Genomic DNA, 112,116 nt, shown 5'->3' on the forward strand with positions numbered 1-112,116 from the left:
TAGAACACCTGCAGCAGCAAGGCGCTCAGCAATTGCTCCGGAGGGATCGAAGGACGTCCCTCGCTGGCGTATAGCTTTCCAAGGCTGCGGTTCAAATCATTCAAAACATCCCGGACAAGTTCCCGGACCTTCCGCAGCGGATGGTTCGCTGGCACGCGCTTATCCGGCGCGATGTACGAAAACAGGCCGCCCTGATCCGTAAACCTGCCGCGCATGATCGTCTCCGCCGATTCGAGATGATAAAGTGAATCATCAAGTCCCCTCCCTGGCGAGGCGGTTTTTCAGCAGACTGCTAGAGCTTGCGCGCCACTTCGGGAGCGAGCTTCTTTTCCGCTTCGTCGATCTGTGCCGCAGCCGCCTTCAGCTTCGGCAAAATCTCTTCGATCCGATCAGCCTTGAGGATATCGACCGAAAGGCCGGCGCGGATGAACTCGGTCTGGCGCATGTGCGACAGCAGCGAGAACAGCGGCTCCCAGAAATTGTCGATGTTGGCGAGCAGCACCGGCTTGGCGTGACGGCCGAGCTGCTTCCAGGTCAATTGCTCGACCAGCTCCTCCAGCGTGCCGACGCCGCCCGGCAGCGCCACGAAGGCGTCGGACCGTTCGAACATCAGCCGCTTGCGCTCGTGCATGTCGGGAGTGACGATCATCTCCTGCACACGCGTCAGCGCGTTCTCACGCATCCGCAGGAAGTCGGGGATGATGCCGGTGACGGTGCCGCCGTGATCGAGCACGGAGGTCGCGACCGAGCCCATCAGGCCGAGCGAACCGCCGCCATAGACCAGGCGGATGTTGTTCTCGGCGAGGGACTTGCCGAACGCCTTGGCGCCTTCGGTGAAACGGGGATTGGTTCCGGGGCCGGAGCCGCAATAGACACAGACGGTTTTGATCGTGCTCATTGGTGCCATGATGCATTGCAGCGAAGAGGCGTCAAGCCCAATCGGTGATTCGGGCCACCGGAAATCTACCGGTAAATGGCGGAAAACGATCGGAGATTCGCCATCTGGCGGGGTGCGCTGGCATCGGGAAGGCTCTATATGACGAACGAAAATCGCAAATCGTACCGTGCCCGCATCCGGCGGGCCTTTCAGGCTTTTTGATGGACCAAGCTCAATCGTTCGACGGCGCCGACGTTCCTGATCCTCCCGCCGTGGGACCATTGGAGCGGGCCACGCTGATGGGCACGCTGGCGCATCTGTGGCCCTATATCTGGCCCGGCGACCGCTTCGACCTGAAGATGCGCGTGGTCTGGTCGATGGTGCTGCTGCTCGCGGCCAAGCTGATCACGCTGACCGTTCCTTTCAGCTTCAAATGGGCGACCGACGCGCTGACAGGGGCCAACACCGCGCCGGTGCAGGCGGACAATTGGCACCTCTGGGTGATCGCCTCGCCATTGCTGCTGACCGCCAGCTACGGCGCGATGCGCATCGTGATGGCGGTGCTGACGCAATGGCGCGACGGCATTTTCGCGCGCGTTGCCATGCACGCGGTGCGTAAGCTCGCCACCATCACCTTCATTCACATGCACGAACTCTCGCTGCGCTTTCATCTCGAGCGCAAGACCGGCGGTCTGACGCGCGTGCTCGAGCGTGGCCGCGAGGGCATCGAGGTCATCGTGCGCATGGTGATCCTGCAGCTGATCCCGACCATCGTCGAGGTCTCGCTCCTGATGGCCGTGCTGCTCTGGCAGTTCGACTGGCGCTACGTGGTCGCAACCCTGATCACGGTAACCGTCTACATGTACTACACCTACATCGCCACCGAGTGGCGGATCGGCATCCGCCGCAAGATGAACGATTCCGACACCGAGGCTAACACCAAGGCGATCGACTCGCTGCTCAACTACGAGACCGTGAAGTATTTCAGCGCCGAGACCCGCGAAGCGCAGCGCTATGACAAGTCGGTCGCACGCTACGAGGAGTCGAGCGTTCAGGCCTATACCTCGCTCGCGGTGCTCAACACCGGCCAGGCCGTGATCTTCACGCTGGGGCTGACCGCGACCATGTTGATGTGCGCGATCGGCGTGCGCAACGGCACCAATACGGTCGGCGATTTCGTGCTGGTCAACGCCATGATGATCCAGCTTTACCAGCCGCTGAACTTCATGGGCATGGTCTATCGCGAGATCAAGCAGGCGATCATCGACATCGAGAAGATGTTCAACGTGCTGGGACGCGAGGCCGAGATCAAGGACGCGCCCGACGCGAAGCCGCTGGTGGTCTCGGCCGGCACGGTGCGCTTCGAGGACGTGCGCTTTTCCTATGAGCCGGCCCGGCCGATCCTCAAGGGCATCAGCTTCGAGGTGCCGGCCGGCAAGACGGTCGCGATCGTCGGCCCGTCCGGCGCGGGCAAGTCGACCATGTCGCGACTTCTGTTCCGCCTCTACGACATTTCCGGCGGAAAGATCCTGATCGACGGCCAGGACATCCGCGAGGTCACGCAGGCCTCGCTGCGCGCCTCCATCGGCATGGTGCCGCAGGACACCGTGCTGTTCAACGACACCATCCGCTACAACATTCGCTACGGCCGCTGGGACGCCAGCGATGCCGAGGTGGAAGAAGCGGCGCGGCTGGCGCAGATCGATCATTTCATCCGGATGTCGCCGATGGGCTACGAGACCCAGGTCGGCGAACGCGGCCTGAAACTATCCGGGGGCGAAAAACAGCGTGTCGCGATCGCGCGCACTGTCTTGAAGGCGCCGCCGATCCTGGTGCTGGACGAGGCCACCTCGGCGCTGGACACCCACACCGAGCACGAGATCCAGGGCGCGCTCGAGCGCGTGGCGAAGAACCGCACATCGCTGGTGATTGCCCATCGGCTCTCGACCATCGTCGGCGCCGACGAGATCATTGTGCTGGACCAGGGCCGCATCGCCGAGCGCGGCACCCACGCAAAACTGCTCGCGGAGGGGGGCCTTTACGCCAGCATGTGGAACAGGCAGCGCGAGGCCGAGGCGGCGCGCGAGAAACTGGCCCGGATGGCCGACTCCGGCGAGGCGCCCAACCGGGAGCCGCCGTCGGTCCAGGATGTCCTGACGACGCCTGCGGCGGCGGAGTGACCTTGTCTCCGGTCCCTACTCTGGCCTAAACAACACCACCGCGCGGGACGACCTGCGCCATCAACCCTGAGCGGCAGATAGCGATGTCCATTCTCGATTCGATCCAGCGTCAGATCCCGCCGATCCACAAGGAGGGCTATCCCTTCATCGGCGGCTTTGCACTGGCAAGCCTCATCCTGTTCTGGCTGTGGTCGCCTTTGGGGTGGATCGGCACTATCCTGACCGTGTGGTGCGCGCTGTTCTTCCGCGACCCCGTGCGCGTGACCCCCGTCCGCGAGGGGCTCGTGGTGTCGCCGGCCGACGGCCGCGTCTCGATGATCACCATGGCGCTGCCGCCGGCCGAGCTCGGGCTCGGCGACCGGCCACTGCCGCGCGTCTCGGTGTTCATGAGCGTGTTCAACTGCCACGTGAACCGCAGTCCGATCACGGGCAGGGTGGACCGTATCGCCTATCGGCCCGGCCTGTTCATCAATGCCGAGCTGGACAAGGCGAGCGAGGACAATGAGCGCAACTCGCTGGTGATCACGACGCCGACGGCGCGGATCGGCGTGATCCAGATCGCAGGGCTTGTCGCCAAGCGCATCGTCTGCTTCGTCAAAGAGGGGCAGGCGATCGGCGCCGGTGAGCGCTTCGGCCTGATCCGCTTCGGCTCGCGGCTCGATGTCTACCTGCCGGTGGGCACCAAGGCGCTGGTCTCGGAAGGGCAGACGGCGATCGCCGGTGAGACGATTCTGGCCGATCTCACCGGGGACGACCCAAGCCGCGCCTATCGCTCCAATTAACCAATAAGGCGGTCCAGGGGCTTTCCGCCGCAATGGCGGAGGGGAACGCAGCTTGCTATATCTCGCCTCAAGGTGAGGACGAGCCAATGACGCCCTATGATTTCAAGGATCCTGACGTGCGCCGCCGGCGGTTCCGCCCGATCCCGGTGCGGATGCTGGTGCCCAACGTCATCACGCTGCTGGCGATCTGCGCTGGCCTGACCTCGATCCGCCTGTCGATCGAGGGGCGGATGTCACTCGCAGTCTACGCCATCGTGTTCGCGGCCTTGCTCGACGGCATCGACGGCCGCGTTGCGCGCCTCATCAAGGGCCAGTCCAAATTCGGCGCCGAACTCGACAGCCTCGCCGACTTCGTCAATTTCGGCGTCGCTCCCGGCCTGATGCTGTACTTCTGGCAGCTACACGAGCTCGGTAATGCCGGCTGGATCGCGGCGATGGTGTTCGCGATTTCCGGCGGCCTCCGGCTGGCGCGCTTCAACGCCACCATGGACGATCCCAACAAGCCGGCGTTCGCCGCCAATTTCTTCACCGGCGTGCCGGCGCCGGCCGGCGCGATCACGGTGTTGCTGCCGATCTATGTGGCGTTCCTCGATCTCGGCCGGCTGCCTGCGGCGGTGACGGCTGCGTATACACTGCTGATCGCCTTCCTGATGGTGTCGCGCCTGCCGGTGTTCTCCGGCAAGACCAAGCGCATGCGCGTGCCGCCCGAGCTGGTGCTGCCGGCCTTCGTCGCGGTGGTCGTCTTCATCGCGATCCTGATCGCTTATCCCTGGCACGTACTCTCGGTGGGCACGGTGTTGTATCTCCTTGCTTTGCCGCTCGGCTACAAATCCTATCGCGACCAGCGGCGCGCGCTGGAAGCCACCGCGCCGTCGGGAGGCGAGGTCTCGTCGCCGCCGTCGGCACCGACGCTGGCTAACCTGTCGGAGCCGCCGCACGACGACGACCGGCCAGGAAGCCTGCACTGAACGGCAAGACACTGAGCAGCAAGACACTGAGCAGCAAGACTCGGATATCTGCCATGAGGCGCGCTGAGTTGGGTTGAGGCCGGATCTCGGCTATATCGCCAGTGTCGGCGGCACCGCGCCAACAGCGGCCGCCAATCTGGGAGAGAACGCCGTGACTGATATCGCGACCGGGCCGCTGCCCGCTTCCGTCCTCGAAGCGCTGGGCCGCTACGACACGCCGACGATCTGCAATGCCATGGAGATCGTGGCGCCCGAGCGCCGGCTGATCGGCTACACCACCAAGCAACTGGTCTGCCCGTTCCCCGATCTGCCGCCGATCGTCGGCTACGCTCGCACGGTTGCAATCCGCTCGGTGCTGAAAAATTCGCTGCCGCCGGAAGAGCAGTCGAAGCGCCGCATCGACTATTACGAATATGTCGGCACCGGCTTTGGTCCGCGTATCTCGGTGATCCAGGACATCGACGGTCCCGACGTCGGCTACGGCGCGTTCTGGGGCGAGGTGCAGAGCAACGTGCACAAGGCGCTCGGCTGCCTCGGTGTCATCACCGACGGCTCGATCCGCGACATTCCGCAATGGGCCCCGGGCTTCCAGGCGCTGGCCGGCTCGATCGGGCCGTCGCATGCCTGGGTGCATGCGGAGAGCTTTGGCGGCGAGGTGCGCGTCGCCGGCATGACCGTGAAATCGGACGATCTGATCCACGCCGATCTGCACGGCGCGATCGTGATCCCGCGCGACATCGCCGCAAAACTGCCCGACGCCGCCGAGCTCTGCGGCCGCCGCGAGACGCCGATCCTCGAGATCGCCCGCAGCCCCGACTTCTCGCTGGAGAAGCTCAAGGCCGCGCTGAAGCGCTCTGCTGAGATCCACTAACGGCGGGACTGCAACGATCTACGGCTGCGGCGCCGCCCGCGGGCTGCCCTGTTCCGTCAAGAACAGGGCGGCCTGATCCGGCTCGCCGAACACCGCGGCAGCGCAGCCAATCAAGGTGAAGCCGCCGGCAAAATCCCACAGAGTAATATCTTCCGCATTGTCCGAGATGTGGATCAAGCGCGCTGCGATCACGGCCAAGGCCGCCTCGATAAAGAGCAGCACGCTGAACACCGGCAGGACGAGCTCGGGTTTGAGCATGTGGAGCGCCAGCACTGCGGGAAGCGCGGTGAGAAGACTGAACAGCGTCACCATTACGATGCCTTCCGCCATGCGTGTGCCGGCCCGCGCCAGAATACCAACTGACCCGTCACCCCCGATGTGGCGCAAGGCCGCAGCCGAAGGGTTCGCGCACCCACAGCCTTGAGTGACGGGGCGCGAGAGCCCTTATGGTTATCAAAACGTTGAAAGTCCTGTCGGCAGTCGGCAAAGCCGGCGCCTTTCAGCGCGCTGCACCCGCCAGGCGAGCCGGCTCAACTTAACCTTTACGCGTCTTTAATCGCAGCTCACTAGGGTTTCCGATGCGGTTCGGGGTTGGGCCGCGCCATCGGCCAGGACGGCCGTTGTTGTGTGCGCGTTGGAGTCTTCCATGGATATCATGACGGGCGCCGGCCTCGTGGCGGGCATTATCGTCGTCGCGACGATGGTGTTGCTGGGCGGCGATCTGCACATGTTCATCAGCGAGCATGCGATGATCATCATCTTCGGCGGATCGGCCGCAGCGACCATGATCCGCTTTCCGCTCTCAGTGCTGATGCACGGCCTGCCGCTCGGCATGAAGTTCGCCTTCACGATGAGCCGGCTGTCGGCGCACGATCTGGTCGACGAGCTCGCCCGCATCGCCGAGATTGCCCGCAAGCAGGGCCCGGTGGGGTTGGAAAAGGTCGAGACCGACGAGCCTTTCCTCGCCAAGGGCATTCGCTACGTCGCCGACGGGTACGACCTCGATTTCATTCGGGATAATTTGGAACGCGACCGCGACAATTTCCTGATGCATCTGAACGAAGGCAGCAAGATCTACCGCGCCGTCGGCGACTGCGCGCCCGCGTTCGGCATGATCGGAACCCTGATCGGCATGGTGCAAATGTTTTCGAACATGTCAGATCCCTCGAAGCTCGGCCCGTTCATGGCGACCGCCCTGCTGGCAACTCTCTACGGTGCGCTGGTCGCGAACCTGCTCTGCCTGCCGATCGCCGACAAGCTGCATGGCAAGCTGATCGACGAGGAAACCAATCGTACGCTGATCATCGACGGCATTCTGATGATCCGCGACTCCAAGAGCCCGACTTTGGTGCGCGAAATGCTGCTGGCCTATCTTCCCGAGAAGCACCGCCACGCCGAAGGCGAGCCGGTTCCGGCGTAACGCCGGACGTCGGGATCTGACCCATGGCCAAGAAAAAACGCGAAGAAGCACATGGCGGCCATGGCTGGTTCGTGACGTTTGCCGATCTGATGGCCTTGCTGCTGGCGTTTTTCGTGATGCTGGTCGCATTCTCCACGCAGGACTCCAACAAGCTGAAGATCGTCGCGGGCTCCATGCGCGAGGCCTTCGGCGTCCAGAGCGAAGCGCGCTACGCCGGCATCATCGAATCCGACGGCCTGCCGACCCGCGCGCGGCTGAAGAACGTCGACCACATTCAGCCTGAAGACGCCTCCAACACGCCGACGCCGGACCAGGAGGATCATGACCGCACGTCGGGAGCGAAGATCAAGGTCGATCGCAATTTTGCGCTGGCGGCGGCTTCGCTGCGCCAGGCCTTGCAGGACATGCCGGAACTGACCGAGATATCCAAGCACATCATGTTCGAAGAGACCAAGCAGGGCCTCAACCTCGAGATCGTGGACCAGGACGGCCGCTCGATGTTCGCCGACGGCTCCAAGGTGCCCTATGACCGCACCCGCCGGCTGATCGAGAAGCTCGCTGTCCCGCTCAAGGCGACGCCGTTGCGCGTCTCCATCGCCGGCCATACCGCAGCCGGATTCGTGCCGACCCGCAGCGACTACGGCGCCTTCGACCTTTCGGCCGATCGCGCCAACGCCGTGCGTCAGATCCTCGAACGCGAGGGCCTGCCGCCGGCGCACGTCTTCGCCGTCGCCGGCAAGGCTGACACCCAACCGCTGTTTCCGGACGATCCCTCGCTCGCGGCCAACCGGCGGGTGACCATCACCCTGATGCGCGAAGATCCGCCGCTGCCGCCGAATTTGAAGCCGTAGGGTGCTTTCAAGCGAAGGGACGCCGGTCGCGCGAAGAAAACCCGTCGAAATCAGAATTTGGAGCCGGTTCCGGTGCAATTGAAACGGAAAGGCTCCAAGCCCTTGCGCTACGATCTTACCTGAGGCATGTCGTCGCGCGTCGACGACCGTTGCTGCGCCGTCACAGCATTCGGCTCCGCGCCTGCTAAGGTGGCGTGTCGTTTGACAAGCGCGCCGGAACCGTCAAAAGGCGCCGGATCATTTCTCGGGAAGAAGCGTTTCTAGTCTCTCATGACGGCGAGCATCACATCGACCGAACCCCAGGACGCGCCAGTTACCTCGGGATTCTGGGGCCTGACGCTCGGGAGCATCGGCGTCGTCTTCGGCGATATCGGTACCTCGCCGCTTTATGCATTTCACGAGGCGGTACGGGGCGCGGCCCATGGCGCGCCGGTCTCGCGGGTCATGGTGCTCGGCGTGCTCTCGCTGATCCTCTGGGCGCTGCTGATCGTCGTCACCGCCAAATACGTGCTGCTGCTGCTGCGCGCTGACAACAACGGGGAGGGCGGCACGCTTTCGCTGATGGCGCTCGGCCAGCGCGCGCTCGGGCGGCGGAGCTGGTTCCTGATGGCGCTCGGCGTGGTCGGCGCTTCCATGTTCATCGGCGATTCCATGATCACGCCGGCAATCTCGGTGCTGTCGGCGGTCGAGGGCCTGAAGCTCGCAACGCCTGCGTTTGAACACTACGTCGTGCCGCTCACCGTCTTCATCCTGGCGCTGCTGTTCGCTGTCCAGAGCAAGGGGACGGCACTGGTGGCCTCGGCCTTTGGCCCCGTGATGGTGATCTGGTTCACCGTTCTTGCCGTGCTCGGCATCATTCACATCGCCGACGACCCGTCGGTGCTTGCTGCCATCAATCCCTATTACGCGCTGCAATTCCTGCTGTCGCATGGCACGATCGGTCTGGTGACACTGGGCGCCGTGTTCCTGGCTGTGACCGGCGGCGAGGCGCTCTATGCAGATCTCGGCCATTTCGGCCGCAAGCCGATCCAGTCGGCCTGGATGTTCTTCGTGCTGCCCTCGCTCCTGATCAACTATTTCGGGCAAGGCGCGCTGGTGCTGTCCGATCCCAGCGCGATCGAGCACTCGTTCTACCGTATGGTGCCAGAGCATTTCGTGCTGCCGCTGGTCGGACTTGCGACCGCGGCGACCGTAATTGCGAGCCAGGCGGTGATCACGGGGGCCTATTCGCTGGTCTATCAGGCTGTGCAGCTCGGCCTCCTGCCGCGCTTCGAGGTGCGCTTCACCTCGGAAACCCACGCCGGCCAGATCTATCTGCCGCGTGTAAACCGGCTGCTCCTGATCGGTGTGATGCTGCTGGTGCTGTTATTCCACACCCCCAGCAATCTGGCTTCGGCCTACGGCATCGCGGTCTCCACCACCATGGTCGCCGACGGCATCATGGGCTTTATCGTGATCTGGAAATTGTGGAACTGGCGCGCCGCGACGGCCGCAGTGGTGATCCTGCCCTTTGTCGTGGTCGACCTGAGCTTCTTCAGCGCGAATCTTCTGAAGCTGCTCGAAGGCGCCTGGGTGCCGCTGTTGTTCGGCGTGGCCATGGCGGGGACAATCTGGACCTGGCGGCGAGGGTCGGGGATACTGATCCAGAAGACGCGCCGGATCGAGGTGCCGCTGGACGATCTGATCCGCAGCCTGGAGAAGCGGCCGCCGCATATCGTCAAGGGCACCGCCGTGTTCCTGACCAGTGATCCCTCTTTCGTGCCGACCGCGCTGCTGCACAATCTCAAGCACAACAAGGTGCTGCACGAGCACAACGTGATCCTGACGATCGAGACCGCGCATATGCCGCGAGTCGATCTGTCCGAGCGTTTCCGGATGGAGAAGATCAGCGACAAGTTCTTCAAGGTCCGTCTGCGCTTCGGTTACATGGAGCAGCCGAACGTGCCCAAGGCGCTCGCGATCGCGCGCAAGCAGGGCTGGCAGTTCGACATCATGTCGACGTCGTTCTTCGTGTCGCGGCGCTCGCTGAAGGCGTCGGCGCAGTCCGGCATGCCGCTCTGGCAGGACCATTTATTCATCGCGCTGAGCCGGTCCGCCAACGACGCCACCGACTATTTCCAGATTCCCACCGGGCGGGTGGTTGAAGTCGGAACCCAAGTCACTATTTGAACGCGATCGGCTGAGCAATGCAGAATTGCATGGCTAAGGCCCAGAATCAGGCTAGGCTATGCCGATAGCGCAGGCCTATAAGCCGCGCGGCCCTCCGCCATTGTGCAGTGAAGCATTCTAGAGGCCACCAGGCTCTCCCATGACAAGTGACCTAGAGATTTCCGCCCCGGAAACGGCGGCGGCCAATGGGCATGGCGATGCCCACACGACCGCCCGTTTCGGTGCGCTGACGCTCGGCAGCATCGGCGTCGTCTATGGCGATATCGGCACCAGCCCGCTCTACGCGTTCCGCGAGGCGGTGATGGCGGCTTCCGGCGTGGAGGGCGTGCCGACGCAAGCGGCCGTGCTCGGCGTGCTCTCACTGATCCTGTGGGCGCTCATCGTCGTGGTGACGCTCAAATACGTCGTGATCCTGCTCCGCGCCGACAACAACGGCGAGGGCGGCACGCTGGCGCTGATGGCGCTGGCCCAGCGTGCGGTCGGCACCGGCGGAGCCACCATCGTCCTGCTCGGCATCATTTCCGGCGCCCTGTTCTACGGCGACGCCGTGATTACGCCGGCGCTCTCGGTGCTGTCGGCGATCGAAGGCATGAAGGACGTCACGCTGCGCTTCGAGCCCTACATCGTACCGCTGACCATCATCATCCTGGTCGGACTGTTCGCCGTGCAGTCCCGCGGCACAGCTCGCGTCGCCGCCTTCTTCGGCCCGATTATGTGCGTCTGGTTCGCGGTCATCGCGGCAGCGGCGATCCACCCGATCATCGAGCAGCCGCAGGTGCTGTACGCGCTGAACCCGCTCTACGCCGTGTCCTTCATGTTCCACCACGGCATCATCGGCTTCGTGACGCTGGGCGCGGTGTTCCTGGCGGTCACCGGTGCCGAGGCGCTCTATGCCGACCTCGGCCATTTCGGCAAGCGGCCGATCCAGATCGCCTGGCTGTCCATCGTGTTGCCGTCGCTGGCGCTGAACTATCTGGGGCAGGGCGCCCTCGTGCTCGGCGATCCCGGTGCGATCGTGAGCCCGTTCTTCCAGCTCTTTCCGCAAGGCTTTTTGCGCGGCTGCATGGTCGTGCTGGCGACCGCCGCAACTGTCATCGCGAGCCAGGCGGTCATCACCGGCGCCTATTCGCTGACACGCCAGGCGATCCAACTCGGCCTGCTGCCGCGCTTTGAAATTCGCCATACGTCTGAAGCCCATTCGGGCCAGATCTTCATCCCGCGCATCAACCAGCTCCTGCTGCTCGCGGTGGTGCTGCTGGTGCTCTTGTTCCGCTCCTCCAGCGCGCTGGCCTCGGCCTATGGCATCTCCGTCACGGGCACCATGGTCGTCACGGCGATGATGGGTTTCGTCGTGATCTGGAAGGTCTGGAAGTGGTCGCCGTTCACGGCTGCCGCCCTGATCGCGCCGTTCCTGTTCTTAGATCTCACGTTCCTGGCCGCCAATTTACTCAAGGTGTTCGAGGGCGGCTGGGTGCCGCTGGCGCTCGGCGCGCTCATGATCATCCTGATGTACACGTGGCGACGCGGCAGCCGGCTGTTGTTCGAGAAGTCGCGCAAGCTCGAATTCCCCCTCGCCGACCTCGTGGCGATGCTGGAGAAGCGGCCGCCGCAGCGCGTACCTGGTACCGCGGTGTTCCTGACCAGCGATCCCCTCAGCGCCCCGACCGCGCTGATGCATAGTCTGAAGCACTACAAGGTGCTGCATGAGAAGAACGTCATTCTCACCATCGAGACCGCGCAGACCCCGCGCATCAATCCGGCCGAACGGGTGAGGCTGGAGCAGATCTCGCCGACCTTCTCCAAAGTGACGCTGAAGTTCGGCTTCATGGAATCGCCCAACGTGCCGAAGGCGCTGGCGATCGCCCGCAAGCTCGGCTGGCAGTTCGACATCATGTCGACCTCGTTCTTCCTGTCGCGGAGGGCGCTCAAGCCGGCCGCCCATTCCGGCATGCCGCGCTGGCAGGACCGGCTGTTCATCTCGCTCAGCCGTTCCGCCAACGACGCCACCAACTATTTCCAGATCCCCAGCGGTCGCGTGGTCGAGGTCGGGACCCAGGTAACGATCTAAAGCGACGATCTGATTCTCCATTTGAGGGTCGCACTTCAAGTGGCTGCGATTTAACTTTAACTTGCACGGATGAGCCCAAGCCTTTGTAGCGCTTGATTTTCGCTCACCGAGAGGCGAGGTTGCCGCCCGCCGGGATCACCCCGGATGCGGCTGCGACGTTGGAGGATGATATGGCAAACCAGGTACAGGATCTGACCCCGGACGAGGTCTCCAAGGGTGTCGCGGAGGGCCGCTATCTCCTCGTCGACGTTCGCGAGCCGAACGAGGTGGAAGCCGAGGCCTATCCCTACGGTGTCGTCGTGCCGCTCTCGACCTTCGATCCCAAGGCGATCCCCGATCCCGCCGGCAAGGAGGTCGTGTTCGCCTGCCGCTCCGGCAAACGCTCGGTCACGGCCTCGCTCGCGGCGCAGGCGGCAGGCCTGCCGTATGACAAGCATCTGGCCGGCGGCATGCTCGGCTGGAAGGCGGCGGGTCTTCCCAGCAAGGTCGGTGGCTGACCGGCCGATGACCAAGAGCTCGTCCCTGAACAACGTTTTCGCCGACCTTCCCGTCACCATCTTCGAGGCGATGTCGCAGGCCGCGCGCGACAATGCCGCCATCAATCTCGGGCAGGGCTTTCCCGACGATCCCGGTCCTGAGGACATCCGCCGCGCCGCGGCCGATGCATCGCTGAACGGCTACAACCAGTACCCGTCGATGATGGGCCTGCCGGAGCTGCGCCAGGCGATCGCCACGCATTACGACCATTGGCATTGCCTCAAGCTCGATCCGATGAGCGAGGTGATGGTGACCTCCGGCGGCACCGAGGCGCTGACTTCGGCCATCGTCGCGGTGGTCCAGCCCGGCGACGAGGTGGTGTGCTTCCAGCCGGTGTACGATTCCTATCTGCCGATCATCCGCCAGGCCGGCGGCATTCCGCGCCTGGTCCGGCTCGAGCCGCCGCATTGGCGGCTGAATGAGGAGATGCTGAAAAGCGTCTTCACTTCAAAGACCAAAGCGGTGCTCTTCAACAATCCCCTGAATCCGTCCGCGGTGGTGTTTCCGCGCGAGGACCTCGAGCTGCTTGCGCGCTACTGCCAGGAGTTCGACGTCATCGCGATCTGCGACGAGGTCTGGGAGCACGTCACCTTCGACGAGCACAAGCACATCCCGCTGATCACGATCCCCGGCATGCGCGATCGCACCATCAAGGTCGGCTCGGCCGGGAAGATCTTCTCGCTGACGGGCTGGAAGATCGGCTTCGTCTGCGCCGCGCCGCCGCTGCTGCGCGTCGCGGCCAAGGTGCACCAGTTCCTGACCTTCACCACTGCGCCGAACCTCCAGGCCGCCGTCGCCTACGGCCTCGGCAAGCCGGACGAGTATTTCCTGTCGATGCGCAAGGATCTGACGCGGAGCAGGGACCGTCTCGCCAAGGGGCTGGAGAGCCTCGGCTTCCCCGTGCTGAAGTCGCAGGGCACCTACTTCCTCACCGTCGACCTGTCGCCGCTCGGGCTCAACGAGAGCGACACTGAGTTCTGCTGGCGGATCGTGAAGGACTACAAGGTCGCGGCCATCCCGGTCTCGGCCTTCTACGAGCAGGACCCCGTGACCTCGGTGGTGCGCTTCTGCTTTGCCAAGAAGGACGAGACGCTCGACACAGCGCTGGAGCGGCTGTCGGACGCGGTGCGCAGGCGCAAGAGGTAGGGAGATGACGAACGTCAGCCGCTCAGGGGCTCGCCTTGGTCTCGCGTTCGCCGCGGCGCTGGCGTTGCTCCCGGGTCCCGCCGGGGCCGAAGAGCGGGCCGTCAACTTCTACAACTGGTCGAACTACGTGGCGCCTGACGTCCTCGATGCCTTCACCAAGGAGACCGGCATCAAGGTGGTCTACGACACGTTTGATGCCAACGAGACGCTGGAGACGCGCCTGATGGCCGGTAAGTCCGGCTATGACGTCGTGGTACCGACGGCTTATTTCCTCCAGCGCCAGATCAAGGCCAACATCTTCCAGAAGCTCGACAAGTCGAAGCTGCCGAACCTTGGCAATGCCTGGCCCGTGGTGACCGAACGTCTCGCGATCTACGATCCCGGCAATGTCTACGCCGCCAACTACATGTGGGGCACGACGGGCATCGGCTACAACGTCGCCAAGTTGAAGGCGATCCTCGGGCCTGATGCGAAGATCGACAGCTGGGACATGGTATTCAAGCCAGAGAATTTGGCAAAATTCAAAGACTGCGGCGTCCACATGCTCGACTCCGCCGACGACATTTTTCCGGCGGCGCTGAATTATCTCGGGCTCGATCCGAACTCGACCAGGCAGGCGGACCTTGAGAAGGCGGCCGATGTCGTCGCCAAGGTTCGGCCCTCCGTGCGCAAGTTTCATTCGTCCGAATATCTCAGCGCGCTCGCGACCGGCGAGATCTGCTTCGTGGTCGGCTGGTCCGGCGACATCATGCAGGCCCGCGCCCGCGCCGCCGAAGCCAAAGGCGGCATCGAGATCGGCTACGCGATTCCCAAAGAGGGCGCGCAGATGTTCTTCGACAATCTGTCGATTCCCGCGGATGCCAAGAACGTCAAGGAAGCCTACGAGCTGATCAACTATCTCTACCGACCGGACGTGGCCGCCAAAAACACGGACTTCCTGTCCTACGCCAACGGCAACCTCGCCAGCCAGAAGCTGGTCGACTCGAAAATTTTGAACGACAAGAACATCTATCCGGACGAGGCGACGCTTTCAAAACTGTTCGTCATCACGGCGCGTGAGCCGGCGATACAGCGCGTGATCAACCGCCTCTGGACCAAGGTGAAGACGGGACGGTGAGGGTTGGGAGGAACGGACGCGCATCCTGCTCAGTCGTCATGCCCGGGCTTGTCCGGGCATCCACGTCTTTCCTGCCGCGTGGCGATGCTGGACGGCCGGGACAAGCGCGGCCAGGACGGAAAAGTTGCGACCGCTACCGCCATCTCCGATGCAGCCATAGCCACTGCTCGGGATGCTCGCGGACCCAGCCTTCTACGACGTTCGTGATCGCCTGGGTCGTGCCCTGGATGTCGATCTTGCCGTCGGCGTCGCGCACCGGCGGGATCTCTTCCGTCAGTTCGGCGCGGAAACGGTTGCCGGGCAGGCGGATGATGCGGACGCCATGGATGGGACAATCGACCTGGCGCAAGAGGCGCGCCAACATCGGATTGGCGCGGGTCTTGCGGCCGAAGAAGGTAACCTCGACGCCGCCGGTCAGATACTGGTCGATCAGCATGGCGACGTGCTTGCCGTCCTTCAGCGCCTGCGCGAGCCGTAGCGGCGCGTCGCGTCCCGCCGGGATCAGCGTGCCCATGTTGACCTGGCGCATCTCCTGAATGATGCGGTCGGCGGAAGCAATGTTCGGCCGGCGGTAGAGGATCGCCGTGTCGAGCCCATGCGCAACCGCCGCGAGCGCAGGCAATTCCCAGTTCGACAGATGGGCTGCGAAGATCAGCGCCGGCTTGCCGTCGTCGCGGATGCGGTCGAACAGCTCGATGCTATGCTTGGGCAATTCGATCCGGCTGTTTTCCAGATGATCGCGGTCATAGTCCCAGACGTGGTCCATATGGGCGAATTCGGCGCCGACGCGGCCGAGATTGTCCCAGACGCCCATCAAGATGGATTCGATCTCCTCGGGCGACTTTTCCGGAAAGGCGGCTGTGAGGTTGGCGCGGCCGATCCGATGCTCGCGCAGGCGCGGCCCGATCAGCTTGGTGACGCGCGCGAAAAAGTCTGAGGTCTTGGCCGGATCGAAATAGCGCGTGGTGCGCAGCATGCCGACGGTGGCAGCGCCGATCAGGCCTCCACCGATCGATTTGGCGACCTCCCGCGCGCGGGCCTTCGTCCTCGCAGGAAGCAGCGCCATGCGTCCGGTCAGGCCGGTTCGCGGGTCAGGATCAGCGATGCGTTCTGGCCGCCGAAGCCGAACGAGTTCGACATCACCGCCGTGACGCGGGCGTCGCGCGCCTTGTTGCCGACGACGTCGAACAGGATCGTGGGATCCGGATTGTCGTAGTTGATCGTCGGCGGGATGCGCTGATGCTCCAGCGTCAGCAGCGAGAAGATCGCCTCGACCGCGCCTGCGGCCGAGATGGTGTGGCCGACCATCGACTTGTTGGAGGTGACTGGAATCTTTTGCACGAGCTCGCCGAACACCGCCGATGTCGTATTGTACTCCATCTTGTCGTTCTCGGGCGTCGCGGTGCCGTGCGCGTTGATGTGGTCGATCTGGTCCGGCGTCATGCCGGCATCGGCCAGCGTCTTGTTCATGCAGCCGATGATCGGCTTGCCGTCGGGCGACGAGCGGGTGCGATGGAAGGAATCGGTGAGCTCGCCGCAGCCGGCGATCACGCCGAGGATTTTTGCGCCGCGCGCGGTGGCGGCTTCATAGCTCTCCAGCACGAGGGCGCCGGCGCCTTCGGCCATGACAAAGCCGTCGCGGTTCTTGGAGAAGGGGCGGGAGGCTGCCTGCGGCGGATCGTTCTGGGTCGACAGCGCCGAGAGCAGCGAGAAGCGCACCAGCGCCTCCGGATTCACGGTGCCGTCGGTCGCCACGCACAGCGCGGCGTCGGTCTCGCCGCGGCGGATCGCCTCGACGCCGAGCTGGATCGAGGTCGCGCCCGAAGCGCAGGCTGTCGACAGCGAGATCGGCGAGCCCTTGGTGCCGAAGGTCTCGGCGAGGTGGGCCGCGACCGAGCCGAACATGAAGCGGTGATGATAGGCGCTGTATTTGCCGCCGCCGGAGATGCGCAGCAGATCGTCATAGGTGAAGTCGAGCGCGCCGACGGCGCGGCCGAGCTCACGGCGCTGCGGCCATTCGACCTCGACCGGCGCAACCGCCAGGAAGAGGGGACCCGGGAAATCGGCCTTGGCGCCGATGCCGGCCTGCGCGAGCGCTTCCTCCGTCACCAGTTCGGCCATTCGCTCGGACAGACCGGTGGAGGAGAACGGGTCGACGCTGACGAAATCCACGGTGCCGGCCATCGTGGTTTTCAGGCCGTCGACCGGAAAGCGCGTGATGGTGCGAATTCCGGATTCACCGGCGACGAGCTTCGCCCAATTGTCGCCTTTGCCGTTACCGAGCGAGGTCATGATGCCCATGCCGGTGACGACGACGACGGGACGCCCGAGTTTGTCGCGTGGTGCAGTCATGTCGATCCCCCGATAGAGCTAACTAAACTGCCTCGACCAGCGCCATGCCTTCGCCGCGCCAGTGTCCGGCCCCCACGACCACAATCTGGGTGGGCGCCCCCTGCATTTCAATCTCGGTCCCGGTCGAATCGTTCGGCGGAAACAGCGCGCCGCGCGAAATCGACAGCGCCGCGAGCGCAAGGCCGAGCGGGAATTGCGTCTCCATGGTGTGGCCGAACATCGTGCCGGTCGAGCGCACCGGGAAATCGGCGTGGCTCTTCAGGAAGCCGCGCTCTTCGCTCGTGGCGGGCTCCGCGCCGGTCGCGCCGGATATGATCGCGCCCTTGCCGTCGCGCTTCGGCAGCTTCGCCCAAAGCTTCTCCAGCGTCGCGGCCATGTCGCCGGGCTGCTTGCGGCGGGCGAGGTCGGCGACGACGCTCGACAGCTTTGCGAACGGCTTTGCGCCACGCGCTTCCGCATGCGCCTTCGATTCCAGCACCAGAAACGCGCCGGCCGAGCCGAGCGCGAAGCCGGCGTGGTCCTCGCGCGCCCACACCGGAGCGAACTTGTCCTTCAGATTGAAGTCACCGAATTCGTAGAGGACCATCAGGTCCTTGCGCTCGCCATTATGCGAGCCGCCGATCAGCGCGATGTCGCTCTCGCCCGAGGCGATGCGCGCAAGCGCGATGCGGGCGGCGTCGGCGCCCGCCACCTCTTCGCCCATGAAGGTGCGCGAGGTGCCGCCAATGCCGTGGACGATGGCGATGTTGCCGGCGAGCAGGTTGGAGAGCTGCGCCAAAAACAGCGTCGGCCTGAGATCGCTCATCAGGCGTTCGTTGAGGAAGCCGGGCGCGTTGGCGCCCTTGGCCTCGGCCGTGAGCACGCCGGTGTCGACGTTGAGATCGCGCTCGCCGCCACCGGCGGCGGCGACCATGTCGATCTTCGACAGAATGTCCTTGTTGCCCTTGATGCCAGCGGAATCGAGCGCAAGGCCTGCGGCGTAGACACCGATGCGCTGCCAGGCTTCCATCTGACGCTGGTCGCCCTTCTTGGGTATCTGGCTGTCGTAGGTAACAGGCATCAGGGGATGCACGATGTAGGGCGCAAAGCCCTTCTCATCGACATTGATGCGCTTCTCCTGAAGCGCGGCCCAGTTGGCGTCGAGGCCCTCGCCGAGCGAGGTGGCAAGGCCAATGCCGGTGATCCAGACTTCCGTCGGGCCGGGCTTCGAAGCAGTCTCAGTCATGGCGATACGGCCTGTTGCGGAAAGCCGACGCGTTTCGCGACCGCGTCCATGTGGGAGCGCATATCCGCATTGGGAAAGGGAATCTGCGTGAACGTTAACGTCGAATTCGCTCGCAGCTTGCCGCCGACCTTGATCTTGGCCTCGGTCACCGCGTAGCCCGAGCCTTGATGCGAAAGGCTCGCCTCGATGCTCATGAGATCGCCGGGGAACACCGAACCGCGGACCTTGGCTTCCTTGACGGCGGCAAGGATCGGCATGCGCTCGAACTTGAGCACGCCGAGCTGAAGCCAGCCCGAGGCCTGCGCCATCGATTCGATCAGGAGCACGCCGGGCATCAGGGGATAGCCCGGGAAGTGCCCCTCGAAGATGGTGCTCTCCTTCGGGACCAGCGCCTCGACGACAATCGTCTGCGCGTCGATGTTGAGGTCGACGACGCGATCAATCATGTGGAAATATTCGAGTTGCATGACCGCGCGCTTACGCGCTCGCGCCCTTGGCCGCAACCAGTTCGTCGATGCGGGCGCACAGGTTCTTTAGCACGAAATACTGCTCGGTGGTCGCCTTGCCGTCGTTGACCTCCTGGGTCCACTTTTCCAGCGGCAGCTTGATACCGAACTGCTTGTCGATCGCGAACGCGATGTCCAGGAAATCGAGGCTGTCGATGCCGAGGTCGTCGATGGCATGGCTATCCGGCGTGATCGTGTCGCGCGGGATGTCGCAGGTTTCAGCGATGATCGTAGCGACCTGATCGAATGTGGAGGACATCACTAAGCCTTTGATATATTGCTGATATTTGTCGGATTTTCCAGAGGGGAACGGTGGGTCTGCATCGCGCCCCTGATGACGCCCTCAACCCTCCTCTGGCCGGGTCGAAAGCCCGTATATCGGAGCGCCGCCCTGAGTTCAATGGAGCCGGATGGGGTGGGGACAGGGCTGGGGATGCCGGCGGGAACCCGTTCGGTCGAGGACCGGCCGCGGGCCCTGCCAGATATCTCGCCTAGGCGTGCGGAGTCGTGATCTTGAGGCAGTCGCGGCGGCCCATCAGCACGCAATCCTGGGTCCGGCGCAGATCGGCAATGCTCACCGCAAGCCAGATCCCGATCGCGGTCAGCGCGATGGTGAAGGCCAGCGCTGCGATGTTGGCGAGCATGCGATGGCGGAAATCGTCCGGTTCAGGTCGGGCCTGCTCGTAGCGCGACAGGTCGAGCGGCTCGGGCCCGACGCGCAATTGCTGCACGGTACCGTTGCCCCGGGAGGCCGTCGGGGAAGGCGAGGTGCGCGGCCTGAACTGGAGCACCCGGTGCTCGTCATCCGAGCTTATGGGCCGCTGGGTTTTCATGGTGCAGGGATCACTCCGAAGCAGCGATTTTTAGATAGCATACGTGGTGAACGCGTTGCAGAAAATCTTCTCAACGCGCACGTGCATTGCGCATTCGCACTATCCTGCTTGGGCTGCGGTGATCACGGAACCGACGTCCGGGCATGCAGGCGGTGCGTTGCAATAACTTTGCGGCCAGCTGAATGAATTTTGCCGGCGCGAAGCCCGTGGCATAGTCCAGGGAACCTGAACCACCCAGTTGCAACCATGGAAGGGCCCTTCGACCATGACCACCAACACGCGCGAGCCGAGAGTGCATCCGGTGCCGATCCTGTCGCTTCGGCCGACGCAGATGACGGTCGGCATGCGCGAGGTCAAGGAGAAGCGCAAGCGCTGGCGCGAGCACGACAAGAAGAAGCAAGCCTATCTGCTCGGCAGGCACATGATCCCCGTCGTGCACGGCCCCAACGGGCGCTATTACGTGATCGACCATCATCATCTCGGCCGCGCGCTGCATGACGAGGGCGTCAAGGAGGTGCTGGTCACCATCGTCGGCGACCTCAGGATGGTCGAGCGCGAGGCGTTCTGGGGCGTGATGGACAACAAGCGCTGGGTCTATCCCTACGACGCCAAGGGCGAGCGGCGGCCGTTCCGCGATTTGCCGAAATCGATCGTCGATCTCAAGGACGATCCGTTCCGGAGCCTTGCCGGTGAGCTTCGCCGCATGGGCGGCTTCGCCAAGGACACCACGCCGTTCTCCGAATTCCTGTGGGCCGACTATCTGCGCCGAAAACTGTCGCGCAAGGCGGTGGATGCCGACTTCGACAAGTCGCTCGAGAAGGCGATGTCCTCAGCCAAGAGCAAGGATGCGATCTATCTGCCCGGCTGGTGCGGACCGGCGGAGGATGATTAGGGCGAGACGCTCACTTCAGCACGGCGTGCGGCACCACAAAACGGACCTCATCACAGCCGCTTGAGCGAAATCATTTCCCGCGCCCCATGAAGCGGTCCTGAAACAGAGCCGGTCCATCTTTGAGGCAATTGAGCTCACACAGGAGGCAGGAATGCGCCGTCTGGTTTTCGCCGTTGCCTTGCTCGCGGTCGCCTCAGCAGGGATCTCGGCCTCGTTTGCCGCAGTTCATCACACCAGGACATTGACATTTTCCGAGCGCTTTGGGCCGGCGCTCGAGTTGATGGCGAAGCGCTAACGGCATAGTCGCACCCCGTAGGCAACGCAGCGGTAGCTGGGCCGGGCGTCGGTACCCACTTCGTTCGAAAACGCTTCAGCGCAAGGGATGAAGCGGCCTGGGGAACCTCACATAGGTCCCCAACCAATGAACCTTTGCGTAGTCCATTCAGACTTATCCACGCCGGGTTCTGCATCACACCCGCGGGGGCTGAAAGGTGCCGCGTGCTGCGGATGGCAGAGTTTTCCATGATCCCGGTAACGTTGCGGCCGACGCTTTGAAAATTGCGCCCGACACTCATGGAGCGCCAGATGAACGCCCAAGATCGTCCTGAACTCGACGCCCTCGTGGCGGCGGTCGCTCGGCAGCTTGCTGGCCCTTTTCGCGGCAAGCCAGTGCAGCCGGATATCGAGCAACTACCGCTCCCCTGGGATCCACAGCATCAGCTTCCGGACGTACTTTGGCCCAGGCGACACCTCGCGCTGGCCGGCCTCGAGTTGACCCAATCAATCCAGTACAACGGCGCCGTCGGCGTCAGCTACGGCGACGACAATTCGATCCCGCTCGTTGCGCTCAAGCCGCTGGTGGTGCGTGCCTATCCATACGTGCAGCCCGGCGTTGCCGAGCCGGACACACTCACTGGCGCACGCGTTACAGGTGAGCTGGTGCTTTCGGTTGGCGATCGAATCGTTTACCGCACCGGCCCTACGCGCGCCGACGGGGCCCGGCTCGGTGCGCGTAACGAGCTCTCGCGCGAGCTGTGGGACAACGAGTTGACGGTCCCAGTTGGTGGACTCGGCGCGCTTGCATTCCACCTCGCGCACGTCAATTCGTCGCTGAATTTTTTCGTGCCAGCATGGTATTGCCGGACCGGCCACTTTTATCTCTCCGTCCGGCTCTGGCGTGCTGGCAGCGACGGCGCTTTATCCGCGCCGCAGGACCGCGCCATGACGGGGCGCTATATCGATTTTATGGATGTGCGGCCGCCGCGTGTCGCCGTCGCCAGGATCAACTGGACCGACAGCTCCGGCAACGTTACGAGCCCCGCCGACGCGATTATGCTCAGCACGATGCGCACGGCCGAACGGATGCTGCCGTTCCCTTATTTTGAGACGACGATTCTTGGCACATCGACGAACAGCTCGGCAGCATTTGCGTCCGCCGCGACGGGCGGAGGTTGCAACACCGCGTGGACCGGCCTGCTCGCTGACTTGGCTGTCACGCGCATCTTCACCGCTCTGTTCCAGCTCGGCGATATTGTCTTCGCGTTTGTGCCGAGCGCAGCTGTTCCCGCCGCTGCCGGCACCTACAACACTGGGTGCGGTCGCGCTGAAGGCGTCGGCGCCGCCTTCGCGGGGAGCGACACACGTTTTGCCTACGATTTCATTTTCGCCCACGAGATGGGACACGTCTTCACCTGCAACCACGTCGCGGTGCCAGGCGACAGCAGCGATGACCCGAACTATCCAAACTATGGCGGAAGCAAGACCTCCATCGGCGAAGTCGGCATCGATCCAGGAACGACGCCGCCGACGCTGTTCGGCCCGTCGGACACATCCGACGTCATGTCCTACAAGTCGAAGCAGTGGATCTCGCCGTACACCTATCTGAAGATCCTTAATGCGCGCGAGAATCACCAATCCGCACCGGCCGATCCGCGTCGCGTTCGTTCGCTCCTGATCCTGGCAGTGCGGGTGCATCGCCGCGTCAGCGACGAGAACCGCATCGAGATTCGCAAGGCTTACCGGATCGAAGCCGCCGGCATGGTATCGCGGCCGAGCGATGGCGCCATTTCGCCGCTCTCGGTTGATCTGCTCGATGCCCATCGCCGGATCATTGCGACTCATCATTGTCTCTACACACGCGCGCAAGCGACCTGCGGCTGTTGTGGAGGAGGTGTAGCCGTTCCGCTCGACCGCGAGCCGTTCTACGATCTGCATGAAGCGATCGAATGGCCGAGCGAGGAAGTTGCTGCCATCTCGTTGCATGATGGCCGCGAACCGCTCGCGACCTTCGAAGTGGGCGAACCGCCGCAGGTTGATATGAGCGGCCCCGAGCGGCGGGACCAATTCCTCGCGCTGCGCGTGCACGCGCGTCATCCGCGGGCCCAGCCGTCGATAGTCGTGCTGTTCAGCGGTGATGATCGCGAGACATGGCAACCGGTCGCGTTTGATCCTCCAGATGGCGAGGTGCTGGTGGAAAGCGAACGCTTGCCTGGCGGCGAACGCTGTTTCTTCCGCGCCATTGCAACCGCGGAATTTCGGAGCGCGAGCGCCGACAGCTCTCAATTCGAGCTGCAGCGCAGCCGTCGCCGGCTTTATTTGCGACTGCCTGATCCCCAGTGTCCGATCGCGCCAGGCGCCGTGCCGTTGGGCGCGATGATCGACTGCCGCGGGCTCGGTGTTGTCCGGTCCGATGAAATTCGGTGGCATTCGGATCTGGAGGGCGACCTAGGCCTTGGGTACGAACTCGTCGCGCAATTGCAAGACGGACGGCACCTTATCACGGTAACCGCGCCGGACGGACGCGGCGGGTCACTTGCCGAACGCGGCATTATCATCGTTAGCGGTCGCCCCGCCGGCGTTGTAGGCCAAGCCCAGTTCTAACGCACACACGTGCGCTGCGTTCTCGCGGACTCCCGCCAGGATGGCTTTTCCGATCCTGGCTCATTCGAATGCAGCGCCCAGCGCGTTGCCACAGTATCACCGGTACCGAACCGGTGATCCGCCAGTGTCGAACTCGCTCTAATGTTCCGGCATTTCCGTCTCGTGCGCCTCGTCCTTGCCGCCGACCATCCGGTGCAGAAGGCGCTCGATGCGGCGGCCGACTGTCAACAGCACGAAGGCGAGCGCCAGCGCCACCAGGACGATCTTCCATTCTCCCGCGCCGCAGGCGATGCCGATGCAGGCGGCGAGGAAGGTGCAGGCGGCGCTGGTCAGGCCGCGCACGCGGAAGCGGTGGCCCTCGTGGACGATGACGCCGGCGCCGAGAAAGCCGATGCCGGTGAGGATGCCCTGGATGACCCGGCTCGTGGCATCGGTCATTTTGCCCGCCTCGGCGAACTGCACCGCCAGCAGCACGACGGTCGCGGTGGAGAGCCCGACGATGCCGAGCGTTTTCAGCCCGATCGGCTTGCCGTGCAGATCGCGGTCGAGCCCGATCGCTCCGGTGGCGACAGTCGCGGCGCCGAGACGGGCAAGGATTTCGGGCCAGTCGAGCTCGGTCATTTCTTCGGTAAGCGTCCCATCAGATAGAACTCTTCATTCGGCCGCATGCCGGTGAAATTGGCGAGCCGGTTCGACAGCGCGAAGAAAGCGGAGATCGCGGCGATGTCCCAGATGTCATCGTCGCTGAAGCCATGCGGGGCAAGTGCTGCGAAATCCTCCTCGGAGGTACGCTGCGCGTCGGCCGAGACCTTCATCGCGAAGTCGAGCATCGCCTTCTGCCGCGGCGTGATGTCGGCCTTGCGGTAGTTCGTAGCGATCTGGTCGGCAATAAGCGGGTTCTTGGCGCGGATGCGCAGGATCGCGCCATGCGCGATCACACAATACTGACACTGATTGGCGGCCGAGGTCGCGACCACGATCATCTCGCGCTCGGCCTTGGTGAGTCCGCCGTCCTTCTCCATCAGCGCGTCGTGATAGGCGAAGAAGGCGCGGAACTCGTCCGGGCGGTAGGCCAGCGTCAAAAACACGTTCGGCACGAAGCCGCTCTTCTCCTGCACGGCGAGGAGGCGCGTGCGGATATCGTCGGGGAGCGCGTCGAGGGCGGGAGCGGGGAAGCGTTGCGCGGCAGACTTTGTCATTGGTATGGATTCCGGCTTGGGGCCGGCAACCATAGTCGATGCGGCCGTCGTGCTCAACTTGGCCAAGGGCTATCGCCCTCGCGAGGTTGGGGACCAGCGTTGCCTTACCGCAGCGGCTTCTTCAGCAGCGAGAAGCGGTCCGGGTCCAGCCCCATCGACGGTTGCAGCATCGGCGCCTCGACGTTGGAGAGCGTCTTGGCCGGCGGCGCCGAGAACACCGGGTCATTCGGCACGTCGCGCTGCGAGGTGGCGCCACGCCAGCGCTCGAGCACGGCGCCGACGAAATGCATGTCGTGACCGGAGGTGACGGACGGCACGCTGCTGATGGTGGCTTCGCCGCGCGGCAACTGGTGCGGCGGCACCTCCTTGAAGCGCAGCCGTGTCGGCAGTGCGACACCTTCGCCGAACGCCAGCACTTCGCGGGTGCCGAGCGAGGGCACGAACGAGAGCAGGTTCGCGGCCGCATCCGACACCGCGGCGCGCAGCAGCGCCTGGTCGCGTTCGTTGGCAAGACGCATCGTGAACAGAGTGTTGCACTGGGAGATGATGGTGGCGTCGAGTTCGGCGGGACGCTGGGTGATGAGGCCGAGATAGACGCCGTATTTGCGGCCTTCCTTGGCGATGCGCGACACCGCCTTGCGGGTCGGCCCGAAACCGACATTTCGATCGGCGGAGGCGTAGCGGTGGGCCTCTTCGCAGACGAACAGCATCGGCGAAACGCCGTCGCTCCACAGGCCGAAGTCGAAGGCCATCCGGCACAGCACCGAGACGACGGAGTCGATGACCTCGGCCGGAAAGCCGGCGAGCTGCATCACCGTCATCGGCTTGCCGTTGGCCGGCAGGCGGAACAGATGGCTGATCACCTCGGCCATGGTGTCACCGCCGACATTGGCGTTGTCGAACATGAAGGCGTAGCGCGGGTCGTTGCGGACCGCCTCGATGCGGGAGATCAGCTTGTGATAGATGATACGCGAGGAGCGGTTTTCGAGCTTGCCCATCCGCTCGTCGATCAGCGACATCAGATCGACCAGGCGATAGGGCACCGGCGTGTCGACGGTGTAGCCGATCTGCTTGGGATCGATGCGCTTCAGGCCGATGCGGTCGGCGTTCTGGTACTGGGTGTAGACGCCCTTGGCGAGCGGAATGACCTCGGCGAGGACGTCGAGCTCCTCGGGCACGCCGGCGCGGCCACCGAACAGCACATCGACGATTTCCTCGAAATTGAACAGCCAGAACGGCAGTTTCAGATTGCGCGGGTTGAGCACCAGCGCGCGGTCGCCGAAGCAGCGTCCATATTCGTTGTGCACGTCGAGCAGGAAGATACGCAGGTTCGGGCGTGCCTTGAGGATCTCGTTGAGCAGCAGCGACACGCCGGTCGATTTGCCGACGCCGGTCGATCCCAGGACCGCGAAGTGCTTGGAGAGCATTTCCTCGATGTCGACATAGGCGACGACGGAGCTATCCTGCTGAAGGAAGCCGACATTGATCTGGTCGGAGCCGGTCGGCGCGTAGATCGTGCGCAGCTCCTGGCTCGTGATCAGGTCGACGGAATCGCCGATGGTCGGATAGTTGGTGACGCCGCGCTGGAATTTGGCCTTGCCGGCGGCATTGAGGATTTCGCCCAGCAGGTCCACCGAGGCGATTGCGATCAAATTGTCGGTGCTCGAGAGGTTCTCGCAGGACACCTCGGTGATCATCGCGACGATGACCGAGCTGGCGCAGCGGATGCTGACGAAACGGCCGACGGTGGCCCGAACTTCCGAGTCCGGCATCCGGCTTTCAGCCAGCAGCCCGACCCGCGCGAGCGATCCGCGAACCGAAATCACGCGTCCAAAGGATGTCACAATGAATGAACCTGGCAAGAGCAAGTGCTTTGCCCGGACTATGCGCGGCCGTCGCTGGACAAACGGTTAAACGGCAACTGCGCGCGCTTCCTTAAATCCGCGACAATTCGGCCGTGAGGTTTGTTCCTAATGCATACTTATGGGCGGAAACGGCCGGGAAATGCCGCTTTTCCAGGCCGGTTGGGGGTGCGGGTGGGTTAAGGAATGATTTACTATATGATCTGACATCGACCTTTCTGCGCGTACAGGTGCCGCGTCGAAGCCGCTGGTGCCGCTGCGACGGCAATTGCGCGCGCTGTTCCGCGAGCATGCGACAAAGCCGTCGATTCCGGGGGATTAGGCCAAGCTGCGCCGGATGAAGCCGATGGTTTTGGCCTGGCGAAAATAATTGCAGTGCCAAACGTCGGGCGAGTTGCCGAAATCCTCGACGCCGTGGATGGCGAGCGGGAAGCCCGTCGCTCCCAGGTCCGACATCGAGACCGTATCGACCACGAGATCGTTCTTGTCGGGAAAGATTTCGTCGGCGGCCAGGTCGCCGATCCGCAGTGCCCTGAAATTTTTCCAGAACTGCCAGCCGGGATCCGTCGTCTCGAAATTCGACTGCACGACGAAGTAGGCGGGCTGAGTCGTGCAGGGACCGAGCCGCAGCAGATTAAGTTCGTAATTGTTTTCGATCATGGATTGTCCGAACAGCCCTGGAACCAGCGCAACCAGCCCGTCAAGGAGCGGCGTGTGGGCAAGCCTGCCGGTGACGGTCATCACCACCTCGACCAGCTTGCCGGCAACCCACAGGAACGGATTGGCCCCACCGGCGAGCTGTAACGTTTTCTCGGCGAAGGTGCCGATATTGGAAAGCAGGCTCAGCGCATGCTGGAGCTTGTCGGGCGCGGCAAGCGAGGTGCCGTGGAGCGGCGAGCCCGCAAAGACGACGCGTGTCGTGGCGGCGAGCGAGCGGCCGAACGCCTCCAGCCACCACCGCACGATCAAGCCGCCGCGGCTATGGGCGATGACGTCGATTTGTCCAATTGCATCGACGAATGCGCGTCCAAGCTCGAGCGCATTCAGAACCGGGCTGACGGCAAGGGTCGCGTGCTCGAAGACGAGAACCTGATCGTACTTGTTCGGCCCGTTCAGGGCGGCGCCAAGAAACGCCTGGCCGTCGGCAGTGGCCTGGAACTCGCCGATCATGTTGACGGCGCTCGAGAAGGTGCCGTGGACCAGCAGCAAGGTGCGCCCCTTGAAGGGGCCGTGGGCATCGGCGGCGTCGATGACGAAGTTGGACGGGCCGCCCCGCAGCTGGCGTATGTGTGAGCGCAGCGAAACATCGATTGCGGTGTTGAGGCGCATGTCGATAGCGCCGATGGCTGCGGCGGCCCTGTTCGGCTGGAGCCTTGGAAACTCCTTGGTCAGGATCACTGTCTGATCGGGAAGTGGCGGCGGCCCTCCGGCTCGCCGTGCGCGTCGACGGCGCTGTGGCGCTTCCGCGCGTGCCGGAACGCCGTCATACCAGCGCAGGACACCGTTTTCCTCGACCAGCGAAGCCGCAAGGATGTTGTCGTCGGGTGTGTTGGACGCGCGCCGTCTGCGTCGGCGCAGGCCGGCGACAGAGTCCATCCTGTCGTCGTGATCGACATAGAGAGGCACGAACAGGTCGTCGTTGTCCGCGACCGCCTTGATCTGCGACAGGAAACGTCCGGGGTCTTCCGCAACAAACTGTGACATGTGCGATGCCGTCATTCATCGATGATCGGAAGCGGGGTGACGTTCAGGCTTCGTGCGTGCTGGATGTCGAGCATGCTGTCGAATTCCTTTTGGCTGCGCAGATTGGCCCGTCCTTCGGTTTGCGCGTCCTTGAAGCTGTAGGCCCCGGTCAGGTAGGTGGCTTCCAGCATCACGAGGTCGCCCGACGTCACATAGGCCATGATCTCGGCGTAACTCATCTTGGTGAGCCTCCAGCCGTAGGGATCGACGTAGGGCAGTCCCGCGTCCCTGGTGGCCGCGTCCCCGACGCTCGGCACCGTTGCCGGTATCTTGATCACGTCCACGAAGTCGTCATGCGCCTCTTCCGATCGCCAATAGCCGACGAAGGCATGTCCGCTGAGCAGCACTACGACTGGGAAGATGCCGACATATTCGAGGCACGAGGCGAGCAGCAGCGCGAGGTCGATGCAGGTGCCGGTGTTGGACGCGACGATCTCGCTCGGCGTGCGCAGCCGCTGACTCTGCTCGGAATAGGCAGGAGGAGGGTTGATGTATTGGAAGCGATACTCGTTCACGAGCGCGGTCCAGATGGCTTGAACCTGGCGGTCGACGGCGCCATCCTCGTCCTGCTGATAGCCGTCGAAGCCGGCTCCGGGATCGTCGAGAATGCCGATCAGGTAGCGTCGCGAGGCGCGGATGATCGCAAGAATTGCGGGATCTCTGGGCAGCACGAAGGAGGGCAGCCACGGGTTGTTCTTGGTGTCATCGATCCATTCGTCAACGGGGATCAGCGTGACACGTCTGGTTTCCTCGAACGCCGTCTCTCCTGCGCAAGTCACTTTCACGTACACCGCCGACTGCACCCGCTCATGCAGCGAGCGCGTCAGGCCGGCGGTGAGGGGAACGATCACTTTGGAGGACAGCGGCAGCTGCAACTCTGTCATGACCGGGATCGTAAGGCGGTAAGGATAGTTCTCGGCGCCGACGCAGAGCTCGACTTGAATCGTGATCGCATCGACAGGATGCTGAATAAGCCGGGTCAGCGTCAACTTATCGAGCAAGGTCCTGTTGTTGTGCAGCAGGGAGTAGTTGATTTCCGGAGCGACCCCCAGGTCCACCTTGATCGGAATCATGAGGCTGCCCTCTTCTTTCGGGAAGATGCCTTTTTCTTGGCCGGACTAGATCTCTTAGCCGGACTGGATTTCAATGTCGGCTTCGGGATGGATTCGGTGCCCGGCGCGAAAATACTGCGTCCCATCCAGATCACGATCGACGTGCCATGCACGTCCAACGGCATCGCCTTCCACGACATCAGGAACGCATCCGGAATCGACAGAATCAGTTGATCCGTTCCGTGGCACCAGTTCCAATAGAATGTTTGAAAGAACAGCTCCGCGACATCGTCATCGATCTCGTCGAGAAAACCGAGGGCGACATGGGCTCCCTTCCTGACCAACTCGCGCGCGATACGCGCACCGGAATAGTAAAGATTGAGCGTCACGATCCGGGGTGGGGTGGTTGGGTTCACAAGGGTCTCGGCAAGCTCTTCGTACAGAACGGGAAGCTCGCTTTCGTGGGCCTGGCGAAGGATCATCCCATCAGGCAGCCGTCCGGCCTTGTCGATGATCGTGTTGAAGAGCGCCTCGTTGTTCTTCTTCATGTTCGGATAGAAATCATCGATGATCCACCCGGCATGGTGAGTATCGACCCCGGTGACGTGGATCGCTTCCCAGTTCGCACTGCGGACTTTCTCGGTGAGTTCAGTTTTCTGGGGTGTTCGCAGAATCATGCGGTATGGGTCGTCGTCCGGTCTGTTGGATGCACCGACCGCGGCATCGATACGCTGTTCCTCGTCCTTGAAGTCGTACTTGTCACCGAAGCGTCCGGGCGCGCTCTCGACGAAAAGGACGCTGTTCGGGGGGTGAGGCTTGACCTTCGCAAAACCGCTGCTGAAGAGCCGCGAGATCAAGGTGCCGTGATAACGGCCCTCTGTGCGCGTGCCGGCGCTGAGCAGGTATTCCCAGGGAATTTCGCAGGCGGCTTCGTGGATCGCGCAAGCCTCTTTATCTTGACGATCCCAGTCGTATAGTTCGACCTCGATACGGTCTACATGCGCCAGGTCCTGCAACCGTTTGGACGATACCCCCACGCGGGCGAGGTCCTTGGCGGCACGTTTGCCGATGGATTTGCGCAAGTCGGAATCGGAAGCCCAGCGCGAGCGAACCCGCAGGAGATAGGTCCACTCCTGCGCGAGGCGCGGGAGGAGTTCGGGATTTTTGATGTCGGTGTCTTCGATGCCGAATGCGCGAATGGTGGCGATCGATCCCCCCGGCGTCGAACTGCCGGCCGAACCCGTGCTCCCGGATTGCTTGGCCATCGAGCTTCCCCCGACTCCCGGCGCACCGAGCGCTTGGCTGCTGCTCGGGTTCCCCACCATACAGCTTGGGATAGCGTGCGTCGTCAAGATAAACCGCGATCGGACGGCAAATCGCCGCGCGTGAATGCTCCAAACCTTGCGCGACTAGGCCGTAGAGGTTGGCGCAGAATCGGCGATGGGACTGCGACCGATCGAGTAGTATCGGGGTAGGTTTCGATAAGACGAGTTTGTTGACGGGACCTAATAATTTGTACATTAGTACAAATGAACCGGCGGCCTCAGTGCTGCCCACCGGCGCGTGAGCGGATTGCCACCTGCGCAGATCGCCGGATCCGGTCCGGCGGATCGCAAGCCACGCCTTGGAGGAAACCATGCAGCCCGAACCGATCTTCGATCTTGCTCATCTCGGCCACATGGAGCTGCTGACGCCCAAGCCGGACGAAAGCCTGAAGTTCTTCGTCGACGTGATGGGCATGACCGTCAGCGGACAAAAGGGCGAGTCGGTCTATTTACGCGGCTGGGACGATTACGAGCGCTATTCGCTCAAGCTCACGGCGTCGAACACATCAGGCATGGAGCACATGGCGCTGCGTGCGCGCAGCCAGCAGGCGCTGGAGCGCCGCGTCGCCGCGCTGAAAGGCTCCGGCTTCGATATCGGCTGGATCGACGGCGACATGGGGCAGGGGCCGACCTTCCGCTGCCGCGATCCCGACGGCCACATCGTCGAGCTCTATTACGAGACCGAATGGTATCAGGCGCCGCCCGAGCTGAAGCCCGCACTGAAGAACCAGGCGCAGCGCTTTCCAGCGCGCGGCGTCAACGTCCGCCGCCTCGACCATCTCAACTGCCTCGCCACTGATATCAAGGCGAACCGCGAATTCTTCGAGAATTATCTCGGCTGCCGCCTCACCGAGCAGATCGTGCTGAACGACGGCCGCGAAGCGGCGATGTGGCTGACGATGTCGAACAAGAGCTACGATTTCGCCTATTCGCTCGACCATTCCGGCACCGCCGGCCGCTTCCACCACGTCACCTACGCGCTCGACAGCCGCGAAGAGATTCTGCGCGCCGCCGATATCTTCCTGGAGAATGGCATCCACATCGAAACCGGCCCGCACAAGCACGCGATCCAGCAGACCTTCTTCCTCTATGTCTACGAGCCCGGCGGCAACCGTGTCGAAGTCGCCAATGCCGGCGCGCGCCTCATCCTCGCGCCCGACTGGAAGCCAATCGTGTGGACGGAAGAGGAGCGCAAGAAGGGGCAGGCCTGGGGCCTGAAGACGATCGAGTCCTTCCACACCCACGGCACGCCGCCGGTGGACGTGAAGAAGCACGCTTAATGTGCTGAGGTCCGGAGGCGCGTGACTGTCTCGCGCACGCCGTTCCATGCCGGCCTGTCCGGTGCGAACTGCTTGCGCAGGAAGGTAACGAGTTCCTCGACCTGCGCATCGCTCATGCTGTTCTTGAATGCCGGCATGTAGCCGAGATCGCTCGACACCGGCTCGGCGATGCCGTGCAGGATGATTTGCACGAGATTGTCCGATGTCTCGCTGTGCAAATTGCTGTTGAGCGCGAGCGAGGGGCGGGCGCCGAACAGCGGCAGGCCGCCGACCTCGTGGCAGACGGCGCAGGCGCCCTGATAGAGCCGGGTGCCCGCGGAAGAAGCGACCGTGACTCGCGTCGAAGCTTCGAGCCTGCTGGCGAGTGCGTCCTGCGTTTGCCCCTCGATCGCAGTGTCATTGAACGAATTGAGATAGACGGCCATGGCGCGGATGTCCTGGTCGGGCAGGACTGCGAGATCCCTGACGATCGGCGCCATCGGGCCGGCCGCGACGCCGTGATAGCGGGAGTGGCCGGTGCGAAGATAGGCGAAAAGCTCGTCCTCGCTCCATGGGATTGGCGCGTGCGAGAGCGAAGTCAGCGGCGGCGCCTCCCAGCCCTCGGCAAAACCGCCGGCGAGATAGGCCTCACGCTGCTCGGCGCCGAGCGCGTTGCGCGGCGAATGGCAGGCGCTGCAATGGCCGAGACCCTCGACGAGATAAGCGCCGCGATTCCAAACCTCGGACTTGGCCGGATCGGGCTTGAACTCGCGCGTCTGGTGGAACAGCGCATTCCATCCGGCAAGCAGGGGGCGGAGATTGAACGGGAAAGCGAGCATATTCGCACGCTGCGTCGCGCGCACCGCAGGCTGCGCCATCAAGTAGGCGTAGAGCGCCTGCAGGTCGGAATCGCTGGTCTTCGAAAAGTGCGTGTAGGGGAAGGCGGGATAGAGCTGCCGGCCGTCGCGATGCAGCCCGTCGCGCATCGCGCGCTCGAAAGCAGGATAGGACCAGGCGCCGATGCCGGTCTCGTCTGGCGTGATGTTGGTCGCGTAGATCGTGCCGAACGGCGTATCGAGAGCACGGCCGCCGGCGTTGAGCGCGCCGCCGATCGTGGTGTGGCACTCCGCGCAATTGCCGAGCGCCGCAAGCCGCTGGCCGCGCGCGATGGTCGCCGCGGAATAGACAGATGCATCGGGTCGAGCGATCGGCGCGATGGCGCGGCCAGGCAAAAGAGCGGCACCGATGCCGATTGCCGCGGTGCAGACGGCCGCAACCGCCGCGAAGAGGCCGGCGCGTTTGGCGAACGGATTTTGCCAGATGCGAGACCGCTGCGGTGTAGCAGGCGCGGGCAGGGCCTGCGGCATCGTCGATGCATCGCCGTGCAGCCCCTTAAGGATGCGCTCGGGCGTGAAGGGCGGCTCGCGAAAGCGCACGCCCGTTGCGTCGAAGATCGCGTTCGCGATCGCCGCGGCGCTCGGCACCGAGGCGGACTCGCCGACGCCAAGCGGCGGCTGGTCCGGCCGCGGCAGCAACAATACGTCGATCTTCGGCATGTCGGCGAAGGCGATGATCGGATAGGCGCCCCATTCGCGCGCTGCCACCGTGCCGCGCTCGAACGAGACCTGCTCCATCAGCGCGCGGCTGGTGGACTGGATGACGTTGCCGTGGATCTGGTGGCGTACGCCGTCGGGGTTGATCATCAGGCCGGAGTCCTGCCCGGCGACGACGCGCGTCACGCTGACGTCGCCGGTGGTCTTGTTCACGGCAACGTCGGCGACCCAGGCCGACCACGCCGCGCCATAGCCGGGAAATTTGCTGTGGACATAGAGTGCATAGGCAAAGCCGCGCCCGTGGACGATGTCGCCATTCTTCTCCTCGCGAACCGGCCGTGGCGTCCAGCCCGCGCGCTCGGCGACCGCATTGACGAGATCGACGGCGCGCCGGTCTTTGAGATAGCGCAGGCGGTATTCGATCGGATCGACACCGGCCTCCGTCGCAGCCTCGTCGATGTAGGATTCATGCGCGAAGGTGTTCGGCAGCGCCGAGACGCCGCGGAACCAGGACGCACGCACGATCGGCGCCATGTCGTGAGCGACGACGCGCATGTGGTCGTAATCGTAAGGCGGGATCGCGGTGCGGTCGCCCATCTGGAGGACGTCCGGCTTCGGCGATATCCGCCCCGTCAGCAACAGCGCCAGCGTCGGTGCGGCATTCGAAGGATAACGCGTGGCGAGATCGTAAGCAGCGACGTTGCCGTCTGCGTCCAATCCGCCATTGACGTCGATGAGTTGCGCGGTGCCCTTGGGCTCCCAGGCGTGTTCCTGCTCGCGCGTGAGCTGCACGCGCACGGGCCGGCCGACCGCGCGCGAGAGCAACAGCGCGTCCGCGGTGACATCGTCGGCGCAGTTACGGCCGTAGCAGCCGGCTGCCTCTAACCTGATGACCTCGATCTCGCTGTCCGGCCGCTCGATCAAGAGCGCCAGGTCGCCGCGCAGCACGTGCGGGTTCTGCGTGCCCGACCACACCCGGATGTTGCCGTCTTGAAAATCCGCCACCGCGCAGGACGGGCCGATCGAGGCATGCATCTGATAAGGCCAGACGTAAGTGCGCTGCATCGACGTGGCGGCATCTGATATCGCCGCATCGACGTCGCCCTTGTCGATCAGCGTGCGCGGCGTCGACGGGTTGGCGCGCAGAGCCGTCTCAATGTCGGCGAGATCGGTCAGATCAGGCGTGGGCTTCCAGCTCACCGCAAGTTGCTCCGCCGCCCGGATCGCATTCTCCTCGCGCTCGGCGACCACGCCGACGAAATCGCCGATGCGCACGACTGCAACAAGACCGGGAATGTCGCGCACCGAGGATTCATCGACCAAAATCAGACTAGTGCCGACGAACGGGCCGGCGTCGACGCCGGCATAGGGCGGCCGCACCACGCGGCCGTGCAGCATGCCTGATACTCGGATGTCATGCACGAAGGTCAGCTCGCCCGTGGCCTTGGCCGGCAGGTCGACCCGCGGCATCGACTGGCCGACGATGGCGTAATCGCCGACACGCTTCACGGCGACGTCATCGGCAAGCTCGAGGCGGATCGTCTCGCTGCCGATCAGTTCGCCGTAGCTGACGCTGCGATTGTGCCCGCGCAAGAGACCGTCTTCGATCTTGAGGTCGGAAGCCGGCAGCTCCAGCCATTCGGCCGCACGTGCGATCAGGAAATGTCGCGCTTGCGCCGCGGCCTTGCGGAGGGGAACGGCGGTGATCTGGATGGTCTCGCTCGCGATCGTCGGGCCCTGGTTCGGCACGATCGCGGTATCGCCGAGCACGACGACGACGCGCGCAAAGGAGACGTCGAGCTCTTCAGCCACGATTTGCCCGAGCGCGGTGCGGATGCCGGTGCCGAGATCGACATGGCCGTTGTAGGCCGTGACCGACCCGTCCGCGGTGATGCGGAGAAAGGTCTCGGATGTGCATTCGTCCACCGTGCGGACGACGACCAGCGAACCCAATGGCCGATCTGCTCCGTTCGAGGCAGGGGACGCCATCAGTCACCGGCCTCGGTGAGCTGGCCAGACGCACGCATCACGGCGCGCAGGATTTCGATATGCGTGCCGCAGCGGCAGAGATTGTAGCGCAGCGCCGCCAGCGCCTCCTGCTCGGTGGGCTGGGGGTTGATCGCAAGCAGCGCCTTGGTGGTCATGATCATGCCGTTGAGGCAGTAGCCGCATTGCGCCGCCTGTTCGTCGATGAAGGCCTGCTGCACGACATCGGGCTTGTCGCGGCTGCCGAGCCCTTCGAGCGTCACGATGTCGCGGCCGGCGCAGCCACTGATCGGAATAACGCAGGAGCGCGCGGCGGCGCCGTCGATCAGGACAGTGCAGGTGCCGCATTCACCGAGGCCGCATCCATATTTCGGACCGTTGAGCGCGAGATCGTTGCGCAGCATATAGAGCAGCGGCGTTTGGCGCGCCGCAGTGATCTCGTGGATCCGGCCGTTCACTGTGAGGCGGATCGGTATCTGCGTCATCCTCGTTCCCAAGCCTGCGAGCAAAGCTTCGCGAAAAATCTACGTTGCGACGATACCGTTTGTACACAAACGTGCAAGCCGCGCATGCCGCAGTGCAGCGCGAATGCCTTCTTTGTGGACAGTGCGGATAGGCAAATGAGGTTTTATGCGGCATGCGCATCTTTTGCGCCGCACCGCCGCTTGACAGCCTTCCGGAGCGCGCGCAACATCGTTCGTATACAAATGATAACCGCGACCTCCGCTGGCTTGCACATGGAAACGACGAGCGCTGCCATCGATAAGATCCGCTGCGATGCCTGTCCGGTGATGTGCTACATCAAGCCGGGTGCGGCGGGCGCCTGCGACCGCTACGCCAATCACGACGGCAAGCTCGTCCGCGTCGATCCCCATGTGATCCTGGAGCGCACCGTCTCACATGGCGGCAAGCTCGTCCCGTTCAGCCGCACCGAGGACTGGGATGGCAGGATTGTCCACGAGCCCTCGACCTTCGTCACCGCGATCGGCGCGGGCACGACCTATCCTGACTACAAGCCGGCGCCGTTCATCGTCTCCGCCGAAGTCGAGGGCGTCGACATGGTGACCGTGGTCACCGAGGGCATCTTCTCCTATTGCGGGATCAAAGTGAAGATCGACACCGACCGCTATCTCGGGCCGGAGACCGCGACCGTCCGTGCACAAGGCGAGGCAGTCGGCCATGTCACCACCAGCGAATACGGCTCGCAGATGCTGTCGCTCGGCGGCGTGCATCACCTGACCGGCGGCTCCAAAAAGGAAGGCCGCGTCACCTGCGACACGCTGATGGACCTCGCCAATTGCAAGGCGGTCGAGCTCACCATCGACGGCGGCGCGAGCGTGGTGGTTCAGGCCGGCCAGCCGCCGATCGTCAACGGCATGAAAGAAGAGCGCATGCGCGTCGGCTGCGGCTCGGCGACGATCGGCATGTTCGCAAAACAGTGGTTCGGCAAGGTCGACGAGGTCGTCGTGGTCGATGACCACATCACCGGCGTGCTCAGCGAGCACCAGGCCGGCAAGCTGCTCGATATCGCCGACACCGGCATCAAGATGAAGGGGCGTCGCTCGACGCCCGGCCGCTATTTCCAGGTCGCCGATCCCGGCACGGGTTGGGGCGGCACCAATATCTCCGACCCGCTCGCGATCCTCGGGCCGTTCGATGCCAAGGAAGCCAAGGCCGGTCTCTCGATGCTGATGGTCTCCACGACCGGCGAGCATTCGTCTTATTACGTGCTCGACGAGGCCCTGAAGCCGGTCGAGACCGAGATGCCTGATGACCTCAAGTTTTCGGTCGAGCGCATCCAGGAGAATTGCGAGCCGGCGTTATGCACGGTGCTGTTTATGGCGGGCGCCGGCGGCTCGCTGCGGGCGGGCGTCACCGATAATCCGGTGCGGCTGACGCGTTCGGTGAAGGACGCGCTGACGCGCGTCACCAGTGGCGGCGCGCCTGTTTATGTCTGGCCCGGAGGCGGCATCACCTACATGGTCGACGTGGCGCAGATGCCGGCGGGGGCATTCGGCTACGTGCCCACACCCGCGCTGGTCGCGCCGATCGAATTCACGATGAAGCTGTCCGATTATGCCGCGCTCGGCGGGCACATGGATTATGTCAAGCCGCTCTCCGAAGTGCAGGGCGGCGACGATGTCCGCCAATTGCCCTGGCAGAACCCGATTCCGGGGCCTCGCGTATGACAAGGCTCCCGCAAATCGCGTTGCTGTCTGATGGCCGGCGGCTGCATTTGCAGGATGGACCGATTGATCTGATCGTCGAGGCAAGGGGAGAGCCGAGCGAAGTGCGTGCAGCCTATGAGGCGGCGGCGCGCCGGTTCACCGGGTTGCTCGACGAGCTCTGCGCGGAACTGCCTGAGCTGCGGGCGGCCGCTGAGCCGAAACGGACATCACTGAAGGGCGTTGTGGCGCGCCGCATGCACGCCGCGGTCGCGCCTTATGCCGTTGATGACTTCATTACGCCAATGGCGGCGGTAGCCGGCAGCGTGGCGGAGGAGGTTCTCGGCGCGATGCTCGGCGCGGCGTCGCTTGATCAAGCTTACGTCAATAATGGCGGCGATATTGCTCTCCATCTCGACAAAGGCGAGCATTTCTCGGTCGGCCTGATGGATCGCCCCGATCGCGACGGCGTGATGCGGGCCATGAGGGTCGAGGCGAATGACCTCGTGCGCGGCATCGCCACCAGCGGTCGCCACGGTCGCAGTTTTTCGCTCGGCATCGCCGATGCGGTGACTGTGTTGGCGGGAACGGCGTCGCAGGCCGATGCGGCGGCGACGTTCATCGCCAACGCGGTTGACCTGCCGGGGCATCCCGCCATCATCCGAAAGCCTGCTAGCGAGCTTCAGCCCGATAGCGATCTCGGCGCGCGTCTCGTCACCCGCGATGTCGGTGAACTGTCGCGGGCTGAAATCGCAACGGCGCTCGAATTTGGCGCAGAATGTGCACGGAAATTGTTCGATCGTGGACTGATCGAGGGTGCCGTATTGCAGCTCTGTGGTGATATGCTTGTCATCGGAACGAAAGATATTGAACGGCAACGATCGCGCCCGCTTGAGCTGGAGAACGCGGTTCATGCCTGAGCAGGGAAGCGACCTGAGGAAACAATCATGAGCGCGATCATCCGCAAGATCGTCACCGTCGTCGAAGAAACGCAGATGGAGATGGGCCGCCAGGTCTCGCCGCCGACGCGGCGTGCGGCGGCGATCGCCGTGATCGAAAATCCCTTTGCCGGAAAGTACGTCGAAGATCTTTCACCGCTGATTGCGATCGGCGAGGAGCTTGGCGAACTGCTGTCGAAGCGTGCGGTGGCAGCGCTCGGCATCGACGGTTCCAAGGCGCAGAGCTACGGCAAGGCCGCGGCCGTCGGCGAGAACGGCGAGCTGGAGCATGCAGCCGCGATCCTTCACCCGAAGATGGGCGCGCCGGTGCGCAAGGTGCTGAGCAAGGGCGCTGCGCTGATCCCGTCGTCGAAGAAGCGCAGCGGTCCCGGCACGACGCTGGACATTCCGCTGGGCCACAAGGATGCAGCCTTCGTGCGCAGTCATTTTGACGGCATGGAAGTTCAGATCAACGACGCGCCGCGCGCCAACGAGATCATGGTCGCGGTCGCCGTCACCGACAGCGGCCGTCCGCTGCCGCGCGTCGGCGGGCTGACGGTTGCGGAGATCAAGGGCGAAGACGGTTTGAAATAGAACATGATCCGGAGAAGCGGGCACAGGTTCTCCGACAAGATCATGCCGACGACGTAGAGAGTTCAAAACTGGAGGTTGGGATGCGAGCAGGAAACACTTTTGTCGGCGCGGCCTTCGCGCTTCTGGCGGGCGGCATGGCTCATTCGGCCCTGGCGCAAGATATCAAGATCGGCGAGATCAACAGTTATTCGTTGCTGCCGGCGTTCACCGAGCCTTATCGCAAGGGTTGGCAGCTCGCGGTCGAAGAGATCAACGCGGCCGGCGGTATCAACGGCAAGAAGCTGGTCGTCATCTCCAAGGATGACGGCGGCAAGCCGGCGGATGCGCAGACCGCGGCCAACGAGTTGGTGTCGAGCGAGGGCGTGGCGATGCTGACAGGTACGTTCCTGTCGAACATCGGTCTCGCGGTCAGCGACTTCGCCAACCAGAAGAAGGTATTTTTCCTGGCGGCCGAGCCGCTGACGGACGCCGTCACCTGGTCGAAGGGCAACAAATACACTTTCCGATTGCGCCCCTCCAATTACATGCAGGCGGCGATGTTGGTGGAAGCGGCCAGCAAGCTGCCGGCCAAGCGCTGGGCGACGATCGCGCCAAACTATGAATACGGCCAGTCCGCCGTCGCGGTGTTCAAGAAGCTGATGTCGGAGAAGCGGCCGGACATTCAATGGGTCGACGAGCAGTGGCCGCCGCAGGGCAAGATCGACGCGGGTCCGGTGGTGCAGGCGGTTGCCGCGGCCAATCCGGAAGCGATTCTCAACGTTACCTTCGGCGCCGATCTCGTGAAGCTCGTGCGCGAAGGTAACACCCGCGGCCTGTTCAAGGGACGCGAGGTCGTCTCGTTCCTCACCGGCGAGCCCGAGTATCTCGATCCTCTCAAGGAGGAGACGCCCGAGGGCTGGATCGTCACGGGCTATCCCTGGTACTCGATCAAGACGCCCGAGCACGACGCGTTCCTGAAGGCCTATCAGGCCAAGTACAACGACTATCCGCGCCTCGGCTCGATCGTCGGTTACCAGACCATCAAGTCGGCAGCGGCGATCCTGGCGAAGGCCGGCTCGACCGATCCGGAGAAGCTGATCGCTGCCGCGGAAGGGCTGTCGATGCCGTCGCCGTTCGGCGAGATCACCTTCCGCAAGATCGACCATCAGTCGACGCTCGGTGCCTATCTCGGCAAGACCGCGCTGAAGGATGGCAAGGGCGTGATGGTGGACTCCGTTTACAAGAAGGGCGGGGACTATCTGCCCAGCGACGCCGAAGTCGCGAAGCTGCGTCCGAAGGATTGATGCAAAGAGAGACCGAGCCTCGTGGTTCGAGACGCGCGGCGCAGCCGCGCTCCTCACCATGAGGGTCCCGGACCTCATCCTGAGGAGGCGCGTAGCGCCGTCTCGAAGGATGAAGCCCAATATCGCGACTTACGCTTAACCCGGACCGCCGATGGCCTTTTATGTCGTACAGTTTCTGACCGGTCTCGCCAGCGCAGCGTCGCTGTTCCTGGTGGCGTCGGGCCTGTCGATCATCTTTGGCGTGACGCGGATCGTGAATTTCGCGCACGGCGCCTTCTACATGATCGGCGCCTATATCGCATTCACGCTCACCGAGCGCCTGTCGGGGACGTTCGGCTTCTGGGGCGGGATCGTCATGGCGGCGCTTGCCGTGGCAGTGATCGGTGTCATTGTCGAGATGGTGCTGCTCCGGCGCATCTATCACGCACCCGAACTGTTTCAGCTGCTCGCGACCTTCGGCCTGACCTTGATGGTCGAGGACCTCGTCGTGCTGATCTGGGGTCCCGATGATCTCGTCGGCCGCCGCGCGCCCGGCTTCAGGGGGGCGATTGATTTCTTCGGCCAGCACATCCCGAGCTATGATTTGTTCCTGATCGCGCTCAGCCCGGTGGTGCTCGGCGTTCTCTGGCTTTTGTTCCAGCGCACACGCTGGGGCGTGCTGGTACGCGCCGCGACGCAGGACCGCGACATGGTCGCAGCGCTCGGCGTCAATCAGAAATGGCTGTTCACGAGCGTGTTTGCAGTCGGCGTTTTCCTCGCTGCGGTGGGTGGTGCGCTCCAGATCCCGCGCGATGCCGTGCATCACGCGATGGATTTGCGCATCATCGTCGAGGTCTTCGTCGTGGTCGTGATCGGCGGTCTCGGCAGCATCATCGGCGCCTTCGTCGCGGCGGTGCTGGTGTCGGAACTCAACGCCTTCGGCATCCTGATCTTTCCAAAAATCTCCATCATTCTGGTCTTCCTGGTGATGGCGGCGGTGCTGATCGTGCGGCCCTGGGGCCTGTTCGGCAAACCGGAGGCCCCCGCGCGCAAGACGCCGGGTCTCACCGTCAATCCCTGGCGGCCGCTGACGTCGAATGAGCGGCTGGCCGCGCTCGCAGCGCTCATCGTGGCGGCAACGCTGCCGTTGTTCGCCGGCAACTACGCGCTCACCGTCGGCTCCGAGATCGCGATCTTCGTGATCTTCGCCGTCAGCCTGCATTTCCTGATGTCGGTCGGCGGGCTCGCGTCCTTTGGCCACGCCGCCTATTTCGGCCTCGGAGCCTACGGCGTCGCCTTCCTCGCCAAGATGGCGGGGTTGCCGATGATCGTGTGCTTGTTGCTCGGGCCGCTGCTGGGCTGCATGGGCGCCGCCGTGTTCGGCTTCTTCGCGGTGCAGCTCTCCGGCGTCTATTTCGCGATGCTCACGCTCGCCTTCGCACAGATCGTGTGGTCGATCGCATTCCAGTGGGTGAGCGTAACAGGCGGCGACAACGGCATTCTGGGCGTCTGGCCGGAAAAATGGGCGGCCAGCCCATCGAACTTCTATTGGTTGTCGCTCGGCGTTGCGGCGCTCGTGACGATCGCGCTACGGGCCATGGTGTTCTCGCCGTTCGGCTACGCCCTCAGGGGGACACGCGATTCGGCGCTGCGCAGCGAGGCCGTCGGCATCAACGTCAAGCGGATGCAGTGGACGGCGTTCGTGATCGCGGGCACAACTGCCGGAATCGGCGGCGCGTTGTTCGCCTACCTGAAGGGCAGTGTCTTCCCGGACAATCTCGGCATCTCGCTCTCGGTCGATGCGCTGGTCATGGTGCTGCTGGGCGGCGTCGAGACGGTGTCGGGGGGGGTGATCGGCGCCATCGTCTACAAGGCTTTGAACATCTGGCTGATCAGCCAGACCGACCTGTCAAAACTCGTGCTCGGCGGCTTCATCGTTCTGATCGTCGTCGTCTTCCCCAAGGGCATCGTCGGCATGCTGGAGATGCTGGCGCAGCGCCGCGGGAAGGCATCGCCACCGGGATCACCCTTGCTGGCCAAGCCGATCGAGTCCGCCGAATGAGTGTCGCCCCCCCACTTCTCGCGGTCGAAGGTCTCACCAAATCCTATGGCGGCGTCCACGCCGTGCGCGGCGTCTCGTTCTCGCTGCGCGCCGGCGAGATTTTGGCGCTGATCGGACCGAACGGCGCCGGCAAGAGCACCTGCTTCGACATGCTCAACGGCCAGAACAGGCCTGATACTGGTCACGTGCGCCTGCTTGGCGAGGACACCACCGGCAGGAAGCCGCGCGAGATCTGGCGGATGGGCGTCGGCCGGACCTTCCAGATCACCGCGACCTTCGCGACCATGACGGTGCGCGAGAACGTGCAGGTCGCACTGATCTCGCACGGAAAACAATTGTTGAATCTCTGGGGATCGGCCCCGAGCTACGATCGCGGCGAAGCCGGCCGCCTGCTCGAGCTGGTCGGCATGGGCGGTTACGCGGATCGTCCCTGTGGCGAGCTGGCCTATGGCGATCTCAAGCGGCTCGAGCTGGCTGTCGCCCTGGCCAACCAGCCGAAGCTGCTGCTGATGGACGAGCCGACCGCCGGCATGGCGCCGCGCGAGCGTGTCGATCTGATGCGGCTGACCGCGCAGATCGCGAGGGAGAAAGCAATCGGCGTGCTCTTCACCGAACACGACATGGACGTGGTGTTCGAGCACGCCGACCGCATCATCGTGCTCAATCGCGGCACGCTGATCGCGGAAGGCTCACCGGCCGAGGTCCGCGGCAATCCGCAGGTGCAGGCGGTCTATCTCGGCGAGGGTCTGCTTTACGATGCCGGGCATCGCGAGGGAGCATCAGCATGAAGCTCACGGTGCAGGACCTCAACAGTCATTACGGCCCGGCCCATATCCTGTTCGACATCGGCTTCGAGGTCGGCGAGGGCGAGGTGGTGGCGCTGCTCGGGCGCAACGGGGCCGGCAAGTCGACGACGTTCCGCTCGATCGTCGGCCTCGTCGCGCAACGAACGGGACGCATCATGTTCGAAGGCAGAGATGTCTCTGCACGTCCTACACATGAGATCGTGCGGGATGGGCTTGGCTACGTTCCCGAAGAGCGGCGCATCTTCACTGATTTGACGGTGGAAGAGAATCTCGAAGTCGGCCGCCAGCCCAAGCGTCCGAACGCGCCGCACTGGACTCGCGACAAGTTGTTCGCCTTGTTCCCAAATCTGGGCGAGATGAAAAATCGCCCGGGCGGCCGCATGAGCGGCGGCGAGCAGCAGATGCTCACCATTGCACGCACGCTGATGGGCAATCCGTCGCTGGTGCTGCTCGACGAGCCCTCGGAAGGCCTGTCGCCGAAGATCGTGGAGCAGATGGTCGAGGCCATCCTGACCATGAAGAAGGAAGGCGTCAGCATCGTCGTCTCCGAGCAGAATCTGCATTTCGCGCGGTTGATCTCCGATCGCGCCTATATCATTGAGCGCGGCCGCATCTGTTTCGGCGGCACCATGGCCGAGCTCGACGCGCGTCCGGACATCCGCGACGCGCATTTGTCGTTGTGAGGGGCAAGGGGAGCTGATGGCGAGAAGTGTCGCGGTGAAGAAGGGCGTCAAACCGGCAAAGCCCTCTTACGTGCTCGACGAGCAGGTCGGCTTCATTCTGCGCCAGGTCTGGCAGCGCCACAGCGCGATCTTCTCTCGCGAGATCGGCACCAATATCACGCCGACTCAATGGGCTGCGCTGTCGAAGCTCGTAGAGACCGGACCATGTTCGCAGAACCAGCTCGGACGGCTGACGGCCATGGACGTCGCGACCATCAAGGGCGTGATCGATCGTTTGACGGCGCGCGGATTGACCGAGACGAGCCAGGATCCTGAAGACGGGCGGCGGCTGCTGGTCAGCCTGACGCGCGCCGGGCAGCAACTTGCGGAGAAAGTAGCGCCGAGCGCGCTCGCGATCACGCGGGAGACGCTGGCGCCGCTCGACGCCAAGGAGCGCGAGATGCTGATGTCGCTGTTGAACAGGCTGCGGTGAATTCGGTCTCGTGGGCAAAGGCGCGCTTGCGCCGTGCCCACCACGTCTGCAGATTTCAAGCGTTTAATGGTGGGTACGCTCCGCGTTGCCAACCTACGGCACTAACGCGCCATAAAGCAACCAACGGCATCGCCGTAGACATTGATGTCGATCAGCGAACCATTCTTGCGTAGGAGGAGAAAGTATTCGTCGAGCTTGGAGCTGTACGCCAAGCAATGGTTGCGTCCGTCGTCGGCGACGATGACGCAGCGGTCGTTGCCGACGGTGGTCCAATAGGGATTGACCAATGCGGATCTGACGAAGCTGGTCGGCAATCCACTCAGGGCTCTTTGGATTGCCGATCTCTACGCCCGAGTAGGGGTAGACGTAATTGTTGATTTCGTCAGATACGCTTTGACGCAATTTCCCGAGGTCGATCGACATTACTTCCCGACCACCTCCGGCACTTTCCCCGCCGGCGGGGTGTTGCGGCTGCGCTGGGTGCGCACGATGCCGTCGATGATGGTCATGCCGATGCCGGGGAGGTCGCCGAGCTGGATGCTGTCCAGAATGTTCTTGCCGGCCGAGTGCTGCGCCTTGTCCATGATCACGAAGTCGGCGGAACGGCCCACTTCGATGAGGCCGCAATCGAGCTCGCGCATACGCGCGGTGTTGCCGGTGGCGAGACAAAAGGCGAGCTCGGCCGGCAAATCGCCGAGCGAGGACAGCATCGAGACCATGCGCAGAATGCCAAGCGGCTGCACGCCGGAGCCGGCCGGCGCGTCGGTGCCGAGGATGACGCGGTGCAAATCGTTCATCTCGCGCGCAATGCGCAGCGTGAACAGCGCCGAGCGCTCATTGCCGTTGTGCACCAGTTCGAGGCCGCGCTTGCAGCCCTCGCAGATGCAACGGATCTGGTCGTCGGGAAGGGCTGTGTGACCGCCATTGATATGGCCGACCACGTCGGTGTCGGCCTCCAGCACCACGTCCTTGTCAATCAGGCCGGAGCCGGGGATCGAGGGGCCGCCGGTGTGGATCGTGCTCTGGATGCCGTATTTGCGGGCCCAGCCGACCATTTTTCGCGCGGTAGGGCCGTCCTTGACGCCGCCCAGGCCCACTTCGCCGAGCAGCTTGACGCCGGCTGCGGCCAGCTCCTTGAAATCCTCCTCGACCATCTCGCATTCGATCACGGGCGCGCCGGCATGAACCTTCACGCCGCCAGGCCGCAGATTCCAGAATGCGCGCTGGGCGAAGATTGCCATCGCCTTCAGGCCGACGACGTCGCGCGGCCGGCCGGGCATATGCACTTCGCCGGCGGAAATCATCGTGGTGACGCCGCCATGCAAATTGCTGTCGATCCAGCCGATCTGGTTCTGGCGGGGCGTCCAGTCGCCTGCAACCGGGTGGACATGGCTGTCGATCAGTCCCGGCGCCACCGTGGTGCCGTTGGCCTCGACGATGGTGGTGGCGCCTTCGGTGTTGAGGTCTTTGAAGCGGCCGATCGCGGTGATCTTGCCGTTCTCGGCGACGATCGTGTCGCCGTCCAGGATCGGCTTTTCCAGCGCGCCGGACAGGATCAGGCCGATATTTCGGATCACGAGCTTCGAGGGTCCGGTGGCCTGGGGTGCGTCATGCGCCATGGAATGGGTCCTTATCCTTAACTGCAACGCTCTCGATCTTGGGCAGCCTTGACCGTGGGATCAAGTCGGATTATTCATTAGTGTACAAATGATCGTGTACAAACGACGCATAGCTGACCGCCTCGGAACCGCACGGAAGCGCCACGGAAGGGTGAGATGAGCAATTTCAATCAGGAAAGCGTTTTGAGCGTCCACCACTGGACCGACACGCTGTTCTCTTTCAAGACCACGCGCAGCCCGACCTTCCGCTTCCGCAACGGCGAGTTCACCATGATCGGGCTCAAGGTCGGCGAGAAGTCGTTGCTGCGGGCCTACAGCGTCGCCAGCGCCAATTACGAGGATACGCTGGAGTTCTTCTCGATCAAGGTGGCGGACGGCCCGCTCACCTCGCGGCTTCAGCATCTGAAGGAAGGCGACGAGATCATCGTCAGCCGCAAGGCCACCGGCACGCTCGTGATCGACAATCTGGAGGAGGGACGAAACCTCTATTTGATCGGCACCGGCACGGGCCTCGCACCGTTCCTGAGCGTGATCAAGGATCCCGAGACCTATGAGCGGTTCGAGAAAGTCGTGCTGCTGCACGGCTGCAGGCACGTGAAGGAGCTCGCCTATGGTGAGATGATCACCAAGACGCTGCCGAATGACGATCTGATCGGCGAGTACATCCGCGCTCAGCTGATTTACTATCCGACCGTGACCCGCGACCCCTTCCGCAACCGCGGCCGCATCACGGACCTCATCACGTCAGGCAAGCTGTTCGCCGATATTGGCCTGCCGGCACTGGAAGCCGCCCACGACCGCGTCATGATCTGCGGCAGCCCGGCGCTGGTGGCGGATACCCGCGTGCTCCTTGGCGAGCGGGGCCTTGTCGAAGGCAATCACGGCGAGCCGGCCCAATTTGTGGTCGAAAAGGCCTTCGCCGAGCGCTAGGCCCGGGATTGTCTCGCAATAAGACCGTAGTTCCGCCGCCGGGAGCCCGTTGCGGCGCCGATTCGGCACGCGATACACTGTGGGAACGAATCAGCGGAGTTCCCACATGGTTGCGGACAGCGACAGCAACATTGCCTGGCACCGGGTTCAATTGAAGAAGAATCGCGCCGAGCTGAAGGCGCTCGAGACCGCGCGCTTCACGATGGGCGAGATCGCAGCCTCGAAGCGGAGCGGCCAGACTCAGAAGGCGATTGGGGAACTCAAGCGCAAGATCGCACAATCCGAGCGCGCGGTCGCCGATCACGACAAGCGCACGCGCCGTCCGCTCACCACCGATCTGCAAAGCCTCAGCAACGGCAGCTGGAGCAATTGGGACGCCTACTCCAATCAGCGGCAGCGCAAGGCTGGGCCGCGCTCGCCGGAACGACGATAGGCTTTTCGTCCCCGTTCCATCTATAAGGACAAGCTGGTCTCGGTTCCGCCCTCTGTCCGGGCGGTGCGATCTTGCAGGCTCGTTGCCGCAGATTGCCGCATCTCCAGTCGATCGGCCAACTCCCGCTCTAACTAAGTCTCGCCCGGAGCAGGTCCGACCGGCTCGACATGTCGTCGCGCGCGGCGGTTAAGGATCTGGCGTTCCCTTGCCGGATTTCCTTGCCGGATCGTAACGCGATGTCATGCATTCGACAGGAACGGCTAGCGGCGGCCTCTGTTGTTACGACATCACGAATGCAGGAAGCCGACGATGAGCAACAAGCAACCCAAGCTCTACACCCCGAGCGAGAAAGACATCCACGAAAATCCCCTGATCGGCGCATCCAAGGGTGTGACCATGGCTGGCGCGTCGGCTGAGGATTTCGAGGAGATCATAGGCGAGAACACGATCCAGGGTGATCTCGAAAATGACGTCAACGCGGTCGGCGGCATCGACAAGAACGTCGCGCGCGGCGGTTCCCATCGGCCTCGTCGCTGACGACTGGAGGTACTATGCAAGGCAACAAGACGCATGAGCAGCAGCTGCGCATTCTCGAACGGAAGCCGGACGTTCCAGATCAGCGTGAGCTCGACAAGGCGATCGGCCAGAACCCCGAAAATAACGCCGTCCATCACGTCAATCGGCAAGCGCGACAGAGCGAGTTCCCGGTGAGCCGGGGTGGTCTCAACCAGGAGAGCGACCACAACAAGCACAACGATGCCGGCCAGAGCGGCCACAAGCCACCGAAGCCGACACCGGCACAAGAGAAGCACTGAACGCAAGACGCAAGAGGAGAGACCGATGCCAGGTGGGCATGGCAGCAAGACGCATTTCAGATCGGGCATGCATGGCAAGGGCGACGGCACGGGTGCCTTGACCGAAGTTCCGAAGGACAAGATCGGCGACAACGTGGTGCTATCCAACCGCGACAAGGCACAGCACTCGGACATTCGCGGCATGGACGGTAAGTCCATCCAGACCGAACAATATCAGGATCACTCGGCCAACCGGCTCGCGGGCGAGGATGAGGATAAAGAGGGCGAGGAGCCCTAAGCGAGACATTCCTCCCGAGCAACTTGCGGACCGGTTTTTCAACCGGTCCGTTTTTTTGTCGATGCCAGGTCGCGTTCCCAGCCGAACACGGAACGGCCGTCGAGATCGGGCGAGGCCGCACGCTCTCCGGCGATATAGGCTTCGACCGATGGCCCGCTTGCGGTGCGCTCCAGCCGCCGCGCTTGGTCGTCGAGGCGGTTGATCGCCTGCATCTCTTCCTCGCGTCCGAGCTTTGCGTTCTGGATCGCACCTTTCAGCACGCGAATGGTCTCGTCGTAGATCTTGATCGGGACAGGGTAGGGATGCCGGTCCTTGCCGCCATGGGCGAGCGAGAAGCGCGCAGGGTCGTTGAAGCGATAAGGCGCGCCGTGCACCACCTCGGCCACCATCGCTAGCGAGCGCACGGTACGTGCGCCGACGCCGGGCGTCAGCAGCAGCTCCGGAAAATCGACCGGGCCGCGCTCGGCGGCGGCTGCGAGTGTGCCGTGCAGGCGGCGCGCGAACACGTCCTTCGGCCGCACGTCGTGGTGGGCTGGCATGATCAGGTGCGGCAGCATGGCTTGCGCCGGCTCGGACGCGGTCCCGGTGAGTCGCTCGAATTCGCAGACGATGCGATCCGGGCCGAGATCGCTCAGGAGTTCGAGCTGCGCAGTGCGCGAGACATCGGCGCGATGGTCGGTGAGATTAACGATTTCGCCTTGCAGCGGCCCGTCGATCGCGCTGTGCGGCGTGTCGACAAAACTCTTCAACGCCTCGGAATGCCAGTGATAGCGGCGGGCCTGCCGCGTGTCGCCGTTCATGCCCTGCTGCACCACGGTCCATTTGGCATCGGCGGTGACGAAGAAGCCGTGCAGATAAAGGTCGAATCCGTCCTGGACCGCGGCGCTGTCAACCTTCGCCACGAGGCGACTCGCACGCGTGAGTTTCGCGCCGTCGAAGCCGACGCGGTCGCCGAGCTGCAACAGCTCGTCCGGCGTCTTGCGCGAATGCTGGCCGCGACCGCCGCAGACATAGATGCCGAGTTCGTCCTGAAGCGGTCCGAGTCCGCGCTTCAATGCGCCGATCACCGAGGTCGTGATGCCCGAGGAGTGCCAGTCCATTCCCATCACGGCACCAAACGACTGGAACCAGAACGGATGCGAGAGCCGTTGGAGGAATGCGTCACGGCCATAATGATGCACGATCGCCTGAGTCACGATCGCGCCCAGTGAGGCCATGCGGCTCGCAAGCCACGGCGGAACCCGTCCGTTGTGAAGAGGAAGATCAGCGCTGCCGGTACGTCGAGTCATGATTGCCTAGAAATAGCCCAGTTCGGTGACGCTTGCACCTAACCCGACTTCGCGCGCGAACCCGCGCTAAGGGATGCTGCATTGCATTGAGCTATTGGCGCGTGGCCTTCGTGGCGCCGCGCAAGCCTGCCTGCTGCTGAATCGTGTCGAGCGCGCCGGACGACTGCTCGTCCGTCACGAAGCGGTTGAGCAGAGGCAGCGCCTCCTCGCGTCCTTTGGGGATCGCGATGGCCATATGCTCGGCGCCCCAATTGCCGTCGAGGATTTTCGCGCCCGGCATCTGATCGGAGAACTCGAACAGCGTGGGCTTGTTGGTGGCGTAGAGATCGATCTCGCCGCGGCCGAACATGGCGATGGCAACCTTGACGCTTTCAGCGGCAACGATGGTCGCGTTCTTGAATTTCGCCGGCAGCGTGCGCTCGGAGGTCGAGCCTTTGGTGACGCCGATCTTCACGCCTGGCTTGTCGATATCCTCGACCTTGCCGATCGGCGAGTTCGCCGGCACCAAGAAACCGAGTTCGATCGCCAGCACGGGCTGGCTGAAGCTGACCTCGTTGGCGCGGGCCGGCGTGGCATTGGTCACGGTGAAGTCGACCTGGCCGTCATGGATCGCGGTGACGATGTCGGCAACGCGCTGGAACCTGACATAGTCGATGGGAACGCCGAGCCGTTTTGCCAGCTTGCCGCCGAGATCGTAGGCGAGGCCGTGCGACGTGCCGGCCGCGTCTGTTACCATCGAGGTCGGGCTGCCCGGATAGATGCCGACGCGCAACGTTCCGGTGGGTGCCAGTAGTTTTGCTTCACCGTCGGCGTGCGCAGGCGCGCCGAGCAGGCTGATGATAGTAACCGCGAGCAAGGCTGAGCGGGCAAGGTGTCCGGACGAGGTCCTCATGTGATGAGCCCGCCTCACTGCGCGCGAATGTCGGCGGCCTTCAGCACCGGCTCCCATTTGGTTGCCTCGGCGTGCATGTAGGCGTCGAAATCCTTGGACGAGGAGCCGACCGGGGCAGCGCCGATCTTGCCGAGCGTCGACAGCACGTTCGCATCCTGCAGCGCCGCCTTCAGATCGGTCTCGAGCTTCGCCACGATCTCCGGCGGCATTTTTGCCGGGCCAAGAACGCCCCACCAGACCGAGACATCGTAACCGGATACGCCGGACTCGGCGACAGTCGGAACATTGGGGAGCGCCTTGGAGCGTTCCGCCGAGGTCACCGCGAGCGCGCGCACCGGGCCGCCTTCGAGCTGGGCGATGGCTTCCGCAAGCGGATTGATACTGAGCGGGATGTCGCCGGCGATCACTGCGGTCAGCGCGGGCGCGCCGCCCTTGTAGGGGATCGCGACGATCTTGGTGCCGGACATGTGTTTCAACAGCTCACCGGCGAGATGCGCCGAGGTGCCGTTGCCGGACATGCCGTAGGAGAGCTTGTCCGGCTCCTTCTTCGCTGCAGCGAGGAGATCACCGAGCGTCTTGTAGGGGCTGTCCTTGGCGACGACGATCGCGAGCGGCGAGGAGGCGACCTCGGTGATCGCGGTGAAGTCCTTGAACGTGTCGTAAGGCACGCTCGGATAGATGAACTGGTTGAGCGGATGGCCACTCGCGACCAGGATCAGCGTGTAGCCGTCAGGCGCGGCCTGCGTCAGTGCCTGCGAGGCGACGATGCCGCCGGCGCCGGGGCGATTGTCGACCACAGGCTGTTGGCCCCAGGTCTTCGCCAGCGCCTGGCTCAGCGTGCGCGCGAGCACGTCGACCGCGCCGCCGGCCGCGTAAGGGACGAGGATGTGAACCGGCTTGCTCGGATAATTGTCAGCCGCCTGCGCGGCGCCGCCCGCCAGCAGCAGACCGGCACCCAGCATCAAGCCGCCGATCTTCTTGTTCAAACCCAGCATTTTCCAGCACTCCATTGCGGGCCTTCGCGCGCTGACCGTCGCTCTTTCGAGCCGTCCGGACGCTGCCCATGGTTCTTGTTGACGAGACCTGATCTTTTGTACGATAGTACAAATCACATGGTACGCAAGCCCACCAGCAAGGAAACGGCCCGCAAGCCGAACATGCGCGAGGCGATCCTCGCCGCGGCCGAGGAGCTGTTCGCCACCAACGGCTTCAATGCCGTATCGGTGCGCGATATCGCACAGGCCGCCGGCGCCAATCCCGGCAGCGTCACCTATCATTTCAAGACCAAGGACGGCCTGCTGCTGGAGATCTACCGGCGCCATTGCGGGCCGATGAATTTGCGTCGTTCCGAGCTGCTCGCAGCCGCCAGGCGCGTGCGCGATCTCCAGGATCGGCTGGAAGCGGTGGTGCGGGCCTATGTCGCGCCGGCCTTCACCTCGGGCAGCGATCTCGCCGGGGGCGGGGCGCGGTTCACGCGGCTTCGCGCGGTGATGTCTGCGGAGGGCAACGAGGTCACGCGCAAAATCATCGCGCAGACTTTCGACGACACCAGCCACGCCTTCATCGATGCGATCCACGACAGCCTGCCGCACCTTCCGCGCACCGACATCGTCTGGCGCAGCCACTTCCTGCTCGGCGCGCTCTATTACTCGCTGGTGACGCCGGATCGCGTCTCGCGCCTGTCGCGCGGCGAGGCCGACGGCAACGATGCCGCCAGCGCCATCGAGCAATTGGTGCAGGCCACGGTGGCCGCGTTCCAGGCGCCGGCGCTCGATCAGGCCGCGCCGGCACGGCGACGACCGGTCGTCAGCAGCAAGACTTGAAGACGCGGTCTCGTTCGGCGGTTTATCTGATGGCAATGATGTACACGCCGACCATTCCGCCGCCCGACCCGAACACGCGCACGCCGAAGTTCAAGCTGCCGAAGCTGTCCTGCGACGCGCATTGCCACATCTTCGGACCCGGCGCGAAATACCCTTACGCGCCGGACCGCTCCTACACGCCGCCGGATGCGCCGCTCGAGGATTTCCGCGCGCTGCATGCCAAGCTCGGCGTTGAGCGTGCCGTCATCGTCAATGCCAGTGTGCACGGCACCGACAACGCGGTGGCGCTCGATGCCATCGCGCAGAGTAACGGCGCCTATCGCGCGGTTGCCAATATCGACGACACCATCACCGAGCGCGGGCTTCACGTGCTGCACGAGGGCGGCTTCCGCGGCTGCCGCTTCAATTTCGTCCGCCATCTCGGCGGCGTTCCCGACAAAAGCGTGTTCAATCGGGTGGTCGCGATGGTCACGCCGCTCGGCTGGCACATCGACCTGCATTTCGACGCGATCGACCTGCCCGAATATGCCGACATGCTGGCGAAGCTGCCGCTCAGCTACACCATCGACCATATGGGACGGGTGAAGGCATCGGAAGGGCTCGATCAGCTGCCGTTCAAGATCCTGATCGAGCTGATGCAGCGCGACGAGAAGTGCTGGGTCAAGATCTGCGGCTCGGAGCGGGTGTCCTCCAGCGGTCCGCCGTTCACCGACGCCGTGCCGTTCGCGCGAAAGATCGTCGAGACCGCGCCCGACCGTGTCATCTGGGGCACCGATTGGCCGCATCCCAATGTCAAGGCGATGCCGAATGACGGGGATCTCGTCGATTTGATCCCGCTGTTCGCGCCGGAGCCGGAGTATCAGCAGAAGATCCTCGTCGACAATCCGGCGCGCCTGTTCGGGTTCGACCAATGACGGCGCTAGCGATCGACAAGCCGCGCGGCCGCGCCTGGTGGAAGGAGCTCTGGATCCAGGTGCTCATCGCCATGGCGGCCGGCATTGCGCTAGGGATCGTCAATCCCGAGGCGGGCGCCAAGATGCAGCCGCTTGGGGACGCCTTCATCAAGGCGATCCGCATGCTGATCGCGCCGATCATCTTCTGCACCGTCGTCCATGGCGTCGCGCATATGGCCGACATGGCCCGTGTCGGGCGCGTCGCCGTCAAGGCGATCGTCTATTTCGAGGTCATGACCACGATCGCGCTGATCATCGGCCTCGTGGCGGTCAACCTGCTCAAGCCCGGCGTCGGCATGAACATCGATCCCGCCAGCATCAATGCCAGCGCGATCGAGCCCTATGTCAAGCAGACCGCCGTGATCGGCTTCGTGCCGTTCCTGATCAACATCGTGCCGGCGACCTTCATCGGCGCCTTTGCCGAGGGCAACATCCTCCAGGTTCTGTTCATCTCGGTGCTATCAGGCTTTGCGCTGGTGCAACTCGGCGAGCGGGCCGCGCCGCTGGTCAATCTGATCGACATCGCTGCCAAGATGGTGTTCGCCGTCGTCGGTTTCGTAATGTGGGCGGCCCCGATCGGTGCGTTCGGCGCCATTGCCTTTACGGTCGGCAAGTTCGGCGTCGGCTCGCTGGCATCCCTCGGCAAGCTGCTGGGCGGCTTTTATTTCACCTGCGCGATCTTCATCATCGTGGCGCTCGGCCCCGTTGCGCGTCTCTGCGGCTTCTCGCTCCTCAAGCTGATCCGCTACATCTGGGAAGAGTTGCTGATCTGCATCGCCACGACATCATCCGAGACGGTGCTGCCGCGGATGCTGACCAAGCTTGAGACGGCCGGCTGCGAGAAGAGCGTGGTCGGGCTCGTGATCCCGACCGGCTATTCCTTCAATCTCGACGGCACCTGCCTCTATCTCGCCGCCGCCTCGATGTTCCTGGCGCAGGCGACCAACACGCCGCTCGGGCTCGCCGAGCAGATCGAGCTGCTCTTGATCCTGCTCGTGACCTCCAAGGGCGCGGCGGGAATCGCGGGCGCCGCCTTTGTCGTGCTGGCGGCGACCCTGTCGGCTACCGGCAGCATTCCCGTGACGAGCGTCGCGCTGGTGCTCGGCATCCATCGCCTGATGTCGCAGGGGCTGACGCCGACCAATTTGATCGGGAACGCAGTCGCGACCATCGCGATTGCCAAATGGGAAGGCGCGCTCGATGGCGAACGCCTGAAGCGCGTGCTCAACGGTGAGGAACCCGCTGCCGCTGCTTGATGAACTGATGACGCTTACGAACAAAAGAGGGGAGTTTGTCCCATGAAAACAGGTCTCGTGATCACCGCCCATCCGGGCGATTTCGTCTGGCGCGCCGGTGGCGCCATCGCGCTGCATGCGAAGAAGGGCTTTCGCATGAAGATCGTCTGCATGTCCTTTGGCGAGCGCGGTGAGAGCCAGTTCGCCTGGAAGGAAAAAGGCGCGACGCTGGAGTCGGTCAAGGCGGGCCGCAAGGATGAGGCGGAGCGGGCCGCAAAGCTGCTCGGCGCCGAGATCGAGTTCTTCGATTGCGGCGACTATCCGCTGAAGCTCAACGAAGCGCATTTCGACCGCATGGTCGACATCTACCGCGAACTCAATCCCAGTTTCGTGCTGACGCACGCGTTGGAAGACCCCTATAATTTCGACCATCCGAACGCGGCGCATTTTGCGCAGGAAACCCGCGTGGTCGCGCAGGCCATGGGCCACAAGCCCGGCGCGCAGTACCAATACTCCGCGCCGCCGGTGTTCCTGTTCGAGCCGCACCAGCCGGAGCAGTGCAATTACAAACCGGACCTGCTCCTCAAGATCGACGAGGTCTGGAAGGAGAAGTACGAGGCATTCCAGATCCTCGCCGCGCAAAAACATCTCTGGGGCTATTACGAGCGCGTCGCGCTTAACCGCGGCATCCAGGGCAGCCGCAACACCGGTGTGCCGATGACCTATGGCGAGGCCTATCAGCGCCTGTTTCCGACGGTTGCGGAGGTGCTGGCATGAAGCCGGTCGTCGTTCGCAACATCAAGCGTGCCGATCCCGCAGGGATGGCGGAGTATGGCGTCTCGACCGTGCACGAGGCTTACGGCCGCGTCGGGCTGATGAAGCCTTATCTGCGGCCGGTGTGGCCGGGCGCTTCGATTGCCGGTCCCGCGGTCACCGTGCTGGCGCAGCCCGGCGACAATTGGATGATCCATGTCGCGGTCGAGCAGTGCAAAACGGGCGACATCCTCGTCGTCGGCTGCACCACGGACAACACCGACGGCATGTTCGGCGAGCTGCTCGCGACGTCGCTTCAGGCACGCGGCGTGCAGGGGCTGATCATCGATGCCGGTTGCCGCGACGTCAAAGCGCTGCACGAGATGAATTTTCCGGTGTGGTCGCGCGCGGTTTCGGCCAAGGGGACGGTGAAAGCGACGCTCGGCTCGGTCAACGTCCCCGTAGTCTGCGCCGGCGTCAACGTCGATCCTGGCGACATCATCGTGGCCGATGACGACGGCGTCGTCGCGGTGCCGAAGCGCTATGCGGCCGAGGTCGCCGAGAAGGCGAAGAAGCGCAATGCGGACGAGGGCGGCAAGCGCACGCGGCTCGGCTCGGGCGAACTCGGGCTCGATATGTACAGCATGCGCGAGGCCTTGGCGAAGGCGGGGCTCGTCTATGTCGACAATCCCGAGGACGTCTAAAGCGAAGAGAAGCGGAGTGCGCTGATGGATCGTCTCAAGCTGAAGGCCGTGCTGGGCAGTCATCTCCATGTCCGGTCGGTGAAGAGCGGCGAGCTCCGCTCCGACCGTTTCGATCTCGATTTCTTCGATTACACGCCGACCAACACCGCATTCAAGCCGATGGTGCGCGAGCAGGCTTTTGACGTCTGCGAGATGGCAATCGTCACCTATCTGATGGCGAAGGCGCATTGCAAGCCGCTGGTGCTGCTGCCGGCCACCATGCTCGGTCGCTTCCAGCATTCCTACGCGCTCTATAATCCTGCGCATGGAACGCTCGGCCCGTCCGATCTCGAAGGCAAGCGCGTCGGCATCCGCTCGTTCACGACCACGACCGGCGCCTGGATCAGGGGCATCCTCGCCAACGATTGCGGCGTCAATCTCGACAACATCCGCTGGGTGACCTTCGAGGATCCGCACGTCGCCGAATATGTCGACACCACCGAGCGCGCACCGAAGGACAAGAAGATCCTGCAGATGCTGCTCGACGGTGAGCTCGACGCCGTCCTCGGCGAGGCCTCGAATGATCCCAAGCTGAAGACGCTGTTCCCCGATCCGGCCGCGGAAGCCGCCAAATGGTACGCGCGTCGCGGCGTCGTGCCAGTCAACCATCTCGTGGTCGTGACCGAGCAGCTCGCGAAATCGCACCCTGATGTGGTCGCGGGCGTCTATGATCTCCTCAAGCAGAACAAGGAACAGATCGGCGCGGCGGCAACACCTGATCTCGTGCCATTCGGGTTCGAGGCGAACAGAAAGCCGCTGCAGCTGATCGTCGACTACGCGTTCCAGCAGTCGCTGATCCCGCGCCGATATGCGGTCGAGGATCTGTTCGACGAGACGACGCGAGGACTGAACTGATGGCGGGTGATCCCAAACGATGGCAGATCGGGCTGGTCGGCTATGGCGAGGTCGGCAGGATTCTGGCCGAGGATCTGCGCCAGCAGGACATCAAGGTCTCAGCCTATGACATCAAGCTCGGGGACGAGCAGGGCACGACCCTGAAAGCGCATGCGGCGAAATTCGGTGTCGGGCTGGCCGCTTCTCACGCTGAGCTGACCGCGAAATCCGATTTCCTCATCTCTGCCGTCACGGCGAGCCAGGCCGTGCCCGTGGCGCAAGCCTGCGTCGCCGCGATCAATCAGGGCACCTGGTTTCTCGATTTCAATTCGGCGTCTCCCGGCGCCAAGCAGCGTGCCGCGGCGCTGATCGACGGCGCGGACGGGCGGTATGTCGAGGGTGCCGTGATGACCTCGGTGCCGCCATATCGCATCAAGGTGCCGCTGCTGCTCGGCGGTCCCGGCGCCAGGGAGCTGGAGCCGCTTTTGAACGCGATCGGTTTTGCGGCCAAGGTTGCGAGCGACAAGCTCGGTGTTTCCTCGGCGGTCAAGATGTGCCGCAGCATCATGATCAAGGGCCTTGAGGCCATGGTGATCGAAAGCTTCACCACCGCACGCGCCTATGGCGTCGAGGATGCGGTGCTGGCTTCACTGGCGGAAACCTTCCCCACGATCAATTGGGAAAAGCAGGGCGCTTATTTCTTCCAGCGCGTGATCGAGCATGGCCGCCGCCGCGCCGAGGAAGTGCGCGAGGTCGCAGAGACCGTGCGCGAGGCGGGGCTGACGCCGTGGTCCGCGCAGGGCACCGCCGAGCGTCAGGGCTGGGTCGCCGATCTCGCCGACGAAGGGGTGTTCGGACCTAAGGGAACGAAGGAATTCGCCCGCAGCGCCGACTGGCGCAGCGAAGCGGACAAAATCCTGGCGAAGATCAATCGCGAGAAATAAAGCGGTTGCTGCTCAGGATTTTGCCGTGCGACAGCCGGTGAACTCGTCGCGGGCGCGTTCGATCAGCGCCATCAGGTTCTCGGCCTTGCGGGCCAGCCGATCGGTCGCGACTTCAGTGCGGAATTCTGCGCGGATCGACCGAATGCACTTGTCGGCGATATCGAGCGTGAGGAGCGTGCGCGTCAGGTCATCCTGGGTCCGGACGCCGGCCAGATCGAGGTCCGACAGGACATGCCCGATGCCGTCGAGCCGCTTCACCGCAGCCTCGCTGGGCGTTCTCGCTCGAATGGTGTGAGTGTCGATACTGCTGAATGCGCTGAACATGTCGATGCTTCCCCGTTGAATGCAGACATCAGTGCTGGTCCTGCAATGACCGGCGCCGCGGGATTTGCAATGCGGGCAGCTATCGGGAATCAGCAAGAATCTGCTATCCGGGAATCTACCGGATTCGGAATTTTGGAACGATCGGCGGTAACATCGAACGGAAGTTGTGGTCGATCAGCCGCGCTTCAATGCAGATATGCATTGAGAGCGGATCAGGAACCGGGGCGGAACACAGTGGGCCGCTGCCGCGCAAACGTTTGCCGGCCGTCCTTGAAGCCCATCACGATATCCGGCAACTCCGCGATGGCGAAGCGGCTGTCTTGCGTGTCGAGCACGACGAGATCGGCGGGGTTTCCGACCTTGATGCCGTAATCCGCGAGGTTCATCAGCCGCGCCGGCAGCTCGGTCACGAGATCGAGGCAGGCGTCGAAGTCGTTGACCGAGGCATGCGCGACATTGGCGTAGAAATTCGCCATTCGCAGTAGTGAGGCATCGCCGAACGGCGTGAAGGGATTGAGCACGTTGTTGGTCGCGATCGAGCACAGCACGCCTTCGCGGGCGAGCTTGTGGGCGAGTGTCAGCCCGCGCGGCGCGTTGTGGGTCGCTTCGCGCCCCATCAGATAGAGATCGGTTGCCGGCAGCACGGTGACGGCAACGCCGGCTTGCGCCAGTTGCGCTGTGGCGGCCTTCAGCCGCTCCGGTGGCAGTGCGGAGAGTTTCGTCGCATGGCCGATCGCCACGCGTCCCCCGTAGTTGCGCCGCTCGGTCTGCCGGCAGACCTCGTCGAGATGCCACCAGGAGGGATCGAGATCGAAATCGAGATGGAGATCGACGTCGACGTCGAACGCTTCGGCAAGATCGAAGATGCGTGCGAGATGCGCGTTCGGGTCGGTGTCCGTGTAGGGGCAGCCACCGATCACCTCGCCGCCGTCGCGGAGCGCCTGGATCAGCAGCCCTTCGCTGCCGGGATCGTTGGTGAGGCCTTCCTGCGGAAACACACAGAGCGACAGGTCGATTGCCCAGGCATAGTCGCGCTTGAGCGACTTGACCGCCTCGAAGCCGCGCAAGCCGATGCGCGGATCAATCTCGACATGGGTTCGCATGCGCGTCGTGCCGTGCACGATGGCGCGTTCCAGCACCCTGGCGCCGCGTGCATAAACGTCCTCGACCGTGAAGTCCTTCTTCATCCCGGCAACGGCGCGGATCGCTTCCGAGACGCTGCCGTGACTATGATCGCAGCGGCCGAGCAGGCAGGCCTTGTCGAGATGGATGTGGCTGTCGACGAAGCCCGGCAGGGCGAGGCGCCCGGCGACATCGACCTCGACGGCCTCGCAGGCGAGTGTCGGTTCGATGGCGGTGATGCGGCCGCGCGTGACGCCGATGTCCACGGGGCTGGCAGCACCGCGCAACACGGCGTTGCGAAAAATCAGGTCAAATGCTGATTGCGTGGTCATGGCTTCTTGCGGAAGGAATTTAGGGCAATCGGCCGGGATCGGCGGCTCCGGATTGTCGGCAGTGTAGCGAGGGAAATGTTCAAAATATATGCAGGTGTTCCCGGGGAGCGGGGTTAGTATTGCGCAACCCCGGGAGAATGAGCGATGTCCGTTGCCGCAAGAGCTGAAGCCGGTCCGTTGTCCGATGCGGCAATCGTGGAAGCCTATCTCACGGCATCCATGATCCCCGATCCGGATGCCGCGGCGGCCTACATGGCGCCGGGCACGGTGATCACCTTTACCGGCGGGCGCGAGTTCGATCATCCGCGCGGCCCGACCTCCTTCAACGCCAAGCGTTACCGCTGGGTCAGGAAGAAGATGGACCGGTTCGACGTCTGCCCCGGCGACGGCGAGACCGTGGTCTACAGCGTCGGCACGCTCTACGGCGAATGGAAGGATGGGACCCCGTTCGAGGGCAACCGCTACGTCGACCGCTTCGTGGTGCGGAATGGCCAGATCACCAAGATGGACGTCTGGAACGACAGCGCCGAGCGCATCCTGATCCAGCGCGGCATCGACGCGTAGAGCCGTCCCGGCGCTCGAGCCGACCCGATTGACGGAGACAAACGGCCGCTGGCGGCTGGCGCGTGCCTGCGCTATCAACCTTGCGATTGCTGCGCCCGGCATGGACGCGCAAGTTTCTTTAGGAGCCCCCGATGCGTTTACCCACCGTTGTCCTGGCCCTCACATGCCTTGCGACTGCCGCCTCAGCCGAAGACCTCACGGGCACGCTCCAGAAGGTCAAGGAGACCAGGAAGATCACGTTGGGTTATCAGGAGGCCTCGGTCCCGTTCAGCTATCTGGACGGAAACCAGAAGCCGGTCGGCTTCGCCATGGACATCTGCCTCAAGATCGTCGACGCCGTGAAGAAGCAGCTCGGCATGCCCGATATCGCGGTCGACACTCTCGCCGTGACGTCGTCGAACCGGATTCCGCTGATGGTCAACGGCACGCTCGATCTGCATTGCTCGGCGACCACCAACAACGCCGATCGCCAGAAGCAGGTCGCCTTCACCAATACGCACTTCCTCAGCGCGACGCGATTTGCGGCCAAGAAAGCCGCGAAGATCAACACCATCGACGATCTCAAGGGCAAGGCGGTGACGGCAGTGGCCGGCTCGGTCAATTTGACGCAGCTCGCCAAGGTCAACACCGAGCACAATCTCGGCATCAATGTGATGCCGGCCAAGGACCAGGCCGAGGCCTTCCTGTTGCTGGAAACCGACCGCGCGCAGGCCTACGCGCTCGACGACGTGCAGCTCGCAGTCGCGATCGCGCGCTCGAAGGAGCCGCAGCTGTTCATGATCAGCGAGGAGACGTTCTCGAAGCCGGAGCCTTACGGGATCATGCTGCGGCGGGATGACGCGCCGTTCAAGGCGCTCGCCGACCGCGCGACTGCGGAGCTGTACGCGAGCCCGGAGATCGAGGTCCTCTACAAGAAGTGGCTGCAATCGCCGACGCCGCCGAGCGGCCTCAACTACAACGTCCCGATGTCACCGGCCCTGCGCAGCTCCTTCAAGAAGCCGAGCTCCAGTTTTGATCCTGATGTGTATGCGGTGAACTGAGGCGAGGGGCGCTAGCGCGTCCGCGGCGTGTCGAGGAGTTGGCCGGCCAGCGCCACGCCGATTGCCGCGATCGCAGCCATTGCCAACGCCCACGAGACGAAGAGCCGATGGCCGATCAGCGCGCCGCTAATTAGTGGGGCGCTGATATTGGCGCCTGACATCAGCGACTGATTGAGGCCCATGATCATGCCCTGACGGTTGATCGCCGTGCTGCGCGACAATTCCGCCGTCAGCGTACGATGAGCAGGCCGAGCATGCGCCAGGCGTAGCGAATGCCGGCCAGTTCCGTCCGTCGCGGAACCCGGTCCCATCTGGGTTGTCCTCGTTCGCTTTTGGGTGATCTGTTGCAATATGCGCGGCTATATAGTTGCAGGCTAATAGTTCGCGTCCTATCTAATTTGCATGGCTCCTTCGCAGGCTCATATCCACGCCGAAATCGGCCGGCTCGTCACGCGCCTTGGCCGGATCTGGCGGCGCGAGTCGGATCAGGCGTTGTCCGATCACGGCCTGTCCTATGCGACGGCTATCCCGCTGCTGGTGTTGTCGCGCCAGGGCGCGAACGTCCGGCAGGGTGTGCTCGCCGACGAGCTCGGTATCGAGGGGCCATCGCTGGTCCGTCTGATCGACCTGCTCCAGGCCGAGGGTCTGGTTGAACGCCGAGAAGACCCGACCGACCGCCGTGCCAAAACGCTACATCTGACCAAAGCCGGCGATGCCAAGGTCGAGGAGACCAACCGCATTCTGCGGCGCGTTCGAGCCAGCCTCCTCAGGGATGTCGGGCCCGAGGAACTTGCGATAACCTTCGAGACTCTTCAGCGCATCGAGCAGCGGGCCAGTCGCCTGCAGGAAGCCAAGGCACTTCCAAAGACGTTTCCAGAGGCGAAATAGTCATGCGCGCAGACGAGCCGTTCCTGGTCCGCCACGCGGACCTCATTTTCGCGTTGAAGACGTTTGCCGCGTCGATCCTGGCGCTCGTCATCGCGCTGGCGATGGACTTGCCGCGGCCCTACTGGGCGATGGCCACCGTCTACATCACCTCGCAGCCGCTGGCGGGTGCGACCAGCTCGAAGGCATTCTTCCGGGTGATGGGCACGCTGGTCGGCGCGATCATGACGGTGGCGTTGGTGCCGAACCTGATCAATGCGCCCGAGCTTCTGTGCCTTGCGATCGCGCTCTGGGTCGGGCTCTGCCTTTATCTGTCGCTGCTCGACGGCACGCCGCGCAGCTATGTCTTCATGCTGGCCGGCTACACGGTCGCGCTGATCGGCTTTCCCGCTGTGTCCGAGCCCGGCGCCATCTTTGACACGGCGGTATCTCGGGTCGAAGAGATTTCGCTCGGCATCATCTGCGCCAGCCTCGTCTCCACCATCATCTTCCCCCGCAGCGTTGCACCTGCGGTTGCGAGCCGTGTCGATCTCTGGCTGTCTGATGCGCGCCGTCTCAGCCAGACCGTGCTGTTGCGCGAGGGCACCAGCGAATCCCGCCGCCCCAGGCGCCTCAAGCTCGCAACCGACATCGTCGAGATCGACACGCTCTCCACCCACCTTGCCTATGACCGGCTGACCGATCGCAATGCGGTGAGTGGCCTCGGTGAAATCCGCTTGCGCATGCTGATGCTGTTGCCGGTGATCGCCTCGCTCGAGGATCGGCTGGCCGCGTTAGGTGAGGAGGCACTGCGCCGGCAGCCGGAGCTGAAGCGGCTGCTGCAGGATCTGGCGCAATGGATCACGAGCGACCTCAGCGCACGGCAGCCGGCCGAGCGGATCCGCGCCGTCATCGCGGAGCGGCAGGCGGTGCTCGATGACAAGGCGTCCTGGGAGCGGATCATCACCACGAGCCTGCTGTCGCGGCTGCGCGACCTGGTCGACCTATCACGCGACTGCCGTGCGTTGACCGAGGCGATTGCCGAAGGCAGCAATGTTTCAACCCTCGATTTGGCCTTTCATTCCGAGGCCGGCGCCGCGCCCGTGCGTCATCGCGACCGCGGCCTTGCTTTGTGGTCGGCGGCCGGTGCGGCCACGGCCATCCTGATCTGCTGCGCGTTCTGGATCGGGACCGGCTGGCCCGACGGTGCGTCGGCGCCGATGATGGCTGCGGTCGCGTGTTCCTTCTTCGCCGCGCAGGACGAGCCCGCACGCTTCATCCGTAGCTTCGGCCTGTGGTCGCTGGTCGCCATTGTGGTCGTCGCGGTCTATTTGTTCGCGCTGGTGCCTGCGATTTCTCATATTGAGGTGCTTGTCGCCGCGCTCGCGCCGACCTTCTTGCTCTACGGCTTCCTGATTGCGCGGCCGGCGACGGCCGGCACCGGCACGGCGCTCGCGGCCAACACGTCGACGCTGCTGGCGCTGCAATCGACCTACAGCGCGGATTTCGGGTCTTACGCCAATTCGGCGGTCGCGTTCTTCGTCGGCGTGGCCATCGCCGAACTCGTGACGCGCATCGCACGTGGGGTGGGCGCCGAGTGGATCGCCAATCGCCTGGTGCTGTCGAACTGGATGACGCTTGCGGTCGCTGCCGAGCGCCGCGGCAAGCGCGACCGGGCGGAGTTTGCCGGCCTCATGCTGCACCGGCTCGGGTTGTTGGTGCAACGCATCGCTTTTCTCTCGGAGAGCGATCGCCGCGATACCGACAGCCTCGTTCAGCTTCGCATCGGAATCAACATCATCGACCTGCGACGCGCTCGCTATGGCCTCGCGGCATCGACCATTTCCGTCATCGACGACATGCTCGACCAGCTCGCCATCGCCTGCCGCAAATATGCGGGCGATGGAATGCCGGTCGAACTCCTGACCAGCGTCGATCGGGCGCTGGCCCGGGCGTTGAAGGATCCCAACGAAACAGCGCGCGAGGATGCCCTGATCGGCCTCGTCGGCATCCGCCGCGGCCTGTTTCCGGACGCACCGGCCTATCGGCCGCGCGCAGGCGAGAGTGTTGCGGCATGAGATATCAGATCGACATTTACGGCGTGCTCGTGCCGGCGCTGCTGTTGTGGATCATCGTCGCCTATGCATTGAGCGCCGTGCTTCGCCGGCTCATGCAGCGCTTCGACCTTTATCGGCTGGTCTGGCACCGCGCGCTGTTCGATTTCGCGATCTTCGTCTGCCTTCTCGGCGTCGTCGTCTATCTCTCGGAGTTTTTGCCATGAAGGGGAATTTTGCCTGGCTCGGTCGCCTTGCACTCACCGCGCTTGCCATCGTCGCGGCGCTCGCTGTCGGCCGTGAGCTCTGGGTCTATTATATGGAGCAGCCGTGGACCCGCGACGGCCGCGTGCGCGCTGATGTGGTGCAGGTCGCGCCCGATGTGTCGGGTTTCGTGACCGAAGTGCTGGTGAAGGACAACCAGAAGGTTCATCGCGGCGACGTGTTGTTCCGGATCGACCGTGAACGTTTTGCGCTGGCGTTGCGGCAAGCCGATGCGTCGGTGGCTGGTCATCAGGCGACGCTCGACCAGGCCAATGCCGATCTGAAGCGCTACAACGCGCTGACGACCGACGCCGTGTCGCAGCAGAAGCAGGAGCAGGTGCTGGCCACCCAGCTCCAGGCCAAGGCGGCGTTCGATGCGGCCGTCGCCGACCGCGCGGTCGCCCAGCTCAACCTCGATCGCAGCGAAGTCCACGCCTCCGTGAATGGCGTGATCACCAACATGGATTTGCGTCCCGGCGCTTACGTGACGGCCGGGAAAGGCGTGATGGCACTCGTCGACACCGACACGCTGCATGTGGAAGGCTACTTCGAGGAGACAAAACTTGCGCGCATTCGTATCGGCGACAAGGTCCAGGTCCGGCTGATGGGCGAGAAGATCATGCTGCCAGGCCGTGTCGAGAGCATCGCCGCCGGCATCGAGGACCGCGACCGCGCCGAGGGGGCAAGCCTGCTTGCGAACGTCAACCCGACCTTCAGCTGGGTCCGCCTCGCCCAGCGCGTGCCGGTACGCATCGCGCTGGATCCGGTGCCTGAGAATATGTCGCTGGTCGCGGGACGCTCGGCGACGGTGGAGGTGCTGAACTAGGCGCGATTGCCATCGCTCGATTCAAGCGTTCGAATATTTCTTCAGTTCGAACCGTGCGATCTGATTGCGATGGACCTCGTCGGGGCCGTCGGCGAGGCGCAGCAAGCGCGCGGTCGCATAGGCCTGCGTCAATCCAAAATCGTTCGACGTGCCGCCGCCGCCGTGCGCCTGGATCGCCCAGTCGATGATCTGGCAGGCCATGTTCGGCACGGCGACCTTGATCATCGCGATCTCGGCTTTCGCCACCTTGTTGCCGACGATGTCCATCGCATAGGCGGCGTTGAGCGTTAGCAGCCGGGCCTGCTCGATCATGATGCGGGCTTCTGCGATGCGCTCCTGCGTCACTGTCTGCTCGGAAACCGGCTTGCCGAAGGCGACGCGACTGCGCACCCGGCGGCACATCTTTTCCAGCGTGCGTTCGGAGAGCCCGATCAGCCGCATGCAATGGTGGATGCGGCCGGGTCCGAGGCGTCCCTGCGCGATCTCGAAACCGCGGCCCTCGCCGAGCAGGATGTTTTCCTTTGGGACCCGCACATTGGTGAAGACGACCTCGGAGGCACGGTCGGGCACGCCGTAGAAGCCGAACACGGGCAGGGCACGCTTGATCTCGACGCCTGATGTCTCCATCGGCACCAGGATCATGGATTGCTGCTTGTGGCGGTCTGCATTGTCAGGATCGGTCTTGCCCATGAAGATGCAGATCTTGCAGCGCGGGTCGGTCGCGTTGGTCGTGTACCATTTGCGGCCGTTGATGACGTAATGGTCGCCGTCGCGGACGATCGAACTCTCGATGTTGGTCGCATCGGATGAGGCGACCGCAGGCTCGGTCATGGCGAAGCAGGAGCGGATTTCGCCTGCGAGCAGCGGCTTCAGCCAGCGCTCCTTGTCCTTCTCCGTGCCGTAGCGCTCCAGCACCTCCATGGTGCCGGTGTCGGGCGCCGAACAGTTGAACACTTCGGGCGCGAGATGCGAGCGGCCCATGACCTCGCAGAGCGGGGCATATTCGAGATTGGTCAGGCCCGCGCCGTGACTGGATTCAGGCAGGAACAGGTTCCAGAGACCTTCGGCGCGCGCCAGCGGCTTCAGCTCCTCGACAACCGGATAGACCTTCCACGGCCCGAGTTCTTCCGCCTCGCGATAGAAGCGTTCCTCGTTCGGATAGATGTGCCGGTCCATGAAATTTTCGAGCTTGCGCTTGAGCTCGCCGACTTTGGGCGACATCGGGTAGAGCATCTTTCGTCTCCTTGATCGATAGACAAGCCGGTTGCGCGATCGGGCGGTCGGCTCAGGCGACGCGGTACTCTCTGAATTTCTCGCGCAGCGCTGATTTGAGTACCTTGCCGGTGCCGGTCATCGGGAATTCGTCCATGAACTCGACGGCGTCAGGCATCCACCAGCTCGCGATCTTCGGACGCATGTGATCGAGCAAAGTCTTGCCGTCAACGTTCGCGCCCTTCTTGCGGACCACGAGGAGCAGGGGCCGCTCCTGCCATTTCTGGTGGTTGATCGCGACCACGGCGGCTTGCAACACATCGGGGTGAGACAAGGCGACGTCCTCGAGCTGGATCGAGGAGATCCACTCGCCGCCGGACTTGATCACGTCCTTGGAGCGGTCGGTGAGCGTGACGTGGCCTTGCGGGTCGATCACGGCCATGTCGCCGGTGATCAGCCAGCCGTCGCGGTCGAGGCCTTCGTCGAGCTTCATGTAGCCGGAGGCAACCCACGGCCCCCGCGCGCGCAGATGGCCGACGCTCTTGCCGTCGCGCGGCAACTCGACACCGCCGTCATCGACGATGCGCAGCGCGGTGCCGAAGCAGGCGCGACCCGACACCTGGCGGCGGTCAAATTTCTCCTTGTCGCCGAGATGCTCGGAGCCCGGCCGCAGGCCCGGCATCGAGCAGCCCAGGGCCTCGGTCATGCCCCAGGCCTGGATGTAGTCGACGTCGTAGTCGCGCTTGAGCTTCTCGACCATGGCGCGCGGCGGCGCCGAGCCTGACGACAGCGTTGCGCGCAATGTCGAGAATCTGTTGCCGGTGCGTCTGAGCCAGTCGAGCAGGATCAGCCAGAAGCTCGGCACGCCCGCCGACAGCGTCACCTTCTCGCCTTCGAGCAGCTCGTAGAGCTTGTCCGGCTCGTAATTGCGACCAGGCAGCACCAGTTTCGATCCGGTATAGGGCGCGGTGAACGGCATGTTCCAGCCGTTGCCGTGGAACAGCGGCGCCATCGGCATCATCACCTCGCGCACGCCTTCGACATGGCCCGGCAGGAAGTCGAAGCTGGAGCAGGTCATGGTCTGCAGGATCGCGGCGCGGTGCGAATAGATCACGCCCTTCGGATTGCCCGTCGTGCCCGAGGTGTAACAGATCGTGGATGCCGATTTTTCGTCGAACTCCGGCCAGGCGAAGCCGGCGTCGTTCTCTCGTCCCAGAAGCTCCTCGTAGCAATGGACGTTGGCAAGCTTGGTTTCCGGCATTCGCTCGCGCGCGGACATCACGACATAGGCTTCGATCGAGTCGAGCTGCGGCGCGATCGCCTCCACGATCGGCAGCGTAGCGCGGTCGATGAACAGCAGCCGGTCCTCGGCGTGATTGACGATGTAGACGAGCTGTTCGGGAAACAGCCGCGGGTTGACGGTGTGCAGCACATAGCCCATGCCCGGCGCGGCGTAGAACATCTCGAAGTGACGGTGCGTATTCCACGCCAGCGTGCCGACGCGGTCGCCGGCCTTCATGCCGAGCCGCTTCAAGGCCAGCGCCATGCGCTTGATGCGCGGATGGGCGTCCGCATAGGTGTAGCGATGGATGTCGCCCTCGATCTCGCGCGCGACGACCTCGGCCTCGCCGTGATAATCCGCGGCATACTGGATCAGGCCGCTGATCAGAAGCGGCATGTCCATCATCAATCCCTGCATCGTTCCTCCGGACCGCCATGTCGTTGCATGGCGTACGCTTGTGATGTGCGCTCGAGGTTAGCGGAACGCCACGCGACGTTCACGCAAAAAGCGACGGACATGATTGCATGCGTCACTTTTTCGGGGCTAACTGACGCGAGCTGCCGGCGAAGCAACGTTCGCCGTGGAGGACATGGATGTCAGCGGAAAGACACAAGACCGGTGCAGCCGGCGAATCTACAATCGACATTGCCGCACTCCGTGCGCGCTATCGCGACGAGCGCGATCGCCGCCTGCGCACCGAGGGCAAGGCGCAATATGTCGAGGTGACCCGCGAGTTCGGGCGCTATCTCGACGATCCCTGGGCCGATTCCGGATTTGCGCGCGAGGCTGTCAGCGAAGAGACCGAGGTGCTCATCGTCGGCGGTGGCTTCGGCGGCCTGCTTTGCGGTGCGCGACTGCGCGCGGCCGGCATCGATGATTTCCGGATCGTTGAAAAGGCCGCCGATTTCGGCGGCACCTGGTACTGGAATCGTTACCCCGGTGCGGCCTGCGATACCGAGAGCTACATCTACCTGCCGCTGCTGGAAGAGACCGGCTACATGCCTGTGCGCAAACATGCGCGGGCTCCCGAGATCTACGAACATTCGCGCCGCATCGGCCGTCACTTCGGTCTCTATGGGCGGGCGCTGTTTCAGACTGTCATCGCGCGCATGGAATGGCAGGAGCAGGAGGGACGCTGGCTGGTCGAGACCGATCGCGGTGATCGCATCCGCGCGCGCTTCGTCATCCTTGCCGGCGGCCCCCTGAGCCGTCCGAAGCTGCCTGGCATTCCGGGTATAGAAAGCTTCAGGGGACACAGCTTTCACACCAGCCGCTGGGACTATGGCTACACCGGAGGCACGGCCGAAGGTGGTCTGACCGGTCTTGGCGACAGACGCGTCGGCATCATCGGCACCGGCGCCACCGCCGTGCAATGCGTGCCGCATCTCGGCCGCTCCGCCAAAGAGCTCTACGTCTTCCAGCGTACGCCGTCTGCGATCGGGGTGCGCGACGACCGTCCGACGGAGCAGAGCTGGGCGCAGGGGCTCAAGCCTGGCTGGCAGCGCGAGCGCATGGACAATTTCACCGCGGTGATCTCCGGCGAGCCGTTCGAACAGGATCTGGTGCAGGACGGCTGGACCGGCCTGCTCGGCGAGATATTGCTGGCGCCGCGCCGGCAGAAGCAGCCGGTGACCTCGATCGAGGAGGCGCTCAAGGTCATCGAGCAGGCCGACTATCGCAAGATGGAAGAGATCCGGGCACGCGTCGATGCGATCGTCAAGGACGAGGCGACTGCTTCGGCGTTAAAGCCCTGGTACAAGGCGTTCTGCAAGCGGCCGTGCTTCCACGACGAATATCTCGACACCTTCAATCATCCCAACGTGCATCTCGTCGACACCAGGGGGCAGGGCGTCGAGCGCATCACCGAGAATGGCGTCGTGGTCGACGGCAAGGCCTATGAGCTCGACTGCCTGGTCTATGCCAGCGGCTTCGAGGTCGGCACCGACTACGCCCGCCGCATGGGCTTTGAAGTGTATGGACGCGACGGTGTGAGCCTGTCCGCGCGCTGGCGCGACGGCGTCAAGACGCTGCACGGCTTCTACAGCCGCGGCTTCCCGAACTGCTTCCAGATCGTCACGGTGCAGGCCGGCCAGAGCGCCAACTTCCCGCACATCATCGACGAGCAGTCGCAGCACATCGCCTATGTGATCGCCGAGGCGCGCAAGCGCAAAGCCCGGACGCTGGAGCCGACGCTGGACGCCGAGAATGCCTGGGTCGACGAGGTCGTCAAAGCTGCGCTCGGCCGCCAGGCCTATCTCGCGGAGTGCACGCCCGGTTATTACAACAATGAAGGCGTGTTCGATCCGATCGCCGCGAGAAACAGCCAGTATTGGCGCGGGCCGGTGGCGTTCTTGCGGCTACTCGACAAGTGGCGCAAGGAGGGCAGTTTGGCAGGGTTGGAATTGACCCAAGGAATTGCCGGAGAGGCGGACCGCTCCACGGTTCCGGCTCGAACGGCATGATCCCGGCACCATCTGGCGCGACGCGGCTCTATGTCATTGTCGGCGATCCCATTGCGCAGGTGCGCTCGCCCGCAGGCGTCAGCGCCGCCTTCGCCGCAGGGGAGCACGACGGCATTCTCGTGCCGGTTCAGGTCGCACCAGCGGATTTGTCCGATTTCCTCTCCGTGGCAACGCGGCTGAAAAATCTCGACGGCATCGTCGTGACCATCCCGCACAAATTTTCCTGCTACCAGGCCTGCGCGAGTGCGACGGAGCGCGCACATTTCCTGCACACCGTAAACCTGATGCGGCGGCGCGCCGACGGTTCTTGGCACGGCGACATGGTGGACGTCTCGGCTTCGTCGGAGCGGCGCGGGCGAAGGGGATCGATCCGAAGGGGATGCGGGCACTTCTCGTCGGTGCCGGCGGCGCGGGGTCGGCGATTGCACTTGCGCTGGTCGAGTCCGGCGTGAGCGAACTCGCAATTCATGACAGCGCAACTGAGCGCCGCGACGCGTTGATCGGCCGGCTCAACGGGCTCGGCAAGGCGTCTGTGCGGGTCGGCACCGCGGATCCCGCGGGCTTCGACTTCATCGCCAATGCGACACCGGCCGGGATGACGGACGGCGACCCGCTGCCGGTCGATGTCACGCGGCTTGCGCCGTCGGCCTATTGCGGCTGCGTGATCACCAAGCCGGAAGTTTCGCCCTTCATCGCGGCGGCCCGAGAGCTTGGCGGCGTGACAGGAACCGGCACGGACATGTACGAGCAGCACCAGAGCATCATCGTGGATTTCCTGCTCGGTCACAACGGCCAGGGGTAGGCGGTCACCCGGGTGTCAAAGGGCCTTGCCGGCACCGGTTGCCCCTTCTAGGGCTTGACGATCAGGGCCGACGTAGGATCATGCGTCCGCGCGAGCCGGGTCGCGCAGCGTAAGTGAGAGGAACGAGGAATGATCAAGGGCAGGACCGTTGCAAAGGCGGTGATCGGTGCTACCGCGCTGCTTCTCTCGCTGGCGCCTGTGGCCGAGGCCGCGCAATGCGGCAGTTCGTCGGCGGGTTTTGAGGCCTGGAAGCGCGAGTTCAGCGCGGAGGCGCAAGGCAAGGGTGTCGGCCAGACCGCGCTCTCGGCCTTGATGCAGACCAATTACGCCAGTGCCACCATCGCGGCCGACCGCGGCCAGCGCAGTTTCTCGCTGACGCTCGACCAGTTCCTCGCCAAGCGCGGCGCCACCACCATCGTTGCCAAGGGGCGCCAGCTCAAGCAATCGCAAGCCGCCTTGTTCGCCTCGATCCAGCAGCGCTATGGCGTCCCGCCGGGCCCGCTGATCGCGATTTGGGGCATGGAGACCGGCTTCGGCAGCCAGCGCGGCAACCAGAACATGCTCTCCTCGATCGCGACGCTCGCCTATGACTGCCGCCGTCCCGAATTCTTCACCGACCAGCTCTATTCGGCGCTGAAGCTGATCGATCGCGGCACGCTGTCCGGGGCAACCCGCGGCTCGATGCACGGCGAAGTCGGCCAGACCCAGTTCATGCCCAAGAATATCCTGGCCTATGGCACCGGCAATCTCGAAGTTGCCGCCAATGCGCTGAACTCGACGGCAAATTTTCTCAAGGCGCACGGCTGGCGCGCAGGAGCCGGTTACCAGCCGGGTGAGGCGAATTTCGGCGCCATCGAGGCCTGGAATGCTGCCGGCGTCTATCAGAAGGCGATCGCCCTGATGGGACGGCAGATCGACGAGGGAGGAGGAGCAGCCGCCGCGCGTTGAGCAGCTCAGCAAGCCGTGATGCGCCAGCACGAGAAAGTTGTTGCCATCAGGAACCGACAGCACGACGTTTGCTTTGATCAGTTCGGGGCTGGGCATGAGGAGACTCAACATGGCGACCCAGATCGTGATGGACCAGACTGGCGACACGCGCCACGAGTTTGATCCTGGCAATGCCGAAGCGTTGGCGCGAGCCGAACGGCGCTTTCGGGAGCTGACCGGAGCAGGCTTCACGGCCGCGCTGCGAACCGGACCCGGCGAAGTCACCCGGATCCGATCGTTCGACCCGGCCGTGCAGGAGACGCTGTTCTATCCCCGCCTGGTCGGCGGTTGATTTGAGCTGCTCATGATCGCGGCAGTCTGGCTCCGCGGGCCGGCGCGTGCGCGTCTGCATGCCCTACGCGAACTCTATCGGCGTTTCTTCGGCGAGAACACGCCGGATGCCCGCGGCCGCCGGCTTATGGCCGAATGGCTGTCACCGGCGCAGCGCGCTCAGTTCGAGCAATACCGGTATTTCGATGTCGTCGGCTGCGATACCGGTAAGACCTATCGCATCCATTATGGCACGGCCGCCAATGTCCATGAGATCGACGAGGCCGGAATTGCGACGATGGGGTGGTGCTTCATCCCGTCGGGCTTCCTCGTCCCCGGGGACGTGATGCTCGCACAGAAGATCGCGCTCGAGACGGACGAGAGGGGCGCATTGGCGCTCGCCAACAGGTTTCCGCCGGCAACGCATTCGGAGCACTTTTACCGCCGGCCGTTCTAGCGCCGGGAAGGCGAACCGCTCAGTAATGCGTCGTGCGATAGGCATCCAGCGCGTGCGCGGCAAAAACGCCGGCGCTGCAAAGGGCGAGCAGGGCCGAGATCAGCTCGATCATAGCTCGTCCTCCTGCGGCGGCAGGGCGACGAGGTGCTGACAGCAGGAATAATCCCAGATCAGGTCGAGTAAGAATTGCATGGCGGCCGTCCCTGTATGATTTTGACCATTAAATAACCGGCTATCTGTTTCAGGCGTGTTTCGTCGTATCGGGAAACGGGTTTCGTGGGCCCCCCTTGGCTGGTTTGTGCGTTTCGGAGCCGCTACATCCCGCTCTTCCTCAATCCTGTTAGCCGCGGAAGCGGCGCATCACATTGCGAGGCGAAATCATGGCGCGGGTCGAGTGGTTCGACGATCTCACCATCGGAATGCAGTTCAAATCCCCTGAATTTCACGTCACCGAGGCCGACATCAAGCGTTTCGCGGCTGAGTTCGATCCGCAGCCGATGCACCTCGACCACGAGGCCGCCAAGGAGACCCTGTTCAAGGGCCTCGCCGCCTCGGGATGGCACACCGCCGCGATTGCCATGAACCTCGCGATCCAGACCCGCCCCTTCGGCCTGCATCCGCTGATCGGAGCGGGCGTCGACGGGCTGCGCTGGACCATCCCGGTGCGCCCCGATGACCGCCTGCATCTGGTCGGCGAGGTCATGAGCCTGACGCCGTCGAAATCCAAGCCGCAGGGCATCGCGCTGGTGAAATGGACGATGTTCAACCAGAACGGCGAGGAAGTTTACACCTTTACCCCGATCGCGATCGTGCCGCGTCGGGAGTAGGGCACGGGCCGCACTCTACACAGGCGCCTGAACCCCTTGCGAGCCGTCGGCAGAGGTGGTCATCTTGGCCCGGGAACAGGCTGGAGGCTGACATGAAACGATTCCTTCTCGCCGCCGGGGTGCTGGCCGGCGCCTTGAGCGCGGTCGCTTTGACCGCAAGACCGGTGCAGGCGCAACAATCCAAGGTCGGCGACTGGAACATCGAAAAGCGTACGCAGGACGCGCATTGCAATGCGAGCCGCGGCTACAAGGACAAGGAAGACGAGAATCGCGATTACGTCATCGTGATCACCTATTCCGAGAAGGCCATCGTGATGGTGATGATCTACGACGGCTGGGAGTGGGACAAGGTTGGCGAGATACTCCGTGCCGACGTCGGCACCGATGACGCCGATATCATGAAGAAGGCGAAGTGGGAGGTCATGGACAAGACCACCGTGCGCGGCATCTTCGAATACGATCAGTCGATGATGGACCGGCTCTCGAAGGCGAAGCGCCTCTCGGTCGATTTTGAGGACGATGACGACGACAGCATCGAGATGCAGATCCCGCGGGCCGGCGAAGCGCTGGCGGCGCTGAAATTCTGCGAGGAGAATCGGAAGTAATTGCCGGAGCCGGCACGATCGGCCGCGACAAAATCTTGCGGTGCGCGCCGGCGCGTGACTCATCGCACACAGTCCGCCGGCTGTTCGCATTTATCCTAGTCTTTGGCGAAAACGTCCAAGCCGCATCCTGCGGTTGACGTTACGCAAGGACGATGTTCGATATTCCAGCATTTTGTTGCAATGTTTTCCCATCGTCGAAGGCGGCGATTGACCGGCCCGTCTCCTCCGTCAGTTCCCGGTTCTCGCTCTCTCGCGCGCGCGCAGGCAACACGCAGATTGCGTCGTCCGGCCGATGACGATCCTCCAGGCAAATCGGTTCTCGTCTCTGCTCGGCGAGATCTACGACGCGGCAGTCGAGCCCGCGCTGCGCAGCGGGGCGCTGGAACAGGTCTCCCGTTACGTTGGCGGGTGTGCCGCGACCATCCTCTCCAGGGATTCAGCCAGGCTCTCGATCGAGATTCATCAGCATTTTGGGACCGAATCCCGCTTCCGTCAGCTTTATCGCGACCGATATGTCGAGCTCGACCCCCTGATTGATCGTCATCTCACGCTCGCGGCCGAGCAGACGATCGGCGTGACCGACGTCATGCCGCATGCGGATTTTATGGCAACGAGCTTCTATCGCGAGTGGGTGGAGCCGCAAGGAGCGATAGACCTTGCAACGGTGGCGCTCGAGAAGTCGGCCGCGCGCACCACGATCCTGCAGGTGTTGGGCCACCGGTCCCGCGGAACGGTCGACGAGCCGATGCGGGAGCGCATGCGGCTGCTTGCCCCGCACCTTCAGCGTTCCAGAATCATGGGCCGGCAGATCAGGGCGCGCTCGCATACCGTAGACGACCTTGCCGATGTCCTCGACGGGTTGAGCACGGCGGTTTGCCTGCTCGACGCAGACGGACGGGTCATGCATTCCAACGCAGCATGCCGCCGGCTGTTCGCCGATGCCAATCTGCTGGCACTCGTCGGCGACCGGATCGTGGCCCGCAACACCCAGGCCGACAAAATATTCCGCAGCCTGTGCGAAATCGATGCAGACAGCGAAATTCTTTCCGCTGCTCGCCGACAGATCGAGCTTGCGACGTCGGTCGATGGACAGCACTATCTGCTCCAAGCTTTTCCCCTGAAGCGGGATCGCAGTCTATCGCGAGATGTTGCCGCCACGGCGCTCTTCGTTCAAAAGGCCTCGACGACGCCATGGCTCGCAGCCGATGCGATCGCAGTGGCCTTCAGGCTGACGCCGTCCGAACTGCGCGTGCTGATGGCCATCGTCGAGATTGGCGGAGTTCCCGACATTGCGGCAAAGCTCGGCATCGCCGAGACGACGGTGAAGACACATCTCGGCCGCCTGTTCGAAAAGACAGGCGCAGGCAGGCAGGCTGATCTGGTCAAGATCGCAGCCGGCTTTGCCGTTCCGTTCGCGCGGCGAACGAACGGCGGTGAAGACGCCGTGTGATCCATTTCACACGCTTCGTTGTTACGCGCAGCGATCTCAATCCATTGTGATGAGTCAGGCTCGCGGGTCCTCCGAATACAGGACGCGCGCCATCTGATACTTTCGTATATCGCGCTCCAGAAAAGTGACGAGCAGCAAGCGCCGCGCGACGGCATCGAACGCGCGTGTGAGGAAACGACAGCGTGTGGCCGGACCTGCTCGTCGGTTGGAGGGATTGCAGTGAGCCAATTTGATTTTTCCGTTCTCGATGTTTCAACCAACGATATTCCCGAAAACGAGCGCATCCCGCTACTTCGCGATTTTTACTGCCGCGGGGTGTTGAAGGCGGAGGTCGAGGCAAGGGACGGAAAGCCGGCCGCGGCGAGCTTCACGTCTCACGTCTTGCCGGAAGCCCAGCTGTTGATCGGAGGATTGTGCGGAGCGCGAGTCATCCGCACCAAGCAGCTCGTGGCCGATGGCGACGACAGCCTCGCCCTGATCGTGAATCGATCCGGCGTGCTTGGGATATCCGAGCGAGGACACGATTTGAGCCTTCACCCAGGAGAGGCGGTCCTGACCAGCGCGGAGGACGTCACGACGTTCGAGCGGGTGTCGCTGGGCAGCTGCTTCTCGCTGCGTGTGCCGAGACGTGTGCTGGCGCCGATGATCGTGGACGTCGATGATGTCGTGATGCGTGTCATGCCGGGGAGCTCGACGGGGCTTCGATTGCTGGTCGACTACGCGGTGACGCTGGTGCGGGAGAAAGTCTTCGCGACGCCCAATCTGCGGCAGCTGGGGGTCGGACATCTGCACGATCTTCTGGCGCTCGTGCTCGGTGCGCCCCATGAGACGCGTGAACTGGCCGGACGGCGCGGCGTCAAGGGGGCTCGACTCCAGAAGGCGAAGGTCTCCATCTCCAACAATTGCTGGCGGCAGGACCTGTCGGTGGGCACGGTTGCACAGGAGCTCGGCGTGACGCCGCGCTATCTCCAGCGCCTTTTCGAGGCCGACGGCAAGACGTTCTCCTCCTTCCTGATCGACCAGCGCGTCAAGCGCGCCCATCGCATGCTGCGGGAACCCGGATATGCCGAGCGGACGGTGAGCTCGATCGCCTACGATGTCGGCTTCGGGGATCTCTCTTATTTCAACCGCTGCTTCCGTCGAACTTATGGCGCTACGCCCAGCGACGTCAGGAGCGGCGACATGCCGTGACCGCGCGCGACTGATTTCAGCGCATCACCACACAAGGCGGCATGGTGCGCGGTTCTTGCGAACAGCCCGGGGCTTATCGCAGCGCGCCGTATTCGGCGGACTACGTGTTCTGGCGCGCGGAGTAGATCATGATGCAGCGTTGCGCGCGGCGTCGGCAGCCGGAGTGTTGAATGCGCCGTTTTTTCTTCGACCTTCTGGTCGGCAATATCGTGAAAATCGACCCTAGCGGCATGGTGTTCGAATGCGCCGAAACAACATTCGTGGTGGCCAACGAGATGGCAAGCCATCTCTTTGTGTGGCGCGACGATCTGCGCGATCGCGACGCCTGGATCTGCGTCAGGGACAATAGCGGGCGCGAGATCTACCGCGCCGCGGTCTGGTCGGAGAATGCGGAGAGGGCCGGCTGGGACCAGGCGTAGTGCCTTTGGCGGCAGTGTCGCAACTGTGCAGCAGTGGCTGACGAAACGGATTCTGTTCGTTGTGAGCCGGGGTCCGGTCGCCTCCGTCCAAGTCAAATGCGACCATCAATGTCAATCTCGTCGCGCCGAACACGAAGGTGTCATCGTTGAACTCCGTCGCGCTACCGACCTTCGTCAACTTCAACGGAGCCATCAACATCAATACATCTGGCCGAAGCCGGCGCGGTCGAGGGCATGATGATGTCCGACCAGAGCCGCACCGGCACCGCGAAAGGTGGCGTTCGCGTCGCGTTCTGAGCCGGCATTAGCCCCGGCGGCTTGAGCACGACGCCCGTCGGCCGGGCTCCATCCGCCCGGCCGGCGCGTCCTCCGATCGGAGGATGCCGCATGTTTGGGCTGTGGTACGCTTGGTGATATTGATCGCTCAAGCCATTTATAGCCATGCATGGACCGCGGAAACTAGCCGAACTGGTCGAGGCCATCTACGATGCCGGGCTCGATCCCTCGCTGTGGAATAACGTCGTCACCGGCATCCGCGACTTCGTCGGCGGGCAGGCCTGCGGGTTGTTTTCCAAGGATTCGATCAGCAAGTTCGGCGTCACGCACTATTATTGCGGAGCGGACCCGCACTACATCCAGCTCTATTCCGAGACGCATTCGAAGTTTGATCCGCTCACGGTCCTGCCTCCGCACGGCCAGATCGCCAGCATTCCCGATCTCGTCAATTTCGACGTATATCGGAGAGGGCGCTTTTACCAGGAATGGATGAAGCCGCAGGGCTGCAGCGATGCGGCCAACGTCGTGCTCGAGAATTCGAATGCGAGTTGCCCGGTGATGATGACGGTGCTGTCGGGCCGCCGGATGGTGGATCCGGTGATGAAGCAGCGGCTCTCGCTGATCGTGCCGCACGCCAGCCGCGCGTTGCTGATCAACCGCGCCATGACCTCGCAACTGACGCTGGCGACCGCGTTCGCGGAAATCCTGGACAATCTTGCCTGCGGCATCTTTCTGCTCGATGCGTTCTGCCGGGTGGTGCACGCGAATTCCGCGGGGCGCGCCTTGCTCGCGGCCGACGATCTGGTTCGATCCGTTGCCGGGCAACTCGTGACCAGCAGTGCGGAGGCCAACCAGACGCTGCGGGAAGCGTTCGCGACCCGCAATGAAATTGCGCTGCTGGCTGCAACGGACCATGCGTTTCCGCTGCTTTCACCTGGCGGCGAGCGCTACGTCGCGCACATCCTGCCGCTGTCGTCCGTGCTGCGGGACAGCAGCGAGCGGGTGGTCGACGCCGTCGGCGCGCTGCTGCTGCGCAAGGTGTCGTTTGGCGGACAGTCCTATGGCGAACTGGTCGCGCGGACGTTCGATCTCACGCCGGCCGAGCTGCGCGTGTTCCTGTCGATCGTCGAGGTCGGTGGCATCCCGGAGACGGCGGTTGCGCTCGGCATCGCAGAAACGACGGCGAAGACGCATCTGCATCGCGTGTTCGCCAAGACGGGCGTTTCGCGTCAGGCCGGTCTCGTCAAGCTTGCGGCGGGGTTCTCCAATCCGCTCGTCAACTAAACTGCCAATTGTGCCTTCAGGGTTGAACCTTTCGCTCCCGTGATAGACTCACAATGGCCGGCGGGCACGAAGAGCATTTCGCCATCTCCATGTGTCACCATTGGCTGTTCCGATGCCCCGACCTCCAAAACCGTCCGAGTTGATCGAGACCATCTATGACGCCGGACTCAACCCGAAGTTGTGGAGCGATGTCGTTGTCAAGCTCAATGCCTTCATCGGCAGCCAGGCCTGCGGTCTGATTTCAAAGGACCCCGTCAGCAAATCAGGCGCGACGCATTATTACTGCGGGGTCGATCCGCACTACATTCGGCTCTATGCCGAGACCTACGCCCGGTACGACCCGCTTGCGCGGCTTCCGCGCTATGGCGAGGTGCGCAATATCCCCGATCTAGTGGATTTCGACGAATACCGCCGTGGCCGCTTCTATCAGGAATGGCTGCGCCCCCAAGGCTGCATCGATGTCGCGAACGTCGTGCTGGAGCAGTCGAAGTCGCCGTGTCCGATGCTGATGACCGTGATCCCGGGCAGGGAGATGCTCGACGCCGAGCAGCGGGCGCGGATCCAGTTCCTGGTTCCGCATGCGAGCCGGGCGCTGCTCATCAACCGGGCGATCGAGCGGAAGCAGCAGCGCGCGATCGCGCTCGCCGACGTCGTGGACCAGTTGAATGCCGGCGTGATCCTGCTCGATTCGGCGTGTCATATCGTCCATAGCAATCCGGCCGCGGAGACGATCCTTGGTGTCGATGATGTCCTGCGGTCTATCGCAGGCCGGCTGGTGGCGAGATCCCCCGCTGTAAATTCGGCTCTGCGCGATATCTTCCGTGACACCGGCGAGGTCGCGTTGGCGGCCTCTTCGGGGCGGAAAATTCCGCTGATGTCGCATGACGGTTCCTACTATGTCGCGCAAGTCATCGCGCTGCCGTCGCTGCTGCGCGAAGGTTCGGCGGAGCGCAGTTCCGCCGTGGGCGCCTTGTTCATCTGGAAAGCGGAACTCGACGGCCGCTCATGTGCCGGCCTCATCGATCGCACCTTCGAACTTACTCCTGCAGAACTCAGGGTCCTGCAGTCGATCGTCGATGTCGGCGGTGTCCCGGAGACGGCGGTTGCGCTCGGTATCGCGGAGACGACGGTGAAGACGCATCTGCATCGGGTGTTCGCCAAGACCGGCGTTTCCCGTCAGGCCGATCTCGTCAAGCTCGCAGCTGGATTCTCCAATCCGCTCGTGCACTGAGACGCGCTCAAGGCGCAGGCGAGTCGCCGCAGCTCGCAATAGGTTCAATCAGAAGCATCATTAGAAAGTTATCGTGCGTCGTTCGATCGAATGACGCGATTTTCCGCGTTGTCTTCTACTAGACGTCACACGATCTGTTGTTCGACGTATCAGATATTTGTGTGAAGCAACTCACTGCTAGCGGAAGTGAATCCCGTCAAGCTCTCGTGCAGGTTGAGAGGAGATTGCCATGCGAACGGCGTCACCGGTTCTGACAAGCAGGTTCCGCGATATCGTCGCCCGCATAGGCGAGGCATTCCGCGCGCAGCGCGAAATCGACGCGCAGCGCGCGTTGCGGCGCTATCGCCACCTGCTGGAGCAGCGGCACGAAGCGCCGTGTTTGAATGAAATTATTCCCGTCTCCCGTGAAGAGGATACTTTTGAAAATGCCAACGGAGTTGATCCGCGCGAGCGCAAGACCGGCCACCCCGAATTCGAGCGTGCGTAACGCCAGCGTCGTCGCGATCGCGCTGACCGCGGCGCTCGTCGCTCTCCAACTGGTCGGCCTCGCGGTGCTGGAGCGATCTTGCGCTTACGCGCATCCGTCGATTCCACTCGAGCCGGCCGTTTGCACCGTGAGCGCCGATGTCCCAGTCTCGCAAATTCCCTACGACTGACCGGAGGGTGCATTGTGCCTGATGTCACGACTCTGATGCTGCTGAGCGTTGCCGTGTTCGCCGGTGCCTTCGTCTCCGGGCTCTCGGGTTTTGCTTTCTCGGCGGTGGCGGGTGCCATTCTGCTCAGGGTTTTTCAGCCGCTCGAAGCCGTGCCGCTGATGATGGCGTGCAGCATCGGCGTGCAGGCCACCAATCTGTGGGCACTTCGGCGCAACATCCGCTGGGAGGGCAGTCTAATGCTGATCGTCGGCGGATTGATCGGCGTTCCCATCGCGGTCTCGCTGTTGCAGTCCGCGGACACGCATCTCCTCCGGCGCGGCTTCGGCATCATCGTCGCGCTCTATGCCGCTTACATGCTGCTGCGGCCGACGCTGGTGACGGCCGGCGCGGCGGTCGGGCGGCATTGGGTCGCTTTGATCGGGTTTGGAGGAGGGCTGGTCGGCGGGCTGACCGCGATGCCCGGCGCGATCCCGACGATCTGGTGCGACATGCGCGGCATGCCCAAGAGCGAGCAGCGCGGGCTGGTGCAGCCGTTCATCGCCGTGATGCAGCTGTTCGCGATCGTCCTGCTGGTCGGACACCAGGACCTCTCGTCAAAAGTCTTCGTCGACCTCGCGGTCAGCCTGCCGGCGCTGTTCGCAGGTTCCGCGCTCGGCGTGATCGCCTTCCACAGGGTCAACGAGACGGTCTTTCGCAAGACCGTGCTCGTGCTGTTGTTGCTCTCGGGGATTTCCCTGGTCTAGTGCCCGACGGTTTGCACCGGCGCCGCGCTGGTGTCGCTGCCGTGATGCGTCAGCGGCTTCATGCCGGTAACGGTCCGCAGCAGCACATAGAACACCGGTGTCAGGAACAGGCCGAACACGGTAACGCCGATCATCCCGGAGAACACGGCGACGCCCATGGCACGCCGCATCTCCGAGCCCGCGCCGGTCGAGAGCACCAGCGGCAGGACGCCCATGATGAACGCCATCGACGTCATCAGGATCGGGCGCAGTCGTAAGCGACTCGCCTCGATTGCAGCCCGGATCGGCGTACGGCCTGCGAATTCGAGCTCCCGCGCGAATTCGACGATCAGGATCGCGTTCTTGGCCGAGAGTCCGACCAGCACGATCAAGCCGATCTGGGTGAAGACGTTGTTGTCGCCCTTGGAGATCCAGACGCCGAACATCGCGGCCAGCAGGCCCATCGGCACGATCATGATGATCGAGAGCGGCAAGGTCAGGCTCTCATAGAGCGCGGCCAGCACCAGGAACACCAGCAGGATCGCCAGCGGGAACACCCAGAGGCCGGAATTGCCGGCGATGAACTCCTGATAGGTCAGGTCGGTCCATTCGAAGGCAAAGCCGGGCGGCAATGTCTCCGCCGCAATCCGCGTCGCGACTTCCTGCGCCTGGCCGGAAGAGAATCCGGGCGCAGCCGCCGCGTTGATGTCGGAGGACAGGAAGCCGTTGTAGCGGATCGCGCGTTCAGGGCCTGCGCTCTGGCGGATCGTCATGAGCGCCGACAGCGGCACCATGTCGCCGGAGGACGAGCGCACCTTCAACTGCCTGATGTCGTCAGCCCGCGCGCGGAAAGGCGCATCGGCCTGGACGTAGACCGAATAGGTGCGGCCGAATTTGTTGAAGTCGTTGACGTAGTAGGAACCGAGGTAGATCTGGAGCGTGTTGAACACCTCCGTCACGGGAACGCCGAGCTGGAGCGCCTTGGTGCGGTCGATGTCGGCAAAGAGCTGGGGCACGTTGACCTGGAAGCTCGAGAACACGCCGGCGATCTCCGGCGCCTTCTGCATCGCGGCTACGAACGCGTTGGTCGCCTCGTTCAGAGCCTCGTAGCCGAGACCGGCGCGATCCTCGATCTGCAGCTTGAAGCCGCCAATGGTGCCGAGTCCGTTGACCGGCGGCGGCGGGAACATGGCGATGAAGGCTTCCTGGATCCCGGCGTACTTCTTGTTGAGGTCGGCGGCGATTGCATTTCCGCTCAGCGATGCACCTTTGCGCTCCTCGAACGGCTTCAGCGTCGAGAACACGATGCCGGCGTTGGAGGAGTTGGTGAAGCCCGAGATCGACAGGCCCGGGAATGCCACCGAGCTCTCGACGCCGGGCTGGGTCAGCGCAATGTCGCTCATCTTGCGGATCACATCTTCGGTGCGGTCGAGCGTTGCACCATCAGGCAGACGCGAGAAGCCGACCAGATATTGCTTGTCCTGACCCGGCACGAAGCCGCTCGGGACCTGCTGGAACAGCAAGGCAGTCACGCCGACCAGGACCACATAGAGGCCCATCACGGCGGCCTTGCCTGAGATCACTTTGGTGACGGTGCCGCTGTAATTCTCCGACGAGCGTGTGAACGCTTTGTTGAAGCCGCGGAAGAACCAGCCGAGGCCCTTTTCCATGATGATCGTCAGCCGGTCCTTCGGCTCGTTGTGACCCCTAAGCAGCAAGGCCGACAGCGCCGGCGACAGCGTTAGCGAGTTGACCGCGGAGATCACGGTCGAGATCGCGATCGTCAGCGCGAACTGCTTGTAGAACTGTCCGGTGAGGCCGGAGATGAAGGCGAGCGGCACGAACACGGCGATCAGCACCATCGCGATCGCGATGATCGGGCCGGACACCTCGCGCATCGCCTGATAGGTCGCATCGCGCGGCGACAATCCACCCTCGATGTTGCGCTCGACGTTTTCGACCACGACGATGGCGTCGTCAACGACGATGCCGATCGCGAGCACCAGGCCGAACAGGCTCAGCGCGTTGATGGAGAATCCGAACACGTGCATCACGGCGAAGGTGCCGACGATCGAGACGGGCACCGCCAGCAGCGGAATGATCGAGGCGCGCCAGGTCTGGAGGAACAGGATCACCACCAGCACCACCAGCGCGATCGCCTCCAGCAGCGTGTGGATCACAGCCTCGATCGAGGAGCGCACGAACTGGGTGGGGTCGTAGACGATCTGGTAGGACACGCCTTCCGGCATGTTCTTCTTGATCTCGGCCATGGTGGCGCGAACGTGGTCGGAAATCTCGAGCGCATTGGAGCCGGGCGCCTGGAAGATCGGGATCGCCACCGCCTGCTTGTTGTCGAGCAGCGAACGAAGGCCGTATTGGGAGGCGCCGAGCTCGATGCGCGCCACGTCGCGCAGCCGCACCACCTCGCCATGGGTGCCGGTCTTGACCACGATGTCGCCGAACTGCTCCTCGTTCGCAAGCCGCCCTTCGGCATTGACGGAGAGTTGCAGGTCGATGCCCTTGACGTTGGGGGAAGAGCCGACCACGCCGGCGGCGGCCTCGACGTTCTGCGCCTGGATCGACTTGACGATATCGCTTGCGGTCAGGCCGTGCTCGGCGGCCTTCTGCGGATCGACCCAGATCCGCATCGAATAATCGCCGGCGCCGTAGAGCTGGACGTCGCCGACGCCGTCGATCCGCGCCAGCCGGTCCTTGACGTTGAGCACGGCGTAGTTGCGCAAATACGTCATGTCGTAGCGGTTGTTCGGAGACAGCAGATGCACGACCATGGTGAGGTCGGGCGATGACTTCTTGGTGGTGATGCCGAGCTGGCGCACCACGGCGGGCAGGCGCGGCTCGGCCTGCTGCACGCGGTTCTGCACCAGCTGCGTCGCCTTGTCAGGATCGGTGCCGAGCCGAAACGTCACCGTCAGCGTCATCGCGCCGTCGGTGGTCGCCTGGCTCGACATGTAGAGCATGTTCTCGACGCCGTTGATCTGCTCCTCGATTGGCGTCGCTACCGTCTCCGCGATCACCTTCGGATTGGCGCCGGGATAGGTCGCACGCACCAGCACCGAGGGCGGCACGACGTCGGGGTATTCCGAGATCGGCATCGCGAACAGCGAGATCAGGCCGGCGAGGAAGATCAGGACCGACAGCACGCCGGCGAAAATCGGACGATCGATGAAGAACTTTGAGAGATTCATGGCCTTGCCCCTGCGCGAGAGACGACTGTCCCGTCATCCCTAGGCGCGGGCAAAGCCCGCGAACCCGGAATTGAGAAGTGATGTCCTGGTAGTTCAACGATTTCGTCATTCCGGTTCGCGCTGCCCGCGCGCTCCGGAATGACGGAGAACGCTAACGCTGCACGACGTCCTGGTTGCTGTGGTTGGATGCCTGCTGCGGCCCGCGCGCACCCATCGCCGCAATCTCCGTCTTGAGCAGGGCACCCGGCCGCACGCGCTGCAGGCCGTTGACGATGATGCGGTCGCCGGTCTTCAGCCCCGCCGTGACGATACGCAAGCCGTCGACGGAGCCGCCGAGCGTGATCGGCCGGTAGACTGCACGGCTGTCGTCGCCGACCGCCATCACGAACTTCTTGTCCTGGTCGGTGCCGATCGCGCGCTCGTCGATCATCACCAGCGTCTGCTGTTTCGGCTGGCCCATGCGCACGCGGGCGAACTGGCCGGGGATGAGACGCCCGTCCTCGTTCTGGAACACCGCGCGGACACGGATGGTGCCGCTCTGGCCGTTGACCTGGTTGTCGATGAGCTGGATGTGGCCCTTCGCCGACAAGTCACCCGAGGTCGCCATCGCAACCGGGATCTGGTCGAGCTTGCCGCGCTGGCCGGAAGCATCCGCGATCGAGTTCAGCGCACGCAGCACGACCTCTTCATCCGCATCGAACGACGCGTAGATCGGATTGACCGAGACCAGCGAGGTCAGGACCGGGGAGGCGGTGCCGGCGGCGACGAGATTGCCGACGGTGATCTCGATCTTGCCGACGCGGCCGTCCACGGGGGCGCGCACCTCGGTGTAGTCGAGATTGAGCTTTGCGGTCTGAAGCGTTGCTTCGGCCGCCTTCACATTGGCGATGGCTTCGCGGTTGGCGTTCTCACGCTGGTCGTAGTCGCGCCGCGTGACCACGGCGTTGCCGACGAGCTGCGCGCCGCGCTCGAGCTCACTCTGGGTGAACACGACGCGGGCTTTCGCCGCCTCGAGCTGCGCGTTGGCCTTGTCGACCTCCGCCGCGTAAGGCGCCGGGTCGATCTTGAACAGGATGTCACCGGCCTTCACCAGCGTGCCTTCGGTGAAGTTGGTCGACATGATCGCGCCTGCCACGCGCGGGCGAAGCTCGACGCGGTTGATGGCCTCCAGACGGCCGGAAAAGTCGTCCCACAGCACGGTCTGCCGCGGCTCGATCATCGCGACGGTGACGGAGACGGCTTGCTCGGCCGCGGCGGCCGTTGCCGTCGCCTGGGCTGAACGGAAGTAGTGGCCGGTCGCGATCGATCCGGCCACGGCGAGGGTGCCCACGATGGCGACACCGCCAAGGAGGCGGCGAAAACGGCCGGTGCGGACGGTATTTTGGGCAGAATTTTGGGAGGGATGCATTTGCGCGCTCCAGATATGTAGTGTTCGCTACAGATGTGGAGCTGGATGCCGCAGTGCAAGATACTTATGTACCATTCACTAAGAAAATTGTAGCGGCCTACCGCAAGAATTGGAAGACGGCAGGAAAATAAAGCTAGAACAACTAGATAGGATTTGGCGTTAGTCTCCGGCAGACGGCGAATTCCGAGGAGAACAGGCACATGGGCATGGGACGCCCCCGCGAATTCGACGCCGAGACGGCGTTGGACCAGGCGATGGAAGTGTTTTGGCGCCATGGCTATGAGGGCGCCACGATTGCCCAGCTCACCGAGGCCATGGGCATCAATCCTCCGAGCCTTTACGCTTGTTTCGGCAACAAAGAGGGCCTGCTGAAAGCCGCGCTCGACCGCTACACCAAACTGCGCGGCGTCTGGATGGACGAGGTGGTGGCAGCGCCGACCGCCCGCGAGGTCGCCGAGCGGATGCTGACGGGCATCGCCGACAGGCAGACCGATCCCGCCAATCCGCCGGGCTGCCTGCTTGTGCAAGGCGGCATCGCCTGCGGCACTGGATCAGAAAGCGTCCCCTTCGAGCTCGCCACCCGTCGCGCCCAGAACGAGGACCAGCTCCGCGACCGTTTTGTTCGCGCCAAGGCCGAAGGCGACCTCAAGCCGACCTCAGATCCTGCCGCGCTCGCGCGCTATGTCTCGGCGGTGTCCGTCGGCATGGGCGTGATGGCGTCTTCGGGCTCCGACCGCGAGGCGTTGCAGCAGGTAGCGAGTGTCGCCGTGCAGGCGGTCGAAGCGCAGTCGGCCGACGGAAAGTGATGTCTGCCCGCGTCGCGGCCTCACTCATCTCGCGGATTGCGTAGCAGGCAGCGGTGGTGGCGGGACGAAGCCGCAGAATTCGCGTTCGAGCAATTCGACGAGATTGCCGCCGCGGTTCCACGCATGCGATCAAACTCTCTCCCGAATTCCTGCAAATCTCTGCCATCTACCAAAGGTAGATTGCTCCCGGTGAAGCGTGGTCAACAACGCGTCTTGCAAGAAGTTCTGCAGGCGTCAGGGCCCGCTTCCGACAATGAAATGGGAGTTACGCCATGCAGCATCTGCCGAACGATACCTTCGACGTCCTGCTCGACCAGTTTGGTCAAATCAAGACCGTGTACGGAGACCCCGGCTTTCCCGCAGCCAAGGACGTCTGGGGCGGCAACGACACCGTGACGGCGACGGTCGCCGCGCTCAATGCAAAACTCACGATCTTCGGCGATGACCACACGATGTTGCTTGGTCACTCGCAAGGCGGAAACGACACGCTCATCGCGGACATCGGTGGCGGCTGGAATACCGCCCTCGTGGTGGGAGATACCCAGGCGATGATCGACGACACCAAGGGCGGCAATGACACCATCGTCGCGGATGCCGGCCGCACCGTCTATACGACGATCTCGGCCTTCGGCGATGCCGCTGGCGACATGTCGGGCAACGCGCAAGGCGGCAATGACGACATTACCGGCTCGGTCGCGTGGCGCGGCGGCGCCAACCTGTTTGCCGGCGACACCGGCGGTTCCATGATAGACACCTCGCGCGGCGGCAACGACATACTCGATGTCAGCCTGCTCACGATGGACGGAGGGGCGACTGTAAGCGGTGACGCCATCGGTTCCCTGAGGGGTCTCGCGCATGGCGGCAACGACAACTTGACCATAACCTTGAACGGCGACAGCGCCATCTCAGGCGGAACCTTGTTCGGGGATTCGGCGGAATCCCTGATGGATTTCGCCCAGGGCGGCGACGATGTGCTCACCGCCAAGCTCGACGGACAGTACACGAATGCCGTTTCGCAGATGTATGGCGATGCGTCCACCATGGTGGGCAATTCCCATGGCGGCAACGACATCCTCAATGGCGGCGCGGGCCGCGATTTCATGTATGGCGACGCGCGAATCTATGAACCGGCAACACCAGGCTCGATCACCGGCGGCATCGATACGCTGAACGGCGGAGCCGGCGACGACCGGATGTGGGGAGGCGGAAACAGCGACATCTTCACCTTCAACACCGGCTCCGGCAACGACACGATCGTCGACTTCGATCAGGGCAACAAGGCCATCGGCAGCACGGCGGTGGAACATGACTTGATCGACGTACAGAACTACGGCTTTGCAGACTGGACCGCACTGTCGAGCCTGATCCGCGACAACGCCGCCGGCGATGCCGTGATCCATCTCTCCGCCAACGATTCGGTCACGCTCGACGGCGTCCATGCCGCGAGCCTGCATCCGACCGACTTCATCATCTGACGAAGTTGAATCAAAAGCGGCGGTGTTGCTCCGCAAAGCGCCGGGCGACATCGGGATTGCGACGGCACGCCGCGAGTTCCACCAATCTTCATCGCAATCAAACTCTATCCCGGATTCCTGCAAATTTCCGCCGTCTACCGAAAGTAGATTCGTCACGGTGAAGCGTGGTCACAGCGCGTCGCGCAAGAAGTTTGCCGGCGTCAACCCGCTTCCGACAATGAACTGGGAGTTACGCCATGCAACATCTGCCGAACGACACCATCGACGCCTGCTCGACCAGTTTGGTCAAATCGAGACCGTTAACGGAGATCCCAACTTTCCCACCGCTACGGACACCTGGGGCGGCAACGACAGCGTGACCGCAACGATCACCCAGCCCGAAGCAGAGGTCACGATCTTCGGCGACGACAACACGACTCTACATGGCCAGTCCCACGGCGGCAACGACACGCTCACGGTCAATTTCAACTATGGCTGGAACGCCGCCCTCGTGGTCGGCGACGCCCAGGCGATGACCGACGACGCCAGGGGCGGCAACGACACCATCGATGTCGAGAACGGCTCGATGTACACCAACGTGCATGCTTTCGGCGATGTTGCTGGCGACATGTCGGGCAGTTCGCACGGCGGCAGTGACACCATCATCGGCGCGGTGGGTTGGCGAGACTACGACAATGTGTACGCCGGCGATGCCGGCGGTTCCATGAGCGGCACGGCGCAGGGCGGCAATGACACGCTCGACATCAGTCTGAACACCATGGAGGGCTCAGCGATAGCCAGCGGCGATGCTATCGGCTCCATCAGCGGCGATGCCATTGGCGGTAACGACAACATCACCTTCACCTTCGGCGCCAACATTGTCTGGACCGGCGGATTTGCGTACGGAGATTCGGCGACCTCACTGACCGACAATACCCAAGGGGGAGATGACATTCTCACCCTCAAGACCGGTGGCCCTGACACCCTCCAGCTTACGAACCCAGCGCTCTACGGCGATGCTCCGACCATGTCCGGCAATGCTGATGGCGGCAACGATATCCTCACCGGCGGAGCGACCAACGATTTCCTGTATGGCGATGCGAAGGTCTATAACCCCGCGACGCCGGGCTCGATCACCGGCGGCAGGGATATCCTCAACGGCGGCACCGGCAATGACGAGCTTTCGGGCGGAGGAAACAGCGACACCTTCGTCTTCAACACCGGATCCGGTAATGACCTCATCACTGACTTCGATCAAGGCAACAAGGCGGTCGGCAGCACCGCGACCGAGCACGACCTGATCAATGTGGGTGATTATGGGTTTGCGGACTGGACGGCGCTGTCGAGCCTGATCAGCGATAATACCGCCGGCGATGCCGTGATTCATCTGTCGGCGAGCGACACCATCACGCTGGACGGTGTTCACGCCGCCAGCCTGCACCCGACCGACTTCCTCATCTGAGCGAGTTGCTCCGGGAGCAACCATCTTGCCCCGCCTACAGCGGGGCGAGATGCGGGTTACACTTCCTCGTCCTGGAGATCCCCTCAGCACGCGCCACTCGTCCGCTGACACCGGCGGCGGGCCGCTCAGCCTGCTGCCGGCGTCGGCCCCCATGCGGCCAATCGTTCAATGGCCGACGCACGGCGTCTTCCGTTGGCATCGGCGGCACGCGCAGCGTCTCTTGCGCGATCGAAATCACGAACGATGACGGCATTGATCCGCCCGTCCACTGCCTCGATGCGCGCGATCGTGTGCGCGAGCAACTCCGACGCAGAAACCTTGCGTGCGTACAGGGCGCTTAGCAGTGTGCTGATCGAACCGTAGTCCCAGTCAGTGGCATCTGCGGCCAGTCCCGGTTGCATCACGATCTCCATTGTCTCGCATCGCCGTGTCGATGTCGTTCGGCTGCAAATCGATCCTGGTATCGAACATGCAATTTCGGGAATGGAATGAGGAGGCCGCGCAACGGGAACCAGATCTGCTCGCCCGTCGGCGGGACATGGTCGCGGTCGGACGTGCCTTTCGAACCGGCAATGGCGGCGGCGCGACTTGCGGATTCACAATCCGGGATCGTACAATTCTGCGCCTGTTTTGCCCGACGAGTCAAACCGCCTTCGCTCGCGGGGGTCGCGCAATGGGGTGCGAAATTCTTCAATGATTTGTGCTGATTTGTACTGTGCATGGGGTTGTTTTCGCGTTTTTTTACCGAGCGTCCTGCGGGACCGGCGCTTCATGTGGGATCGATGGGCCTGTACGCGCTGCTGCTCGCGTGGCATTGGGGACAGTGAAGCCTGGACACTGACGAGCATGTTCGCCCTGACATTCCTTGGGACCTCGGCCAGCGTTCCATCGGCGGAGCGCAACCATCCGGCCCTCCTGGTCGAGGCAGCGGGCAAGCGTATTCTGGTCGATTGCGGCGAGGGCACGCAGCGCCAGTTGCTGCGCAGCGGCGCCGGCTTTCGGCGGCTTGACCGCATCCTGCTGACGCACGCCCATCTCGATCACGTGCTCGGCATCCCCGGTCTGTTCTCGACGCTGGGGTTACGCCAGAACTCCGACGTGATGACCGTCCATGCAGGGCAGGGTACGCTCGACATCGTCGTCCGCATGCTCTCGGGCCTGTGGGGCGCGGGCAGGGCGCCGATCCCGGTGGAATTCGCACCGCTGACCGAAGGACAGGTCATCGATGCCGGCGACTTCACCGTCGATTGCTTTCCGGTCCGCCACCGCGACACCGACAGCTTTGGCTTCTCCTTCAAGAGTCCCACCCGTCGCCACCTTCAGCCCGATCGCCTCGCAGCTTTCGGTGTGCCGGATGGGCCGCTGCGCGGAGAGTTGGCCGCAGGACGGCCTGTCGCGATCGCCGACCGAACCATCGATCCCGAAGACGTCCTGGGGCCGCCGAGCGGCGGCAAGAAACTCGTCGTGATCGGCGACACCGAAACCACGGATGGGCTGTCCAAACATGTCGCTGACGCCGATCTGCTGGTGATCGAAGCGACGTTCCTCGATCGCGACGCATCGACCGCGCGGGACTATGGCCATCTCACCGCGCGCGAGGCGGCAGCATTCGCGGCCGCGAACAACGTCGGACAACTCGTGCTGAACCACATGTCGGGGCGCTATCGGGACGAAGAGCTATTGGCCGAGGCGACTAGGATCTTTCCGAACACGCGGATCGCCGCCGACTTCGACCACATCGTCATCTCACCGGCTTGACGTCACTCATCTCGTCAATCCCGACTTGATCGCGAGGTCCTGCACCTCTTTCGTCGCCTGTATCAGTCTTGGCAGCGCCTGGTCGCGGAAGGTCGGCATGTCCATGCGCATCGCATCGACGGTGACGCTCAATCCCCCGATCACAAGACCCTGGGCGTCGAAGATCGGCGTTGCCAGCGTGCGCAGGCCATAGGCATTCTCGCCGTCGGAGACGGCATGGCCTTTCTTCTTCACCTGATCGAGCCGCGCGAGCAAGGCATCGAGATCGGTCAGCGTGCGCTCCGACAGCTTGACGCGGGGCCGCAATTCCAGTCGCGCGATCTGCTCGTCTCGTGCCAGATGCGCGAGCATCGCATGACCGAGCGCGGCACTGTAGGCGGGAATGCGCGTGCCCGGACGGCGATCCATCTTGTGCCGGTCGAGGCCCGCGCCTATGCGCGCGAGATAGATCACGTCGCCGCCGTCGAGGATCCCGAGCGAGGCTGCATCGCCGACATCAGGTACGAGATCGCGCAGCAGCGGCTCGACGATCGGCCGCAACGAACCGTGCGACAGCACGGTGTAGCCAAGGTCGAGGCAGGCAACCCCGAGGCGGAACCGGCGGCTTTGCGGAACCACCTGGACATAGCCGAGCTCGACCAGGGTCTGGATCAGCCGGAACGCCGTTCCGCGATCGAGATCGGCGCGTGCGGCAATCTCACTCAGGGTCAGCTCGAAGGCCTCGCTGGTGAAGCTCTTGAGCACCGCGAAGGCCTTGCCGACGGAGGCGACGTGATTCTTTGGATTCTTTGCGCTAGTTTGCGATGCGCGCTTTGCGGCCTTCTTTTCGACCTTGGCCATGCTCTAATGCCTTGCCATGACATGTCGCCCTTGACGTGGCGGCAAGCTGATTTTACGACAGGTCAAGCCAGTAACAAAAGTTCGCATTCCGAACAACAGCGATTTGACGCCCGGAGGAAGTTTGTCGACATCATCACTGCACCCCCATGGCGTGTTCTCCGCCGCGCTGACGCCGCTCGACGCCGAGCTCGCCCCGGATCATGCGCGTTTCGTCGCGCATTGCCGCTACCTGCTCGACGAAGGCTGCGACGGCATCGCGTTGCTCGGCACAACAGGCGAGGCGAACTCCTTCTCGGCTGCCGAGCGGATCGCACTGCTGGAGGCGGTAGTCGCCGCCGGCATCGCGCCGCAGCGACTTCTGCCCGGCACCGGTGTTGCCGCGCTGAGCGAGACCATCGCGCTGACGCGCCACGCGCTCTCGGTCGGCGTCGATACCGTGGTGATGCTGCCGCCGTTCTATTACAAGGGTGTCACCGATGACGGCATCTTCGCCTCCTACAGCGAAGTCGTGCAGCGCATCGGCGATGCCAGGCTCAAAATCGTGCTCTATCATATCCCGCAAATGTCGGCGCAGCCGATCTCGCATGCCTTGATCGAGCGGCTGCGCGCGGCTTATCCGTCCACCTTCACCGGCATCAAGGATTCCTCCGGCGACTTCGCCAACATGACCGCGATGGTCGAACGCTTCCCCGGCTTTTCGGTCCTGGTCGGAGCTGATCCGTTGCTGTTGCCGCTGCTGCGCAAGGGTGGCGCGGGCTGCATCACCGCGACCTCCAATCTCATCGCGCGCGACCTTGCCTATGTCTACAAGCACTTTGGCGACAGCGACGACGACGCGGCGCTGAAGGCGGCGCAGGCACGCATCGTCAAGGCGCGCGAACTGGTCTCGCGTTTTCCGCAGATGGCGTCGTTGAAGGCGCTGACGGCCGAACGCACCGGCCATGCCGCATGGCAGCGCCTGCGGCCGCCGCTGGAATCCTTGCCGCCGGGGCAGGTGAAAGAGCTGCTCGCGGATGCGGCGGCATTCGTCGCCGTCGTCTAGCGCGACGCTCCGAGGCGATCCGATGTCCGACTCTTACCGTGATGCGTTGACCGGGCTTGCCGCCATCGTCGGCGACAAGCACGTCATCGCGTCCGGACCCGACCAGGAGCCCTATGTGGTGGACTGGCGCGGACGCTATCACGGTCGCGCCGCCGCCGTCGTGAAGCCCGGCTCGACCGCAGAGGTCGCCTCCGTCGTCAAGTTCTGCGCGGCAAGGCAGCTCGCGATCGTACCGCAAGGCGGCAACACCGGCATGTGCGGCGCCGCGACGCCGGACGAGCGTACGGCCAACGTCGTGATCCGGCTCGACCGCATGCGGGCCGTCCGCGACGTCAGTCCGCTCGCCAACACCATCACCGTGGAGGCCGGCTGCATCCTCGCCGAGGTGCAGAATGCGGCCCGTGCCGTGGATCGCTACTTCCCTTTGAGCCTCGGTGCCGAAGGCTCCTGCCAGATCGGCGGCAACATCTCGACCAATGCCGGCGGCACGGCTGTGCTCCGCTACGGGCCGACGCGCGATCTCGTGCTCGGGCTGGAGGTCGTGCTGCCCGACGGGAGAATTTTCAACGGCCTGCATGCGCTCCGCAAGGACAACACCGGTTACGCGCTCAAACAGCTCTTCATCGGCGCAGAGGGGACGCTCGGCATCGTCACCGCAGCCGTGCTGAAACTGTTTTCGCCGCCGCGCAGCTCGGCACTGGCGCTGCTCAAATTGCAGGGCGTCGAGCAGGCGCTTGAGATCATGCAACGCTTGCGCGGTGCGGTCGGCGACCGGCTCGGCAGCCTCGAGATCATGTCGCGCTCGCAGATCGAGGTGATCGCGGAGACCGTGCCGCATGTCACGATCCCGTTCGAGCTGACGACGCCGTGGTACCTGATCGTCGAGCTGACCGACACGCTCGCGGGCGTCGATCTCGATGAGCCGCTCGCCACGGTGCTCGCAGCCGCGATGGAGGCAGGGCTCGCCGAAGACGTCATCCTGGCGTCCAACCTCGCGCAGGCGAAGGCGATCTGGGCGGTCAGGCACAGCGTCTCCGAAGGCAACAAGCGCAGCGGCTATGTCGTGTCGCACGACAGTGTGGTGCCGCTGGAGCGTCAGGCTGCCTTCGTCACCAATGTCGAGGCCCGGATCAACGCCGCGGTGCCGCATGCGCGCGTCGTGATGCACGGCCATATCGGCGACGGCAATATCCACGTGATCGCCCTGATCGACCGCGCGCGTTGCCAGGATCCGGACGCAACAGCCGCGCTGGTGGCTGAGATCAACGAGATCGTCGACGACGAGACCGCAGTGCAGGGCGGGGCGATCAGTGCCGAACACGGCATCGGGATCACCAATCGTGGCCGGCTTGCCCGCGTCGCCGATCCCCTCGATATCGAGTTGATGCGCGGCATCAAGCAACTGCTCGATCCCAAGGGCCTGATGAACCCCGGCAAGATCTTCAATGTCGGAGGCACGCGACGATGACAAGCGTCCGCCTGCTTGCCGACGATCTCACCGGCGCGCTCGATACCGCCGCGGAGTTCGTCGGCCTGTGCAGACCGTTCAACGTCACTTGGCCGGAAGCGTCCGCTTCACAGGATTCCGGAAGCCTCGCGATCGACAGCGGCAGCCGCGAGCGGTCGAAGGCCGAGAGCATCGAGATCGTCGGACGGCTGGCGCCGCTGCTCCGCGAGGCGACCATCGCCTACAAGAAGGTGGATAGCCTGCTGCGCGGCGCATGGGCCGCCGAGCTCGGCGCCTGCCTGCGTAGCGGCCATTGGGCGTCGTGCGTGGTCGCGCCTGCCTTCCACTATCAGGGGCGCCGCACCGTGCGTGGGCAGCAATTTGCGCGCACGGTGCAAGGCGGCTGGCATCGGGTCGGAGAGAATCTCCTGACCCAATTGCAACTCGAGGGCATCGAAGCGCGGCAGGGCCGGGCCGATACGCTCTCGCAAGGCGGCGTTCAGGTTTTTGATGCCGAGAGCGATATCGAGCTTGATCATGTCGTCGAAATGGGACGGCGCATGCCCGGGCCCGTGCTCTGGTGCGGAAGCGGCGGGCTGGCCGGCGCGCTCGCCCGCAGCCATCGCGCCGATGCGCCGGGCCGGTTGAAGCTGCCGGTGCTGGGGCTGTTCGGCTCCGATCAGGCTGCCACCGCCTCCCAGCTTTCTGCCTGCGGTGATGCCGCCGTCGCGCTTGCGGAAGGTGAGGGCACGACGCACGTCCAACGCAAGCTGGCCGATGACGGCGTGGCGCTGGTCAAGTTCTCCCTCGCCCACGGTCTGACCCGCGCCGAGGCGGCACGGCGGATCGCTCGCGAGATGACGGCGCTGATCGCAGCGCTTGAACCGCCGGGCACGCTGATCGTTGCCGGCGGGGAGACTTTGAAGGCCGCATGCGTTGCCCTTGGCGCGCATGCGCTGCAGGTGACAGGACGTATCGTGCCGGGATTGCCGCGCTCGATCTTGCAGGGCGGCCGCTGGGCCGGCGTCGATGTCATCTCGAAATCAGGCGCATTTGGCACCAGTGAGCTCTGGCGCGATCTGCTCCACATCAATCATTTGCTCAACAAGGAGAGTCCGACATGACCTCTCGCCATCTTGCCATCACCATGGGCGATCCGGCCGGGATCGGGCCGGAGATCATCGTCAAGGCCTGCGTCGGGCTGAAGGACCGGATCGCGACGGGCGATCTGCGTCTGTTGATCATCGGCAGTGGCGCGGCGCTCGATGGCGCGAAAGCTACGCTCAGTGCCGGCATTGCGATCCCGGAAGTGAGCGCTGAGGATCGTGACTGGCCGAACCTCTGCTTCCTCCAGGCCGACGTCGAGGGCGACCCGATCAAGCCCGGCGTATTGAGCGCGGACGGCGGACGCTTCGCCTACAAGGCGATCGAGCAAAGCGTGCGCCTGACGCAGGCGGGACGGACCGCGGCCATCGTCACGGCTCCGCTCAACAAGGAAGCCCTCAACAAGGCCGGCTATCATTTCCCTGGACATACCGAGATGCTGGCGCATCTCACCGGTGTGCGCGGCTCGGTGATGCTGCTCGCCCACGGCAACATGCGCGTCAGCCATGTCTCGACCCATGTGGCGCTGGAGGACGTGCCGAAGCGTCTGACGCCGGAGCGCCTGCGCATGGTCATCGACCTCACCAACGATGCGCTGCTGCGGCTCGGCATCGCCAAGCCGAAGATCGCCATCGCCGCGCTCAATCCGCACGCCGGCGAGGGCGGCCTGTTCGGCCGCCAGGACATCGACGTGTCCGCGCCGACGATTGCGAAAGCGGTCGCTGACGGCCTCGACGTCGTCGGTCCCGTGCCCGGCGACACCATCTTCGTCAAGCTGCGCGCCGGTCAGTACGATGCCGCGGTGGCGATGTATCACGACCAGGGGCATATCCCGGTCAAACTGCTCGGCTTCCAGATCGATCCCGCGACTGGCCGCTGGCAGGAGCTCTCCGGCGTCAACATCACGCTGGGCCTGCCGATCATCCGTACCTCAGTCGATCACGGCACCGCCTTCGACATCGCCGGCAAGGGCATCGCCAACGAGCACAGCTTGATCGAGGCCATCGACTATGCCGAACGGCTGGCCGCTGGCGCCTCCGCATCCAAGTGACGAGATCGAGCCCACGATGACCAACGCCTTCACACCCATCGAAATTGTTCGCCCCGCCGTCCTCGAATTCGGTTGCGGCACAATCACCGCAGCGGCGCGCTTCGCCGAGCGCATCGGCGCCAAACGACCGCTCGTGATCTCCGATCCGTTCAACGCGCGCCGCGTCGACACGCTGGCGCTGCCGGGTGCAGTGAAGGTGTTCGGCGAGGTCAAGCCCGAGCCGGACCTGCCCAATCTCGACAAGGCCGTGGCGATGGCGCGCGAGGTCAAGCCCGATCTCGTCATCGGCTTCGGCGGCGGCAGTGCGATGGATCTCGCCAAGCTGGTGGCTGTGCTCTGTACCTCTGAGGTGGCTTTTGCCGATATCGTCGGTCCCGAGAAGGTGGCCGGCCGCAGCGTGGCGCTGATGCAGATTCCGACCACGTCGGGCACCGGCAGCGAGGCCGGCACCCGCGCACTCGTCACCGATCCCGTCAGCCGAAACAAGCAGGCAGTGCAGAGTCGCTTTATGCTCGCCGATATCGCCATCGTCGATCCAGACCTGACGATGACCGTGCCGGAGGAGATCACTGCGGCCACCGGTGTCGATGCGCTGGCGCATTGCGTCGAGGCCTATACCAGCCGCAAGGCGCATCCGGCGATCGATCTCTACGCGCTCGAAGGCGCCCGGCTGGTCGGCCAATATCTCAAGCGCGCGGTTGCCGACGGCGGCGATCGCGAGGCGCGCGCGGGTCTGGCGCTGGCCTCGCTGTACGGCGGCTATTGCCTCGGGCCGGTGAATACGACCGCCGGCCATGCGGTGGCTTATCCGCTCGGGACGCGCCATCATGTGGCGCACGGGCTCGCCTGCGCGGTGATCTTCCCGCATACGCTGGCGTTCAACATGCCGGCGGCCGAGGCGAAGACGGCGGCGGTGCTCGCGGCACTCGGACTGCCGGCGCAGAGTGATGCGAAGCTTGCCTTCGAGGCGACTTATGGGTTCTGCAGGAATCTCGGCATCGAGATGCGGTTGTCTGCGCTCGGCGTGCCCCGGGACGATCTCGGCGTGATGGCCGACGAGGCGCACGCCATTCGCCGCCTGCTCGACAACAATCCGCGCGACCTCGGGCGGGATGCGATCCTGGGCATCTACGAGGTCGCGTTCTAGTCGTCTCCGCGCACGCGCGCGGCAGCCAATCAACAATAGGAAATGCAGAGGAAACTTCGATGAGATCGATGTGGCTTGTTCTTGCCTCAACCGTGCTGCTGGCGACGTCGCCGGCGAAGTCCCAGGACGGCTATCCGTCCAAGCAGGTGACGGTGATCGTTCCCTTCGCTGCCGGCGGCACCGCGGATATCTTTGCCCGCATGGTGTCCAACCATCTTCAGATGAAGTTCGGCAAGCCGTTCGTGGTCGAGAATGTCGGCGGCGCCGGTTCGATCCTCGGCGTGACGCGGCTGGCGAAGTCTGCGTCTGACGGTATCACGCTTGGGCTTGCCAGCACGTCCGCGCTCGCAATCAATCCCACGCTCTACGGGCCGAAGCTCAGCTACCAACCGGACAAGGATCTGGCGCCGGTCGCCCAGATCAGCGTCGTGCCCAACGTTCTCGTCGTCAACCCCGACAAGATCAAGGCGCGCACCGTGCCGGAGCTGATCGCCTTTCTGAAGGCGAACCCGGACAAGGTCTCGTTCGGCTCGGCCGGCGTCGGCACCTCGCAGCATCTCGCCGGCGAACTGTTTCAGCAGATGACCGGCACCAAGATGGTGCACGTGCCCTACAAGGGCTCGAGCCAGATGCTGACGGATCTGTTGAGTGGCCAGATCGATCTCGCCTTCGACAACGTGCCGCTGCTGCTGCCGCAGGTGAAGACCGGCCAACTCGCGATGCTTGCGACCGCAACGCCCAAGCGCGCCGCCTTCGATCCGGAAATGCCCGCCGTTGCCGAATTCCTGCCCGGCTTCGAGGCCGTGGCCTGGCACGGCTTCTTCGTCCCCGCGGCGACGCCGAAGCCGATCGTCGAAAAGCTCTCCGCCGAGATCCGCGCCTTCATGCAGCAGCCGCAGACAGTGCAGAAGATGGCTGAGCTCGGCGCAGCCGCGGTCGCGGTGGATTCCGAACCGTTCGCGGCCTACATCGCCGCCGAAACCGCGCGTTGGAAGAAGGTGATCGAAGCCGCAAACATCAAGCTGGATTAGGAGCCAGGTCGACCGTCTGGCAACGTTCGAAGTGGCTTGGGCCGGATCGCGGCTTGGCGCCTGTCGCGCCGGTCCCGCCAAAGCTTCGTGTATGCGCGAAGCTGGCTCGTCGCATCCGGTCGAGAAGCATAGGATGAAGGCGCTCGAGGAAGAGCGCCACCTCTGACGGTCTGTTTGTGAGCGGCTTACCTGGAGTGGCTGGGGAACTAGGATTCGAACCTAGACAAACAGAGTCAGAGTCTTAAATCGCCCGTTGAATCAATTGAACAAATCGGCTCTGTGTTGCGCCTTTGTTGCGCCTCGTGTACACTCAAGCGCAGCAGAGTGAAGGATGGCGCCCAATGTCGATCAGGAAGCGGACTTGGACAACCACATCCGGCGAAACGCGCGAAGCCTATGTGGTGCAGTATTCGATCCCCGAGCTGGACGTCCGCGGCAAGCGTAAGCGGGTCATCAAGACGTTCGATCGCAAGAAGGATGCCGACGCGTTCCACGCCCAAGTTCGAGTCGATCTAGGGAAAGGCACGCACGTTCCAGCGTCAAAAAGCCGAACGGTGGCGGAGGCCGGCCGTAACTGGATTGACGCTTGTGCGGATCTGGAACGCACGACCCGGGATGGGTACGAGCAGCACCTACGCGACCACATCAACCCTTACCTCGGCGGCCTGAAGCTGTCCGTGCTGACCATCGGCGTGGTTCGGGACTGGCAAGATCGGCTCCGGAAGGGTGTCACCGCCCCTGGCCAATCCGAGGCGTCGCCAAGGTCGGCCGACATGATCAAGCGGGTAACCGGCTCGCTCGGCTCCTTGCTCGCTGACGCCCAAGAGCGTGGCCACGTTGGCCAGAATGTCGTCCGCAGCCTCAAAGCGGGCCGGAAGCGCGGCAAGGAGCGTAGAGCCGAACGCCGGGCCAAGGGTAAGTTGAAAATCGGCGTCCACATTCCCACCCCGTCAGAAATCGAAGCCCTACTAGGGGCGGCCGATGGTCGGTGGCGGCCATTCCTGCTCGTGGCGATCCGGTGCGGGCTGCGTGCTTCCGAGCTGCGCGGCCTTCGCTGGCAAGACGTCGATTTGAAAAAGAGCGAACTGCACGTGCATCAGCGCGCCGACGCCTACAACGAGATCGGACGACCCAAATCGGAAGCCGGCGAGCGCACCGTGCCGATTCTTCCGACCACATTGAAGGTGCTCAAAGAGTGGAAATTGAAATGTCCCCGAGGCGCGGAAGGAACGCAGCACTACGTGTTTCCGAACGGCACTGGAAAGGTCGAGTCGCACGCCAACATCATCACTCGCGGACTAATACCAACTATGGTCGCCGCGGGTGTGATCGCGCCAGCCTTGGACAATGAAGGAAAGGCTGTTCGTGGCGAGGACGGCAAAGCGACGCTCACTGCGAAGTATACCGGCCTGCACGCCCTTCGCCATTTCTTCGCGAGCTGGTGCATAAATCGCAAGGTGGACGGCGGTTTAGAACTTCCGCTTAAGGTGGTAAGTGAGCGGCTTGGACACTCGAACATTGCCATCACCGCCGATCTGTACGGCCACCTATTTCCGCGAGTCGACGATTCGGCTGAATTGGCTGCAGCGGAGGGCAAGTTTGGTTAGGTAACGTTTGATTAAGCTTTAGCGCACAATACTGGATACACGTACTCTCTACGGGGCCTGCGGCGGGATGCCGAAGGTCCTTTACGACAGCGGGATGCTGCCGGGAGCTTGAAGCCACACCGTGGCTCGCTTTCGGCCTTAGTGCCCGCACGCGAGCCTCTGCGGAGTCTCGCTGTGAAAGTCCAAACTTCAAAACCCATCGCAAATCCCGACGAGTTCGTTTGGGGTGCCGTTGATATCGGCAAATACCTTGGTCGCTCCAAAGAAGCGACTTGGTTCATGCTCGAGCAAGACCGCGTACCTGGCGCAAAGAAGATCGCCGGCCGTTGGGGCATGCATGTTCCCACCTTCCTCGCCAGCTTCCAAGCCAGTAGCGCGCCGCGCGCAAGCGCCGCCGCCTAATCGCGAGCCAAGGCAACCCCTCACAACGCTCAAGGACCAACACAATGCCCAAGGTCGTCATTCCCGCTACCCCGCTCGTTGAGTCGGACGGCTCGTTCGGTCACCACGTCGACTCGCGCGGTCAGCACCGAATGGAGTCAGACGGCTCGTTCGGCCAGCAGAAGTCGTCGCCGCCCTTTCCCATGTCGAGCACCGTCAACGGCGTGACTATCGTCATGCCGCCCGACGAGCGGAAGTAATTCCGGCACCGATCCGCTTCAAAGAGGAAATCTCAAGTGTCCAAGTTTATCGCCGACTTCATCAACCAGCTCAACGTCAACCGCCCTGTGCAAAAGCAGATCGGCGAGATCATGCGGATCCAGCTTGGGATCAAGAACAGCGCGAAGGAAAAGGCCGCCGGCGCCGAGAAGTCCCCGCGATGGGAACACCTCAACGAGATGGGACGAAAGGCCGCGAAGCGCGAGGAGATCGGCAGTTATGTCGCCAGCAACGCCCAAGCTCGGGTAGCGCTGCGAAAACTGCGTGCCGACATTAAATCGTCCCTGCCGAAACTGCCGGCGCGCGAAAAGGACGACTTGGCGGGCTTCCTGCAGGATCAGGAATATCGTGCGTATGTCCGCGGGCTTCCGCAAGAGCAGCGCGACCTCGCGCAGCGGCTGCATCCGGACATTGCGGCCGCCGTTGCCAGGGCGCCGGCCGTCGTGAGCAACGTTCCCGAGAGCGTCCACAACGAACTCGTTAACGACATGCTCAGGCAAACGCACGGCACCGAACTGGCCAAGATTGCGGCCGATGTCGCAGCCATGGAGATGGCCGACGAACTCATTCGGCAAGCCGACAAGGAAATCAGGGTGGCCGGCGACGTCGCACACCCGACCGATTTCCGCGTGTGGGCGAAACCGTTGGTCGACCCACTGCTGACCGAATCCGGCGCAGATTTCGACGAGCTGTACCGGCGCCAGGAGCCGGAGGCGCTGAACGTGCTCGGCTCGCTCGCGTCCGCGGCTGAGTGATCGACGCTCAAAGGGGGCGACGGTGATCCCGTCGGGGCGGTGCGCTGGCAGCCGCTCAAGCCTGGACTTTCGCAGGTGCAGCGGCAGATCGCGAAGGTCGTCGCCACCGAAAGCGAGGATGTCCTAAGTTCGCCTATAGCGTTGTGGCTCAGAGTTACGTGCGAAAAATCCGGCCGGAGTGCAAAAATGTAGAATGGCTCATCAGCCGGTATGGCGTGCTGCCGGAACGTCCGCTGCGGGATCGCGTTACAGCGATAGAGGCGATGGATCTCCGTCCAGTCTAACTTCTCTCCTTGACAATGAGAGGATACTGCTGCCCAAACCGCAGGTCGAATTCTTGCACGTGGCCTAAAACCGGCGGATCAAATGATAGCCCTTGAGGGTCTTCCAATCCTTGGTCCTTAGCGTTGGCCAAAATCTTGATGTTGTCGGTTCGTATCGACGGCGACCATTCCGAATAAAATCCCGACACGCCTTTCAGGCGAAGCTCTGCACTAGTCGGTCTTGGAAACTTTACGAAGCCCATGAGGTGATCAAATTTTTCAGCCGATAGATGCACGTAGATTTGGACACTATCTTCTTGCGTTTGGCGTTCGAAGTCCCATTCAGATTCGTAGCGGATAGTGCCCCATAGCCGGCATCGATCCTGCCCGTCGGTCGCCTGGTAAACGAACAATCCAAATTCCGGTATTCCACGTTGTGTGCCGAACATAGAGTAGAAGCCAGACTGCCTCGCCTCGACCGACGGCCGTAGCTTGCCATAAATATACTCTGAGATTTCAGCCTTGCTGGTTTCCGCTTCTCCATTTTCAGTGCTGATGCGGAGGTTGCAGGTCGGGATTAATTCGATCGCTTCGAAGCTCAAGCCCCACGCCCAGGGGATATGATCGCCACCGATCTGCTTTCCCCGTGGGTCGAACTCCTTGATGGACCAGGAATAGAGATTCTTGTGCTCTCTGTCGGTGCTCAGAACGACACGGTTGTCGACGCGATATTCCATTCCTCATCCCCCAACTTCCCTCGCGCAATCTATGCGCGAGGGAAGTTCCTGGGCAAGGCTGAATAGCGAGTAACCTTCGTCTACGAAGTCCACGAAAGGGTGCTCTGAAATCAATACGGCGGCATGCCCTTGCTGCCAGCAGTCGCCAAGCAGAGTTCGTACGCCATACGCATCGGTAAAAAGATAGACGTTTAGCGGTATTTTGCGACTCGGGAACAACTGGCAATCCGAGGGCGTTCCCTTCCAGCTCCGGGCTGTGTCTCGGAGCAGCGTAGCGAAGACCTTCCGGCCTCAAAGGATTCATCCTCCTGCGGGGCCGGCTTTTTGGGCGCCGCCGCGGCGTGGCTAACGGGCCTTCGAGGCCGCAAGTTGCGGCGGCTTGCCGCTTTCGAAGTCCGGCCTGACCTCAGCCCCTCGGTTGCCGCATCCGCCGCAGACGAAATGCGGCTCGATATCAGACAAGCGAACATCGTCGGGCCAGCGATCGGCGCTAAGAGCAACGTTATGACCGCAATGGCAGTAGATCAGGACGTGGCGTAAGCCCATCTCGCGCATCTCGCCGAAGGTGATCTTGAGCGGTCGACCCCGGGATTCACTTGGCTTACGTGACATCCGAACCGGCTTCTCCTGCATGCCAACCCTTCTCTGTAGGCTGATAACGCTCTCCGTGTTTCATCAGCCAGCCGCCTTCAACCATCTTCTCTGCCAAAGCCTTCGAGCATGCCGGCTGGTTGCTGCCGGGGTAATACAAGCCGTCTTTGCGCTCGACCATAAAGCCGTAGACGCGCACCAGACGAAGCGTTTTCAGCATGCCGGGAATGAGAACTACGGTCGTGCTCGTCATAGCTCTCCAAATGACGGCACTAACCGAACGTTCCCGGAATCCACTCGGCAAAACCTGCGTCAGATTATCGGCTAGCGGCCGGAACGCGCTCAAGCTACCGCGCGTCGTAGGGTGACTATGCGTCGTTCTTTGGTCTGGAGTTGAGGAGCGGCAAGGCCGGCAGATCGATCGGCTCGTCTGGAGGTCGATCAACCCGGTCCGCCTTCCTTCCGCTGAAGAGGAGCCCAATAGAGCCGGCACCCACCAGCAGGGCCCCTGCGATCATCAACGAGTGTGCCGGCGGTGCTCAGCAGGTAGCAGCCGGACGCGTTTCATAGCTTTCGATTGCCACAACATCCGCCGGTTCACGCTGGCGGGCCTATCCTTTCATATTAAAGGGCAGCGTCCTCGATGGACGCACGCACATCTGCAGGACTCGGCGTGTATACGTTGGTTTATCGCCACAGTACTTTCCAATTCTCACCAACTTTGCCGGTCAGCAAACGAGGGCAAATATGAGACAAGTAGCATCACGGGGACACATTGTGGCTATCAAGAACATCGTCATTCCTCTGGAAGATGAGTATCTAGAAAAGGCAGCAAGGGAACGCGGAATCTCTCGCTCCAAGCTTGCACGATTTCTTATGGAGAAGGTTGTGAACGACGAACTCGTTCCTGCGATTCTCGGTGAGGGCGACTTGTCGAACGTTGAATCTGCCCCCCAAAGGTATCGGCGCTTTCGCAATCGAGCGTAGGCGGGAGTCATTGGTCCGGCGCCACGGACTGCTAGCGGTCACCTGACGGATGAGAGACGGCCCCGGCTTGGCGGCTCATGCAGGGGGACGCCGGGGCCGCTCCGCCAGCTTGGGCGAGCTAGCGAGACAGCAAACCGGATGATGAGGGCTCGGTTCCTAACGGAGTGCCAACAAAATTGGCGCCTCGCACCAGCAGCCGCACATAGGTGCCGCTCTCGTGGAGCTCGAGCCAGCCCTTCTCGATGGCGCACCTGATGCCGGCGCCGAACTCCGCGCCGCTTCCCTTGAGAGTGTAGAGGAAGGGATAGTTGATCTTCTCAGTGTGGATGCGACCGTCCTGTACCGGCTGAATGGCAGCCGCAAGTTCGACCAACTTACGCGCGGCGACTTCCGGATCAGCGAAGGGACGTTCTGTCACGAGTTTCATTGTGGAATCAAAACCTCAACCCCCATGCTTGGCCTGACTTGCCCCGACTGTCATGCCAGTTGGGGACGATATGCACAGATCCTGCGGCGCCGCATGCGGAGCAGACCAGGCGCAAGCCGACGCGCGACCACGGCTGATCCTGCGGGAATGTATCGAGCCGCACGTCGGCCCTGCGATGACAGCGGCCGTTCAGGCATTGGATGTTGCAGGTCGCTGGCCGTCGGCCAGCCATTCCGCAGGGCTGCGGGGAGGATAGTGGCCGGACCATTTCGTGTATCGACGAGCGCGCATGCCGCCATCAAAGCGGCATCGTAAGCACCTCGCAAACTATCGATTGCTAGTAGCTCGGAACGCGCTCGAGCTACCGCTTGTCGTAGGTGGGTCGGACAGAACGAGGCATGCCGCCATCAAAGCGCCATCGTAAATACCTCGCACATCGATTCCTAGTAGGTCCAAGCGCCCGCGAGCTACTGCGCGTCGTGGGTGGGAAAGTGCTGCTTCCTTGAGGCCCGCTCTTATGCTGGCAATTTCCATAAATCCGAGATTAATCTGACGTGGGACCTGCAATGTGGTTCCATGGAATGAAAATAGGGGCTTGCATCACCATGTTCGACACGATCCATTCTAACTATCCCGCGTTTATTGCGCTGCGCACTCTCGGCGACCTCGACAAGTATGAGGCCGCGCTCGATAAATTCGCGGACGGCGGAAGCCGCGTTCAATTGATGACGTCTCTGATTGGGCTTGGTATTCCGGCGAATCAGATTCGCGTCCTGGCGAGCTATCCCGGCCGAGCGTTGCCGGCGATATGCGCGGAGTGAGCGTCCCTTGCCGGGCGACGACGCTACTCTTACGATGTCCACAATGGTCCCGATCAAGAAACCAACCGACTGCCACGACTGTGGGCGTTCTGTCTCAACGAACGCTGCGGCATGCCCAAATTGCGGGTCGCGGCACCCCTTTGGACCTCCGGCGCTTGGCCGAAAGCGAAAACCGATTCACAACGTCGAAGCGCGCAACGACCGCAACATGATCGTTATTGCAGGGACGCTCGGCGCGCTGGGCGCTTCATACGGGTTCGCGACAAGTTCCGGACCTTGGTCAGCAACAATGCTAATGGTGGCATACGGCACCGTCGGCATTTTAGTCGGCGTACCGGTTGCGGCGCTCTTCAACATTACTCGCCGGCTCTGGTCGTAAGCGCGGCCTGTACGCGCCGTTAAGTCGACCTTTACTTAGAGCGTTGTAGAATTCCGCCGTTTCCAGACGAATAACGGGACCGTTGCCGGGACGGCAATAGGAGGCGGGACGCCTTAACGGGTCTGTGAAAGTCGAAGCGCGGGATGCGCGGGAGCGATCAGCACAAATCTGTGCTCGCCCAAGCATCCAAGCAAAGCGAGCACTCAATCGGAGTCTCGCAGATGCATAGCAATCAGCCAGAAGTCGTTTGGGGTGCCCGCGCGATCGCCCAGGTGATCGGCAAGGGCGAAAAGGCCACGTTCGCAATGCTCGAACGAGGGCAACTTGTCGGCGCGCAAAAGGTCGCCGGCCGATGGGCATTCAAGCCGTGCATCTTCTTCTCAATGTTCGAAACTGCCGCCTAACGCAACGCTCCGCCGGTCGCGACTGCTGTGAACGCGCGCTCAACCATCAGAGGGAAATTAGACTTGCCCACCGCAAAAATCACATTCGTAAATCAAATTCGAGGGTTCGGATTTCTGCGCCCCGAATCCGAGCGCGACGCCGATTTGTTTTTTCACGCAAGCAACGTTGTCACCGGCTTCGATTCAATCGAGGTTGGTAATCGCGTCGACTATGAGATCTTGCATGACGACCGCAAACCAGTCGAGCGCCAAGCGAAAGCTGTCGCCGTACGAGTGATCGGCCGATGAGCGAAATCGATCTTGCCATCGGGCAGGCAGTCGAGTTGCTGCAGGCCCACTGCGAACTCTACCGCAAGCAGATCGTGTGCGAACCGGGCGATTGGAATCGCCGGGCAAAAGAACTCGCCGAGAACCTGAACTGGTTGATTTTCTGCCGAGAGCAGCGCTTGCCGCGGGCGCCAAAGGTGCCTCCGCCGAAGTATCCCCCGCCGCCGCGTGTGGCGCGCTGACAAAACGAAAGAGCCCAACGCGTGCCACCGCGCCGGGCTCTGTATTCCTTCACACCGCGATAGGAGCGCGATGCAGTGATGCTTTCTTACACCAATCATGCCAATTCGGCAACGTTTTTCGACTACGCGCAGCAACACGACTTGGCGCTGTTTCCACTCCGGGCCGACACCAAGACGCCTGCTTGCGAAAACGGTTTCTATGATGGGACTACGAACGCCGCAGACTGGCACGCCTGGCGCGCGCAGGGTCATCAGCTCGGGATTTCGGCTTGTCTCTCACGCGTCGTTCTAATCGATGTCGACGCCCACGGCGATCGCGACAAGGCGTGGGCGCATTTCGCCGCTTGGTGCACTGAGATCGGCATAGACCTTCCCGCGCCTTACTGTCACTCGCCGAACGGCGGGTGGCATTTTGCTTTCCGTTGCCCAGCCGACTTCGATCCGCAAAAGCACCGCGGACACGAGTCCATCAAGGTCTCTCACTTCCACCCGTTGGCGCCCGGCGAGGAAGACCGGGAGCGCATTTCGATCCGCAATCGCGCCTACAATGTTGCGCCCGGCTCCGCGTTCGGTGGTCGCCCGTATGTGCTCGCCACCGATGCGCAGCCGCCCATCCCGTACAGCTTGAAAACAGCGCCCCTATTCGCGCTTCTGAAACGGTCCGACGGCGGCGTGACCGGGCCAGTGCGCGACGCAGTTGGGGGCGTTTCCCATGACGGCGTTCGTTATGATCAACTGGTTTGGTGGATCGGCAAAAAAGTCGAGCGCTGGAGGAGCGGCGCGGAGGCGCTCGGCAACGACGAATGGATTTCGATTGGCAAACGGATCAAGTTGAGCTTCCCGGGCGAAGACGGCCTGAATGCCTTCCTGGCAATGTCATGGGAAGACCAGCACGACAGGGTCACCCGTCGCTGGTGGAATACTGCCGACTTCAAGACCGAAGGTGAGAACCTGGCGACCTTGCCGGCTCTGCTAAGGCAGGACATAACGTGGATGTTTGGAAGTGCATTTGGCTGTCCGCAGCCCCCGGCATGTCCCGTCCAGCTTGACATCCCCGCCGAAATTCTGGAACGGCACCGAATGGAACGGGAGCAATACGAGGCTGCACTGCTCGGGCCACTGCCGGACCATCCCGAGTTGCCAATTGATCAGGCTAACGCGCTGAACGACTATTGGGCGCATCTGCCCTCGGGCAAAATGATCTACGAGCGAACCGGCGAACTATTCAGCGCAAGCAGCGTCGACAAGCACATTGGCCGCGTCAAGAACGCAATGAAAACCGAGGGGCCGGGCACCCTGGCAACCACGTGGCTTTCGCAACACCGCTTCGTCAAATCGATGGGGTGGGCGCCGGGTGAGCCCAAAATCATCGAAGACAGGGTTTTGACGATCGATGGCTGGATCCGCAGCCGCGGCGACCGGACGTTCAACCGTTACGTTCCGCCGCACATCGACCGCATCGAGGGCAACGTTTCGAAGTGGCTGAACCATATCAAGGCGATCTATCCAGGCGAGGCCGACCACATCGTCCAATGGCTAGCGCACCGCGTGCAGCGGCCCGGCGACAAGGTGAATCATGCGCTCGTTTTCATCGGGTCGCAGGGCATCGGCAAAGACACGATCCTAAAGCCTGCCATCACTGCGATCGGTTCGCAGAACTTCAAGCAGATCACCGCGAAGACGTTTTTCAATTCAGAATGGAACGACTATTTGCAGTCGGTCATCCTCAGAATCAACGAAGTCCACGACCTCGGCGGCGAGTCCCGTTATGGCTTCTATGACGCCACCAAGGACGTCATCACCAACCCGCCGGAGGCGCACCGGATCAACACGAAGCACGTGCCGCAGTACGCAGCGGTGAACGTCTGCGGTGTGATCATGACCAGCAACCACTTCGACGCGCTTTACCTTGCCCCCGACGACCGCCGGCACTTCGTTTGCGTCTCCACTCGCGCGCAGGAGGAGTTCACGCCCGGTTATTGGGATGACATCAACGCCTGGCTCGAGAACGGCGGGAACGAAGCGGTCGCGCATTACCTGGCCAATCTGGACCTGACCGCGTTCAACGCCAAGGCGCCCCCGCCGAAAACCGCGGCCTGGCACATGGTGGTCGCAGCCGGCGTAGCGCCCGAGAGCAGCGATCTCTCGGACGTGATCGAAAGCATGGGCAAGCCGGCTGCGTTGACGCTCCAAATGGTCAAGGCCCGGACGCCGGCAGATAGTCAACTCCGGTTGATGTTCGAAGATGCCAAACTTCGCCGAGCAATCCCGAAGCGGCTCGCCGAATGCGGTTACGTCGCCGTCACCAACCCTGATGCTCGTGATAGCGGCGGCCGTTGGCGGATGCCTGCCGGCAAGACAACGATCTATGCGCGGCAGGAATTGAGCGAAGATGCCCGCTTATCCGCGGCGCGGCTGCTCAGCGCGACCGCGGACGCACCGCCTTTGGCTCGGTTGAGACCGTGATCCGGGCTCGCTGGGCGCCGTGGGCACGGTTTGTCATGTTGTCAGAATCTGAGTTCACTAACGTGTAGACAGAAAGATAGAGAGAAAAATAAGCACAAGAGAAACCGCGCCCATTGCGCCCAGCGTGCCCAACAAGGCAGCGGTGGAAGGCGCGAGCGGATTTAAGGAGTGGAATCGTAAGGGGCTTTCAGAATGCGGATGAACTCTGGCCTGACCCATCGCAACGGTCCTATCATCTGATCACGGAGCAGACCGTAATTGTCCTGAGTCTTCGCGGCGGCCTGGAACAGGTTGGCGGTGCTATTGTCGGCAGGCCAAACCATTGCGGCGGTGGCATTGCCCGGATTGTACCACGAGTCGAGTTTTATCACCGGTACGCCGCTAGAAAAGGGGTCAACGTCCCCGTAGCGAACGTCAGCATCGTTGGACATCTCCCAATCCACCTCCTGCGCTACCCATCTTTCCTGAAAATAGCGGACCTTGTCCGGCGGCCAAAGGTAGAAAAACCGCGGTGTCATCCCCGCCGGAACACTCAACACTTCTCTGCTTTGCATTTTATCGTCGAAGCCCGCCTTTCCGCTGAATTTGACTCGCACAAGCTTTTCTTTTCCGGGGACGAAGGTGGCCAGTCCGGCGATGGTGCAGTCGAAAGGAAGCTTCAGTCTTTTAATGTCCGGCGGCGCCTTGGGTTTAAGCCAGATCTGGTCGCCAACATTTGAGAACCCGGCACTCCAGCGGCTCTGCGAATAGGCGTCGCGCCGGGCGTCATCAGGAGTTAGGCCATAGCCCACTTGAATGTTCTGAAAGACCGCAACCGTATCGATAGCACTATTAACATCGCCCTGCCCCTTCCAATAGGAAATCAACACCATGGCGCCAAGTTGAGGGTCCGCGTCGAGCCGCCTCTTTACTTCGGGGGCCCAGCGTGACCACTCGGCCTCAAAGCGCTGGCGTTGAATCCGATCGTTGATCTTTTGCAGTAAAAAATTCACGCCATCGAACACCAAGGTGGCGGCCTGAAATTTGGCATCGCCGCTCGCACTAGGGCCATGTTCCTGCACAGGCTCGATCGGTGGCCCAACCTCGGCAGTAGTTATTTTCGTTTTCGCCCCAGAAGCTCCTGAGCCGCCTTTGCTGGACGTTGTAGTGCCGCCTGATGGAGGACTGGAGGGTCCGCCTTTGTTTGGCTTGACCGAGGCACTCTGCAACATGCTCAACGGCTTCAATCCCATTAGCTTCCTGGCTTGCGCGATACTTTCGGGACCGCTCTGGCTCTTAATTCCGGAAACTCCCGCAAGGGGGGTGACGCCGAGGTTCTCGGCTCGTTTGGCGAAACGTTCATCAAGGGTCCACAAGCGTGCGTTCAGGGCCTTCGCTTCCGCCGCGATGAACGCGTCGCCAGGAGTTGTGCTGTCTCGTCTCCCATATTCCTTTATTTGGCCTGGCTTTCCTGGCGCCGGCACATGAGTGATGTTGTCTGCGTAGAAGTCTCCCCGATCTTTGACGCTAGTGGCACCCGCCGGGGACGTTGTGAGGTGCAGGTCCTTGAGCAATTTTTCGTAACCCATGCGCATTTGGATCGGCGAATCCCGCACCAGCTCGTTGTATGCGGCATGGGCTATGTAAACCTGTTCTCCCGACGCGAGAATTCGCTTCAGAGCTTGGGAAGTGGCGACGTCTCCCCGCGCAATATTCGTGATCACGTTTTTGTCCAGAAGAATGGTCATGTTTCCTGGCTCCCGGTAAAGACGTTGGGTTCCTTTGCAGCCGAGACCGACGTTTATATATTTAGTCGCGAGCACAATTCTGCCGGTTCAGCCAAGTCCTTGCGAGATCAGCCTCGCTTCAAGGTTTGAAGGAACCGGGCTTGTGACATTTACGATCATAAATTCGCGCACCCTATCGCGCGACCTTCGTTCAATCCGCGCCAATTTTCCTGTGCTTTCGCGGTGATTTCGCCTCGCAGAATGACGACTAACGGATATTTAATCTTCTACTCGCATGTTAACCTGCTGAAATCTATAGCTTCCTCTAAGCATGTCGCTTCGATGTTGCG

Annotated in this window: 109 protein-coding genes and 3 pseudogenes; 76 read left to right on the forward strand and 36 right to left on the reverse strand. The window is 63.2% G+C overall.

Translation table 11 applies throughout. The annotated features are described in order from the left end of the window. Window positions 1-215: pseudogene (locus tag IVA74_RS15955) on the reverse strand (IS5/IS1182 family transposase); the annotation flags it as partial. Between the two features lie 77 nt (window positions 216-292). Next, window positions 293-898 (reverse strand): TIGR00730 family Rossman fold protein, encoded by a 606-nt coding sequence (locus tag IVA74_RS15960; protein WP_247345475.1) that lies wholly within the window; start codon window positions 896-898, stop codon window positions 293-295. A 200-nt stretch (window positions 899-1,098) separates the two neighbouring features. On the opposite strand from IVA74_RS15960, the gene IVA74_RS15965 reads away from it, so the two are divergent. From IVA74_RS15965 to IVA74_RS15980, 4 genes are all read left to right on the forward strand, one after another. Continuing rightward, a complete protein-coding gene (locus IVA74_RS15965) occupies window positions 1,099-3,057 on the forward strand; it encodes an ABC transporter ATP-binding protein/permease (RefSeq protein ID WP_247345477.1) in 1,959 nt (652 codons plus the stop codon). A gap of 77 nt (window positions 3,058-3,134) precedes the next feature. After that, entirely contained in the window at window positions 3,135-3,839 is a 705-nt protein-coding gene (locus IVA74_RS15970; RefSeq protein ID WP_346730951.1) for a phosphatidylserine decarboxylase, read from the forward strand. Window positions 3,840-3,925: 86 nt separating this feature from the next. Further along, window positions 3,926-4,807: a phosphatidylcholine/phosphatidylserine synthase gene (locus IVA74_RS15975; protein ID WP_247345483.1), complete on the forward strand. Its 882-nt coding sequence runs from the start codon at window positions 3,926-3,928 to the stop codon at window positions 4,805-4,807. Window positions 4,808-4,958: 151 nt separating this feature from the next. Then, window positions 4,959-5,678, forward strand: coding sequence for an RraA family protein (locus IVA74_RS15980; protein ID WP_247346772.1), 720 nt, complete (start codon window positions 4,959-4,961; stop codon window positions 5,676-5,678). An 18-nt stretch (window positions 5,679-5,696) separates the two neighbouring features. Here IVA74_RS15980 and IVA74_RS15985 read toward each other — a convergent pair whose 3' ends face one another. Then, window positions 5,697-6,008, reverse strand: coding sequence for a hypothetical protein (locus IVA74_RS15985; RefSeq protein ID WP_247345486.1), 312 nt, complete (start codon window positions 6,006-6,008; stop codon window positions 5,697-5,699). A gap of 316 nt (window positions 6,009-6,324) precedes the next feature. Here IVA74_RS15985 and IVA74_RS15990 point away from each other — a divergent pair, with 316 nt between their 5' ends. The 7 genes from IVA74_RS15990 to IVA74_RS16020 all read left to right on the forward strand — a co-directional run bounded on the left by IVA74_RS15990 (window position 6,325) and on the right by IVA74_RS16020 (window position 14,986). Then, entirely contained in the window at window positions 6,325-7,098 is a 774-nt protein-coding gene (locus IVA74_RS15990) for a MotA/TolQ/ExbB proton channel family protein (protein WP_247345488.1), read from the forward strand. Window positions 7,099-7,121: 23 nt separating this feature from the next. Beyond that, window positions 7,122-7,949: a flagellar motor protein MotB gene (locus IVA74_RS15995; RefSeq protein ID WP_247345491.1), complete on the forward strand. Its 828-nt coding sequence runs from the start codon at window positions 7,122-7,124 to the stop codon at window positions 7,947-7,949. Window positions 7,950-8,219: 270 nt separating this feature from the next. Beyond that, a complete protein-coding gene (locus IVA74_RS16000) occupies window positions 8,220-10,118 on the forward strand; it encodes a potassium transporter Kup (RefSeq protein WP_247345494.1) in 1,899 nt (632 codons plus the stop codon). A gap of 139 nt (window positions 10,119-10,257) precedes the next feature. Beyond that, window positions 10,258-12,186 carry a potassium transporter Kup gene (locus IVA74_RS16005; RefSeq protein ID WP_247345497.1) on the forward strand — a complete coding sequence of 643 codons (1,929 nt, stop codon included), beginning with the start codon at window positions 10,258-10,260 and terminating at the stop codon, window positions 12,184-12,186. A gap of 170 nt (window positions 12,187-12,356) precedes the next feature. Continuing rightward, window positions 12,357-12,683 (forward strand): rhodanese-like domain-containing protein, encoded by a 327-nt coding sequence (locus tag IVA74_RS16010; protein ID WP_015686918.1) that lies wholly within the window; start codon window positions 12,357-12,359, stop codon window positions 12,681-12,683. Window positions 12,684-12,690: 7 nt separating this feature from the next. Continuing rightward, window positions 12,691-13,869: an aminotransferase gene (locus IVA74_RS16015; protein WP_247345500.1), complete on the forward strand. Its 1,179-nt coding sequence runs from the start codon at window positions 12,691-12,693 to the stop codon at window positions 13,867-13,869. Window positions 13,870-13,873: 4 nt separating this feature from the next. Continuing rightward, window positions 13,874-14,986: a polyamine ABC transporter substrate-binding protein gene (locus tag IVA74_RS16020; RefSeq protein ID WP_247345503.1), complete on the forward strand. Its 1,113-nt coding sequence runs from the start codon at window positions 13,874-13,876 to the stop codon at window positions 14,984-14,986. A gap of 133 nt (window positions 14,987-15,119) precedes the next feature. Here IVA74_RS16020 and IVA74_RS16025 read toward each other — a convergent pair whose 3' ends face one another. The 6 genes from IVA74_RS16025 to IVA74_RS16050 form a co-directional block, all read right to left on the reverse strand. Next, a complete protein-coding gene (locus IVA74_RS16025) occupies window positions 15,120-16,052 on the reverse strand; it encodes a lipid A biosynthesis lauroyl acyltransferase (RefSeq protein WP_247345506.1) in 933 nt (310 codons plus the stop codon). An 8-nt stretch (window positions 16,053-16,060) separates the two neighbouring features. Beyond that, the gene (locus tag IVA74_RS16030; protein ID WP_247345509.1) at window positions 16,061-17,338 is read right to left on the reverse strand and encodes a beta-ketoacyl-ACP synthase; all 1,278 of its coding nucleotides are present in this window, start codon (window positions 17,336-17,338) and stop codon (window positions 16,061-16,063) included. A gap of 22 nt (window positions 17,339-17,360) precedes the next feature. Continuing rightward, complete coding sequence (locus IVA74_RS16035) at window positions 17,361-18,563, reverse strand: beta-ketoacyl-ACP synthase (RefSeq protein WP_247345511.1); 1,203 nt, start codon at window positions 18,561-18,563, stop codon at window positions 17,361-17,363. Continuing rightward, window positions 18,560-19,030, reverse strand: coding sequence for a 3-hydroxyacyl-ACP dehydratase FabZ family protein (locus IVA74_RS16040; RefSeq protein ID WP_247345514.1), 471 nt, complete (start codon window positions 19,028-19,030; stop codon window positions 18,560-18,562). Before IVA74_RS16040 ends, IVA74_RS16035 begins: the two co-directional genes overlap by 4 nt. A 10-nt stretch (window positions 19,031-19,040) precedes the next feature. Then, window positions 19,041-19,328, reverse strand: coding sequence for an acyl carrier protein (locus IVA74_RS16045; protein WP_007592476.1), 288 nt, complete (start codon window positions 19,326-19,328; stop codon window positions 19,041-19,043). A gap of 232 nt (window positions 19,329-19,560) precedes the next feature. Further along, on the reverse strand, window positions 19,561-19,902 hold the full coding sequence (locus IVA74_RS16050; RefSeq protein WP_247345517.1) for a hypothetical protein: 342 nt from the start codon (window positions 19,900-19,902) through the stop codon (window positions 19,561-19,563). A 265-nt stretch (window positions 19,903-20,167) separates the two neighbouring features. On the opposite strand from IVA74_RS16050, the gene IVA74_RS16055 reads away from it, so the two are divergent. The 3 genes from IVA74_RS16055 (at window position 20,168) to IVA74_RS16065 (ending at window position 23,674) form a co-directional block, all read left to right on the forward strand. Beyond that, window positions 20,168-20,794 carry a ParB-like protein gene (locus IVA74_RS16055; protein ID WP_247345520.1) on the forward strand — a complete coding sequence of 209 codons (627 nt, stop codon included), beginning with the start codon at window positions 20,168-20,170 and terminating at the stop codon, window positions 20,792-20,794. Window positions 20,795-20,945: 151 nt separating this feature from the next. After that, complete coding sequence (locus IVA74_RS16060) at window positions 20,946-21,089, forward strand: hypothetical protein (RefSeq protein ID WP_247345522.1); 144 nt, start codon at window positions 20,946-20,948, stop codon at window positions 21,087-21,089. Window positions 21,090-21,379: 290 nt separating this feature from the next. Continuing rightward, window positions 21,380-23,674 (forward strand): hypothetical protein, encoded by a 2,295-nt coding sequence (locus IVA74_RS16065; protein WP_247345525.1) that lies wholly within the window; start codon window positions 21,380-21,382, stop codon window positions 23,672-23,674. Window positions 23,675-23,812: 138 nt separating this feature from the next. On the opposite strand, the gene IVA74_RS16070 is transcribed toward IVA74_RS16065, so the two are convergent. From IVA74_RS16070 to IVA74_RS16095, 6 genes are all read right to left on the reverse strand, one after another. Then, on the reverse strand, window positions 23,813-24,295 hold the full coding sequence (locus IVA74_RS16070) for an MgtC/SapB family protein (RefSeq protein WP_247345530.1): 483 nt from the start codon (window positions 24,293-24,295) through the stop codon (window positions 23,813-23,815). After that, window positions 24,292-24,873: a peroxidase-related enzyme gene (locus tag IVA74_RS16075; RefSeq protein WP_247345533.1), complete on the reverse strand. Its 582-nt coding sequence runs from the start codon at window positions 24,871-24,873 to the stop codon at window positions 24,292-24,294. The genes IVA74_RS16070 and IVA74_RS16075 overlap by 4 nt, the downstream gene beginning before the upstream one ends. A 104-nt stretch (window positions 24,874-24,977) precedes the next feature. Further along, window positions 24,978-26,717 (reverse strand): ATP-binding protein, encoded by a 1,740-nt coding sequence (locus tag IVA74_RS16080; protein WP_247345535.1) that lies wholly within the window; start codon window positions 26,715-26,717, stop codon window positions 24,978-24,980. Window positions 26,718-27,053: 336 nt separating this feature from the next. Then, the gene (locus tag IVA74_RS16085) at window positions 27,054-28,439 is read right to left on the reverse strand and encodes a hypothetical protein (RefSeq protein ID WP_247345538.1); all 1,386 of its coding nucleotides are present in this window, start codon (window positions 28,437-28,439) and stop codon (window positions 27,054-27,056) included. 11 nt (window positions 28,440-28,450) lie between these two features. Then, complete coding sequence (locus tag IVA74_RS16090; RefSeq protein ID WP_247345542.1) at window positions 28,451-29,551, reverse strand: hypothetical protein; 1,101 nt, start codon at window positions 29,549-29,551, stop codon at window positions 28,451-28,453. Further along, on the reverse strand, window positions 29,548-30,795 hold the full coding sequence (locus IVA74_RS16095; RefSeq protein WP_247345544.1) for a hypothetical protein: 1,248 nt from the start codon (window positions 30,793-30,795) through the stop codon (window positions 29,548-29,550). Before IVA74_RS16095 ends, IVA74_RS16090 begins: the two co-directional genes overlap by 4 nt. Before the next feature lie 371 nt (window positions 30,796-31,166). On the opposite strand from IVA74_RS16095, the gene IVA74_RS16100 reads away from it, so the two are divergent. Next, window positions 31,167-32,135 (forward strand): catechol 2,3-dioxygenase, encoded by a 969-nt coding sequence (locus tag IVA74_RS16100; protein WP_247345546.1) that lies wholly within the window; start codon window positions 31,167-31,169, stop codon window positions 32,133-32,135. On the opposite strand, the gene IVA74_RS16105 is transcribed toward IVA74_RS16100, so the two are convergent. Both IVA74_RS16105 and IVA74_RS16110 read right to left on the reverse strand, forming a co-directional pair. Beyond that, window positions 32,132-35,656 (reverse strand): molybdopterin cofactor-binding domain-containing protein, encoded by a 3,525-nt coding sequence (locus tag IVA74_RS16105; protein WP_247345549.1) that lies wholly within the window; start codon window positions 35,654-35,656, stop codon window positions 32,132-32,134. The two genes, IVA74_RS16100 and IVA74_RS16105, sit on opposite strands and share 4 nt — an antisense overlap. Further along, window positions 35,656-36,138, reverse strand: a complete 483-nt coding sequence (locus IVA74_RS16110) for a (2Fe-2S)-binding protein (RefSeq protein ID WP_247345552.1) — start codon at window positions 36,136-36,138, stop codon at window positions 35,656-35,658. Before IVA74_RS16110 ends, IVA74_RS16105 begins: the two co-directional genes overlap by 1 nt. A gap of 252 nt (window positions 36,139-36,390) precedes the next feature. Here IVA74_RS16110 and IVA74_RS16115 point away from each other — a divergent pair, with 252 nt between their 5' ends. From IVA74_RS16115 to IVA74_RS16150, 8 genes are all read left to right on the forward strand, one after another. After that, window positions 36,391-37,842 (forward strand): 6-hydroxynicotinate reductase, encoded by a 1,452-nt coding sequence (locus IVA74_RS16115; RefSeq protein WP_247345555.1) that lies wholly within the window; start codon window positions 36,391-36,393, stop codon window positions 37,840-37,842. After that, complete coding sequence (locus tag IVA74_RS16120) at window positions 37,839-38,738, forward strand: UPF0280 family protein (RefSeq protein WP_247345558.1); 900 nt, start codon at window positions 37,839-37,841, stop codon at window positions 38,736-38,738. The genes IVA74_RS16115 and IVA74_RS16120 overlap by 4 nt, the downstream gene beginning before the upstream one ends. Before the next feature lie 27 nt (window positions 38,739-38,765). Beyond that, a complete protein-coding gene (locus tag IVA74_RS16125; protein ID WP_247345560.1) occupies window positions 38,766-39,350 on the forward strand; it encodes an amino acid synthesis family protein in 585 nt (194 codons plus the stop codon). An 80-nt stretch (window positions 39,351-39,430) separates the two neighbouring features. Continuing rightward, complete coding sequence (locus tag IVA74_RS16130) at window positions 39,431-40,633, forward strand: ABC transporter substrate-binding protein (RefSeq protein WP_247345563.1); 1,203 nt, start codon at window positions 39,431-39,433, stop codon at window positions 40,631-40,633. Window positions 40,634-40,784: 151 nt separating this feature from the next. After that, the gene (locus IVA74_RS16135) at window positions 40,785-42,674 is read left to right on the forward strand and encodes an ABC transporter permease (RefSeq protein WP_247345566.1); all 1,890 of its coding nucleotides are present in this window, start codon (window positions 40,785-40,787) and stop codon (window positions 42,672-42,674) included. Beyond that, window positions 42,671-43,462, forward strand: a complete 792-nt coding sequence (locus IVA74_RS16140; RefSeq protein ID WP_247345569.1) for an ABC transporter ATP-binding protein — start codon at window positions 42,671-42,673, stop codon at window positions 43,460-43,462. The genes IVA74_RS16135 and IVA74_RS16140 overlap by 4 nt, the downstream gene beginning before the upstream one ends. Then, window positions 43,459-44,163 (forward strand): ABC transporter ATP-binding protein, encoded by a 705-nt coding sequence (locus IVA74_RS16145; protein WP_247345573.1) that lies wholly within the window; start codon window positions 43,459-43,461, stop codon window positions 44,161-44,163. The genes IVA74_RS16140 and IVA74_RS16145 overlap by 4 nt, the downstream gene beginning before the upstream one ends. 16 nt (window positions 44,164-44,179) lie before the next feature. After that, window positions 44,180-44,635: a MarR family transcriptional regulator gene (locus IVA74_RS16150; protein WP_247345576.1), complete on the forward strand. Its 456-nt coding sequence runs from the start codon at window positions 44,180-44,182 to the stop codon at window positions 44,633-44,635. Between the two features lie 101 nt (window positions 44,636-44,736). On the opposite strand, the gene IVA74_RS16155 is transcribed toward IVA74_RS16150, so the two are convergent. Together IVA74_RS16155 and IVA74_RS16160 are read right to left on the reverse strand one after the other, a co-directional pair. Further along, window positions 44,737-44,949 (reverse strand): hypothetical protein, encoded by a 213-nt coding sequence (locus IVA74_RS16155; RefSeq protein ID WP_247345579.1) that lies wholly within the window; start codon window positions 44,947-44,949, stop codon window positions 44,737-44,739. Window positions 44,950-45,057: 108 nt separating this feature from the next. Continuing rightward, the gene (locus tag IVA74_RS16160; protein ID WP_247345583.1) at window positions 45,058-46,254 is read right to left on the reverse strand and encodes an amidohydrolase family protein; all 1,197 of its coding nucleotides are present in this window, start codon (window positions 46,252-46,254) and stop codon (window positions 45,058-45,060) included. A gap of 156 nt (window positions 46,255-46,410) precedes the next feature. Between IVA74_RS16160 and IVA74_RS16165 the strand changes: the two genes are divergently transcribed. From IVA74_RS16165 to IVA74_RS16185, 5 genes are all read left to right on the forward strand, one after another. Beyond that, on the forward strand, window positions 46,411-47,184 hold the full coding sequence (locus IVA74_RS16165; protein WP_247345586.1) for a ferredoxin--NADP reductase: 774 nt from the start codon (window positions 46,411-46,413) through the stop codon (window positions 47,182-47,184). A gap of 106 nt (window positions 47,185-47,290) precedes the next feature. Next, on the forward strand, window positions 47,291-47,617 hold the full coding sequence (locus IVA74_RS16170) for a hypothetical protein (RefSeq protein WP_247345589.1): 327 nt from the start codon (window positions 47,291-47,293) through the stop codon (window positions 47,615-47,617). A gap of 309 nt (window positions 47,618-47,926) precedes the next feature. Beyond that, window positions 47,927-48,154, forward strand: coding sequence for a hypothetical protein (locus tag IVA74_RS16175; protein WP_247345594.1), 228 nt, complete (start codon window positions 47,927-47,929; stop codon window positions 48,152-48,154). A 14-nt stretch (window positions 48,155-48,168) separates the two neighbouring features. Further along, window positions 48,169-48,432, forward strand: coding sequence for a hypothetical protein (locus IVA74_RS16180; RefSeq protein WP_247345596.1), 264 nt, complete (start codon window positions 48,169-48,171; stop codon window positions 48,430-48,432). Window positions 48,433-48,457: 25 nt separating this feature from the next. After that, on the forward strand, window positions 48,458-48,709 hold the full coding sequence (locus tag IVA74_RS16185; RefSeq protein WP_247345599.1) for a hypothetical protein: 252 nt from the start codon (window positions 48,458-48,460) through the stop codon (window positions 48,707-48,709). Window positions 48,710-48,747: 38 nt separating this feature from the next. Here the strand turns inward: IVA74_RS16185 and IVA74_RS16190 are convergent, their stop codons facing one another. The 3 genes from IVA74_RS16190 to IVA74_RS16200 form a co-directional block, all read right to left on the reverse strand. After that, window positions 48,748-49,998: a DUF763 domain-containing protein gene (locus IVA74_RS16190; RefSeq protein WP_247345603.1), complete on the reverse strand. Its 1,251-nt coding sequence runs from the start codon at window positions 49,996-49,998 to the stop codon at window positions 48,748-48,750. A gap of 91 nt (window positions 49,999-50,089) precedes the next feature. After that, window positions 50,090-50,890: an ABC transporter substrate-binding protein gene (locus IVA74_RS16195; protein ID WP_247345606.1), complete on the reverse strand. Its 801-nt coding sequence runs from the start codon at window positions 50,888-50,890 to the stop codon at window positions 50,090-50,092. A 14-nt stretch (window positions 50,891-50,904) separates the two neighbouring features. Next, the gene (locus IVA74_RS16200) at window positions 50,905-51,885 is read right to left on the reverse strand and encodes a tripartite tricarboxylate transporter substrate binding protein (protein ID WP_247345610.1); all 981 of its coding nucleotides are present in this window, start codon (window positions 51,883-51,885) and stop codon (window positions 50,905-50,907) included. A gap of 117 nt (window positions 51,886-52,002) precedes the next feature. On the opposite strand from IVA74_RS16200, the gene IVA74_RS16205 reads away from it, so the two are divergent. The 7 genes from IVA74_RS16205 to IVA74_RS16235 are packed head-to-tail and all read left to right on the forward strand — an operon-like array spanning window position 52,003 to window position 58,175. Then, window positions 52,003-52,713, forward strand: a complete 711-nt coding sequence (locus IVA74_RS16205) for a TetR family transcriptional regulator (protein ID WP_247345613.1) — start codon at window positions 52,003-52,005, stop codon at window positions 52,711-52,713. 29 nt (window positions 52,714-52,742) lie between these two features. Then, a complete protein-coding gene (locus IVA74_RS16210; RefSeq protein WP_247346773.1) occupies window positions 52,743-53,627 on the forward strand; it encodes an amidohydrolase family protein in 885 nt (294 codons plus the stop codon). After that, window positions 53,624-54,922, forward strand: a complete 1,299-nt coding sequence (dctA, locus tag IVA74_RS16215; protein WP_247345616.1) for a C4-dicarboxylate transporter DctA — start codon at window positions 53,624-53,626, stop codon at window positions 54,920-54,922. Before IVA74_RS16210 ends, dctA begins: the two co-directional genes overlap by 4 nt. A 42-nt stretch (window positions 54,923-54,964) precedes the next feature. Next, window positions 54,965-55,678, forward strand: a complete 714-nt coding sequence (locus tag IVA74_RS16220; protein WP_247345618.1) for a PIG-L deacetylase family protein — start codon at window positions 54,965-54,967, stop codon at window positions 55,676-55,678. Further along, complete coding sequence (locus tag IVA74_RS16225; RefSeq protein WP_247345621.1) at window positions 55,675-56,358, forward strand: 4-carboxy-4-hydroxy-2-oxoadipate aldolase/oxaloacetate decarboxylase; 684 nt, start codon at window positions 55,675-55,677, stop codon at window positions 56,356-56,358. Before IVA74_RS16220 ends, IVA74_RS16225 begins: the two co-directional genes overlap by 4 nt. A 24-nt stretch (window positions 56,359-56,382) precedes the next feature. Further along, window positions 56,383-57,252 carry a hypothetical protein gene (locus tag IVA74_RS16230; protein WP_247345624.1) on the forward strand — a complete coding sequence of 290 codons (870 nt, stop codon included), beginning with the start codon at window positions 56,383-56,385 and terminating at the stop codon, window positions 57,250-57,252. Next, window positions 57,252-58,175: a DUF1932 domain-containing protein gene (locus tag IVA74_RS16235; protein ID WP_247345627.1), complete on the forward strand. Its 924-nt coding sequence runs from the start codon at window positions 57,252-57,254 to the stop codon at window positions 58,173-58,175. The genes IVA74_RS16230 and IVA74_RS16235 overlap by 1 nt, the downstream gene beginning before the upstream one ends. A 12-nt stretch (window positions 58,176-58,187) precedes the next feature. Here the strand turns inward: IVA74_RS16235 and IVA74_RS16240 are convergent, their stop codons facing one another. After that, a complete protein-coding gene (locus IVA74_RS16240) occupies window positions 58,188-58,499 on the reverse strand; it encodes a hypothetical protein (RefSeq protein WP_247346774.1) in 312 nt (103 codons plus the stop codon). Window positions 58,500-58,711: 212 nt separating this feature from the next. After that, the gene (locus tag IVA74_RS16245) at window positions 58,712-59,953 is read right to left on the reverse strand and encodes an amidohydrolase family protein (RefSeq protein WP_247345630.1); all 1,242 of its coding nucleotides are present in this window, start codon (window positions 59,951-59,953) and stop codon (window positions 58,712-58,714) included. A gap of 144 nt (window positions 59,954-60,097) precedes the next feature. Here IVA74_RS16245 and IVA74_RS16250 point away from each other — a divergent pair, with 144 nt between their 5' ends. Next, window positions 60,098-60,517: a nuclear transport factor 2 family protein gene (locus IVA74_RS16250; RefSeq protein ID WP_247345633.1), complete on the forward strand. Its 420-nt coding sequence runs from the start codon at window positions 60,098-60,100 to the stop codon at window positions 60,515-60,517. 131 nt (window positions 60,518-60,648) lie between these two features. Then, window positions 60,649-61,557, forward strand: a complete 909-nt coding sequence (locus IVA74_RS16255; RefSeq protein WP_247345636.1) for an amino acid ABC transporter substrate-binding protein — start codon at window positions 60,649-60,651, stop codon at window positions 61,555-61,557. An 11-nt stretch (window positions 61,558-61,568) separates the two neighbouring features. On the opposite strand, the gene IVA74_RS16260 is transcribed toward IVA74_RS16255, so the two are convergent. Beyond that, entirely contained in the window at window positions 61,569-61,868 is a 300-nt protein-coding gene (locus tag IVA74_RS16260; protein WP_247345639.1) for a hypothetical protein, read from the reverse strand. A 91-nt stretch (window positions 61,869-61,959) separates the two neighbouring features. Here IVA74_RS16260 and IVA74_RS16265 point away from each other — a divergent pair, with 91 nt between their 5' ends. Genes IVA74_RS16265 through IVA74_RS16280 form a run of 4 tightly spaced genes read left to right on the forward strand, consistent with a single transcriptional unit; the run spans window position 61,960 to window position 65,565 of the window. Then, the gene (locus IVA74_RS16265) at window positions 61,960-62,445 is read left to right on the forward strand and encodes a MarR family transcriptional regulator (protein WP_247345643.1); all 486 of its coding nucleotides are present in this window, start codon (window positions 61,960-61,962) and stop codon (window positions 62,443-62,445) included. 2 nt (window positions 62,446-62,447) lie between these two features. Continuing rightward, entirely contained in the window at window positions 62,448-64,499 is a 2,052-nt protein-coding gene (locus IVA74_RS16270; RefSeq protein WP_247345645.1) for an FUSC family protein, read from the forward strand. Further along, complete coding sequence (locus IVA74_RS16275) at window positions 64,496-64,702, forward strand: DUF1656 domain-containing protein (protein ID WP_247345648.1); 207 nt, start codon at window positions 64,496-64,498, stop codon at window positions 64,700-64,702. The genes IVA74_RS16270 and IVA74_RS16275 overlap by 4 nt, the downstream gene beginning before the upstream one ends. Then, window positions 64,699-65,565 carry an HlyD family secretion protein gene (locus IVA74_RS16280; RefSeq protein ID WP_247345653.1) on the forward strand — a complete coding sequence of 289 codons (867 nt, stop codon included), beginning with the start codon at window positions 64,699-64,701 and terminating at the stop codon, window positions 65,563-65,565. Before IVA74_RS16275 ends, IVA74_RS16280 begins: the two co-directional genes overlap by 4 nt. A gap of 21 nt (window positions 65,566-65,586) precedes the next feature. On the opposite strand, the gene IVA74_RS16285 is transcribed toward IVA74_RS16280, so the two are convergent. Both IVA74_RS16285 and IVA74_RS16290 read right to left on the reverse strand, forming a co-directional pair. Then, a complete protein-coding gene (locus IVA74_RS16285; protein ID WP_247345656.1) occupies window positions 65,587-66,798 on the reverse strand; it encodes an acyl-CoA dehydrogenase family protein in 1,212 nt (403 codons plus the stop codon). 52 nt (window positions 66,799-66,850) lie between these two features. Further along, on the reverse strand, window positions 66,851-68,476 hold the full coding sequence (locus tag IVA74_RS16290; protein WP_247345659.1) for a long-chain fatty acid--CoA ligase: 1,626 nt from the start codon (window positions 68,474-68,476) through the stop codon (window positions 66,851-66,853). 176 nt (window positions 68,477-68,652) lie between these two features. Between IVA74_RS16290 and IVA74_RS16295 the strand changes: the two genes are divergently transcribed. The 16 genes and pseudogenes from IVA74_RS16295 (at window position 68,653) to IVA74_RS16370 (ending at window position 81,719) form a co-directional block, all read left to right on the forward strand. Beyond that, window positions 68,653-70,521 (forward strand): NAD(P)/FAD-dependent oxidoreductase, encoded by a 1,869-nt coding sequence (locus IVA74_RS16295; RefSeq protein ID WP_247345661.1) that lies wholly within the window; start codon window positions 68,653-68,655, stop codon window positions 70,519-70,521. Further along, window positions 70,518-71,323, forward strand: a pseudogene (locus IVA74_RS16300) (shikimate dehydrogenase). Before IVA74_RS16295 ends, IVA74_RS16300 begins: the two are co-directional and overlap by 4 nt. Before the next feature lie 129 nt (window positions 71,324-71,452). Then, window positions 71,453-72,271, forward strand: coding sequence for a lytic murein transglycosylase (locus IVA74_RS16305; protein WP_247345664.1), 819 nt, complete (start codon window positions 71,453-71,455; stop codon window positions 72,269-72,271). A 109-nt stretch (window positions 72,272-72,380) separates the two neighbouring features. Further along, on the forward strand, window positions 72,381-72,602 hold the full coding sequence (locus tag IVA74_RS16310) for a hypothetical protein (RefSeq protein WP_247345667.1): 222 nt from the start codon (window positions 72,381-72,383) through the stop codon (window positions 72,600-72,602). Between the two features lie 12 nt (window positions 72,603-72,614). Continuing rightward, the gene (locus IVA74_RS16315) at window positions 72,615-73,037 is read left to right on the forward strand and encodes a hypothetical protein (RefSeq protein ID WP_247345670.1); all 423 of its coding nucleotides are present in this window, start codon (window positions 72,615-72,617) and stop codon (window positions 73,035-73,037) included. Between the two features lie 380 nt (window positions 73,038-73,417). Further along, complete coding sequence (locus IVA74_RS16320; protein ID WP_247345672.1) at window positions 73,418-73,864, forward strand: MaoC family dehydratase; 447 nt, start codon at window positions 73,418-73,420, stop codon at window positions 73,862-73,864. Between the two features lie 92 nt (window positions 73,865-73,956). Then, the gene (locus IVA74_RS16325) at window positions 73,957-74,469 is read left to right on the forward strand and encodes a hypothetical protein (protein ID WP_247345677.1); all 513 of its coding nucleotides are present in this window, start codon (window positions 73,957-73,959) and stop codon (window positions 74,467-74,469) included. Window positions 74,470-74,761: 292 nt separating this feature from the next. Beyond that, entirely contained in the window at window positions 74,762-75,919 is a 1,158-nt protein-coding gene (locus IVA74_RS16330) for a LuxR C-terminal-related transcriptional regulator (RefSeq protein ID WP_247345680.1), read from the forward strand. A 219-nt stretch (window positions 75,920-76,138) separates the two neighbouring features. After that, the gene (locus tag IVA74_RS16335) at window positions 76,139-77,110 is read left to right on the forward strand and encodes an AraC family transcriptional regulator (protein ID WP_247345684.1); all 972 of its coding nucleotides are present in this window, start codon (window positions 76,139-76,141) and stop codon (window positions 77,108-77,110) included. 23 nt (window positions 77,111-77,133) lie between these two features. Next, window positions 77,134-77,235, forward strand: coding sequence for a DUF3455 domain-containing protein (locus IVA74_RS16340; RefSeq protein WP_346730952.1), 102 nt, complete (start codon window positions 77,134-77,136; stop codon window positions 77,233-77,235). Window positions 77,236-77,280: 45 nt separating this feature from the next. Continuing rightward, a complete protein-coding gene (locus IVA74_RS16345; RefSeq protein ID WP_247345687.1) occupies window positions 77,281-77,529 on the forward strand; it encodes a hypothetical protein in 249 nt (82 codons plus the stop codon). Between the two features lie 441 nt (window positions 77,530-77,970). After that, a complete protein-coding gene (locus IVA74_RS16350) occupies window positions 77,971-79,089 on the forward strand; it encodes a helix-turn-helix transcriptional regulator (protein WP_247345689.1) in 1,119 nt (372 codons plus the stop codon). Between the two features lie 112 nt (window positions 79,090-79,201). Further along, the gene (locus IVA74_RS16355) at window positions 79,202-80,320 is read left to right on the forward strand and encodes a helix-turn-helix transcriptional regulator (protein WP_247345692.1); all 1,119 of its coding nucleotides are present in this window, start codon (window positions 79,202-79,204) and stop codon (window positions 80,318-80,320) included. A gap of 229 nt (window positions 80,321-80,549) precedes the next feature. Next, window positions 80,550-80,807, forward strand: coding sequence for a hypothetical protein (locus IVA74_RS16360; RefSeq protein ID WP_247345696.1), 258 nt, complete (start codon window positions 80,550-80,552; stop codon window positions 80,805-80,807). Continuing rightward, a complete protein-coding gene (locus IVA74_RS16365; RefSeq protein ID WP_247345701.1) occupies window positions 80,800-80,976 on the forward strand; it encodes a hypothetical protein in 177 nt (58 codons plus the stop codon). Before IVA74_RS16360 ends, IVA74_RS16365 begins: the two co-directional genes overlap by 8 nt. Before the next feature lie 14 nt (window positions 80,977-80,990). Then, window positions 80,991-81,719: a sulfite exporter TauE/SafE family protein gene (locus IVA74_RS16370; protein WP_247345705.1), complete on the forward strand. Its 729-nt coding sequence runs from the start codon at window positions 80,991-80,993 to the stop codon at window positions 81,717-81,719. Here IVA74_RS16370 and IVA74_RS16375 read toward each other — a convergent pair. Both IVA74_RS16375 and IVA74_RS16380 read right to left on the reverse strand, forming a co-directional pair. Then, a complete protein-coding gene (locus IVA74_RS16375) occupies window positions 81,716-84,904 on the reverse strand; it encodes an efflux RND transporter permease subunit (protein WP_247345710.1) in 3,189 nt (1,062 codons plus the stop codon). The genes IVA74_RS16370 and IVA74_RS16375 overlap by 4 nt on opposite strands. Before the next feature lie 151 nt (window positions 84,905-85,055). Then, on the reverse strand, window positions 85,056-86,312 hold the full coding sequence (locus tag IVA74_RS16380; protein WP_247345712.1) for an efflux RND transporter periplasmic adaptor subunit: 1,257 nt from the start codon (window positions 86,310-86,312) through the stop codon (window positions 85,056-85,058). 200 nt (window positions 86,313-86,512) lie between these two features. Between IVA74_RS16380 and IVA74_RS16385 the strand changes: the two genes are divergently transcribed. From IVA74_RS16385 to IVA74_RS16395, 3 genes are all read left to right on the forward strand, one after another. Continuing rightward, entirely contained in the window at window positions 86,513-87,118 is a 606-nt protein-coding gene (locus IVA74_RS16385) for a TetR/AcrR family transcriptional regulator (protein WP_247345715.1), read from the forward strand. 272 nt (window positions 87,119-87,390) lie between these two features. Next, window positions 87,391-88,593 carry a hypothetical protein gene (locus IVA74_RS16390; protein WP_247345717.1) on the forward strand — a complete coding sequence of 401 codons (1,203 nt, stop codon included), beginning with the start codon at window positions 87,391-87,393 and terminating at the stop codon, window positions 88,591-88,593. Between the two features lie 25 nt (window positions 88,594-88,618). Beyond that, window positions 88,619-90,034: a hypothetical protein gene (locus IVA74_RS16395; protein WP_247345720.1), complete on the forward strand. Its 1,416-nt coding sequence runs from the start codon at window positions 88,619-88,621 to the stop codon at window positions 90,032-90,034. Window positions 90,035-90,228: 194 nt separating this feature from the next. Here the strand turns inward: IVA74_RS16395 and IVA74_RS16400 are convergent. Then, window positions 90,229-90,447 (reverse strand): annotated as a pseudogene (locus IVA74_RS16400) (amidase); the annotation flags it as partial. A gap of 433 nt (window positions 90,448-90,880) precedes the next feature. Here IVA74_RS16400 and rnz point away from each other — a divergent pair. Then, window positions 90,881-91,792, forward strand: coding sequence for a ribonuclease Z (gene rnz, locus IVA74_RS16405; RefSeq protein ID WP_247345723.1), 912 nt, complete (start codon window positions 90,881-90,883; stop codon window positions 91,790-91,792). Between the two features lie 6 nt (window positions 91,793-91,798). Here rnz and IVA74_RS16410 read toward each other — a convergent pair whose 3' ends face one another. Beyond that, window positions 91,799-92,632: an IclR family transcriptional regulator gene (locus tag IVA74_RS16410; protein ID WP_247345726.1), complete on the reverse strand. Its 834-nt coding sequence runs from the start codon at window positions 92,630-92,632 to the stop codon at window positions 91,799-91,801. Between the two features lie 121 nt (window positions 92,633-92,753). Between IVA74_RS16410 and IVA74_RS16415 the strand changes: the two genes are divergently transcribed. From IVA74_RS16415 to IVA74_RS16460, 10 genes are all read left to right on the forward strand, one after another. Then, a complete protein-coding gene (locus IVA74_RS16415) occupies window positions 92,754-93,674 on the forward strand; it encodes a dihydrodipicolinate synthase family protein (RefSeq protein WP_247345730.1) in 921 nt (306 codons plus the stop codon). Between the two features lie 22 nt (window positions 93,675-93,696). Further along, entirely contained in the window at window positions 93,697-95,142 is a 1,446-nt protein-coding gene (locus IVA74_RS16420) for an FAD-binding oxidoreductase (RefSeq protein ID WP_247345733.1), read from the forward strand. Further along, a complete protein-coding gene (locus IVA74_RS16425; protein WP_247345735.1) occupies window positions 95,139-96,245 on the forward strand; it encodes a four-carbon acid sugar kinase family protein in 1,107 nt (368 codons plus the stop codon). The genes IVA74_RS16420 and IVA74_RS16425 overlap by 4 nt, the downstream gene beginning before the upstream one ends. Further along, window positions 96,242-97,276 carry a 4-hydroxythreonine-4-phosphate dehydrogenase PdxA gene (gene pdxA / locus IVA74_RS16430; protein ID WP_247345738.1) on the forward strand — a complete coding sequence of 345 codons (1,035 nt, stop codon included), beginning with the start codon at window positions 96,242-96,244 and terminating at the stop codon, window positions 97,274-97,276. The genes IVA74_RS16425 and pdxA overlap by 4 nt, the downstream gene beginning before the upstream one ends. A gap of 16 nt (window positions 97,277-97,292) precedes the next feature. Beyond that, window positions 97,293-98,423: an iron-containing alcohol dehydrogenase gene (locus tag IVA74_RS16435; RefSeq protein ID WP_247345742.1), complete on the forward strand. Its 1,131-nt coding sequence runs from the start codon at window positions 97,293-97,295 to the stop codon at window positions 98,421-98,423. A 59-nt stretch (window positions 98,424-98,482) separates the two neighbouring features. After that, on the forward strand, window positions 98,483-99,454 hold the full coding sequence (locus IVA74_RS16440; protein WP_247345746.1) for a tripartite tricarboxylate transporter substrate binding protein: 972 nt from the start codon (window positions 98,483-98,485) through the stop codon (window positions 99,452-99,454). Between the two features lie 341 nt (window positions 99,455-99,795). Further along, complete coding sequence (locus IVA74_RS16445; protein ID WP_247345749.1) at window positions 99,796-101,061, forward strand: site-specific integrase; 1,266 nt, start codon at window positions 99,796-99,798, stop codon at window positions 101,059-101,061. A 174-nt stretch (window positions 101,062-101,235) separates the two neighbouring features. Beyond that, window positions 101,236-101,463 (forward strand): hypothetical protein, encoded by a 228-nt coding sequence (locus IVA74_RS16450; protein ID WP_247345752.1) that lies wholly within the window; start codon window positions 101,236-101,238, stop codon window positions 101,461-101,463. A 44-nt stretch (window positions 101,464-101,507) separates the two neighbouring features. Next, window positions 101,508-101,702: a hypothetical protein gene (locus tag IVA74_RS16455; protein ID WP_247345755.1), complete on the forward strand. Its 195-nt coding sequence runs from the start codon at window positions 101,508-101,510 to the stop codon at window positions 101,700-101,702. Between the two features lie 36 nt (window positions 101,703-101,738). After that, the gene (locus IVA74_RS16460; RefSeq protein WP_247345757.1) at window positions 101,739-102,476 is read left to right on the forward strand and encodes a hypothetical protein; all 738 of its coding nucleotides are present in this window, start codon (window positions 101,739-101,741) and stop codon (window positions 102,474-102,476) included. Window positions 102,477-102,756: 280 nt separating this feature from the next. Here IVA74_RS16460 and IVA74_RS16470 read toward each other — a convergent pair whose 3' ends face one another. The 4 genes from IVA74_RS16470 to IVA74_RS16485 all read right to left on the reverse strand — a co-directional run bounded on the left by IVA74_RS16470 (window position 102,757) and on the right by IVA74_RS16485 (window position 105,481). After that, complete coding sequence (locus tag IVA74_RS16470; RefSeq protein ID WP_247345760.1) at window positions 102,757-103,476, reverse strand: hypothetical protein; 720 nt, start codon at window positions 103,474-103,476, stop codon at window positions 102,757-102,759. A gap of 345 nt (window positions 103,477-103,821) precedes the next feature. Next, a complete protein-coding gene (locus IVA74_RS16475; protein WP_247345763.1) occupies window positions 103,822-104,109 on the reverse strand; it encodes a hypothetical protein in 288 nt (95 codons plus the stop codon). After that, window positions 104,078-104,320 carry a hypothetical protein gene (locus tag IVA74_RS16480; protein ID WP_247345766.1) on the reverse strand — a complete coding sequence of 81 codons (243 nt, stop codon included), beginning with the start codon at window positions 104,318-104,320 and terminating at the stop codon, window positions 104,078-104,080. The genes IVA74_RS16475 and IVA74_RS16480 overlap by 32 nt, the downstream gene beginning before the upstream one ends. A gap of 852 nt (window positions 104,321-105,172) precedes the next feature. Continuing rightward, entirely contained in the window at window positions 105,173-105,481 is a 309-nt protein-coding gene (locus IVA74_RS16485; protein WP_247345769.1) for a hypothetical protein, read from the reverse strand. A gap of 605 nt (window positions 105,482-106,086) precedes the next feature. Here IVA74_RS16485 and IVA74_RS16490 point away from each other — a divergent pair. The 5 genes from IVA74_RS16490 (at window position 106,087) to IVA74_RS16510 (ending at window position 110,060) form a co-directional block, all read left to right on the forward strand. Next, window positions 106,087-106,302, forward strand: coding sequence for a hypothetical protein (locus IVA74_RS16490; protein WP_247345772.1), 216 nt, complete (start codon window positions 106,087-106,089; stop codon window positions 106,300-106,302). A 522-nt stretch (window positions 106,303-106,824) separates the two neighbouring features. Next, the gene (locus IVA74_RS16495) at window positions 106,825-107,085 is read left to right on the forward strand and encodes a hypothetical protein (protein ID WP_247345775.1); all 261 of its coding nucleotides are present in this window, start codon (window positions 106,825-106,827) and stop codon (window positions 107,083-107,085) included. A gap of 63 nt (window positions 107,086-107,148) precedes the next feature. Continuing rightward, on the forward strand, window positions 107,149-107,373 hold the full coding sequence (locus IVA74_RS16500; RefSeq protein ID WP_247345778.1) for a cold shock domain-containing protein: 225 nt from the start codon (window positions 107,149-107,151) through the stop codon (window positions 107,371-107,373). After that, entirely contained in the window at window positions 107,370-107,594 is a 225-nt protein-coding gene (locus IVA74_RS16505) for a hypothetical protein (protein WP_247345781.1), read from the forward strand. The genes IVA74_RS16500 and IVA74_RS16505 overlap by 4 nt, the downstream gene beginning before the upstream one ends. A gap of 78 nt (window positions 107,595-107,672) precedes the next feature. Continuing rightward, window positions 107,673-110,060: a bifunctional DNA primase/polymerase gene (locus IVA74_RS16510; RefSeq protein ID WP_247345785.1), complete on the forward strand. Its 2,388-nt coding sequence runs from the start codon at window positions 107,673-107,675 to the stop codon at window positions 110,058-110,060. 161 nt (window positions 110,061-110,221) lie between these two features. Here IVA74_RS16510 and IVA74_RS16515 read toward each other — a convergent pair whose 3' ends face one another. After that, window positions 110,222-111,787, reverse strand: coding sequence for a PIN domain-containing protein (locus IVA74_RS16515; RefSeq protein ID WP_247345788.1), 1,566 nt, complete (start codon window positions 111,785-111,787; stop codon window positions 110,222-110,224). Window positions 111,788-112,116 lie beyond the last annotated feature (329 nt).

This window comes from Bradyrhizobium sp. 132 (assembly GCF_023074185.1).
GTDB lineage: Bacteria > Pseudomonadota > Alphaproteobacteria > Rhizobiales > Xanthobacteraceae > Bradyrhizobium.

Bases quoted from the DNA above. Each gene is read 5' to 3' on its own strand.
- IVA74_RS16120 (WP_247345558.1), top strand. From the start codon at position 37,839: ATGACAAGGCTCCCGCAAATCGCGTTGCTGTCTGATGGCCGGCGGCTG.
- IVA74_RS16170 (WP_247345589.1), top strand. From the start codon at position 47,291: ATGGTTGCGGACAGCGACAGCAACATTGCCTGGCACCGGGTTCAATTG.
- IVA74_RS16305 (WP_247345664.1), top strand. From the start codon at position 71,453: ATGATCAAGGGCAGGACCGTTGCAAAGGCGGTGATCGGTGCTACCGCG.
- IVA74_RS16345 (WP_247345687.1), top strand. From the start codon at position 77,281: ATGCGCCGTTTTTTCTTCGACCTTCTGGTCGGCAATATCGTGAAAATC.
- IVA74_RS16010 (WP_015686918.1), top strand. From the start codon at position 12,357: ATGGCAAACCAGGTACAGGATCTGACCCCGGACGAGGTCTCCAAGGGT.
- IVA74_RS16130 (WP_247345563.1), top strand. From the start codon at position 39,431: ATGCGAGCAGGAAACACTTTTGTCGGCGCGGCCTTCGCGCTTCTGGCG.
- IVA74_RS16285 (WP_247345656.1), bottom strand. From the start codon at position 66,798: ATGCTCTACCCGATGTCGCCCAAAGTCGGCGAGCTCAAGCGCAAGCTC.
- IVA74_RS16435 (WP_247345742.1), top strand. From the start codon at position 97,293: ATGACCAACGCCTTCACACCCATCGAAATTGTTCGCCCCGCCGTCCTC.
- IVA74_RS16025 (WP_247345506.1), bottom strand. From the start codon at position 16,052: ATGGCGCTGCTTCCTGCGAGGACGAAGGCCCGCGCGCGGGAGGTCGCC.
- IVA74_RS15965 (WP_247345477.1), top strand. From the start codon at position 1,099: ATGGACCAAGCTCAATCGTTCGACGGCGCCGACGTTCCTGATCCTCCC.
- IVA74_RS16065 (WP_247345525.1), top strand. From the start codon at position 21,380: ATGAACGCCCAAGATCGTCCTGAACTCGACGCCCTCGTGGCGGCGGTC.
- IVA74_RS16105 (WP_247345549.1), bottom strand. From the start codon at position 35,656: ATGGCGTCCCCTGCCTCGAACGGAGCAGATCGGCCATTGGGTTCGCTG.
- IVA74_RS16505 (WP_247345781.1), top strand. From the start codon at position 107,370: ATGAGCGAAATCGATCTTGCCATCGGGCAGGCAGTCGAGTTGCTGCAG.
- IVA74_RS16020 (WP_247345503.1), top strand. From the start codon at position 13,874: ATGACGAACGTCAGCCGCTCAGGGGCTCGCCTTGGTCTCGCGTTCGCC.
- IVA74_RS16240 (WP_247346774.1), bottom strand. From the start codon at position 58,499: ATGTTCAGCGCATTCAGCAGTATCGACACTCACACCATTCGAGCGAGA.
- IVA74_RS16425 (WP_247345735.1), top strand. From the start codon at position 95,139: ATGACAAGCGTCCGCCTGCTTGCCGACGATCTCACCGGCGCGCTCGAT.
- IVA74_RS16095 (WP_247345544.1), bottom strand. From the start codon at position 30,795: ATGGCCAAGCAATCCGGGAGCACGGGTTCGGCCGGCAGTTCGACGCCG.
- IVA74_RS16150 (WP_247345576.1), top strand. From the start codon at position 44,180: ATGGCGAGAAGTGTCGCGGTGAAGAAGGGCGTCAAACCGGCAAAGCCC.
- IVA74_RS16295 (WP_247345661.1), top strand. From the start codon at position 68,653: ATGTCAGCGGAAAGACACAAGACCGGTGCAGCCGGCGAATCTACAATC.
- IVA74_RS16205 (WP_247345613.1), top strand. From the start codon at position 52,003: ATGGTACGCAAGCCCACCAGCAAGGAAACGGCCCGCAAGCCGAACATG.
- IVA74_RS15975 (WP_247345483.1), top strand. From the start codon at position 3,926: ATGACGCCCTATGATTTCAAGGATCCTGACGTGCGCCGCCGGCGGTTC.
- IVA74_RS16110 (WP_247345552.1), bottom strand. From the start codon at position 36,138: ATGACGCAGATACCGATCCGCCTCACAGTGAACGGCCGGATCCACGAG.
- IVA74_RS16310 (WP_247345667.1), top strand. From the start codon at position 72,381: ATGGCGACCCAGATCGTGATGGACCAGACTGGCGACACGCGCCACGAG.
- IVA74_RS16330 (WP_247345680.1), top strand. From the start codon at position 74,762: ATGACGATCCTCCAGGCAAATCGGTTCTCGTCTCTGCTCGGCGAGATC.
- IVA74_RS16040 (WP_247345514.1), bottom strand. From the start codon at position 19,030: ATGCAACTCGAATATTTCCACATGATTGATCGCGTCGTCGACCTCAAC.
- IVA74_RS16440 (WP_247345746.1), top strand. From the start codon at position 98,483: ATGAGATCGATGTGGCTTGTTCTTGCCTCAACCGTGCTGCTGGCGACG.
- IVA74_RS16485 (WP_247345769.1), bottom strand. From the start codon at position 105,481: ATGAAACTCGTGACAGAACGTCCCTTCGCTGATCCGGAAGTCGCCGCG.
- IVA74_RS16510 (WP_247345785.1), top strand. From the start codon at position 107,673: ATGCTTTCTTACACCAATCATGCCAATTCGGCAACGTTTTTCGACTAC.
- IVA74_RS16005 (WP_247345497.1), top strand. From the start codon at position 10,258: ATGACAAGTGACCTAGAGATTTCCGCCCCGGAAACGGCGGCGGCCAAT.
- IVA74_RS16090 (WP_247345542.1), bottom strand. From the start codon at position 29,551: ATGATTCCGATCAAGGTGGACCTGGGGGTCGCTCCGGAAATCAACTAC.
- IVA74_RS16210 (WP_247346773.1), top strand. From the start codon at position 52,743: ATGGCAATGATGTACACGCCGACCATTCCGCCGCCCGACCCGAACACG.
- IVA74_RS15990 (WP_247345488.1), top strand. From the start codon at position 6,325: ATGGATATCATGACGGGCGCCGGCCTCGTGGCGGGCATTATCGTCGTC.
- IVA74_RS16195 (WP_247345606.1), bottom strand. From the start codon at position 50,890: ATGAGGACCTCGTCCGGACACCTTGCCCGCTCAGCCTTGCTCGCGGTT.
- IVA74_RS16245 (WP_247345630.1), bottom strand. From the start codon at position 59,953: ATGACCACGCAATCAGCATTTGACCTGATTTTTCGCAACGCCGTGTTG.
- IVA74_RS16325 (WP_247345677.1), top strand. From the start codon at position 73,957: ATGAAACGATTCCTTCTCGCCGCCGGGGTGCTGGCCGGCGCCTTGAGC.
- IVA74_RS16355 (WP_247345692.1), top strand. From the start codon at position 79,202: ATGCCCCGACCTCCAAAACCGTCCGAGTTGATCGAGACCATCTATGAC.
- IVA74_RS16000 (WP_247345494.1), top strand. From the start codon at position 8,220: ATGACGGCGAGCATCACATCGACCGAACCCCAGGACGCGCCAGTTACC.
- IVA74_RS16265 (WP_247345643.1), top strand. From the start codon at position 61,960: ATGGCTCCTTCGCAGGCTCATATCCACGCCGAAATCGGCCGGCTCGTC.
- IVA74_RS16515 (WP_247345788.1), bottom strand. From the start codon at position 111,787: ATGACCATTCTTCTGGACAAAAACGTGATCACGAATATTGCGCGGGGA.
- IVA74_RS16085 (WP_247345538.1), bottom strand. From the start codon at position 28,439: ATGTCACAGTTTGTTGCGGAAGACCCCGGACGTTTCCTGTCGCAGATC.
- IVA74_RS16115 (WP_247345555.1), top strand. From the start codon at position 36,391: ATGGAAACGACGAGCGCTGCCATCGATAAGATCCGCTGCGATGCCTGT.
- IVA74_RS16235 (WP_247345627.1), top strand. From the start codon at position 57,252: ATGGCGGGTGATCCCAAACGATGGCAGATCGGGCTGGTCGGCTATGGC.
- IVA74_RS15995 (WP_247345491.1), top strand. From the start codon at position 7,122: ATGGCCAAGAAAAAACGCGAAGAAGCACATGGCGGCCATGGCTGGTTC.
- IVA74_RS16480 (WP_247345766.1), bottom strand. From the start codon at position 104,320: ATGACGAGCACGACCGTAGTTCTCATTCCCGGCATGCTGAAAACGCTT.
- IVA74_RS16060 (WP_247345522.1), top strand. From the start codon at position 20,946: ATGCGCCGTCTGGTTTTCGCCGTTGCCTTGCTCGCGGTCGCCTCAGCA.
- IVA74_RS16175 (WP_247345594.1), top strand. From the start codon at position 47,927: ATGAGCAACAAGCAACCCAAGCTCTACACCCCGAGCGAGAAAGACATC.
- IVA74_RS16445 (WP_247345749.1), top strand. From the start codon at position 99,796: ATGTCGATCAGGAAGCGGACTTGGACAACCACATCCGGCGAAACGCGC.
- IVA74_RS16320 (WP_247345672.1), top strand. From the start codon at position 73,418: ATGGCGCGGGTCGAGTGGTTCGACGATCTCACCATCGGAATGCAGTTC.
- IVA74_RS16125 (WP_247345560.1), top strand. From the start codon at position 38,766: ATGAGCGCGATCATCCGCAAGATCGTCACCGTCGTCGAAGAAACGCAG.
- IVA74_RS16225 (WP_247345621.1), top strand. From the start codon at position 55,675: ATGAAGCCGGTCGTCGTTCGCAACATCAAGCGTGCCGATCCCGCAGGG.
- IVA74_RS16275 (WP_247345648.1), top strand. From the start codon at position 64,496: ATGAGATATCAGATCGACATTTACGGCGTGCTCGTGCCGGCGCTGCTG.
- IVA74_RS16280 (WP_247345653.1), top strand. From the start codon at position 64,699: ATGAAGGGGAATTTTGCCTGGCTCGGTCGCCTTGCACTCACCGCGCTT.
- IVA74_RS16390 (WP_247345717.1), top strand. From the start codon at position 87,391: ATGCAGCATCTGCCGAACGATACCTTCGACGTCCTGCTCGACCAGTTT.
- IVA74_RS16160 (WP_247345583.1), bottom strand. From the start codon at position 46,254: ATGGCGCATGACGCACCCCAGGCCACCGGACCCTCGAAGCTCGTGATC.
- IVA74_RS16230 (WP_247345624.1), top strand. From the start codon at position 56,383: ATGGATCGTCTCAAGCTGAAGGCCGTGCTGGGCAGTCATCTCCATGTC.
- IVA74_RS16190 (WP_247345603.1), bottom strand. From the start codon at position 49,998: ATGACTCGACGTACCGGCAGCGCTGATCTTCCTCTTCACAACGGACGG.
- IVA74_RS16045 (WP_007592476.1), bottom strand. From the start codon at position 19,328: ATGTCCTCCACATTCGATCAGGTCGCTACGATCATCGCTGAAACCTGC.
- IVA74_RS16380 (WP_247345712.1), bottom strand. From the start codon at position 86,312: ATGCATCCCTCCCAAAATTCTGCCCAAAATACCGTCCGCACCGGCCGT.
- IVA74_RS16050 (WP_247345517.1), bottom strand. From the start codon at position 19,902: ATGAAAACCCAGCGGCCCATAAGCTCGGATGACGAGCACCGGGTGCTC.
- IVA74_RS16250 (WP_247345633.1), top strand. From the start codon at position 60,098: ATGTCCGTTGCCGCAAGAGCTGAAGCCGGTCCGTTGTCCGATGCGGCA.
- IVA74_RS16185 (WP_247345599.1), top strand. From the start codon at position 48,458: ATGCCAGGTGGGCATGGCAGCAAGACGCATTTCAGATCGGGCATGCAT.
- rnz (WP_247345723.1), top strand. From the start codon at position 90,881: ATGTTCGCCCTGACATTCCTTGGGACCTCGGCCAGCGTTCCATCGGCG.
- IVA74_RS16135 (WP_247345566.1), top strand. From the start codon at position 40,785: ATGGCCTTTTATGTCGTACAGTTTCTGACCGGTCTCGCCAGCGCAGCG.
- IVA74_RS16200 (WP_247345610.1), bottom strand. From the start codon at position 51,885: ATGCTGGGTTTGAACAAGAAGATCGGCGGCTTGATGCTGGGTGCCGGT.
- IVA74_RS16315 (WP_247345670.1), top strand. From the start codon at position 72,615: ATGATCGCGGCAGTCTGGCTCCGCGGGCCGGCGCGTGCGCGTCTGCAT.
- IVA74_RS16420 (WP_247345733.1), top strand. From the start codon at position 93,697: ATGTCCGACTCTTACCGTGATGCGTTGACCGGGCTTGCCGCCATCGTC.
- IVA74_RS16470 (WP_247345760.1), bottom strand. From the start codon at position 103,476: ATGGAATATCGCGTCGACAACCGTGTCGTTCTGAGCACCGACAGAGAG.
- IVA74_RS16385 (WP_247345715.1), top strand. From the start codon at position 86,513: ATGGGCATGGGACGCCCCCGCGAATTCGACGCCGAGACGGCGTTGGAC.
- IVA74_RS15985 (WP_247345486.1), bottom strand. From the start codon at position 6,008: ATGGCGGAAGGCATCGTAATGGTGACGCTGTTCAGTCTTCTCACCGCG.
- dctA (WP_247345616.1), top strand. From the start codon at position 53,624: ATGACGGCGCTAGCGATCGACAAGCCGCGCGGCCGCGCCTGGTGGAAG.
- IVA74_RS16260 (WP_247345639.1), bottom strand. From the start codon at position 61,868: ATGGGACCGGGTTCCGCGACGGACGGAACTGGCCGGCATTCGCTACGC.
- IVA74_RS16255 (WP_247345636.1), top strand. From the start codon at position 60,649: ATGCGTTTACCCACCGTTGTCCTGGCCCTCACATGCCTTGCGACTGCC.
- IVA74_RS16140 (WP_247345569.1), top strand. From the start codon at position 42,671: ATGAGTGTCGCCCCCCCACTTCTCGCGGTCGAAGGTCTCACCAAATCC.
- IVA74_RS16270 (WP_247345645.1), top strand. From the start codon at position 62,448: ATGCGCGCAGACGAGCCGTTCCTGGTCCGCCACGCGGACCTCATTTTC.
- IVA74_RS16290 (WP_247345659.1), bottom strand. From the start codon at position 68,476: ATGCAGGGATTGATGATGGACATGCCGCTTCTGATCAGCGGCCTGATC.
- IVA74_RS16475 (WP_247345763.1), bottom strand. From the start codon at position 104,109: ATGCAGGAGAAGCCGGTTCGGATGTCACGTAAGCCAAGTGAATCCCGG.
- IVA74_RS16035 (WP_247345511.1), bottom strand. From the start codon at position 18,563: ATGACTGAGACTGCTTCGAAGCCCGGCCCGACGGAAGTCTGGATCACC.
- IVA74_RS16350 (WP_247345689.1), top strand. From the start codon at position 77,971: ATGCATGGACCGCGGAAACTAGCCGAACTGGTCGAGGCCATCTACGAT.
- IVA74_RS16375 (WP_247345710.1), bottom strand. From the start codon at position 84,904: ATGAATCTCTCAAAGTTCTTCATCGATCGTCCGATTTTCGCCGGCGTG.
- IVA74_RS16030 (WP_247345509.1), bottom strand. From the start codon at position 17,338: ATGACTGCACCACGCGACAAACTCGGGCGTCCCGTCGTCGTCGTCACC.
- IVA74_RS16100 (WP_247345546.1), top strand. From the start codon at position 31,167: ATGCAGCCCGAACCGATCTTCGATCTTGCTCATCTCGGCCACATGGAG.
- IVA74_RS16015 (WP_247345500.1), top strand. From the start codon at position 12,691: ATGACCAAGAGCTCGTCCCTGAACAACGTTTTCGCCGACCTTCCCGTC.
- IVA74_RS16360 (WP_247345696.1), top strand. From the start codon at position 80,550: ATGCGAACGGCGTCACCGGTTCTGACAAGCAGGTTCCGCGATATCGTC.
- IVA74_RS16410 (WP_247345726.1), bottom strand. From the start codon at position 92,632: ATGGCCAAGGTCGAAAAGAAGGCCGCAAAGCGCGCATCGCAAACTAGC.
- IVA74_RS16070 (WP_247345530.1), bottom strand. From the start codon at position 24,295: ATGACCGAGCTCGACTGGCCCGAAATCCTTGCCCGTCTCGGCGCCGCG.
- pdxA (WP_247345738.1), top strand. From the start codon at position 96,242: ATGACCTCTCGCCATCTTGCCATCACCATGGGCGATCCGGCCGGGATC.
- IVA74_RS16055 (WP_247345520.1), top strand. From the start codon at position 20,168: ATGACCACCAACACGCGCGAGCCGAGAGTGCATCCGGTGCCGATCCTG.
- IVA74_RS16075 (WP_247345533.1), bottom strand. From the start codon at position 24,873: ATGACAAAGTCTGCCGCGCAACGCTTCCCCGCTCCCGCCCTCGACGCG.
- IVA74_RS15960 (WP_247345475.1), bottom strand. From the start codon at position 898: ATGAGCACGATCAAAACCGTCTGTGTCTATTGCGGCTCCGGCCCCGGA.
- IVA74_RS16455 (WP_247345755.1), top strand. From the start codon at position 101,508: ATGCCCAAGGTCGTCATTCCCGCTACCCCGCTCGTTGAGTCGGACGGC.
- IVA74_RS16490 (WP_247345772.1), top strand. From the start codon at position 106,087: ATGTTCGACACGATCCATTCTAACTATCCCGCGTTTATTGCGCTGCGC.
- IVA74_RS16220 (WP_247345618.1), top strand. From the start codon at position 54,965: ATGAAAACAGGTCTCGTGATCACCGCCCATCCGGGCGATTTCGTCTGG.
- IVA74_RS16180 (WP_247345596.1), top strand. From the start codon at position 48,169: ATGCAAGGCAACAAGACGCATGAGCAGCAGCTGCGCATTCTCGAACGG.
- IVA74_RS16145 (WP_247345573.1), top strand. From the start codon at position 43,459: ATGAAGCTCACGGTGCAGGACCTCAACAGTCATTACGGCCCGGCCCAT.
- IVA74_RS16165 (WP_247345586.1), top strand. From the start codon at position 46,411: ATGAGCAATTTCAATCAGGAAAGCGTTTTGAGCGTCCACCACTGGACC.
- IVA74_RS16495 (WP_247345775.1), top strand. From the start codon at position 106,825: ATGCGCGGGAGCGATCAGCACAAATCTGTGCTCGCCCAAGCATCCAAG.